A 114,027-nucleotide genomic window follows, 5' to 3' on the forward strand; every position below is an offset into this window, starting at 1 on the left:
TACTACACGTCATGCCGGAGCGGGGCGGAGTGGACGGACATGTTCGCTCACGAAGTCGGGCACACGTTCGGGCTGTCGCACAACCAGCCGGCGGCAACCTCGATCATGAGGGACGGGCACACGACAGACAGCTCCGACCGTGCGCTGCTCAAACTCATCTACGCCAACAATCCGCGCTGACGGCGAACCTTTCAGCAGCACAACTTTCGTCCTGTTCGGCGGCGTACGATGGAAGGGACCGGAACGGTGGCCCGAAGCTTCGGGCGCTGCCCCTGCCGGCGCTCTGGAAGGGGTGCATCGTGTCTCCATTGCACCGCACTCGGAAGGCCGTCAGAGCTACATCCGCGCAGCTCCGGACCGGTACTACGTCGCCGGAGCAACCGCGTCGGGACGTATCCGCTTCACCCGACGTTCCCGACACTGCTGTGGCTGACCCCACCACTTCGCCTTCGAATAGGCCCCCTGCCCCCGAAGGCGAAGTGGTGCCGCGAACTCGGGCCGGGGCAGCCTGGGTCGGCATCTGTGCCGGCGCGGTGCTCGGCGTCTTCCTGATCATCTTCATCTTCCAGAACACCCGAAAAGTCACGGTCAGCTTCCTGTGGATGGACGGCTCCGTACCGCTGGCGCTGGCACTGCTGGTCACCGCGTTGACCGTAGGGCTGGTCACGATGGCGATCGGAACAGTCCGGCTAGCCCAGCTACGGCGACTCGTCCGCTACCGGCGACCCACGGCCTCGAAGCCGACACAACCACCACAGTGATGGGTCCCGGATGTCCGCGGCTACCGCGGCGCGCGGACAGCCGGGTCCTTGCCCTCGGCATCTATCTGTCGGGGACAGTCCGAAACCGTACTGCGCGCTACAGGCCCTGTCCGTGGGTGCCGTAGTAATCGCCTAGGCGATCGCGGTAGTCCTGGGTCCCGCCGATGTCGGGGTCGTAGTCCGGTGAGTCCTTGACCTGATCCTTCGTGCAGTCGACGTAGATTTTCCGTTCGTCGTTGTCGATCCGCTGCACGACCCCGGCCGGCAGCAGCACCTTGCGTCCTAGGATCCACGGTCCGGTGTCGACGACGATCGACGCCGAACCTGTTTCGTAGTTGGCTTCGTCGACCTTGCCGATGTCACCGTCAGTCGCGGCGATCTTGTAGCCGACGAGGTCGGCGCCCTCGGCGTAACCGCTGTCCTCGCGATAGCTCCACGCATCGAACATGCTCATGACGTTGCCCTTCTCCCAGTCCCCGACGCCGAGCCGAGCCGACCGGTCCGGCCACACCCACGACGTCGACACCTCCCGGTACCCGTGTACCGACCGCCGAACCTGACGGCCACGACCTGGTTACGGAACTCCTATCAGCAGGTGTCAGGAGCCGTTCGGAGGGTGAGCGGACGGGACCTGGAGGACTTCGACGATGTTGATGCCCAGCATGTCCAGGTGGTTGAGGATGCCGGCCAGTGCCGCCTGGTCGTCGAGTTGTCCGTGCAGGACGGTCTGTGCGGGTTCCCGATCGACGGACAGCGACGGGAACGCAGCCGTCAGGTCGCGCGACAAGGTGCCCTCCACCCGGATGACGTAGTGGCCCATGGGACGCCCCTTTCACGGCCCGTCGCCACGACTCTGCTGCTCTGGAGACCGCGCGGCATCACCCGTGCAGGGGGACGGTGCGATCAGGCCGGTTCGCCAAGGAACACAGGCGACCGGACCGCCGGCTGGAGAACCACTCCCCCGGATCGGGGGATGGTGGTCGAGCTCCCGATCAGCACGCTGGTGAGGTGGCCGAGTCTCCGTCTCCCCCACCGCGGACGCCAACCCACAGCACCGCTCGGCGGAAAGTGCCGAAGCCTCTGCTGCGTATCGGCCGAGTTGTCCTCGTGGTGGTCGTGGCCTGGTTGCTCTTGAGGTTGCTTCGGGGAGTGGACTGGAGCGAAGTCGGCTACGCGCTCACCCACCTGAGCAGCTGGCAGATCGGTGTGTTGCTGGTCGTCATGCTGTTCCGTCGCGCCGTCCTCGCTGCTCCCCTCGCCCTCTTGATCGCCGGATTGAGCTACCTGCGAGCGATGGTCAGCGACGTCGCGGCGGCAGCGGTCGCCACGATCGCACCCTCCCCCGGCGACGTCGTTCTACGGCTGGCCATGCTGCGTTCCTGGGGCATCGACAGCACAGACGCGGCCTCCGGTCTCACCCTCAGTACGGCGCTCTTCTACGTGGTCCGTCTGGCCGCGCCGGCACTGGGTTTCGCGGTTTGGTGGGCCGCACAGTCCTTCTATGCTCCCTTCGCGTGGTCAGCACTGGTCTTCGGCGCCGGTGCCGCAGTGCTGCTGGTCGGCCTGCTGTACGCGTTGCGCGCCGAGCGGACCGCCGCGAGGACCGGGCGCCTGCTGGGGCGGTTGGTGGTTCGGGTACGACCGACGAGTCCGGGACCGGATGTCTGGGCGGACCGGCTGGTGTCCTTCCAGTCGCACAGTGCGGACAGGATGCGAGACCGTGGCTGGCTCGCACTTCTGAGCCAACTGCTTCTCGTTGCCGTGGAGTCAGGCGTTCTGGTGCTCTGTCTGGCGTTCGTCGGTGTCGAGCTGAACGGTCCCACCGTCCTGCTCATGGTCTGCAGCTTCATGGTCGCCTACCCGCTGACCGGCCTACCGCTGATGGGCGCGGGCGTCCTGGACGCGACCTACGCGGCGTTCGTCTCGGACCACAGTGCGTTGGAGGCAACGGATCTCGTGGCCGGGCTGCTCGTCTGGCGAGTCGCCGTCCAGCTGGTACCGGTCGTCGTCGGCCTTCTGACGGTCGCCTGGTGGCGACGCTCCAGCAGCGTCTCCCCGCACTCTCATCGGCGGACGGCCTGAGCGCGGACGGATCACCTGAATCGGGTGAGCGGACCTGCGGGGTGAGGCCGGAGCCGGATGGTGTGCGACCGGTCAGGCGGGCACATGCTGTCGCAATGGCGGGTCGGACGTGGCGAAGAGCGCTGCCGTTGGTCGCCTGCGCCTGGTTGACGGTACTGCTGGGCTCCACTGATGCGGCCGCCGCGGGGAATCCTGAGGACGCCGCCGCGGCGGCGCTGGCCGAGCGCTACGCGCCCGTCGTCAGGCTGCAGGGCGATTCGTCGAACTGCGCGAACGGCGAGCAGTTCCAGCCCACCGATGTCGAGGCCGTCCTGGGCGATCAGCAGGTCGCGCTCCGCGGCCCTTGGCGGCCGCCCGACCTGGTCCGGCCCCAGCCCGAAGGCAAGGACCTCGGCCTGACCTTCCCCGGTCACTTCCTGGACTTCCCTGGTGATCCGCTGCGCCCGGGCTGTACCTATGCCAACTGGTCGGCGCGGATCAACGCGGCGCACTCCGCGACCGTCTACGCCCACGTCACGACCGATCCCGGGTTCCCCGGACAATTGTCCCTGGAGTACTGGTTCTTCTACGTCTTCAACGACTACAACAACACCCACGAAGGCGATTGGGAGTCGATCCGGATCGTCTTCGACGCGGCGACTCCGGCAGCAGCATTGCAAACGACACCGACAGCCGTCGGGTACAGCCAGCACGGCGGAGCCGAGCGGGCACGATGGGGCGACGCCAAACTGGAGATCGTCGACGCGACTCATCCGGTCGTCTATCCCGCGGGTGGCTCGCACGCGAACAAGTACGGCCGGCGCCTGTACCTGGGTCGCGGTTCGGAGGGACTCGGATGTGACGACACGACCAACCCACAGTCCGAGCTGAGACCACGCGTCGCCTACGTCCCGATGACGCGCGCGGACTATCTGCGGCAGTATCCGTGGCTGGCCTTCGAAGGACGCTGGGGCGAACGGCAACGGTCCTTCTTCGACGGACCCACCGGGCCGAACATGAAGCAGGCGTGGACGGCGCCGATCGGGAACGCCGAGGCGACCTGGCGAGACGACAGCGGCACCGTGCCGGCCGGAACCTTGCTCGGACCGAGCAGCACCAACGTCTTCTGTACGGCGGTGGCGACCGGATCGAATCTGGTCCGGGAGACGCTCGACCGCGCCTGGCTGCTCGCTCTGGTGCTCATCATGGTGGTGGTGCTGATCTGGTTCGCCGCCAGCCGCACACGGTGGAGTGACGCCGATCCCCTGCCCGCCCGGAAGCGGCGGGCCTGGGGCCAGGCAGTCGTCGCCGCGGTCCGGTTGCTGCGCCAACGGCCTGGGTTGTTCTCGCGCTTCGTCGCAGCATTCGTTGTCCTCAGTCTGCTGACCCTCGCGCTGGCCGAGTTGCAAGTAGCCCGCCGGGACGCCCCGACCGACCTCGGGGCTCCGACCGAGGACGCCACAGGTTTCTGGGCATCCCTAACGGCGCTGGCCATCACGGTGCTCACCGCTGCGACGTACGTCGTACTCCTGGCCGCCGTCACGTCGACCCTCGACCAGCTGGACAGCGGCGTGTCGATGACCGCCACGCACGCTCTCCGTCGGTTGATCCCCGTGTGGAAGCCATTGACCCGGGCCGCTGTGCAGTACTTCGTCGTGATCGCGGCCCTGACGCTCTTCGTCGCGACCATTCCCCTGGCCGTGTACTACGCGGTCAGCCGCGCCTTCGCCGTACCTGTTGTGGTGGCTGAGCAGTGCTCCGGAAGGACGGCACTGAGGCGCAGCCGGCTGCTGGTCAAGGGCAGGTGGTGGCGCACCGCCGTTCCGCTCGCGATCGTGACCGGGCTCGGCCTGGCCGTCGGGCCGATCACCGGCATCGTCTTGCTGCTGGGGACGGACTTGCCGCCCGCGCTGGTCAATCTGATCTCGTCGGCACTCTTCGCGCTGGCGATGCCGGTCACCTCCGCCGCGGTCGTTTACCTGTACTTCGACCGTGCCGAGCCCGCGCCGGATTCACCTGGATCAGGTGAGCATCCGGGCGCGGACCGAACCTACGCTCGGGTTGGTGACGCGAGCGCGCGAGACGGCCGGCCGCCGGTGCGCTCCGGCTCCTGAGCGGACCGGAGGAGGTCGAGATGGTCCAGGCCGACGGCGAACCACCGACACGTCCGAGCCGGTGGAGCCGCCTCCGCCCGTCCCGCCTGGTGCCGGCCGCCCTCCTGATCGGCGCGCTGGTCGGCGCCCTCATCACCGCCGGGATCTTCGTCGCCGTGCGGGACGACGGCAGTAGTGCCGACGCGGCGGCCCAGGATCCCGGTACGGCGATGTGCGCCGCCGTCCCGGTGGCCGATCAGGTGCTCCCGTCGATCGTCACGGTCTCGGCTCGCCGCGGCGGCCAGGGAGGGACCGGATCGGGACAGATCATCACCGAAGGCGGTTTCATCCTCACGAACGACCACGTCATCTCGGTCGCGGCAGGAACAGGCGGCAGCGTATCGGTGCAGTACAGCGACGGCCGGAGTTCGGCGGCCGCCATCGTCGGTCGTGATCCGAGCACCGACCTGGCCGTGCTGAAGGCGGCCGACGCGGCGAAGGAGTATCCACTGATCGACTTCGGCTCGTCGGCGGCGCTGCGGATCGGCCAACCGGTGGTTGCCCTCGGCGCTCCGCTCGGCCTCGCCAGCACCGTCACGTCCGGCATCGTCAGCGCGCTCGATCGGTACGTGCCGGTACCGGGCGACGGCGTGACTCACCACTTGATCGGCGCCATCCAGACCGACGCGGCCATCAACCCCGGCAACAGCGGCGGCGCGCTGGTGGACTGCACGGGACGGCTGGTCGGAGTGAACGCCGCGATCGCCACCGTGCCGAACGCTGCCGGTGTCGGCGGCGGCGGAAGCGTCGGACTGGGTTTCGCGATCCCGGTCGATCTGGCCCGGCCGATCGCCGACGAGCTGATCCGGACCGGGCGGCCGGGACATCCGACAACCGGTCTGCAGGTGCAGGAGATCCCGCCCGCCGTGGTCGAGGCGACCGGCAAACCCGCGGGGCTCTTCGTGCAAGCTGTCGACCCGGCGGGACCGGCCGCCAAAGCCGGGCTGAAGGCGGGCGACATCATCACCAAGGTCGGCGACGAACCCGCGGTCAGCAGTGAGCAGATCGTCGTCGCGACCCTGACTCGTAAGGCGGGCGAGACTCTCGAGCTGACCTACGTGCGGGCGGGGACTTCAGCCACCACCACTCTGACCCTGGCCGCGCCCTAGCCTTCAGGGCCGTGCGCCGGCCGGTTCGACCGGCTGCGAGGCGAGCAGGTCGAGACCGATCCGCCGGGAGAGGAATCGCGCGACCAACTGGCCCTGGACGCTGTTGCCGGCCCGGTCGAGCCGCGGTGCGAAGGTTCCCAGGGCGCCTTTACCGGGCGACACGGTGACGATGCCGCCGCCGATCCCACTCTTGCCCGGCACACCGACATCGAGCAACCAGTCACCCGACGTCTCGTACAGGCCGGCAATCGTCATCACGGCCAGCGTCACCCGCGCGACGTCCGGGTCGATCACTCGTTGCTGGCTGGCCGGGCACACCCCGCCGTCGGCCAGCGTGGCCCCCATCGTCGCCAGGTCCACCGCGGTGACGCTCAGGCAGCTCTGCCTGGTGTAGAGCTCGACCGCCTCGTCGGGATCGCCGACCAGGTCCCCGACGCTCTTGAGCAGGGCGGCCAGGGCACGATTGCGGTGGTTCGTACGGCGAGCCGACGCGAGCACCTCGGCATCCAGAACGAGCGCGCGCCCGGCGAAGTGGCTCAGGCCGTCGTTGACGAACCGCCAACGATCCTCCAGCGAGTCACCCGGGGTCAGGCTGGTCGTCGCGATGGCTCCCGGATTCACCATCGGGTTCGTGCGTCCCGCACTGGACCGCTCGACCGCCTGCACCGAGTTGAACGGCAGCCCGGTCGCGTTCGTCCCCACCAGATCCCGGACCACCTCCACTCCGGCCGCCTGGCACGCCAGCGCGAACACGAACGGCTTGGCCACACTCATGATCGTGAACGGCCGGCGCGAATCGCCCGCCTCGAAGCGACGTCCGTCGATCGCTTCGACGCAGACACCGAAGCAGTCGGGATCGACCCGGGCCAACGCCGGGTAGACGTCCGAGACGGCACCGGACCGGAGGTCGCGGAAACTCTCGTACGCCGCCCGGACCAGCTTCCCGACCGCGGCTGCATCGGGGAGGCCGCCGGTCGAGACGAAGCGCTCGGAGTTCGCCATCTCAGAACGGCCAGACGATGGGGACGATGATCATTGCCATGAGCAACCACCACGCCATCACCACCAGGCCGAGTTTCCAGTAGTCCCCGAAGCGGTAGCCGGCCGGACTCATGATCATCATGTTCGCGGGCGTGGAGACAGGAGTCAGCAAAGAGGCTGCGCCGGCCACGGCGACGAGCATCAGGGCCGGCCGGACAGAGGTTCCGGTGCCTTCGGCCGCCGCGACGGCGATGGGCGCGACGATCAGCACCGTCGCGGTGTTGCTGACCATCTGGCCCAGCGCGGCGGTGAGGACGAACACTGCCAGCAGCAACAGGTACGGGCGGCCCGGCCCGACCGCGTCGATGATCAGGTCGGCGATCCGGTCCGCGCCACCGCTGGACTGGATCGCGGCCGACAACGGGATCAGCGCGCCGATCAGTACGACGATCTGCCAGGAGATGGCGCGATACGCCTGGCGCGGTCCGACCACTTTGGTGAGCACCATTGCCGTCGCGGCGAGCAGGCCCGCCATCGCCGGCGGGATGGCACCGGTGGCCAGCAACACGACCATGGCGACGACAATCGCGACGGCGACCGACGCCTTCGGACCCCACGGCACCGCCTGGCGGCGTACGAGCTCCGGTGAGTCCACCAGCAACACGTCCCGGTCCCGGGTGAGTTCGTCGAGAGCCGGCCACGGACCGTAGACGAGCAGCGCGTCGCCCTCGGCCAGTTGAGTGTGCTTCTTGCCCCGGTCCTTTCCCATCCGCTGCACGGCGATGACGACCAGCTCGCGTCCGCGGTGCATGCCGGGGAAGACGGTTTCACCGACGAGTGACGACCTCGGCGGGATCACCACCTCCACCACACCGGCCTCGCCGGTGATCAGCTCGTCGGCCGGGACCGGCGTCGTGCAGACCGTCAGCGAGGAGTCGCTCGTCAGGCTGTCGATCTGTTCTGCCGGACCACTCACCACCAGCACATCGCCGACGTCGATGACCGCGTCGGTTCGGGTCCGGCCCTGCTCGTCCTGGATTCCGACGATCACCACGTCCGGGTACGGCGTCAGGTCGACGTCGTTTGCCGTCCGGCCCAGCAACGGCGACGACTCACTGACCTGCAGCCGGTGGAGGCCGTCGGGCAGGGCGTAGTGGGTTTCGAGGGTCTGGGCGTGCACGGCCAGATCCGCGGCCGGATGGGCAGGTCTCGCGGCCGGCAGCAGCTTGGGGCCGAGCAGCACCGAGAGCGCGATCGTGCCGATGACGAGCGGAACACCGACCACGGCGAAGGAGAAGAACGCAAAGGCGCCCGCCCCCGCATCGGCGGCCGCGTCGGAGACGATGATGTTGACCGGCGTACCGGTCAGCATCAGCAACGACCCGGCGCTGCCCGCGAAGGTGAGCGGCATCAGCATCCGCGACGGTGGCTGACCGATCCGCAGGGCGAGCATGACCACGAGCGGAAGCAGCGCCGCCACCGCGCCGTTCAGGGTGATCAGGGCCGACAGAACAGCGCACATGCCGGTGACGGCGATCAGCAGCCGGCCGCGGGTGGTGCCGGCGTACCGGACGATCAACTGCCCAGCCCAGACGGTCACGCCGGTCGAGTCGATGCCTTCGCTCACCACGAACAACGTGGCGATGAAGATCACCACCGGGTCACCGAAGCCCGCGAGGACCTCGGTGAACTCCAGTACGCCGGTCACCCACAGAGCCAGGGCGGTGAGCACCGCAACGAGTTCCACGGGCAGCCGGTTCCAGACGAACGCCACGACGGTGAGCCCGAGAATGATCAGGCTCACCGTGCCGTGATCCATGGCGCGGGCCTAGCCGAGGTGCACCGGGGAGGACGGCCCCCACGGGATCCCGAACAGGTACCAGGCCACGTAGAACAGGGTCCAGGCGACCAGGACGACGATCGTGTACGGCAGCATCATCGACACGACCGTGCCCAGACCGGCCTTCTTCCGGTACTTCTGGCAGACCAGCACGATGAACGGCAGGTAGACCATCAACGGCGTGATCACGTTGGCCGGACCGTCGCCGACCCGGTACGCCGCGACGACGGTCTGCGGCGCGATGCCGAGCCGGTAGAACAGCGGCACAAAGATCGGCGCCAGGATCGCCCACTTCGGGATCACGCCCGGCATGATCAGGTCGATCACGAACACCAGCACGATGAAGCCGACCAGCAACGGCAGGGCGCCGATGTCGGCCTGCTCGAGGAGGTCGGCCAGCCCTGTCGCGGCCAGCGTCGACATGTTGGTGTAGTTGAAGTAGGCAATGAACTGCGCGATCAGCAGCATCAGGAAGATCAGGCCGCCCAGGCCGTTGAACGTCTTCACGATCGCGTTGATGACGTTGGTGCTGCCGACCAGCGACTTCGCACCCCGGCCGTAGCCCAGGCCGGCGGCCAGGAACAGCATCGAGATGATGAACAGCAGGCTGCTCATGAACGGTGAGGACCCGAAGATCTCGCCGGTCTCCGGATTGCGCAGCGGAGCGCCCGGGATGAAGGTCAGCGCCGAGACGATCGCGATGGCAATCAGCAGGTAGAAGACCGAGAACCGCAGTCCGCGCGACTCCAGGGCCGACTCCTCGTCGGTCGGCTGATGGTCGACCGGTGCATCCGGCGGCGCCTCGGCCGGGTCGTACTTGCCGAGTCTGGGTTCCAGTACGCGTTCGGTGATCACGGTCATCACCACCGCGCAGAAGATCGTCGCGGCGATGCTGAAGTAGAAGTTGTGCGTGACGTTGAGGTCGACGTCGGGGGCGACCAGCGCGACCGTCTCGTTGGTCACCTCGGTGATGATCCCGTCGGCCGGGGTGATCAGCACGTTCACGAAGAACGCCGCACTGACACCGGCGTACGCGGCCGCAATCCCGGCCAGTGGGTGCCGCCCGAGCGAGGCGAACGCAGCCGCACCGAGCGGGATCAGGACGAGATAGCCGGCATCCGAGGCCACGCTCGAGATACCGCCGAGCAGCACGATGATGAAGGTGATCGCGGCCCGCGGAGCGACCTTCACCATCTTGCGGATCAGGGCGGCGATCAGGCCCGCCTCCTCGGCGACCCCGACCCCGATCATCGCGACCAGGATCACCGCCACCACACCGAAGTCGTTGAAGTTCTGGACCGCCGTGGTGAACATGAACCGGATGCCGTCGCCGGTGAGCAGACTCTCGGCGGTGATCGTCTCCTCGTGCACCTCGAACTCCGGTACGGCCGGCGGAGGCGGCGCGTCGTTGCCGGGAACACTCGTTCCGCCCGGGTACTCCGGAGCGACCTCGACGGTGGCCGGCTCGGCGACCTCGGTGGTCACGCTCGTCCCGGCCCAGGACAGGATCTGGGACGTCACGATGACCAGCACGATCAGCCCCAGGAAGATCAGCGCCGGATGCGGGACCTTGTTGCCGACCCGCTCGATCCCGTCCAGCACCCGCTGCATCCCGCCGGCCTTGACGGGTTTGTCCCCAACCTCCTTGGCGCTCATGACGATACGCCGGGCGGGCGGGCGAACCGCAGCGCGAACTCGATCAGCAACCGGGTGCCGAACCCGGTCGCGCCCTTGTTGCGCCAGGCCCGCGGCTCCGGGAGCTGCGCCGTACCGGCGATGTCGACGTGTGCCCAGGGTTTGCCGTCGACGAACTCCTCGAGGAACAACGCGGCGGTGATGGACCCCGCGTTCACGCCGCCCATGTTCGTCAGGTCGGCGATCGGCGAGTCGAGCTGGCGCCGGTAGGACCTGTGCAGCGGCAGCTCCCACAGGGGTTCGTCCACGGCCTCGCCCGCGCGTCGCAACTGCTCCACGATCGCCGGATCGTTGCCCACCACGCCGGCGATCTCGACGCCGAACGTGCGCAGGCAAGCGCCGGTCAGCGTCGCGATGTCGACGATCGCGTCGATCGGTTCCTCCGCCGCCAGCGCCAGGCCGTCGGCCATCACGAGCCGGCCCTCCGCGTCGGTGTTCAGCACCTCGACGGTCGTGCCGTTGCGCATCCGCAGTACGTCGCCGAGCATCATGGCCGAGCCGGACGGCATGTTGTCGGTGCACATCAGGTACCCGGTCACCGCGGTCGTGCAGTCCAGTGCCCGCAGCGCCGTCATCGAGGCGAGCACGACCGCGGCGCCGGTCATGTCGTTCTTCATCTGTGCGTGCGACTCGTCGCTCGGCTTGAGGCTGATCCCGCCCGAGTCGTACATGATGCCCTTGCCGATCAGCGCGATCCGGCCGGCCGGCTTCTCGGGCTGGTAGCGCAACCGGACCATTCTGGGCGGCTGCGCACTGCCCCGGTTCACTCCGAGCAGTCCGCCACATCCCATCGCGATCAACTGGTCCTTGTCGTAGACCTCCACCTCCAGACCGGACGCCGTACCGGCCTCGACAGCGATCTCGGCCATTCGTACGGCGGACAGCGTCGCGGCCGGGCAGTTGGCCAGATCGCGGCCCAGGCTGCACGCCTCCGCCACGATCCGGCCGCGCTCGACTCCCGTTCGGGCCTGCTCGGCGTCCTCGTCGGTTGCCACGATGAGCAGGGACTCAAGTGTCGGGCGGTCCGCGTCCCGGCCGAGGAAGTAACGCCAGCGCGCCAGCAGCACCCCTTCGGTCACCGCCTGGGCGAAGTCCGCGACCGAGATGCCGAGGCCACTCGACGGGACCTCGATCGCCAACCGCCGGTGCCAGGGAACGGCGCGGGCGAACTCCGCTGCCAGATCACGCACTAGTGCGGCGTCGATCTCGCGGCCAGGGCCGATCCCCACTGCGACACGGACCGGACCCTCGGCTCGGGGCTGCACCAGGGTCTGACCGCGCTGACCGGTGAAGCCGGCGGTCGCCAGCGCTGCCGAGGTGATCCCGAGTTCGGCGGGAGGCTCCGCATCGGCGGCGACCGGCACGGCCAGCGCGCCCGTCTCCTCCTCGGCCTGCGGCAGGGAACCGACACTGACTTGGACCCGGTGCCGGGTCGACGGGATCGGATCGAAGTCGTCCTTGGTCGTCGTGTTCACGAAACCTCCTCCGGCCGGAGCGCGGCCGCCGGCACCCGGAACGCCCCGGCCCGGCCGGTGGCCCGCGCGGCTGCGGTCAGCTCTGGAGAGCCTGGACGAGCTCTCCGATCAGGGTGCCCCACAGGGCGCCACTGGCCGCGGCCGCGCCGGTCAGGCTCATCGTCTGCTCGATGTGGACCTTGCCCTTGGCATCCTTGTAGGCGACCGCAGCGTCCTCGCGCTGCAGCAACTGTTGCTTGGCCAGCTCCTCGGTCAGCTGTACGACGCGCTCCGCGTCCTCGCGACTGTCCAGCCCGAGCACTACCAGATGGGTCATGTCGGATTCCTCCCAGGCAGGCGCGTCACTGTGGTGCGCGCGGACGCCTCATCCCATCAACCCCGCCCGGCGGCGACCTCCTCCGAACAAGGTGATCCGGCGCCGAGCCGCACCCTTCACCCGGTACGGGGGATGGATCCGTTCACAGCAGGCCGGCCGAGCGGCCTACCCGCAAAGCCGCGGAGCGTTTCTCGACACCCAGCTTGCGATAGAGCGAGGTCAGGTGCGTCTTGACCGTGTTCTCGGTGATGAACAGGGCCTGCCCGATCTCGGTGTAGGAGCTGCCCAGCGCCAACTCGCCGAGCACGTCCGCCTCGCGCGCGGTCAGCTGGATCCGGGCCCCGTTGATCACGGTGTCGAGACGACGCCGGGCCGGCCGGTGCGGGTCCGGCCGGGTCCGGGTCAGCAAGGTCATTCCACCGGCCTTCTGCCAACCGGCGGGGCCGGCGGCCAGCTTCTCGAGGGCGATCGCTGCGAAGGGATGTGGGTTCGGTCCCGTGACGTGCCTGCGCAACCGGTCCAGGAAGGTGGGTTCCTGGCCGACGGTGACGACCGCGTGCAGGAGGTGCTGTGGCGTGACCCGGTTGAGGGTGTCCAACAGAGCGGCGTCAGCGGCCGGCTCGTCCCCCGTCCTGGCCAGCAGTATGGTCCGGAACGAAGCGGCCGCCGCGGCCAGTGGCGGATAGAGGTCGGGGTCGTCGAGCACCACGTCGATCGATGACAAGGTGGTCTGCAGATCTCCCTGGACGACCGACATCATCGCCCGGATCAGCTCGGCCTCCACTGTGTTGCCGGTGCGCTCGAGCACACCCACCTGCGTTTCGACGCCGGACAGGTCCCCGAGCAGCACCGCCAGATGGATCCGCAGCAGTGCCAGGTCCCTGGACAGGAACGAAGGCATCGGCCCGGCCGCGGCCGGTTCGATGGCCAGCTCACTCAGCGCCTCGTCGAGTCGCCCCACCTCCAGCAGCAGCGTTGCTTTCAACATCGCGCGCAGTGCCCCGACCACAGTGTCGGTTCCGGACACGTCGGCCTCCGCCACCAGACGATGGCAGCGCCAGGCAGTGTCCAGGTCGAGCTCGTTCAAGGCCGCGGCCCCCAGCACCAGCCGGGCGCGAACGACGTACTCCGGCGGAAGTTCGCATTGTTCCCCCGCGTCGAGCGCGCCCTGAGCCGACCGGGCGGCGTTCTGAGCCTGACCACGCACGAGCTGTGCGACGGCCCGGTGGGCGAGCACGCCTGCGACAAGTTGCGGATGGCCGCCCATCCGCGCGCTGACGAGTGCCTCGTCCAGGTCCCTGAGTGCCGCGTCCAGATCACCTGCCCAGGTTTCCGCGGCGGCCAGTTCGATCAGCAGCCAAGCCAGCCGCTCGGGGCTCAGCGCGGAGCGTGGCCGGTCGTCGCCGGTCGCGGGTTCCAGCGCCAGCAGAGTCCGCGCGTGTCCGATGGCCGCCTCGACGTCGTACCAGCCGTAGCGGGACTGCCACAGCCGCAGCAGTACGGCGTCCGCGGCCAGCGCGTCGTCGTCCGGCGTCCACTGGTCGAGGTCGCTCAGCTGCTCGTCGGCCGTCGCCGCGTCCAGGACCGCCCCGGCGACGTTTCCGGTGACTCGTCGCAGCAACCCGCGGACACCGATCAGCCGAGGATGCTGGTCGACGTAACCGGGTGGGAGCGCATCGAAGCCGTCTGCGACGAGACCGCTTTCACCGGCGGCCAGGAGCGCAGGCCCGTGGTGGAGCAGGATCCGGTCGACCAGCGCTGTGTCGTCGGCCCCCAGCGAGCTGCGCAGAGCAGCCTCGTGGTCACCATGGTTCTCGTAGTACAAGGCAGAGCGACGGTGGGCCTGGACGACCAGACCCTTGTCCGCGGCGCTCGCCGCGATCCGGCGCCGGAGAAGTTCGACCAGCAGCGGGTGGTACTGGTACAGCGGTTCGCGATCGCGGCCTTCGGCGTACGCCGTCACCAGCAGCCCGTTGCCGGCCAGATCCGCCAGCATGGCGCCGGCCGCGGAGTTGCCGGTCAGCACCGTCGCCAGGTGTTCGGTCAACGAGGTGGCGCCGAACGTGCTCAGCAGCATCACCTGGACGTCCTCGTCGAGGGTGCTCAACGTCTCACCCAGCAGGAGATCCAGCACCGGCCGCTGATTGATCAGCGGCCACACGGCGGCACCGGAGGTCTGCAGCGTCCGGGCCGCGAGCACCAGCGCCGCCGCCCATCCGGCCGTCTTCTGCTGGAACATCATGATGTCGTCAACGGTCGCGTTCTGAGCGTGTGCCTGCACGAGCGCCGTCGCCTCGGCATCGGTGAACCGCAGATCCCGCGAGCGCAGGGTCAACGCCAGCCCTCTGAGTTCGAGCTCGGATACCGGCAGAGGCAGGTCGTACCGGGTGGCCAGCAGCAGCCGGACAGCCTCGGGTGACTCCTGCAGAACACGCGTCACGTCGGCCACCGCCGATGCCGGAAGCAGGTGTGCGTCGTCGACGACGACCGGCTCCGGCGGCGCCGAGTCGTCCGCGCCGGCCAACTGCTCCAGGACCGAGCCCAGTTCGTCGGGCGCCTGCCCGGAGAGCCACACCACCGGCTGACCTGCTCGCTGCCGACGCGTGACCCAGTCCGACAGCAGCACCGTCTTGCCCGTGCCGGCCGGTGCGACGAGGATGGTGAGCGGCGATCGGACGCCGAGGTCGAGGGCGGAGTGAAGCCGCTCGCGGGTCACCAGCGTCAACGGCGGCCGCGGGACCTTTCCGGCCTGATACCGCCGGCCGGCCTCCGGACTCGCCACGCGCTTCACCCCCTCCTCGTGGGTGGGCGTGCCCCGTGAAGATTCGGTCTCTGTGCTCTCCGAATTTCCGAGACTAACCGGTCGTCGGCGATTTCGGCAGGGTCGACGACCGGTCCGGTCCGGTGCGCGGCCGGGCGGTCAAGCAGGCGCTTGTTTCAGTCGGTGCCGGATCGTTCTTGCCGCCCGTGCACCCGGGGCACTTTGGCGCCGATCCACACCGCCATGGCGATCAATAAGCCGATGCCGAGCAGCCAGCCCCACAGCCCTTCGGACACCGGTCCGAGCCGTCCGAGGCCGAATCCGCCCGGGTCGGTCTGCTCCTGCAAGCTGACGATGTAGGCGATGACGGCCCGCTTGTCCTCGGGCAGCAGGACGCCGTCGGAGAAGACCGGCATCTGCTGGGGGCCGGTGAGCATGGCCTGGTAGATGTTCCGCGGCGTGGTGTCCATCAGCGCCGGTGCGTACCGTCCGTTCGGCAGTGCGCCGCCACGCCCCGCGAAGTTGTGGCATGCCGTGCAGTTCGTCCGGAACAGCTGGCCGCCACGGACGAGTTCCTCCTGCGTCACCTTGCTGACGTCGTAGTACTCCTCTGCCGGCACCGCGGGTCCAGGTGCGAGCGAGGCGATGTACGCCGCCAGCGCGGCGATCTCCGGCTCGGAGTACGCCGGGGGCTTCTCAGGCACCTGGGCACCGGTCTGAACAGCCGGCATCCGCCCCGTGCTGACTTGGAAGTCGACCGCTGCCGCGCCGACACCGATCAGCGACGGTCCGGCCATTCGGCCCTCGCCGTTGGATCCGCCTTCGGCATACAGCCCGTGGCAACTGGAGCAACCGACCGCGAACAGCCGCCGTCCCTCCTCGATCTGCTGGGACTGTGAACCGTCCGCACCGGCGGCGCCGTTCGGCACCAGTACGGCGTACGCCAGGCCGACTGACACCAACGCGGTACCGACCACGAGTGCCCTGGCGACCTTCCCACGCCGTACGGGTCGAGCGGTCGTGCCGTCCGCATCGCGCATCTCCGCACCTCCCGGCTGACGGGAGCCAGGCAACACCACCGCCTCGCCGCCGGGATCACCCGAATCGGGCGAGAGCGTCAAGCCCGCTGGGACAATCAGCGAGCGTCGCGCTGGGCCTGACGACGGGCGCCGGCGGCCCGCGAGGACGCGTCCTTCTTCAACCCACCGGTGGTTTTGGTCGCCCGTCGCCGGGGACTCGTCACCGGCTCGACCTGGTCAGCAGTCCGCATCGCAGGCCCTCCCGACTTGGCCGCGCGAGCCGCTTCGATCCGTTCGCTGCGCAGCTCCGCGGAGGCCCGGCCCGCTGCCGACGCTACCTCGCGGCTCACTCTTGCCAGGGCGGACTCGAACAGCTCGGCCTTGTCGCGATCGCGCTGGTTGCGGGGGTACGCCTTGCCGCGCCCACCGACCGGTACGACGGATGCGCTCGCCGCCCGTCGGTAGTTCTTCACGTACTTGGTGCGGACCCGTCGGATGCGCTGGTGCAGGTCCAGGAGCTCGTCTTCGTCCAAGCTCTTCAACACATCCCGTTCGGTCTCGGCCGCCAGCCTTCGCTCGGCGTCCGTCAACGAGTTCAGCAAGCCTTGGTTCATCACAGTCTCCTTGCCGCCGAACCGCAGCCTACGTGACCACCCGGAGGCCGTCGAGACCTTCGCTTCCGCGGCCCGCTCGCGATTGTTGCTGACAGCAACAGATGGCTCGATTTCACCCGGACTGGGTGATCTACCGGCAGCCTGCCCCACCCACAATGCAGACTGTGACCCCCAGCAACGGACGGCACCACCCGCCCATCGGCGACCACCTGGGTGCACCGCAAGTGCCCGCCGCCGAACCGAAAACGCTGGTGATCCGTGGCGTGGCCGGCGCCGTGTTCGGGATCGCGGCCGTCGTGTGGCCGATCACGACCGGCCTCGCCCTCGTCATGTTGTGGGGCTTCTGGGCGCTGTTCGAGGGCATCGGCGCACTGGCGCAGGCTTTCCAGGCCAATCCCGGGCGAACTCGCCTCGCCTACGTGGTGCTGGGACTGACCGGCTTGGCCGCGGCCGTCCTGGCGATCTCGAGCCCGGGCCTGGCCGCGACGAGCCTGACCTGGGTCCTGGGCCTGTGGTTGATCGTCCGAGGCCTCGTCGAGGGCGTTGCAGCATTCCACCGGGAGCTGGTCACTGCCCGCTGGTTGTTCCTGCCGGGCGCCGCGCTGTCGGTCGCCCTCGGAGTGCTCTTCGTCGCCAACCCCGGCCGGGCCGCGGTCGGGATCGCCGTACTGCTCGGAATGATCGCCATCACCTGGGGCTTCGTCTTCATTGCCTCAGGTCTGCTCCTGCGGTCCGCAAGGGAGGTCGCGTGATGATCGAGGCTGACGTCGGGGTGTCGTCGGAGCTTCGGGAGGACCTGGCCGAGCTCTACCGGGACCTGCATCAGAATCCCGAGCTTTCGCTCCAGGAGACGCGCTCGGCCGGAGTACTTGCGCGTCGTCTGCGGGAGGCCGGCTTCGACGAAGTCACCGAGCAAGTCGGTGTCACCGGCGTCGTGGGTGTGCTGCGCAACGGCGACGGTCCCGTGGTCATGCTGCGCGCCGACTTCGACGCGCTGCCGGTGGAGGAGAAGACCGGGCTGCCCTACGCGAGCACCGTTCGCGCGGTGGACCGCGACGGCCGCGACGTCCCGGTGATGCACGCGTGCGGTCACGACATGCACGCGGCCTGCCTGGTCGGCGCCGCCACACTGCTGAAGCAAGCACGAGACCAGTGGCGTGGAACGCTGCTGGTGGTGTTCCAGCCCGCCGAGGAACTCGCGATCGGCGCACAAGGGATGATCGACGACGGTCTGTTCGAACGCTTCCCCAAGCCGGAGATCGTGCTCGGCCAGCACGTCGCGCCGCTACCCGCCGGTTTCATCGGGTACGGCACCGGTCCGGTCATGTCGGCCGCGGACTCCCTCAACATCACGCTGTACGGCCAAGGCGGCCACGGGTCCCGTCCCGAGTCGGCCATCGACCCGGTGCTGATGGCGGCGAACGTCGTCACTCGCCTGCAGGGCATCGTGGCGCGCGAGGTGCCGCCGGCCGAGTCGGCTGTCGTCACGGTCGGTCGTCTGCAGGCAGGAACAAAAGACAACATCATCCCGGACCAGGCCGAGCTCGGGGTCAATGTTCGCACCTACACCCCGCAGACGCGTGACCTCGTCCGCGCCGCCATCGAGCGTATTGCCCGAGCCGAGTCCGCGGCCAGCGCCGCCGTGGCGGAACCCTCCCTCGACTGGTTCTCCAGCGTGCCCGCGCTGGTCAGCGCACCGGAAGAGACGGAGGCCACGATCGGCGCGTTCATCAAGCACTTCGGCGCGGAGCGGATCGAACAGATGCCGCAGGTCAACGCCAGCGAGGACGTCGGCGTGTTCGGCGAGGCGCTGCAGGTCCCCACCGTGTTCTGGTTCTGGGGAGGCCTCGAGACCGAGCCCACCATCGCCGCCTTCGCCGAGGGCCGGATGGATCAGCTACCAGGCAACCATTCGCCGTACTTCGCCCCCGTCATCGAGCCGACCCTCACCACCGGCGTCGAAGCCCTGATCGCCGCAGCCCTAACCTGGCTCGCCAAACCACAAGAGGCCGACAGCCTGTGACGCGGGATCAGCGGCGTAGGGTTTCTATTGCTTCGGGTGATGTTTCGATGACGATGGTGTGGTAGTTCTCGATTCTTGAGACGACTGCGTTCCGTGGGCCTTCGAGCCAGGTCTGGCTGGTGTAGAAGGAATCCTTCTGGTCGTGGTGCGCCTGCAGTGACGGGTAGGACCGGATGAGGTAGGCCTCTTCGTTGCCGTCCTCGGCGGCCAGTGATCGGTCGAAGGCCACTACGTCGATGCCGTGTTTGGTCAGCAGCGGGATCGCTTCCGCACGCATCACGTGAAGGAACTCGTCAGCCATCGCCGGCTTCAGTCGATAGGTCCGAATCTCCAGGATCATGACCGCAGTCTCGCATCGAACCCTGACACTTCCTGTCACTGTTCGGGCGCTGGGGAAGACCATGGCTGGTCGGCGGGGAGGACGTTCAGCTGTTGCAGCAGGCCTAGGTCATCGGTTGCTGTCCAGTGCTCGACGAGGCGGTGCTCGGAGTCGAAGCGCATCAAGTCCATGCCCGGGTAGACGATCCGGCGACCGGTCGCCGGGATGTCCAGGAAGGTGTTGACGTGTCTGCCGGTCATCGTGACATGCACAGCGACGAGGTCTCCTTCGGCCACCAGAGCGTGGATTTCGTGATGCAGGTCGGCGAAGGCGGTGCGAAACAGTTCGACGGTGTGCTTGTACGGCGCCGGGCCGCGGTCGGGCATGCCAGGAGGTAAGGACCCGTGCGCCCTGAGCTCAGGCGAGGCGATCTCGTCCATGAGCTCCAACCGACCGGCGTTGAAGACTTCTTCGAAGAATCGGCGGGCGGTGGCCTTGTTGAGTTCGGTGTTCATGTCATTCCTCCTCGGGAGATCTTCCCTGTCAGCGGCGTGACCCGGGGCGCGGTGAAACTACGCGTATGAGCAGGATTGCGTTGGCGGCGGATCGGATCTTCGACGGTGAGCAACTCGCGGGCCCAGGGGTCGTACTGGTGGACGATGGCCTCATTGCCGATGTGGTCGCGGCTGCTCCGTCGGACTGGCCGGTGCGGGAGGTTCGGGGGACGATCCTGCCGGGCTTGATCGATGCCCATGTGCATTTGTGTGCGGACAGCGGACCGGGAGCGCTGGAGCGAGCAGCCGGCGCGACCGAGGAAGCTCTGTTCGCGACGATCGAGCAGTCGTTGCAGGTACAACTTGCGGCAGGCGTCACAACGGTCCGCGATCTCGGTGACTACCTCGGAGCGGTACTCACCTGGCGGACGGGCGCAGTGCCCGGCCTTCCACACGTGGTCGCGGCCGGCGCACCGATCACCAGCGTCGGTGGCCACTGCTGGTATCTGGGCGGCGAGGTCGACGGGGTGGAGCAGATCAGAGCGGCGGTTCGTCAACGAGCGGCAATGGGTGCGGACATCGTGAAAGTCATGGCCAGTGGCGGCGCCCTCACCCCTGGAACCGACACCATGCGCCCCCAGTTCACCCACGAGGTACTGCGGGCCGCGGTGGCTGAGGCTCACGACCAGGGCCTGCCGATCACTGTCCACGCGCATGCCCAATCCGCTGTCCGCCAGGCCTTGGCGGCAGGTGTCGACGGGATTGAGCACTGCACCTGCCTCACACCGGAGGGGGTTCGGATCGACGGCGACCTGGTCGCGGACCTCGCGGCAGCCGGGATCGCCGTGAGCCCAACGCTCGGTTCGGACCCATCGATCGTCGTACCGCCGGAAGTTCTCGAGATGGTGGCCAAGGCCGGCATCAGGGAGGCGGCGTTGCAGCAAGCCGCGCGCCGGCTGGCCGACGGCGGAGTACGGATTGTGGCCGGCTCCGACGGCGGCATCGGCCCGGCCAAGCCGCACGGCCTGCTTCCTGCGACCCTTGCCGAATACGTGACCTCCGGCATCCCCGCGGTGGCGGCTCTGACCGCCGCGACCTCGACGGCCGCCGACGTTCTCGGCCTCCGCAAGGGCCGGATTCGATCGGGCTACGACGCAGATTTGCTGGTCGTGAGAGCCGATCCGACCGAGGACATCACGACCCTGGCCGACCCGATCGCCATCTTCCTCGGCGGTCATCCCGTCGAGATTGAGCAGAGTTGAGCGTCCTCGGATCACCAGAGGAAGAGGATGGTCAGGCCGACCACCAGGTCGAAGGTGAAGCACCACTCGGCGTAGCCTCTCGGGACGACGGTCCGCGCCTTGAAGTGGGCCGCGTCCCAAAGTGCGTGAAGTAGCCAGCCCGCGGCGACGAAGTAGCGAGTCAGCTCGGCATCCGCGGTGAGGGCGGCAGCTGTCAGTACGGCGTACCCGAGTAACCCGGCGAGCTGTACTACGAGGAGCCGCCGGTCCCGGAACTGTTTGCGGACAGTGCCGAACAGCAGGTAGGCGCCCGGCAGCACGAGCAGCGCCCACGGCGGAGGCATGCTCGGGTCGAGCCAGCAGTCGATGGTCATCACCAGGGCAAGCCAGGTCGGCCATCGATGCTTGATGGCGTCAACCACTCGGCTGGCTGCTCCGCGCTGAGCACTCGCACCCAGGTCGCTGTCCTCGGACCGGTGGTGGTGACCCGTGGTGTACTCGCCACGCCGGATGAGCATCGCCACCGCCATGGCAGGCAGCATCAGTACATGCCCGCCCATCAAGGCTGTGTCAGCTGACCAGGCACCGGCCCAGAACGGCGGCAAGGTGACCGCGAACGGTACGTACATCGCCGCGCCCATCTCACCCGTACTGCGCCAGCCGTGCCCGCGATGCCGCATCCAAATGGACATCGCGATCGTCATGTTGGTCGCCATCACCAGAGCAGACACCGTCGGCCGGGCGAAGAAGCTCGACAGGCCGGTGACTACCGCCAGGCTGTTCCAGACGGGTCCCAGGAGCAGCATGCCCAGGACCATCGCGATCACCATCTCGGCGAAGTGGCGGCCAGCGGTGCGCCATGGGTGGCTGGGCCGCTCGGGTTGAGTCGAGGGAGCGATAGCGGCTCCCGCGATGTCGTCGTACAGATGTTCCAAAGGGCTCGAGTCGAGGTGAGTTTTCATGCTTCGAGCTTCAAGGCGGCGAACGGCAATACCCACCCCACGGTGTCATGAACAGGCCGGGCACAATCCACGGTCCAGGCATGCAGTTCGCACCAAGCCGGCAGGCGCTCGATCGGCCTAACCTCGAGGGGTGAACTCGGCCGACACCTCGACTGATCCTGACCGGCGCTTCCGCTGGGCACGAATCGCCACCCTGGCGACGCTTGGCGCGGCGTGGCTCACGAGCCTGCTCGCCCCGGTTCTCGCGGTGGTGCGTGAGGACCGTCCCGCCCAGATATGGTCCGGAGCGATCGGCACAGCTCTAATGGCGCTGGTCTTCGCCGTGGCCTTGTACTGCGCGGCCTCACCTTGGCTCGGTCAGCGACATCGCACACTGCTTCTGTGGCTGCTCGCAGGAGTCACGCTCGTCTGCCTGCCCCTCCTCGCGCCGGTCGGCGGCCCCGAGTGGGAATCTTGGGCGTGGGTGGGTGGTGCTGTCGCGGGGATCGCGCCGCTTCTCCTGGGAGTTAGGGGCTCCATCGCGGTCCTGGCCGTAGTACTGGCGATCTGTGCTGCGGTCGCGGGGATCACCGACCGATCTGTGACGCAGTACCTGCTGGTGGCCGTCAGCGTCGCAGTAGGACTCGCGGCGATGTGTGGGCTGCCCGTGCGCATGCTCGATCTGGTGTTCCAGTTGCGGGCCGGCCGGGCGGCGCAGGCTCAGTTGGCCGTCACCGAGGAACGGTTACGCTTCGCTCGTGACGTCCATGACCTCCTCGGTCACCGACTCGCGGTGATCGCACTGAAGGCCGAGTTGGCCGCCCGGCTGGCACCGGCCGATGCGGCCCGGGCCACGGCAGAGGCGACCGAGGCCCAGCACCTGGCTGCTGCCGCGCTGGGCGAGTTGCGGGAAGCGGTGCACGGCTATCGCGCGATCGATCTGACCGATCAGCTGACGGCGATCGCCAAACTGTTGCAGTCGTCCGGTGTGCGGTGCACGGTGGATGCCGTCGGCATCGATCTCCCGGCAGAGCTGTCCACCCAGTTGGCGTTCGTACTGCGGGAGGCCGGCACCAACGTACTGCGGCACAGTCGCGCGCGCTGGTGCGACATCAAGCTCGTTCGCGACGGCGACCTGGTCACCTTGTCGATCAGGAACGACGGCGCGGCCGGCGCAGGCCCAGATTCGTACAGCGCAGGCCTGCACGGCGCCGCCGAGCGCCTGGCGCAGCGGGCCGGCAGTCTGCGGGCAGAGGAGCGAGACGGTGTTTTCGACGTCACCGTGACGGTACCGGTGGCGTCGTGATCCGGGTTCTGCTCGCCGACGACGAGGAGCTGATCCGCGAGGCGATTGCCGCCTTGCTCGGGCTCGAACCCGACCTCGAGGTGGTCGCCGGTGTCGGCAGTGGCGCCGAGGCGGTCGAGGCGGTCCGCCGGCACCGGCCGGACGTCGCCGTCGTCGATCTGCAGATGCCGGGCATGGACGGCCTCGAGGTGACCGCCGAGCTGCAACGGGTCTTCCCGTCCTGCAAGGTCCTCATCCTGACCGGCCGCGGTCGGCCGCCGCACCTGCAGAAAGCCCTTGCCGCCGGGGCGAAGGGCTTCCTGCCCAAGGGATCGCCAGGTGGCACGCTCGCGGACGTGATCCGCCGAGTCCACCGCGGCGAGCGGTACGTCGATCCGGCGCTCGCCGCCGATGCGCTCACCGCGCCCGAGTGCCCGCTGACGAGCCGCGAACTGGAGGTACTCCGGCTGGCGGAGTACGACACCCCGATCTCGGTGATCGCCCACCGCACCAGCCTTTCCAACGGCACCGTCCGCAACTACCTGGCCGCGGCAGTCACGAAGCTGGGAGTCCGCACCCGCGCCGAAGCCTTCCGCCTGGCCCACGACAACGGCTGGCTCTGACAAAGATCTCCAGCCCGCACGACAGAGACTGCTCGAACCGGTTTGCAGGGTTCTAACACTGATTCGGACCTTGGCCCGAAGGTCATGCATTCTGTCCCGGGTGACGACCGCTCTCCCCTTGCCTGGCCCTCCGCCGACGCCGGTCGTCGGTGGAACTCAGGCTCCCCCGTCAGGTTCTGCTTCCGTAGCGGCTGGTCAGTGGCCAGGTATTCGGCTTCGTGCGCGATGGGTTGAGGGGAGTTTGCGGGTTTCGATCAACTCCTGGGCGACGTCGCGCAGTTTGCGGTTGCTGTCCATCGAGTAGCGTCGGAGTACCTCGAACGCTCGCATCTCGTCCAGGTCGTGACGCTCCATCAGGATGCCCATCGCTTGGCCGACCAGGCGACGCGCGTCGACCGCTTGGGTCAGGGTGTCCACGCGGCGGGCCGAGTCGATCGCGGCGGAGCCGTGCTGGGCCAGGATGTGGGCGATGTCGAGGTCGTCGCCGCTGAAGGCGTCCGGCTTGATGCTGTAGAGAGCGAGCACCGCTTCGGGCCGACCGGCCACCAGCAGTGGCAGGTGGACCGCGGAACGAATGCCGGCAGCAAGCATCTGCTCGCTCCACTGCGGTGACCAGCGGGTCTCTGCCGCGACATCGGGAATCAGCAGCGGCGATCGCTCGTCCAGCGCGGTGATCATCGGTCCCGCGCCGGCGTCGATCTGATGTCGGTAGAGGTCGGCCAGTCTCGGATCGGTCAGCGCCATGATCTGCGGGCGCCGCCCCTTCGTGATCAGCACCACAGCGGCGTAGTCGCACCACACCGCCTGCAACGCGAACTGCACGACCGTTTCGACGGTCAGCTCGACCCCGTCGGCGGCTTGCAGTTCCGCGGCCAGCCGGCCGAACTCCTCAACCGATGGATGTTTCAGTGACACAGCAAGAGTCCTCCCAACCCTCACTCGATCGGTTCCGCCCCGGACGCAGCCCGGGAGCAGAGCAATTATCCGATACCCCGCACAAGTTCACCCTCAAACTTACGCAAGCCAGCGATTCCCACAGCAGCGTCGGAGAAGCTGGAACACACCTGCTTGGGTGCGGCGCGTGATTGGAAGGGTTGTGGCATGCAGTTTCCCGAGGACGTTCCGGTCCTGACTGATGGCGTGGTGCGGCTCCGTGCGCATACGGCCGCCGATGTCGCGGCCGACCACGACCTGGGTCAGGACCCTGAGGTCCAGCGCTGGACCGGCGTCCCGGTGCCTTACCACTGGTCGGACGCGGAGAAGTTCGTGACCGAGCGGATTCCGGCCGGCTGGCGCGACGGCAGCGCGTGGTGCTGGGCGATCGACTTCGACGGTCGCTATGCCGGCTCGGTGGAACTGCGCGACGGAGTGGGCGGGGTCGGTGACATCGGGTTCAGCCTGGCGCCGTGGGCCCGCGGCCGGGGCGTGATGACCCGAGCGGTCCAGCTCGCGGTCGGGTACTCGTTCGACCAGCTCGGTTGGGACCGGGTGCTGTGGCGCGGCTTCGTCGGCAACTGGGGATCCCGTCGGGTCGCGTGGAAATGCGGCTTCCGCGAGTTCGTCACCACGCGAGGCACCGGCCGGGCCCGCGGCGTGCGGTACGACGAGTGGGTGGCGTCGATCGACCGGTACGACGAACGAGTACCGCACAGCCGGTGGTGGGACGTGCCGGTGATCGAAGGGGACGGGTTCCGGCTGCGACCGCTTCGCCCCGGCGACGCGGCGCGCATCGTCGAGGCGTCCAACGACGACCGGACCAGGCACTGGCTGTCCGGCCTGCCGACGCCGTACGAGCTGTCACATGCCGAAAGCTTCATCCAGCGATGGGCGACCAGCGCGGCCGACGGCGATGCCGTGTCCTGGGCGATCGCCGACCGGGACAGCGACGACCTGCTCGCCAATCTGAGCATCTTCCGCCTGGGCGACCGGATCGACCCGACCGCCGGCGAGATCGGCTACTGGACCCACCCGGCAGCGCGCGGCCGCGGCCTGATGACCGCCGCGGTCCGGTTGGCGGTTCGGCACGCCTTCACCCCGATCACCGACGGCGGACTCGGTCGGCGTCGACTCGTCCTGATCGCCGCGGAGGGCAACACCGCGTCCGACCACATCGCGGCGTCCAACGGCTTCACCCACATGGGTACCGCTCGAGCCGCCGAGCCCCGCCGCGACGGAACCTACAGCAACCTCCGCCACTTCGACCTGCTCGCCACCGACCACCTAGATAGCGTTGGTCCGCTGGGATGCCGCTCCCTTTGATCGCAGAACGGGGTGGATCAGCGCGGTGGTTTGTACTGACGGGGTGGTGTTCAGGTCGTCGGCGAGGCGCGCGACCAGGTCGTTGTACTGACGTACTGCCTGGGCGCGGTCTCCTTGGGAGAGGTGGAGTCTGATCAGCGCCTGGTGAGCGGATTCGAGGAGTGGATCGTGACTGACCGCGCGTTCATAGAGAGCGATGGCTTCGGCGGTTCGTCCAGCGGCCCGGTGCGATTCGGCCAGCTGGAGGAGGGCTCGTTCGAAGTACCGGCGAAGGTTCTGCCGGCGGGTCTCGATCCAGAGCGGGCCGCTCAGGTCGGCCAGATACTCGCCTCGGTAGAGCTCGACGGCCTCCTGACGGTCGAGGGTGGATTCGAAGATCGCGACATCATAGGTGTGGTCGAGCGAGTGGTTGAACTCGTAGCGTCCGCGCCGGAAAGTCACCCAGTCCGAGCGACCGAGGGTCTTGCGGAGTTGATGCAAACAACTGTGGAAGCTGTTCCGAAGTGACGTGGCTGAAGCGTCGGGCCAGAGTTCCGCGCCGATCTGGTCCTTGCTGACCGGGCCCGATCCCAGCAGGTAGAAGAACAGCTCGCGGGGTTTTGCGTACCCCCAGTCCGCTACGTCCAGCACCGTGTCGTTCCGCCGTACTTCGGAACTTCCGAGCGCCACGACCTGCAGCGGCTCCACCCGCGACTCGGCAATCGTGAGCGGCGCGGCCGCCGGACGCGCCGTCGACTCCTCGCCAAGCAGCCGGTCCAGATCGAAGACCTCCCCCTCCGCCCAGTACGTCCGGTACTGCGCCGACGGCAGCGCCACGCGCGCGGCCTCGATCACGGCCGTGACATCGGCCCGCTCGACGGCCGGGACGGGGGTGCCGAGCTGCTCGCGGATCAGTGCGGCGTGGGAGATCAGCCGGACGGCCTGGGGCACATCCGGCTGGGCGATGGCGACCGCCGCAAGCCCTTCGAGGACGGTCGCCATCCGCCATCGGTTGCCGGCGTCGCGGTGCAGCCGCAAGCTCTCGGCGAGCAAACCAGCCGCCTCGTCGAGATCTCCGTCCCGCCGCGCCTCCTGACCGAGCAACTGCAACGACCAGGCCAACGTCGTCAGCTGCTGGTTCGTCTGACTCCGCTCCCGGGCTTCTTGCAGCATCACTCGCGCGACCGCCTGCTCACCCCGATAGTGCGCGATGCCCCCGAGCAGCACCGTTACCCAGCCCAGACCCTCGCTGTCACGATCACTCTCGTACCGTGCCCGCGCCTCCCGCAGCAGCACCTCGGCAAGATCGAGCTCACCGGCGAGCAGCTCTCGCATCCCTTGGTAGTCCAGTGCTCTGGACACCTTGGCCCGGTTACCGATCTCCCGCCAAAGCTCAAGGCATCGCTCGCCGAGACGCCGCGCCTCGGCGTACTCGCCACGGCGCATGGCCACCCCGCCCAGCCAGTGCAGCTCCATCGCCGCAACCGAGGGGTCACCGGCGTCCCGGTACGCCGAGAAGCCCGCGCGCAGACGGCTCTCGGCATGAGACGCGTCACCTTGCAGATGCGCCAGGGTTCCGGCAGCGATGAGTGCGTCGGCCCGCAAGTCGACCGGCACTGCGCATGGTCGCCGAAGGGCCTCCTCCAGCCATTCGCGTACTTCGCCGAAACGCCCGAGGAGATAACTCCCCCACCAGACCCCGACGGCGACCCTGGTGACGGACTCGACGTCGTCCCGCTGCAGGAACCAGCGCCGAGCCTCTCGGATGCTCTGCCACTCGATGCTGAGCAGATCGAGCCAGTCCTGTTGCTCCGCACTCTCCAGCCTGCTCGCCGCCTGCTCGACCAGCTTCAGCATGTACTGCGCATGGCGCCGCGCGGGACGGGTGTCGCCGGCCAACTTGTCCGCGGCGTACTGGCGGACGGTTTCCAGTAGTCGATAGCGAACCTCGGGGCCTTGCTGGACCATCACCAGAGAGCGATTCACCAACCGGGACAGTGAATGCAGCACATCGGTCCCGTCCAGCACGGCTACCGCCTCGACGGCATCGACCGTGAAGCCGCTCTGGAAGACCGCAAGCTGGGCCAGCAAGTCGCGTTCTGGGTGCTCCATGAGGTTCCAGCTCCAGTCGAGCGCGTCACGCAGCGTCCGATGCCGGGGCATCGCGTCGCGGTCACCGCCGGTCAGGACTCGCAGGCTGTCGTTCAGCCGGTCCGCGATCTGCGCGGGCGACAACACCGGAACCCATGCCGCCGCCAGCTCGATGGCGAGCGGGATACCGTCCAGTCGTTGGCAAATCAAGGCGATGTCGCCAGTGTTGGCATTGCTCTGTTCGAATCCGTACGACGCCGCGCGGGCGCGCTCGACGAACAACGCTTCGGCCGCCGCACCCATCGGCGGTACGGCGAAGACGACCTCACCAGCGCTGCCGAGCGGCTCCTGACTCGTTGCGAGCACGGTCAACTCCGGGCAGGCGCGCAGCAACCGGCCAATCAACTGGGCCACCGGAACAAGTAGGTGTTCGCAGTTGTCGATCACCAGCAGGGTCGGCTGCTGGGCCGATCTGCTCGTCAGCTCCTCTTCCGTTGCCCCAGGCAACTCCAGGGCATCGGCAACGGCAGTCAGCACAGTGGTCGGGTCGGTCAGCTCGGCGAGCTCAACCCAGCGGACCCGTCCGGCGTACGCGGAGCGCAGACGCTCGGCCAGCATCAGCGCCAATCTGCTCTTGCCCCCGCCGCCCGGCCCGGTCACCGTCACCAATCGATGTCTGCCGACCAGCTCGCCGAGCTGCGTCAGCTCGGTCTCCCGCCCTACAAAACTGGACGACCGGCCGGGTAGCTGTCCTGTGGCCATATCCCCAGGCTAGGCGGAGGCATAGCGATCCCACAGCAGGGCGAGAAAGGGTCGGAGTGAGATTTCACTGCGGTTGGCCTGATGGACTGAGGTGGGATGGCCTCGGGCGCTCCGCGCCACGACTTCGCACGGTTCGGGATGGAGGTCTACCGACCTAGCCCCCGGCAGGCGGATCTGTTGTGCGTCGCTGGCCGGGTGAGTCAGAAGATGGCACCTGTACTGCGGCAGTGCTACGACCAGATGGCAAACCCCAAGTGGGTGATAGCGATGGGCGCGTGCGCGAGTTCAGGCGGGATGTTCAACAACTACGCGATCGTCCAGGGTGTCGACCACATCCTCCCGGTCGACATCTACCTCCCCGGCTGCCCACCACGCCCGCAGGCACTGCTCAACGCGTTCGTGATGCTCCACCAGAAGATCGCGGACGAACGCCTGGGCGAGAACAGGGACGAGGTCATCCGTGCGGTGGAGTCGGCAGCGTTGACCGCGACTCCCACCCAGCTGATGGGACTCTCCTCATGAGCGATCAAGACACGGACGTAAGGTCTTGCCATGGACATGACCGGCGTCAGCTTCGGAACGACAGACTGGGCGACGGTTCCGGTATCCAAGCACGAGGGTGAGCGGGGAACCGCGACGTGGCGGACGCGTGAGTTCGGTTCGGTGCGGGTTCGGATGGTGGAGTACAGCCCGGGCTACACGGCAGACCACTGGTGCAGCCGGGGTCATGTACTGCTCGTCATGGAGGGCTCTCTCACGACCGAGTTGGCGGACGGCACGATCGTGACGATCAACGCCGGCAGCAGCTACCAGGTCGGAGACGACATGGAGCAGCACCGCTCGAGCACCGAGGAAGGTGCTCGTCTCTTCGTCGTCGACTGAGGCACAGACTTCGCCCGGCCCGTTCCAGCTGGGATGAGCGTTTTGCATGGATTGTGATCGAGTGTGTACGCACTGTTGCGTGCTCTCCTCGGTAGCAGCACCCTGGCGGGACCGCCTTCCGTGAGGAGACCATCCGCCATGACCCTCGACCGACGAACCTTCCTGCTCGTCGCCGGTACGACGATCGCCGGTGCCGCAGTCGCCGGTCCGCCGGCCGCCCAGGCCAGGGAACAGGCGTGGGAGACGGTGATCCCGGCCGGCACCTTCGCCGGCTACTCCGCTCTGGAGTCGGCCTGGAATTACCTGTACCCGTGGGGTTCCGACCACAACGGGACCGCCCGGATGTATGCGAGCAGGACCGACCACAACCACGTGTACCTCGAGTCCGGCGGGGTGCTGGTGCTCAAGGGATCGCGGATCAACTGGGACGAGGGCAAGAGCAGCAAGGACCCCTATCTGCCGATTCACTACCACTCCGGCGCGATCCACTCGAAGGCCCAGGTGGTGGTGAACGACCAGTACCCCGAGTGGGAGGTCAAGGGCGAGTTCCAGGCGCCCTCCGGCCGCGGGACCTGGCCGGCGTTCTGGCTGACCGGGGTCAACAGCTGGCCGCCGGAGAGCGACATCCTGGAGTACAAGGGCGATGCCCGTAACTGGTTCAACACCTATGACGGCGGCTGGGAGAACACCGTCGTCTCGGTGTCGAACCCGGGTGGCTGGCACGGCTACCGGGCCTGGATCACCAAGGTGAGCGCGACGGACGTCGAGATCCACTACTACCTGGACGGCAAGTGGGTCGGCAGACATCGTGGTTCCAACTTCGTCGGCAAGCCGATGCGCGTCATCATCAACCTGCAGATGGAAGGCGCGTCCGGTTCGTCAGGGCCCGCTAGTGACACCTACTACCGCGCCCGCAACGTCTACGTCGGCCGCACGAACAACGGCTAGCCCACCGCCCAGTACGCCGGTACCGCCGTCAAGGTCGTGCCACCTATGCGGCGTTCAGCGTCGTCAGTTCGCCCTCGGTGAGGATGGTGGACGCGCCTTCCACGGCCTGTTCGAGCTGTTCGACGGTGCTGACTCCGACGATCGGGGTCAGCACCGGGTTTCCGGAGGCCAGCCACGCGAGCACCACCTGGCCCGGTCGGAGTCCGCGCGCAGTGGCGACACTGGTCAGCGCCGCCAGTCGTCGTTCGGTGCCGGGGTGTTGGTACTCGGTATCGAGTGGCCGGTCGTTGCGGTCGTATCGGCCCTGGAGGGTGGCGGTATAGACCCAGCCGTCGACCGACGGGTTGCGGCGCAGGAAGTCGAGGCCGTCCGGTGACAGCATCCCCAGCGGGATCGGCTGGCCCTCCACCGCCATGCCGCCGGCGGGCTGAAGGTAGGAGTAGCGCTCCTGGTAAGCGGCTGGTTGCGGGAGGCCGGCGCGTTCGGCAGTGGCCCGGATCCGTTCGAGCAGCCAGGACGGGTGGTTCGACACGCCCCACCGAGCGGCCAGGCCGTCACGGACCAGGCCGCCGAACGTCGCGACCAGGTCCTCCACCGGAACGGTCGGGTCCTCGACGTGCGCCCAGTACAGGTCCACACCGTCCACGCCCAGCCGCTCCAAGCTCTTGGCCATGGATCCACGTACGACGTCCTCGCGCAGTCCTTCGAGGTGGTCGGGGAACCCGCCGACCCGCGTGGGCTGGGCGCCCACCTTGGTACTGAGGCGGACCCGGGCCCCGGGGTTGGACGCGAGCCAGCGGCCCAGCAGCGCCTCGCTCTGGCCGCCGAAACCCGTCTCGGGGGTCCAGAAGCTGTAGTTGTTGGAGGTGTCGACGAAGGCGCCGCCCAGTTCGGCGTACCGGTCGAGGATCGAGAAAGCGGTGCGTTCGTCCACCCTCGTGCCGAAGTACATCGTTCCGAGGGCCATCGTGGGTGTCTTCATGGCTCCAGCCTCCATGCTGGAGCGCGCTCCAGGTCAAGCCGCGATTTCACCAGTGCTGCGGAATCGCGGCTGAGCGTCAGACAGTGGATCCGGTGGTCGATGGCCGGCCAGTCTCGAGGTGGCCGGTGAATCGTTGGGACCAGTTGGGGTCGTTGTTCGTGGTGATGGTGAAGTCGTACCAGCCATTGGCGTAGGTCAGTTGGTTGAAGTAGTCGTCGGTGGAGGTCAGCGGGGCGACTGCGTGGGTCCAGGTGCCGGTGCGGTAGTTGTTGGACCTGATGGTGAAGGTGACGGTCGCGGTGGGGTTGTCGTTGGAGAGGCGAAACCACAGGGCGATCGGGTCGGTGTGCGGCGCGAAGTAGGTCTTCACCCGGGCATCGCGGCCGGTGGGGGTGCTGGTGTTGCCTTTGAAGCGGCGAGTGAAGCGGTTGGGGCCGATGACGGTCAGGTCGTACTTGCCGTTGCCGAACGAGGCGCCGATGTTGAAGAAGTCGGTGGTGGCGCCGTTGGTGGCGACGGTGTACTGCCAGGGGCCGCCGGAGCGGTAGGCGTTGGGGTAGGCGGCGAAGTGGGCGGCACTGGTCGCCTGGCTGCCGAGGTTCTCGAGGTTGATCCAGAGCTTCTGGGTGGCGTTGGCGTCGGTGCCTTCGTAGTGGTCGAGGTAGGCGTTCGGCTGGTACGGCAAGGGGCAGGCGATCTTGTTGCCGGGTTCCTGGGTGGGGATGCTGCCCGTTGAAGGGGGCGTCGGCGTGCTGGTGGTGCTGCAGGCGGCCGCGGTCATGAGGTTGTGGCCGGCCGGTACAGGGCTGGGGAGGGTGGGCAGCGGCCCGAAGACGGGGTTGGCGAAGTCGAAGGCCGACGTGAGGTCACCGCAGACGGCTCGTCGCCAGGCGCTGATGTTGGGGCAGCTCACGCCGGTCCAGCGCTCGAGGAAGCGCAGTACGGAGGTGTGATCGAAGACCTGGGAGTTGACCCGGCCGCCGCGGGTCCAGGGCGAGACGATCAGCATCGGCACCCGGAAGCCGAGGCCGATCGGTTCGGCGCCGACATGCTCGGTGGCATCGCCGGCCTCGGCTGGGATGGCGGGCGGGACGTGGTCGAAGAAGCCGTCGTTCTCGTCATAGGTCAGCAGGAAGACGGTGGAGTTGAAGACGGTCTGGTTCTGGTTGATTGCCTCGAGCACCCGCTTGGTCAGGTTGGCGCCGACGCTGGGGCTGGCGGCGGGGTGCTCGGAGTTCGCGTAGTCGGTGACGATCCACGACACTTTGGGCAGCATGCCGTTGAGGACATCGGTTCGTACTGCGGAGACAAGCGCGTCGGCCACGTCCCCACCGCTGTAAGGCACCCCGGCCACGCCTCGCCGCCACAAGGCGGCATCGCCCTTGCCGTCCTGCGCCGGATCGCGAGTCATGAACGGGGCGAAGTACTCCAGCGCGTTGTCGCCGTAGTTCTTGGCGGCGTCGCGGTCGTAGACCTGGTAGACCTTCCAGTCGATCCCGGCCGCCTGGAGTTCTTCGGCGTACGTCCGCCAGTTCTGTTCGGACCGACGGAAGTCGCCTCCGTTGTAGTTGACCTGGTTGGCGCCGGGCAGGCCGGCGCCGATCGAGCCCGACCAGAGGTAGTTGCGGTTGGGGCCGGTGCCGGTGAGCGCGGAGCAGTGGTACGCGTCGCAGATGGTGTAGGCGTCGGCGAGCGCATAGCTGAACGGCAGGTCGTCGCGGGCCATGTAGCCCATCGTCATTCCGGTGCTGCTCTTGGCGGCGTACCAGTTGTCCATCCGGCCGCCGTGCCAGGCGTTGTGCTGGTCGGTCCAGGAGTGGCCGCCGCCGTCGACCTTGCACTCGGAGCGTTCCCAGTTGTTCGGGCTCGCGCTCAGCTTCCAGGGATAGAGGGAACCACTGCCCTTGGGTTGCTGGAAGACCGGCTTGTTCGAGGGGCCGGTGCTGGTGCCCGGGAGGTCGATGATGCTGCGGTCGCTGAATCCCCGGACACCCTTGAGCATCCCGAAGTAGTGGTCGAAGCTGCGGTTCTCCTGCATCAGGATCACCACATGCTTGACCGGCGCCAGGCGAGGGTCCGGGGCGGCGGACTCCCGAGCGGCGTGGGCCGCCGCCGGCATCTGGTCCTTGCCCAGCACTGTCACTCCAAGGGCGGCAGCGGCGGCGAGGAAGGTGCGACGTTCGATGTGGTTGTCCATTGATGCACGTCCTTGGCAGCAGGCGGTGGGTGTCTAGCTGATGGACCATTGCTGGAGGGTGGAGTTGGTATTGGGTTGCTGGGTGACCTTGGCGCCGTCCGTGGTGGAGGCCGTGGTTAGGAGCAGGCCGCTGCTGACGGCAGTGAGGGTATAGGTGCCGTTGGCAAGTTTGGTGGCGGTCCAGCGCTGGTTGGGGCCGTTGGTGCAGGTCCACTGGATGATCGCCGTACCGGCGGTGGTCGCGCCGCCGCTGACGTCGGCGCAGAGGCCGGACGAGTTGTTCTTGAGCGTGTACGAGCCGTCGGCCTGCTGAGCGAACGTCCACTGCTGGTTGAGGTCGCCGTGGTTGGTCCAGGTGATCAACTGAGTGCCGTTAGCGGTACTGCGATCAGGATCGTCCAGCGCCTTCCCACCCGTGGAAACAGTGTGTACGCCGTTGAGGTTCTGCGGCGCCGTTCCGACCTGGGTGACCGTGAGGGTCTGCTCGGCCCCGCTGCGATTGCCGCCGACGGTGTTGCCGGTCGTGTTGGTCCAGTCCCGGGTCGGGGTGGTCTCGGCGAGACGCCCGGCGTCGGCGGAGAGGCCGAGGACGAGACCGCTGTACCGGTTGACGAATCGGAACGTGCCGCCGGCGTTCTTGATCAGCCACCATTGCCGGCCGACCGATCCGCCGGTGCCGACGGTCGGCTTGCTGCCCCACGCGCGGGTGGTCGTCGTACCGGAGTCGACCCCGAGCGCCTGACCGGAGGACGAGTTGAGGATCTGGTAGGAGCCGTCACCATTGGCAACGAAGTACCAGAACTCGAGCGTGCTGCCCGAGGAGGCGCCGACCGAGGTGGTGGCCGTCGAACCGGACTGCTGGGCGAGGATCCGGCCGCCGCCGCTGGCGATCCGGTAGGTCTTGGTGAGGTCGAACGGCGCGGCAGCGGGAGAGGTCGAGTCGATGGTCAGGTTCACGTACTCGCCGGACGCGCCGCCGGAGCAGCCGAACGAGCAGTACGTGCGGAAGTTCTTGCCGATGATGGTCGAGCTGGTCTTGTTCGCGCTGTCGAGGAACCACCGGTACCACGAGGCGGTGGTGTAGCTGCCGGTGTCGCCGATCGAGTACCACTTCTGGCTGGTCAGGTCGTCGGTGACGTAGAAGTGCTGCGGCTCTTTGCCGTCCTGCCGCACCGCCTGCGGCTCGCCGACGTACAGCCCGAGATAGGCGTTGTACGCGATGTCCATCACGAAGAGCGGAGACGTCGGAGACAAGGTGCCCGCGGCAACCTGCTGGTCGGCCGTGCCGGTATTGGCCGGGTTGTACTCCTTCGCCAGTGGCGTGTACCCGTTCGGGTTGCTCGCGTCGACCGGTACCAGGTTGCTCTCGCGGCCGCCGATCCCGGGCTGCGACCAGGCCCCGTCGTACCACTTCTGCCAGGAGCCCGGCGCCATCTTCGCCGACATCTTGGACCGGGCGACGTGCTGCCGGAAGTTCTTCCAGCCACCGGCTTTGTCGACGATCCGCGAGCCGTAGTACACGTAGAAGTAGCCCGAGGCGGTGTCGACGAAGAGCCGCTGGTCGCCGTCGCCGTAGTGGTAGGTCTGGTTCGGGAAGGCCGCGGTGTCGTTGCGTTTGGTGCTGTGCGGCGACGTGATCACGTGGCTCTTGATCGTCCACGTCCTGCCCTGGTCGGCGGAGACGGCGTAGTCGATCGCGTCGTAGTGCAGGCCGTCGCCGAAGGGTTGCGGCGTGAACTCGTTGTGCACCAGGCCGTACCAGTGGCCGGTGTCCGGGTCGACCCAGAGACCGGCCAGGTCGCAGAAGTTCCGCTGCGAGTAGCCCGAGCCGCTCGGCGCGAACGTCGCCTCCAGCCCGGTCGGGCTGTTGTTGCACCGCCAGGTGGTGTCGTTGTTCTTGTCGTTCGCGTTGGCCGGGTTGACCGCGGAGCTGATCGCGGTCGACTTGGTCGCGGTGTCGAAGTTGGTGCCCGTGTAGAAGTCCCACTTGCGCGGCTCGGTGGCGCCGTACAGGGCGGCGGACTGCTGGAAGTAGAACGTCCCGTCCTTGTCGATGTACGTGCCGGCCGGGGTGTCGGTCGGCGTACTCCAGCTGCCTTTGCTCCCGACGGTGATCGTGTACGCCGCGTTCGGCGGCGCCGTGGTCGTCGCTGAGGCGGCCGAGCCGAGGCCGCCGACGGCGAGTCCCACGCCGAGTAGCCCCACCACAACGGTCTTCCGGGATCGAGACATAGCCAGCTCCTTGGGTTCGGCCCCCGCGCGATAGCCGGAACAGTAAGATTCATTTGACCGGTAAACAAGAGCTGCGGCGATAGGAAAATGAGCTCCGTAAGGCGCTGCGTCGTTGACGGTCACTGCCATCGAGGTCAATACTCGAAGAAGCAGTTGACCGGTCCAACAGATGAGGTTCGCCCGTGGTGACGATGCAGGACGTGGCCACGCTGGCCGGCGTCACCAAGCAGACGGTCTCGAACGTGGTCACCGGCCGGGTCGCGGTCCGCCCGGACACGGCGGCCCGGGTGCGGGACGCGATCGCCACCCTGGGCTACAAGCCCAACCTGGTGGCCCGCTCCCTGGCGACCGGTACGACGATGACCGTGGGCCTGATCGTGCCGACCGTCGCCAGCCCGTTCTACTCCGAGATCGTCGAAGAGGTCGAGGACGTGCTCGACCAGCACGGCTACCACCTGATGCTGTGTACGACGAGAACCGACGGCGACCGCGCCAAGCGGCAACTGGCCGGCCTGTCCAGCCGACTGGTCGACGCGCTGCTGATCGCGGGCGACCGGGATCTGACCGATCCGCTGGCACTGCTGCCAGACCCCCGGTTCCCGATCGCCTTGTGTGCCTGGGAAACCCAGATCCCCGACTCGCTGCCGGTGGTGACCATCGACTACGAGCACGCCGGCTTCCTGGCCGGCAAACACTTGCGCAGCCTGGGCCACAAGCGGGTGGCCGCCGTGGTCGAACTCCCGACCCACGAACGCCGGCTGGCCGGTCTACGGGCGGCGTTCGCGCGGCACCGGCTCCGGATCGGCGACGACATGGTCTTCGCTCCCACGGAAGCGACCCCGGCCGGTGGCTTCGCCGCGGCCCAAGCAGCGCTGGCCGCCCATCCTTCCCTGACGGCCATCTTCGCCTCCCACGACTTGCTGGCGCTGGGCGTGCTCGAGGCGGTGAAAGAGTCGGGCCGCTCGGTGCCCGGCGACGTCTCGGTGATCGGGTTCGACGACACCGCCCCCGTCGCCCTGACCCATCCGGCACTGACCGCCGTGGCGATCCCCAGCCGGGAGATGGCGCAACAAGCAACCGAGCTCCTCCTGCGAGCCATCGCCCAAGGCGCACCCCCGGTCAACTCGGCCCAACTCCTCCGAACCACCCTCGTCATCCGAGACAGCACCGGCCCAGCCCGCCACTAGCTGTACTCGCTCATCCGGTCGGTACCGGCGGGGTTGTTCTACCGGTCGCGGGTCAGATCATGCGGCGGAGCGCGGTTTCGACAGCGTCGATCAAGGGATCGTCTTCGGTTCGGGGATGGCGTGCGAGTCCGAGCTCGACGTCCGGCAAGGTCGGCAGGGCCTCGGTGTCGGGGATGGCCATGCCTGGTTCGAGGTTGGCGGACATCAGTGCCGCGACGCCAAGCCCGGCTCTGGTGGCGCCGAGCACTCCGGCCAGGCTGTTGCTTTCGAACGCGATCCGCCAGCGCCGATCGGCACCTGCCAGGGCCTGCAACGCTGAGGTGCGGAAGAAGCAGGGGTCCGAGAACAAAACAACCGGTAGAGGGTCGGCGGACACGTCCACCCCTGGCCCGACCGCCCAGATCAACGGGCGCCGTACGGTCCATCGCGGGGCAGCCGGTACGTCCTGCAGCTCGTCGAGGACGAGTTGGACTCTGTTCTGGTCGTAGGCCTCCCGCATCGCGGCGGTGGACAAGATGAGGACTTCGAGTATCGCGTCGGGATGCATCCGGGCGAGGTCGGCAAGGGCTTGCGGGAGTTGAGACACGACGAGGTCCTCGAGGATTCCGACGGTGCAGCGGCCGGTGAGCGTTCGCCCGGTCTCGGTGAGGGCCTGTGCGGACAGGGACAGAATGCGTTCGGCGTACGGCAGGAGCTCCTCGCCCGCGCGGGTCAGCAGGACACCCGACGGTGATCGATAGAGCAACGGACGGCCGATGATGCGCTCGAGCTTTCTCAGCTGCTGGCTGAGCGCGGGCTGGGTGACGCCCAGCGTCGCCGCGGCGCGGCTGATACTGCCGAACCGTACTGCGGTGACGAACGACCGCAGCAGCGAGGTCGGAAGGTCTTGGGCCATAAGCAATTGTTATGGCATCGCTAACAAATTGGCCACTACCTATAGGTGCGGACGGTGATCTAGCTTCGTGCGGTGAAGAGATACCGGCAGGTGCTGGCTGTGCCGGGCATGACGTGGCTACTGGCCGTCTCGTTGCTCGCGCGGGTAGCGATCACCGCTGATGTGATGGCGCTGACCCTCTACGTCGTGCTCGGCCTGAACAGGAGCTACCTGGCAGCTGGTGCTGTCGCGGCGGCCGTGACTCTTGGGCTAGTGCTGGGTGGTCCACTGCTCGGTCGGGTGATCGACCGGCGTGGAGCCCGCATCGTCCTCCTGGGGACTGTCGCCGTACAGGTGATGTTCTGGCTGACCGTGCCGATCGTTCCCTATCCCGTCCTCCTCGGCACCGCTCTGGTGTCGGGCCTGTTGATGGTCCCGGCCCAAGCGGTCACCCGGCAGGCGATCACCGCGATGACGACGGCCGGTCAGCGCCGTACTGCGTTCGCGCTGGAATCGGTGCAGGGTGAACTGTCCTATGTGGTGGGCCCGCCGATCGTGATTCTCTGTGCGGCGAATTTCTCTCCTGGCGTGGTGGCGTGGGGTGTGGGCGCCGTGGTCGTGGCCGGTGGCATCGGGCTCGCTGTCCTCGACCCTCCCTTACGCGCCGGCGATGAGTTGGACGCCGGAACCCAAGGTCGCCCGCGCCGCCGGGAGTGGCTGGGAGCGCGCATGATCGCGGTGTTGATCATGGCCTTCGGAACCACGATGCTGCTGGCCGGCATCGACATTGCCATCGTCGCCACCCTCAAAGCAGCCGAGCAGGTGTCTTGGGCCGCCGTGGTGGTGGCCGTGTACGGCGTGGCCTCCATCGCCGGCGGACTGATCTACGGTGCGCTCTCCCGGCCGCTGCCCACCTCGTTGCTTCTCGGCCTGCTGGGATTGGTGACCATTCCCGCCGGGCTGGCCCCGAACTGGCCCTGGCTGTGCGTGGCCGGTGTCGGTGCTGGGTTGCTCACTGCGCCGACGCTCTCCACAGTGGCGGAAGCGGTGAGCCGGCTCGCGCCGGTCGGCGTACGCGGCGAAGCGACCGGCCTGCACTCCTCCGCCTTGAGCGCGGGCTTCGCACTGGGATCCCCTGTCGTCGGTGTGGCGATCGACGCCTCTGTGCCGGGAGCCGGCTTCGCGGCGGCAGGACTGGTCGGCATCGCCGCCGCGCTGACCGGAGGTCTGTTGTCGCGTCGCTCGTCTCCAGCGCGATTGCCGGAGGCAACAGTTAGCGGCTCACCGTGACGCCGGGGCGTCGTCCGAGGTCAGCAAGCGGTTGGCTCGCTCTTCGGCCTGGTCGAGCCAGCGCGTGCGCTCTGCGGCGTCGGCATCGGCGACAACGCGCAGTACGATCCGGTCGACGCGAGGACCGCCCAGGTAGGGCGCCAGGCAGCGGAGCCAGATCGACTCCAACGGATCCCCGAACAGTTCGTCCTCGCGGTCCTTGGTGGTGTCGGAGGTGTTGAACACCAGCACCTCCCGCAGCGACAGCAGCGATACGGGCGCACCGCCCGCCTCATCGAGACGGTAGGCCACGCCTGGTACCAGAACTCGGTCCATCCACCCGGCCAGGATCGCCGGGGGTTTGCCCCACCAGTTGGGGTGTACCACCACCAGCGCCGATGCTTCGTTCAGCTCACGGCGGTGTTGGGCCAGGAGCGGATCACTGCTGGCCGCCAGCACCTCCTCCGCGCTCTGGCCGCTGGTGTAGGCCTCGTCGGCCCGGAGTACGGGATCGAAGCCTTCGGCGTACAAGTCGTGGACGTTGACCTGCAGCCCCCGCCGGTTCAACGTGTCGACCACGCGCTCTGTCAGAGCGTGGTTGAAGCTGCCCGCCCTCGGATGAGCCACCAACACCAACACCGACAACCCCTCATTTGCCATGAGCAAACCCTTCCACACCAACGGTCGACTGGTCAGACGGGATCGGTGAACGAGATCGGCTTGCCGGCGGCGCGGGCGTAAGCGATCTCCCTGCTAGTGGACTCGCCGATGTACCCGCCGGGGTTGACGACCAGCACCCGGTCAGCCAGGTCGATCTTGCGCAGGTGGAGAGCGCCCAACGCGGCCTTCTGCTCGTTGGTGAGGACCTCGTTTCCTTCGTGATCCTCGGCGCGTGGGAAGACGCCTGGCCCGACGACGATGACGCCTGCCAAGGTCAGGTCGCGGTTCGCCGCCCGCATCTCCTCCCCGAACCGGACAGAGCCACAGATACACACAATCTCAGGTCGGTCAGACACAGCCCCAGTCCTCCGGATCGAACAGCCAACCGTCAGCGCGCGCTGACCCTCACGCACAGGAACACGAGCCAACAGCCTACGCAGCGACGCCGGCGAACAGGCGACGAGCTACCCATCCGGGGCGGTGTTTGGTTCGAACTGGTGATGTGGATCAAGCCGTGCCCGTTCGGGGCAAGGCGCATCCTCTGCACGGCCTCAGGAGGTGGCTAGCATGATGAAGTCGATGCTCGAACTGGCGGTGGATCGCACGCACACCGGCGTCCAGCTACTAGCTGCCCCGGCTCACGCCCCGGAGGCCGGCAGGACCGACTTGCGGCACGAGACCGACTCGTTCTACGCGATCACGGCGCAGCATCTCGCCGCGGCCGAGGATGTGTTGCTGCCCCACGTCCGCCGCCTCCCCGACGGGCGCAGCCACGTCGTGTCATACCTTCACCAAGTCCGGCAGTTGGAGCGCGCACTGCGGCTACTCAAGGCGCGCCAGTACGGCGACAGCCGAGCTCTCCATCTGCGTCACAGCGACGTCTGGCACGTCATGGACCGCCTCCTCGCGGATCATGAGCGAATGGAAGCGGGACACGTCCGGCTGCTCAGCGAAAGCCTCTCCCCCGCCCTGCTCGGCAACGTCGCCGCGCAACTCCTGGCTGCTGAACAAGTGGCACCAACCCGCGCGCACCCGCACTCGCCACACACCGGCCGAGCTGGCCGGCTGACACATAAGATCTGGCGCCTGGTCGACACCACCTGGGACAACCTCGAGGGACGGGTCATCCCCACCATCTACGCCCAGCACCCCAACCGCGACTCGACTTTCTCGCACTACCTCCGCGGAAGTCGGATCCCTGCATCGGCCACCCAGCCGGAACGAACACCAGCAGGCAGCCAGACGTGACGGTGTCGACCTAGGAACTGGCGGTTGCGGGACACGACGCGGCCGATGCCGGTGAAGGGGCGGGGGTTCGTTCGCCGGGCCTGGCGAAGATGCTGAGGATCTCGGCCGGTTCCTGGCCCGTGCTGCCGAACCAGTGCGGCACGGTGGTGTCGAACTCGGCGACCTCGCCGGCTCCGAGCACCCAGTCGCGCTCGCCGACGACGAGCCGCAGACGCCCGGACAGGATGTAGATCCACTCCTGCCCATCGTGCGCCCGCGGATCGGGGTTGGTGTTGCCGGCCGGAATGACGATCTTCCACACCTGCATGCTCTCGGCCTGCCGGGTGAGTGGGATGACCGTCCGGCCCTTGACGCGGCCCGGCTTCAGGCGGACCCGGGGGTCGCCGACCTCGGGCGCCCCGACGAGGTCGTCGAGCGGCACCCGGTAGACCAGCGACAGCGCGAGCAGCAGTTCCAGAGTCGGCCGCCGCTGTCCGTTCTCGAGGCGGGACAGCGTGCTCTTCGAGATGCCGGTCGCGGCCGCCAGACCGGTCAGAGTGAACCGGCGCTGAAGACGAAACCGTTTCAGTCGCGGTCCGGCCTGCTCGAGGACGGCGGTGATGACCGGTGAGGTGTCTTCCACCAGCCCACCCCACCGCGGATTCCCAGAAACAGCAACTTTCGTTGGTGAGGAGGTCCCGCGGCCCCAGGCTGGTGGACATGAAGCGTGACCACTCGAGGAGCGAAATGACCAACCCTGCCGCGGTTCCCGGCCCACCGACCAAGCATCAGTTGGCCTTCATGATCTGGCTGGCCGTCTTTCCCACCCTCACCGCACTCAATCTCACCCTCGGCCACTGGTTGAGCCCCCTCACCCCCGTACTGCGTACCTTCGTCCTCGCCACCATCGCCGTACCGATCGTCATCTACGGCCTGATGCCCCACCTCCACCGCCTCCGAACCCGCATCCTCAGTCGCCGCTGGAGAAATGGGTGATGACCCGGTCCAAACGCACCCCGTCGACGGTCAGGTCGACCCGTTCGTTCAGGAACGCAACCAGCCCCATGACCGGGCGCAGCGCGACCGTCGGGAAGTCGTACGACCACGCGAGGTCGGCATGCTCTCCCACCGACCAGTACGCGCTGGTGCGCCCCTTGTACGGGCACTGCGTCCGGGTCGGGCTCGGGGTGAGGTGCTCGAAGTTCACGGCGAGCCGGGGGAAGTAGTACCGGGTGGGCAGACCCGTCTCGAACACCATCACCGTGGCGTCGGACTCGGCCAGGACGACCCCGTCGAGCTCCACCCTGATCGCTCGCGACGAGCGCATCGGGTCGACCCGGTGGTACGGGCTCCTGGGATGGACCCAGACCTGGTCGTCCTCCTCGAACCAGGCGTCCATCGCGTCCCAGTCGAAGGTGACCCGGCCGGGGACCAGCCCGTCGTCGTACACGCGGGCCCGGCCGTTGCCGGCTTCGTGGATCCGGGCCAGACCACGATCCTGAGGTTCGGTCTCTCCGGTGTCCCGCAACAGCCCAGCCGCCACGTCCTCGACCGGGATGTAGTACGCCGGATACCCCGGCCATTCCCACAGGTAAAGCGCCTTCGTGGTGTCCACGACGCAACGGTTCCCGAGCGTCGCCCTGATCCGGCGCGGGACCGGCGCGGTGTGATCGACCGGCACGATCATCGGGGGGAAATCGCCCATGACAGCCGGCTTGCGGTCACTCATGGTCCTGCTCCATTCTGCTGGGCCGAAGCACTTCGTCACGGACTAAGACAAGACAGCGACGGTCCTTGTGACGACACCCGCGGAGGAGGTCGGATTGCGCGACGACCAAGGTCTTGGCACGCTGTCCGCTCCCTCGAGTTGCTGGAGGTCGGGCTGATGAGTGCGTTCGTTTCCGGGCTGGAACTGAGCCGTCTGTACTACGGCGAAGCGGTCCGGCCCATCCTCGACGCTGCCTTCCCGGGGCTGCCGCACAGCGCGGCGCTGCTCGGACGCGGGTCCGAAGTGCTGGGATTCGACGACGAGGTGTCGACCGACCACGACTGGAAGGCGCGGGTGCTGCTCTTCCTTGCCGAAGACGACGAGCGGGTCGAGGAGGTCCTGAGACGTGACCTCCCATCGACGTACCGCGGCCATCCAACGGACTTCAGCATCCACACGGTCCGCACCTACTTTCGGGAGCAACTGGACTTCGACATCGCGGGCGAGATCGAAGTACGGGACTGGCTGACGTTCACCGAGCAGAACCTGCGGACGCTCACCGCGGGAGCTGTCCACCGCGACGATCTCGGTCTCCAGGCCGTCCGCGACCGGTTCGCGTACTACCCGCGCGATGTCTGGCTCTACCTGCTGGTGGCCGGCTGGTGGCGGGTGCATCCGGAGATGAACCTGGTCGGCCGGGCCGGCTCCGTCGGCGACGAACTCGGCTCGGCACTGATCGGCTCGCGACTCGTCACCGATCTGATGCAGCTGTGCTTCCTGATGGAGAGGCAGTACGCGCCGTACCCGAAGTGGTTCGGAACCGCGTTCTCCCGCCTCGCGTGCGGCCCCACCCTCACGCCGATCCTCTCGGACGTTGTGAAGGCCGACAGCTGGCAGACCCGCGAGGCCGCTCTGATGACCGCGTATGACGAACTCGCGACGATGCACAACGCGTTGCAACTCACCGCCCCGGTCACCACCGAGACGGAACAGATGTGGGGCCGCCCCTTCAAGGTCGTCTGGGCAGACTTCCCCGGACTGCTCACGGCCCAGATCCAGGACCCCGTCGTCCAGCAGATCGCCGACCAGTGGCGCTTCGGCCCGATCGACCGCTTTCGTGACCTCCTCTGGCCCCGAAACACCCGCCCGCGCCTGCTACGCCTCTTCGACTGACCGCCTGTCAGAGCGGGTTGTTGCCGTCCAGGTTGAGTGCGGAACCCTTGCGGAAGAAGCGTTTTGCGACGAAGTGGCCGTTTTCGGCGGCCATCCGGAACCAGGGTTCGGAGGCGGCCAGGCCGTCGCGTTCCTCGACCAGGCGACCCATGTCCCACATGGCTTCCTTGTCGCCCGTGGCGATCGCGGCGTGCAGGTGCTCCTCCGCCTTGTCGATGTCCCCGCTGAGCTTGGCCATTGCGGCCACCGCCCGGAGCGCTTGCGGATTGCCGGCCTCGGCTGCTGCCTGCGCCTCCTCGACCGACCCGAACGTACGGCGCCGGCGTCCCCAGCCGAGGAAGCCTGTGAGCAGGCCCGCGGCCCAGATCCACAGACCGACCTTGACCAGCGAGCCGTTGCCCGTGATCAGCCCCACCAAGCTGAACACAGCCGCCACCAAGAACAGAAAAAAGGTCATCTCGGGTCCCCTCCCCAGGCTGAGACGGCAACGGTATCGCGCGGCATGGACGCTCCGCGCTCTCAAACGCGTGGCGGCACAGCCTGGGGAGGGGACCCGAGTACGGCGTACCGGTGGGACCTCGCGTCGTCGCTAACGGCCGAGCATGACGCCGCCGTCGACCGCGACGACTTGCCCCGTCAGATAGTCGTTGGTGATCAGGTGCAGGTAGGTGGCAGCGACTTCGTCAGGCGTCGCTATTCGGCGCAACGGGACTGCCTCGGCGAAAGCGGCCGCCTGCTCGGCAATCGCCTGGCTGGGTTGATCTCGCCAGAACGCCGTCCGGGTCCCCATGAAGGTAGGCGCTACCGCGTTGACCCGAATCGTCGGCGCGAGTTCGTAGGCCAGTCCCTGGACTAGTGCGCCGAGCCCGAGGTTCGCGACGTACGTGGCTGAGATCTCGTGCGGGCGTCCGCCGGTTCCCGCTGTGAAGGTCAGGCTCCCTCCGGGGTTGAGCACCTTGCCGGCCCGTGTCCCGATGCGCCAGTTGGTCAAGAACTTTGAGTTGAGCACGTGCAGCATCACGTCCTCCGAGGTGTCGAGGAACCCGCCGGCCATCGAGTCGCCGACCATCGAGACAAGATGATCCGTCGGCTCGAGCGAGGCGAAGAAGTCGTCGAGAGCTGCGGTGTCGTGCGCGTCGAGTACTGCGGTCTTGGCGGCGTTGACCGCTTTGGCAGCCCGCTCGAGTTTGTCCCGGTCCCGGCCGGTGATCGTCACCTCCGCGCCGAGCTGCCCGGCCTGCGCAGCGATCGCCCGGCCGATGCCGGAACTGCCTCCGACGATGACGATCCGGCGGCCCCGCAGGGTGGTGCTCGGGAGCGCTGCGCTCACGTCGGACATGGTCTGCCCCGCTTCCTGGTCGAGTTCAGTGGCACGCAGTGCAGACCATGACCAAGCCGTAAAGGAATCGTCGCGCCGCCCTCGACCTCGGTACGCCGTTCGATTCCTTTTGCGCCGGGCTGCGGTCTACATCGGTCAGGAAGCCCGAGCTGCGGAAGGTATGACATGAGCAAGATCATCGAATCGACTCTGATCTCGGCCGACGGAGTCGTCGACAGCCCAGGTGACTGGGCATTGCCCTATTTCAACGACGAGTTCGCTCAAGAAGCCGCGGACCTCTTGCACGGCTGCGACGCCATGTTGCTGGGGCGCGGCACGTACGACGAGCTGTCGAGGAGATGGCCTGGCCAGACCGGTATTTTCGCCGACGCGATCAACGGCATCCGGAAGTACGTCTTCTCCTCCACGCTCGAGACGGCCGAGTGGAACAACTCCGTCATCGTTCGCGGCGATGTGGTCAAGGAGGTGACCAAGCTCAAGGAGGAGAGCCAGAAGAACCTGCTGATGTTCGGTCATGGGCAGCTGAGCCACACCCTGCTGGCAAGCGGACTGCTGGACGTCCTACGGCTCGCTGTCCACCCCGTCATCGTCGGGCAACGGGGCGGCGGCTTTCCGGGGAACTCACAGACCCCGATGCGCCTGATCAACACCCATCCCCGCAAGTCCGGAGTCGTCGTTCTGACCTACGAGACAGCACGATCCTGATTCTGCGGCGAGGGCTGCGACACTGGCTCGGTGGACCGCAGCGCCGTACTGCTGGAAGCAGCGAAGGGCGGGGACGAGGATGCCTTCAGCCGCCTCGTAGAGCCCGTGCTGGGTGAGCTGCATGCGCACTGCTACCGCATGCTCGGCTCCGACCACGATGCCGAGGACTGTGTGCAGGAGACCTTGCTGCGGGCCTGGAAGAGCCTGCACCGGTTCGACGGCGTTGCCTTGCGGGCCTGGCTCTACAAGATCGCGACCAACCGCTGCCTGACGCTGATCGAGCGCAGAGGTCGCCGCGAACTTCCCACCGACCTGAGTACTCCGCACGCTGAGGCCACTTGGCTAGAGCCGTACCCCGAGCAGCGGCTGGCCTGGACCGCGCAGCTGGGCCCGGAGGCGCGGGTAGTCGCACTGGAGAGCGTGGAGCTGGCGTTCATCGCGTCGCTGCAGCACCTGTCGGCGCTGCAGCGCGCAGTACTGCTACTGCGGGAGGTGCTCGAGTTTGCTGCCAGTGAGGTGGCCGAACTGCTCGACACCTCCGTCGCAGCGGTGAACAGCGCGCTGCAGCGAGCCCGGAAGGTGCTGACCGCAGTAGGGCCCGACGTCACGCAGCAGGCGACTCTCGACCGGCTCGGTGAGGCGGAGCAGCGGGAGATCACTCGCCGCTACATGGCCGCGTGGGAGGCCGGCGACGTCGACGCGATTGTGGCGCTGCTGACCGACGACGCGAAGTACTCGATGCCGCCGTTGCCGCTGTGGTTCGCCGGTCACGACGGGATCCGTGAGTTCCTGCTCGCTGGCCCGCTGCGGTCGAGATGGAGGTTCGTGCCGACCACGGCAAACGGGCAGCTGGCCTTCGGAACCTACATGTGGGAAGACGGCCGCTACATCGCGAAAGGCCTCGACCTTCTCGTACTGCGGGGACCGGCGATCGCGGAGGTGGTCTCGTTCCTGGACGCCGACTTCAGCGACTTCGGGCTGGCCACTGAATTGACCGAGTAAAAGTTTTGACTCGGTTGCGATGAGTTTCCGGCCCGGCCCGGGTTCTAGGGGTGACAGAGCGGGACTTTTCGAGAAGGGCAGAGCTATGAGTTCGAACGAGCAGGAGATCCGGGCACTGATCGAAGGCTGGGCGGCAGCGGTACACGCAGGAGACCTGGCGGCGGTGCTCGAGGACCACGCGGCCGACATCGTGATGTTCGACGTACCGCCGCCGTACCAGGGAGCGCGCGGGCTGGACGAGTATCGCGCGACCTGGCCCGGGTTCTTCGAATGGCAGGCGTCGGGGGCCGTGTTCGAGATCGAGTCACTCGACGTGACAGCCGGGGAGGACGTCGCCTTCGCCTTCGCGTTACTCAGGTGTGGGATGGCGGAGGAGTTCCCGGCCAACCCCATCCGGCTGCGACTCACATTGGGCCTGCGCAAGGAAGACGGCCGGTGGGTGGTCAGCCACGAGCACCACTCGTTCCCGAACGAGGACTCCCCGGCCGCAGAGTCCGAAGTACGGGAACTGCTGGACCACTGGTCGGACCGCACAGCGGCGAAAGACCTGGATGGCCTCATGGCCGGCATCGCGGAGGAGATCGTCTCCTACGAGCACGCTGGACCACTGCAGTACGTCGGCAAGTCCGCAGTACGAGAGGTCTGCAAGGCAGGCCTCGACGCCGCGACCAAAACCGTCAAGCTGAGCACCCCTGACGTAACGGTCCTGACCCGCGGCGACCTAGCCGTCGCTTGGGGCCTCGACCACATCGAAGCCACCACCACAACCGACAACATCGACACCTGGTCCCGCGCAACCCGAATCTTCCAGCGCCAAGCCGGCGCCTGGAAACTGATCCACCAACACCTGTCCTTCCCAACCAACACGCCTACACCAGACCCCGGCTTCAACGACTGATCAGGCGGCGTACGGCTTCGAGGTCGCCGATTACTTGCTCGGGGCGGTCTCGGCGTTCGTGGAGGTCGACGTAGTGGGCGGCGATGGCGTCGGGGTCGTTGGCGCCGTCGCCGGTACGGATGCCGGTCGCGATGGTGATCGTCGCGACGTGGACTCCGCGCGGCGCGAGTTCGTGGTGCAAGGCAAGCGCCCAGTTGCGGAGGCCTGCCATGGCGATGCCGACGTTGCCGAGTGCGGGAACCGGAATCACCGAGGACGCACCGGTTGTCAGTAGGACTGTGCCTGTGCCGCGGGTGAGCATCGCGGGGAGGACATGCTGGACTGCGCTCACTGCTCCGAGCACGTGCAGCGAGAACTGCGCCGACGCGGAGTCGACGCTCACGTCGGACGCCGTGGTGATGGCGGCCCCGCCCGGCCCAGGTGTGTACGCCAGCACGTCGATGGGGCCGAGGTCGATCTGCATCGCATCCAGTGCGGCTCCGACCTGATCCGGGTCGGTGAGGTCGGCTGCGTAGGCGCTTGCTGCGACGCCGTCGGCGCGGAGTACGGATGCTTCGTCCGTCAGCCGAGCCGAGCTGCGGGCGACGAGTCCCGCTCGCCAGCCCCGCCGGCCGAACTGCCGGGCAATCGCTACCCCAAGTCCTGGACCAGCACCGAGTACCGCAACCGTTCCCGTCATGCGCATCCTCCGCCGTACGATTTGTCTGTCACAGCATCGTCTGTGCGTGCCAAGCCACCGCACAAGTAGGCACATTGATGTGCCTACTGGAGGGGAGACGAGATCATGGACGCCATTCACGGCAACGGCATGATCGCGCGGGCTCTGGAGCTCGAAGGTGCGCCGCCGGACGAGGACACCTGCCGGCACGTACTGCAGGTCCTCTCGCGAATCGGCGACAAGTGGACCGTCCTCGTCATCAGCCAACTGCGCGACGGACCCCTGCGGTACGGCGAACTCCAGCGCGCCGTCACCGGAATCTCACAACGCATGCTGACCCTCACCGTGCGAGCCCTCGAGCGAGACGGCCTCGTCACCCGCACCGTCCATCCAACGATCCCGCCCCAAGTCGAATACGCCCTCACCGACCTCGGCCGCACCTTGCTCGACCCAGCCCTGGCAATAGCCCAATGGGCCATCACCCACCACCCCGACATCAAAGAAGCCCGCACCCGCTACGAATCCAAGGAGCGCTGAGGGGGCCACCGGATTGCAGCTTCGGGAGTCAGGTGACGGTGACTGGTGTGTTGGTCAGGGCGCATTCGATCCAGGTCATGCCGGGGGTGAGGAGGAGTGGGCCGCCGTCGGGGGCGGTGAAGGTGAATGGGTCGTTGGGGCCTGCCTTGGTCCAGTGGCCGGTGGCTGTCTTGCCGCCGGTGAAGACCTTCAGCGGGCCAGAGGCGTCGAAGACGTCGAGGATCGTCATCGACGGCTTGGCCCGGGCGAAGCTCGTGTCGCGCGCGGCGGTCAGGACGATTACGTTGTCGGCGGCAACTTGTCCGCCGTTCTCGATCAGGTGCCGGGACCACTTCTCCCCGCGCAACCAGCGCCGGCTGCGGGCGTCGTAGGTCCACGTGGCTGTTGAGGTTCCTCCGTAGGCGACGGTCACCGATCGGGCGTTGGCACCGCCGACCTGCGCGGTGGATCCGGCGAGGTCGGCAGCGTAGGAGAAGTACGGCGCCGGCGGCTCGGTCCGGTCGGTCAGCGCGAGCAGCTTGGCCGGCCTGGCGAAGACGTGATTCGGAGCTCGTCTGCCGTCATCCAGCGCGTAGGTCCCCCGCGGCACCCGCAAGCTGCCAAGGTTTGCGAGGTCGGCGGCCTTGTCCAGGTAGTCGAGAACCCATCGGTCGGCCATCGTGCTGGCGATGATGCCCTTGGTCGGACCGATCAGCGCGGCGTCCATCGGGCGCAACGAGCGCACCGGCCCGACCTGGGCGGGGAGCTTGGAATGGAAGACCGCGGCCAGTCGCGTGGTCGCGCCGGTGATGGGCTCCACGAAGACCAGATCAGCCTCGGCCAGCCCACGATGCGGATGCGCGTCCGGAGTGTTCGAGATCTTCACAGTGACCGCCGGACGCTCCAACGCATCCTTTACCAGTACTCCGGTCAACGGCGCGCGCCCGACCATGCTCACGGCACCGCTACCGGTGGCAGTTGGCGATACCGGAGACGGGCCAGGAACAGGCCCCGGAGACGCACCCGATTCGCCATCACGCAGTACGAACACACCGCCAACCACCAACGCAATCACCAGCAAGCAGGCGGCCGCAATCCCCGCTCGCCTCCCAGCCAACCCACCAACCCGCCACCCGATGCCCATCGTCGTACTCCCCGTCTAGCGCCCCCTAATACGACTATGCGCCTCCACCCCCTCCGACGCATCAGGTCACGCAGGACCGGCGGTCCCGAGGGATCGGGACCGCCGACCTAAGGGGTCAGGCTCTTGGCCAGCGTTGGTTGGGGGTGCCGGTGCAGGGGGTGATGGTTGTGGGTGAGCCGTTGGTGGTGGCGGTGGCGGTCAGGCAGAGGCCGGTTTGGGGGTTGGTGATGGTGCCGTTGTCGTTGAGGCTCCACTGCTGGTTGGTGCCGCCGTTGCAATCCCAGATCCGGGACGGGGTGCCGGAGCCGGCGTTGAGGGGTACTTCGAGGCATTTGCCCAGGACCTGCAGGGCTTGGCCGGTGCGGGTGAACTGCTGGTTGGCGTTGGTGTGGCAGTCCCAGAGGATCGTCGCTGTGCCGTTGGCGGAGTTCGCGCCGTTGACGTCCAGGCACCGGCCGGCGGACTCACTGCGCAACCGGAACGTGGTCGGGGTCGGGGTCGTGCCTCCGGTGAAGAACCTCCACACCTCGTTCTTGACCCAACTCCTGGCGCCGCTCTCACAGCCGGCGCATCCGTCGACGGGTCCCTGCTGGTGACCTCCGTCGAAGGCTGCCCAGACCACTGGGTACCCGGCCCGGCAGCCGGAGTACGTGGTGGTGATGTGGGTGCGGCTGCCCGCTGCGGGCTCGGGCGGATTCTGGGGGGTGCAGCCGTTGTTCCGGACGAACCTGTCGCGCAATCCACGTCCGGCGCCGATGTTGTCGGAGATGCCGTGGATTCCCATGTACGCGAACGGCTGGGTGCCGCCGCTGCAACCGCTAATACCACCGGGGGCGGCGATCGCCGCGACGGCACGGAAGGTCGTCGCCCTGGCACACGCGAGTGCGTAGCTCATGGCGCCGCCGTAGCTGAAGCCGACGGCGAAGCGCTGGGCCGTGTCGACGCAGAGGTCGTTCTCGATCCGCCGGATCATGTCGTCGGTGAAGGTGACGTCCTCGCCGCCGGAGTTGCCCCAGCCGTTGTTGAGGCCCTGCGGTGCTACGAAGATCGCGGTGTTGTTCGCGAGCGCACGCAGGCCGTAGTGGGCATAGATCTCGCCGTCGCTTCCGCCGCCGGCGACCTGCTGCATGGTGCCGCCCAACCAGTGGTACCCGAAGACCAGCCGGTACTGCGTAGTGCTGCTGTAGTTGTCCGGGACACTCAGGATGAAGCTGCGGTTCTTGCCGTTGCTCTGAATCGTGTAGGTCCCGCTCCGCAGCGTCGGAGCCTTGCCGCACCCTGGGGACGCGGCAAGAACAGTTGGCGCCGGAGCCGGCTCGGCCTCGGCGGTGCCAGCTCCGGTGAGAGCCAGCGCGGCGATGGTGAGCGGGGTCAACAACAAACTAAGAAGGCGTCTTTGTTTCATGGACTTCTCCTGTTCTCGGTCAAGGGTCAGGGCCGGGTCCAGCGTTGGTTGGTGCCGCCGTGGCAGGTCCAGATGATCAGTTGGGTGCCGTTGGCCGTGCTGCCGCCATTGGCGTCGAGGCACTTGTTCGACTGCGGGTTGACCAGCGAGCCGTTGGCGCCGGCCGTCCAGTTCTGAGCGCCGCTACCGTTGCAGGTGAACAGTTGGACCGGTGCGCCATTGGCGGTGCTGCCGCCCGCGACGGTCATGCACTTGCTGAACGCACGCAACGTGTCGCCGTTGACGGTCCACTGCTGGTTGACACCGTTGGTGCAGGTCCAGAGCTGGATCTTCGTACCGTCGGCGGTGCTGCCACCGCTGACGTCCACGCATTTGCCGCCCGGACCGGTGATCGGTCCGGTGCGCGTGCCGCCCAGCTCCTTGATCCGAATGTTGCGGAAGGCAACGTCGTCGCCGGTGCCGTGGTTCTGGATGCCGATGTGACCGGACGTCAGCGACCGGGCCGGATCGGTGTTGGTGAAGTCGTTGATCTTCACGCCGTTCAGGAACACCTGCAGCCGCTCGCCCTCGACGAGAAGCTCGTACGTGTTCCACTCCCCCGGCGGGTTGAGCGCGGCGTCGCGGGCAGCCAGGTCGGCGGCTTTGAACCCGTAGACCGAGCCGGTGGTCTTGTCGGCCGTGTCGGTCGCGTCGATCTGCACCTCATGCCCTTGGGCGAGGGCGGTGTTCGGGTCGCTGCCTGCCGGGAACCCGATGACCACGCCGGAGTTGTCGTCGCCGGCCATCCGCCAGTCCAGCTTGAGCGAGTACGAGCGGAACTCCTTGGCGCCGTACCAGAGCATGCCCATCCCGCCGGAGGAGGTCAGCGTGCCGTCGCTGTTGGCGAAACCACCCGGCCCTGCCTGCGACCATCCGGCGGTGGATCCGTTGTACAGCGTGGTGTAGCCGGTCTCCGGTCGGCAGTCCGCCTTCGTCCGGTTGGCCGCGTACCGGATGCCGCCGAGGATCATGGCCCGGAAGCCACTTTCGGAGAAGCTGGACTGCGTGTGGCCGCTGCCGGTGTAGAAAGACCGTCCGCTCTGGATGGCCTTGCACCAGGTGTGCGGATGATCGGCGCCCATCGACCCACCGGAGTACGTCGACTCGTCCAAGGTGGCCAGGACGCGCGCGCTGGATCGGACGTTGGTGCGGTAGTTGTACCACTCGTCGGTCCGTACCCATGCGGGCGCGAGGTGCTGCGTGGCCTGGTGCGCCCGGTTCTCGACTCGTACCGTCGCCTGCTGGATCGCGGGATGCGAGACGAAGTACGCGCCGACCAGTTCGCCGTAGAACGGCCAGTCGTGCTCGGTGTCAGCCGCCGAATGGATACCGGCGTACCCACCTCCGCCCCGGATGTAAGCCTCGAACGCGCTCTGCTGCGTTGCGTTGAGGACATCGCCCGTGGTGTTGAGGAAAACCACCGCCTCGTACTGCGCCAGGTTTGCGGCGCTGAACGCATTCGCATCCTCGGTCGCCGCGACGGCGAAGCCGTTGGCCGAGCCCAACTCACGGATCATCTGGATGCCCGCCGGGATGGAGTCGTGCCGGAATCCCGCGGTCTTGGAGAACACCAGTACGTCGTACGGCGGATCGGCAGCGCCGGCCGACGGACCGGCCGTGGCCGGCGGACCGGCGTTGGCCGCGAAGACGACGAGCGCGGTGACAGCCAGGCCGAGCGCGCGCCGGGCGAAGGAGGACTTCATCTCAGCTCACATCGCTTTCCTGTGCAGAGTTTCATGACTGGGTCCAGCGCTGGTTGGTGCCGCCGCCGCAGGTCCAGATGATCAGTTGGGTGCCGTCGGCCGAGCTGGCACCGGTGGCGTCGAGGCATTTGGTGCCGTTGCGGATGGTGCCGTCGGCCTGCACGGACCAGCTCTGCGCCGAGGATCCGTTGCAGGTGAGTAGCTGAACCGGGGTGCCGTCAGCGGTGGCACCGCCGGTGACATCCATGCACTTGCCCAACGACTGGAACGTGTTGCCGCTGCGCGTCCACTGCTGGTTGGCGCCGCCGTGGCAGGTCCACAACTGGAGTTTGGCGCCGTCGGTGGAGGTGGCTCCGCTGACGTCGACGCACTTGCCGCCGATCCCGGTGATCTGCCCGGCGCTGCCGCCTGTCGACGTACCGAAGCTGAACGCGTCCAGGTCGAACAGGTAGCCCGTGCCGGTGCCGGCGAACGTCAGGTAGAGGGTGCCGGTTCCACTTGGGATGTTGGACAGAGCTGTGGAAACCTCGGTGAAGGTCTCCCAGCCGCCGGTGTTCGGAATCGTCACCGTGCCGAGCACTGTCCCGGTCGGTGAGCCGGAGCGGAGAGACAGCGTGCCGCCCGACCCTCCGGAGGAAGCCCGTGCTGTGAAACGGCTCTCGCCCGTGAGCGCATAGGGCTGGAACGCGATCCAGTCGCCGTTGTGGATGTCACCGACCGTCTTGCCGCCCTCCGCGGCCGCCTTGTCGTACAGGCCCGTACCAGACTGGCTGGTGTAGTGCTCGGCCTGGCGATGCCGGGGCTGCAGGACGTGCTGCGTGTGGGTGGTCAGCGCCGGCTGGCCGCTGCCGCCCAGGTCGGTGTACTCCGCGTCGAACACGGCGTACAGGTTTGCTGCTGTGTCGTGCTCACCATCCGCGGGAATCGGGAGAGTGCCTGAGCATCCGTTCCGTGAGGTGATCAGGTGCGCGTGGCTGTCATGGCCCAGGTAGTAGCTCAGCTTCACCCGGCTGCAGTCGATCGTGCCGTCCTCCGGGTCGGACACTGCGATCGTGTACGGCACGTTGTCGCCGAAGCTGAACACCTTGCCGCTGGCCGGCGTGGTCAGCGTGACAGTGGGTGCGGTGTTGCCGACGGTGATGATCACGCTGGCGTTGCCGGAGCGGCCGGCGGGATCGGTCACCGTGAGCGTGGCCGTGTACTGGCCGTTCGCGGCGTAGGTGTGACTCGGGTTCGCTGCTGTTGAAGTGGTTCCGTCGCCGAAGTTCCACGAGTAGGTCAGCGCACCGCCCTCCGGGTCCGAGGAGCCGGCCGACGAGAAGCTCGCGGCCAGCGGCGCGGAGCCGGAGGTGCGGTTGGCACTGGCCCGCGCGACCGGCGCTTGGTTTCCGGCCGGGTTGTACTCGATGCGGTAGAGCGCCGAGCTCGCGTCACCGTTACCCCAGCCGGTGCCATAGTCCAGCACGTACAGCGCGCCGTCCGGACCGAAGGCCGAATCCATGACCTGGGTACCGCGCCACGGGAACGGGTTGATCTGCCCAGCCGACCCGTCGGAGTTCACGTCGATGATCTTGATCCAGCGCCGGCCGAACTCGCCCGCGAAGACGTGACCGTCCAGTGCGGGCGGGAACTTGACCGTCGACGGATTGGCCGCGTCGTACCGGTAGACCGGCGCGCTCATCGGCGACTCCGATCCGCATCCGAAGGCCGCCAGTGAACAGTTGTCGTACTTGATCCACGCCGGGCGCGCGGCCGGCAGATTGGTCAGCCCGGTGTTGCGCGGAGAGTTGTTGACCGGTGCGGCGCAGTTGAAGCGCGCCCCGGAAGGCCCCGACGGGAACGTGTAGTCCACATAGGTTTCGTTGGTCGTGTTCGTGCCGGTGCAGTACGGCCAGCCGTAGTTGCCGGCCGAGGTGATCCGGTTGAACTCGACCTGACCGGCGGGGCCGCGCGCGGCGTCCGTCGTACCGGCGTCCGGTCCGTAGTCGCCGAGGTAGACCACGCCGGTGGCCTTGTCTACGTTCATCCGGAACGGGTTGCGGAAGCCCATCGCGTAGATCTCCGGGCGGGTCCGCGCGGTACCCGGCGCGAACAGGTTGCCGACCGGGATCGAGTACGTGCCGTTGGCGTTCACCTTGATCCGCAGCACCTTGCCACGCAGGTCGTTGGTGTTGCCCGCACTGCGCTGCGCGTCGAACGCGGGATTGCGGTTGGTACGCTCGTCGATCGGGGTGTAGCCACTCGAGGCGAACGGGTTCGAGTCGTCCCCGGTGGACAGATACAAGTTGCCTGCGGCATCGAAGTCGATGTCGCCGCCGACGTGGCAGCAGACACCCCGGCTGGTCGGCACGTCCAGCACGGTCACCTGGCTGGCCTGGTTCAGGGTGAAGTCGGCGTTCAGGGTGAAGCGCGACAGCCGGTTCACGCCGTTCCACACCGAGAAGTCGGTCCCGTTCTCCGGGGCGTCACCGCCCGGTGTGGACAGCGGCGGCGAGTAGTACAGGTAGATGAACCGGTTGGTGGCGAAGTTGGGGTCGGCCGCGATGCCCTGCAGACCTTCCTCGTCGTGCGAGTACACCGGCAGCGTGCCGATCACGTTGGTCGTCCCTGCCGCGGTGGTACGCCGCAGGGTGCCGTTGCGGGCGGTGTGCAGGACCGAGCGGTCCGGCAACACCGCCAGCGACATCGGTTCGCCCATCTCGGCCACCCCACGCGCCAGCTCGACCTGCTGGAAATCGACGGGGTTGACCGCATGCGCGGCGGCCTCTGGAGCCGAGCTGATCGCACTCGCCGTGGTACCGGCGGCTATCAGGATGGCGGCGGAGATCGCCGCTGTGAACTTGGTTCTCATCGCAGGTCACACCCCTTGGATTCGGTCGGGCGGGAAAGGGTGGTCAGCAGGAGTTCGTCTGGGTGAGCAGGCCCATTCGCCACGGCAGTTTCAGATAGTCGCCGCTCGCTCCGGGATCCTGGCCCTGGTAGACGAACTGCAGCCGGCAGGGATTGATCGTCAGCGTCTGGTCGTTGCTCGCCCGGACCAGCTCGCCGTGACTGATGTCCTGGGTCCAGGCACCGTTCGGGAAGCTCACGTTGTTGCGGCCGGCAAAGGGTTCGTTTTCCGTTGCGGCCAACGGACTCCAGCTGCCGGTGAGGCTGCTCGAGGTGAAGGACCGGAAGTACCGCCGGCCGGTTCCACCGATGGCCTCCTGCATCAACAGGTACTGGTTGGACCCGGCCACCTTGTACACATTGGTTGCCTCGAACAACGCGAACTTGGAGTCCGACAGCACGATCTGGGTGTTGCCGAAGCCGTTGGGGAAGTTGGCCAGCGTGGTCTGGGCGCGGTAGATGTGGCCGTTGTCGTCGCTGAAGAACAGGAAGCAGTTCGCGGTGTCGCAGATGACCCAGAAGTCGATCCAGGTCCCGTCGCCCTTGTTCTGCCGGACGATGTCGGGTTCCTGGGCGATGAACGTGCGCGGCGCCGACCACGACCGCGGATCGGCCGGGTTGGTGCTGGTCGAGTACGTCGGTGGCGCGGTCTGGTAGACCAGGTACCAGAGGTTCTGCGGCGCGAAGTGGAACAGCTGCGGCGCGGCCCGGTAGCCCGGCCCGATCGCTGAAGCCGTGTCCAGGTAGGTGTGCGGAGCAGCTGCGGCCTGCGACCAGTCGCCGAAGTTGAAGTTCACCAGACCCCAACCGTTCGAACCGGCCGTGGTGGCGTAGATCAGCCACTGGTTGTTGTGCCGTACCACCGAGAAATCCTTGATGGAGTAGCGGTTCGGGTGTTGCGCGTCGGCCTTCGGCCCGGCAAGCACCCCACTGGAGGACCACCGGAAGGTAGAGGGCAGCTGACCGCCCGGGTTACCGCCACCGATGGGAACCAGTGCCCACTGCTGGTTGGTCGCGCCGCTGTCGGAGCGCTGCACGATCCCCGTTCCGTTCGTGGTGGACCCACCCGGTACTTCGAGCGCCTTGTTGCTGTTGCGGTTGATCAGCCGCACGTTGCCGTCGGACGAGTCGGCCAACCGGAACTGCTGGTTCGTGCCGTTGTGATCGCTCCACTGCACGATCGCGGCGCCGTCGGCGGTCGAGAAGTTGAACACGTCGAGCGCCTTGGCCGAGTGCCGCGCCCGCAAGCGGTAGTAACCGCCACCGGAATCCACGAACTGGAACTGCTGATTGGTGCCGTCGTGCCGCGTCCACTGCTGGACCGCGGCGCCGTCGGCGGTGCTCGCCGCCGAGACATCCATCGCCTTGCCACTGGCGCGGTTGACCAGGACGTACCAGGCGCTCGGATCGACAGTGGCCGCCTGCGCCGGGATCGCGACCACCGCTGCCAGTAGACCGGCCACAAGTGCTATCACCATGGCGAGCGCCGTACGCCGCCGGTCATGCGAGTTCAATGCGTGCATGGCCTCCTCCTTCGACTAGGAGCGCTGGAGCTGGAAGCGCTGGTTGGCGTTGCCGGTGTAGGTCCACTGCGAGATGCGCGCGCCGTCGGCGGTCGATGCCGCCCACACGTCCAGCGCGAGGCCGCTCTGCCGGTTGACCAGACTCACCACGCCGCCGCCGTGATCGGTCACCCGCCACTGCTGACTGACGGCATTCGTGTCCGGCTGCTGCGCCACGTCGGCGCCGGTGCTCGATCCGGACACCTGGAGGACGAGCCCGCTGTGCCGTGCCCTGATCCGGTAGTAGCCGCCGCCGGCGTCGAGGAAGTCGAACTGCTGGTTGGACCCACCGCTGATCGACCACTGCTGCAACAGGGCACCGGGAGACGTGGACACGTTGGCGATATCGGCGGCCTTGCCGCTGTGTTGCGCCACCAGCTGGTAGTTGACACCGACCTGGATCGGGCTGCCGCTGGTTGTGCCGTTCAGCACGGTGAGCACCGCGTCGTACGCCTGCTTCTTGTTGCCGTTCCGGTCGAACAGCAACGGGTTCTCGCTCCCGCGCCAGGAGTCGCTGTCCCGGACGCCCCACGTGGTGATGCCGGTGCATCGCGGCACGTTCATGCAGGCTCGGACGGTGTTGGCGTAGGCGGTCGGCGAGGCCTGCGCGATGTCGAGTTCAGTGAGCTGTACGTCGACGCCGAGGGCGGCGAAGTTCGCCACTGTGGTCTGGAACGTGCCGGGCGCGCCTCCGCTGCCGAAGTGCGACTGCAGGCCGACACAGTCGATCGGCACCCCACGAGCCTTGAAGTCGCGGACCATCCGGTACACGCCTTGGGTCTTGGCGGCGTTCCAGTCCTCGATGTTGTAGTCGTTGTAGCAGAGCTTGGCGGCCGGGTCCGCGGTGCGGGCGGTGCGGAACGCCTCCTCGAGGAACCCGGTGCCGAGCACGTCCCGGAACACCGACTGGCGAAGTGCGCCGCTGCCGCCGTCCTCGAACGCCTCGTTCACCACGTCCCAGGAATGGATCTGGCCGCGGTAGCGGCCCGCCACCTGGTTGATGTGGTTGGTCATCACGCTGCGAAGCGTGTTCGCGTCCCGGATGGCCTTGACCCAGTCGGGCAACTGCGCGTGCCAGACCAGCGTGTGGCCACGCAACAGCTTGCCCTGGCTGCGCGCGTGGTTGGCGATCCGATCCGCCGCGCCGAAGGTGAAGTTGTTGCGGGACGGCTCGGTGTGGTCCCACTTCATCTCGTTCTCGGCGGTGATCGAGTTGAACTCGCGGTTGAGGATCGTCGTGTACTGCGCATCGCCCAACTTGCCGCCGGCGACCGCGGCGCCGAAGTACCGGCCGGACTGGGCTGCCGCCGCGCCCAGGGTGCTGGCCGCCTCAGCGCTGCCGGCCGCATCGACGGTGGCCACGGCGCCGGACGGAACGAGTGTCACGGAGCTCGCGACGGCGAGCGAGACGATCGCACCGCGGAGCAGTGGCCGACGCCACCATCGGGCGGGATGGAGTTGCAGGGTCATACTTCCTCCTCTTGTCACGGGGCGGTGTCACTGAGGTCGGGAGCGCTCCCAAGCTGGTTGCAGACCGTACGCGAGACATCACGCAGGGCGCAATGCTTCAGTCTCATTCAGTTTCGGGACCTAAATGATTCAGTCCTATCGACGCCGGTGTTCGGGTCTGAACGTTCGTGCCTACCTCTGATCGACGGATGGACACGCCCTGGTACGAGGCCGATATTTCTTGGCACATCTCACGTTCCCTCGAGCCGCTCACGAGAGGCGAAACATGATCCGGAAGAAGCTGACCCTCCTTGTCGCCGCCGCACTCGCACTCGGTGGCGTGGTCGCCACCACGCCACCGGCCAGTGCCGCCACCAACCAGTTCCGCGGGATGAACTGGGCCGTCCTGGGTGACAACTTCACCAAGGGACCGATCGTCATCTCGGGCCTGAGCCAGACCGACAGCAACGCGACCGTGCGGGCCAAGGCCAACGCCCTCTACGACGACATGGCAGCGATCGGGGTCAACACCGTCCGGCTGCCGATCAACACCCACACCGTCGGCACCACCTGGTGGAACAACTACCGGGGCGCGATCGACGCCGCGACCGCGCGCGGCTTCAAGGTGATCCTCGCCTACTGGGAGGACGGCGCCGCCTCAGGCGGCAAGGTCACCAACTACGCCGCCTGGAACACGATGTGGTCGCGAGTGACCAGCCTCTACGGCTCCAACACCAACGTGTACTTCGAACCGATGAACGAGCCCCACGGGTACAGCTCGACCGAGTGGCGCAACGTCGCGGCCGAGTGGCTCAGGTACCACTACTCGGCGGTGCCCAGCCGGACGCTCATCGGCGGTACCGGGTTCAGCCAGGACCTGCGGGACATCTGCAACGACAGCCGCTTCAACGGGACGCTGATGTCTTTCCACACTTACACCTTCTTCACCGGCCCGATGACGTACGACGGTTGGCGCAGCCACATGCAGACGCGACTGGGCAACTGCGCCTCGCGCGCGGTGATGACCGAATACGGATCGCCGATGTCCACCGGCCTCAACTACGCCAACGCGTCCAGCACCGACAATTTCGTGCGCTACCTGCGCGCCGCCACCCAGGTCATGCGGGACAACCAGATGGGCGGCACCTACTGGCCCGCCCTCGGCGGCAAGCGCACCAACGGAGGCGGCTTCGACTGGTACTCGATGTTCGCCCTCAGCGGCAGCGGCACCGACCTCAACCTGACCGTCCGCAACGCATCCGGCCGCGACCGGATCAGGTACGGCTGGGGACTCTGAGGTAATGGTCGTGATCCCCAGCCCAGGTAGGGCTGGGGATCACGTGGTCAGGAGAGGGCCCACTGCTGGTTGCCGCCACCGTGGCAGGTCCACAGATGGACCTTCGCTCCGCTGGTGGTGGCGGCACCGCTGACGTCCAGGCAGAGCCTTGACTGCACGCCGGTGATGGTGCCGTTGGCGTTGAACTGCCACTGCTGGTTTGCGCCGCCGGTGCACTGCGAGATCACGACCTGGGTGCCGTTGGTGGTCTGGCCGTTCAGGGCGGTCGCGCACCGGGTGTTGCCACCGCTGTAGACGGCGAGCTGGCCCGCCGCAGTACGGGTCCAGGTCTTGTTAGCCGCGGCGGAGCATCCCCAGATCTGCAGCTGTGTCCCCGGGGTGGTGCTGTTGTTCGGAACGTCCAGGCACTTGCCGGAGGCCAGCGCGAAGAGCTCACCGGTACTGGGACGCAGGGCTGACTCGATGCCTGCCGCGGCCATCACCTGCTGCGCCGCAACGGGCCAGGAACCGCTCACCTGGACGTTGCCTCTGACAATGTTGTTGTGCGGCGGCCCGGTGGCCACGTTGGTCACGCCGGTGTTGTACCAGTTGTCGGCGAACACGTTGTCGTTGGTGTTGTTGGTGGAACTGGCGTTGGTGAAGGCGAAGACGCCACTGTCGATGATCACGTTGTTCGCCACCGAGACATACCGCGAGCCTTCGTCCAGGTACAGGCCGACGGTACTCCGGTTGTCGTAGACGAGGTTGTGGTCGATGGAGCCACCAGGGTTGGCGGACAGGTTGTAGAGACTTCCGCCGTCGTGCAGTGACTTCTTGGTGCCGTGGACGACGTTGTACCTGACGATCGTCTCGCGCAACGTCGTCGGGGTCGTGTAGACCGGCTGGTAGTTGTAGAGGCCGCGGTTGCGGTAGTCCTGGCTACCACCGGGGTCGTTGGCGCCCCACCCCCAGCCCACGTCGATCCCGTCGTACGCGAGGTTGGACACCTCGTTGTGCTCGATGACGGCGCGGGTGGCGTAGGTGGACAGGATGCCGGCCATGTCCTTGTAGTCCTTGGCGACATCGGTGACCAGGTTGTTCTTGATCAGGATGTCCCGGTTGACCATCGCGGGATTGCTCGGGTGGTGCGAGTCCGGCCGGACTCCGCCGATCAGGATTCCGCCGCCGGACAGGTTCGTGAACGTGTTCTGCGAGACGGTGATGTTGGCAGCGCCCAGGCCGACGCCCGACTGGTGCGCGTTGGCGTCATTGCCGATCCCGAGTCCCACTTGGCCGAGGTGGCGGAAGGTGTTGTTGGTGATGGTGATGCCCGTGGCCGCCGAGACCTGTACTGCGGCGGGCACCTGCCCCCAGCCGTTGCGGGTGGCCTCGAACTGCTGGCAGCCCGACTGGCAGGAGGTCAGGAAGTCGCCGGGCATCTGGTAGGCGGCCGGGATGAAGGCGCCGCTCTGCTGGTTCGCGTACCCGATCGAGGTGCCGGGCTGGAGCCACGTGGTGTGCTCGAAGACCATGTCCCGCAGGGTGATGTCGCGGACCGGGTTCGCGTGGGTGCCGCTCACCTGGACCAGCGAGGTCAAGCGGGGCAGCACGATGTCGCGTCCGACGGGCGACTGGCCGGCTGCCGCCTTGTAGTAGAGCCGTCCGGCCTGCGGGTCCAGGAACCACTGCCCCGCGGTACGGAGGAACGAATAGGAGTTGTGCAGTGTCAGGCCACCGCCGGCGAAGGGCCGAGCCAGGGTGTCGTAGCCCCAGTTGTTGTTGTTCCATGCGGGTTGCTGCATGGTGATGGTCGTTCCGCTGATGCTCTGCACGGGTGAGTACCGGTCGGTGAACGAGTTGAGACTCTCCAGCTCGATCCGGTTCTGCTGCGGCAGCGTGGCGAGGTAGTTGAGCGCTGGGTTCGTGATGGTCAGGCCGGTGGCGGTGATCCGCACGTCGTTGCGGGAGATGGCGATCGATGCGCGTGGCGCCAGCGTTCCGTCCACGTAGAGCTGCCGCGCGTCGACGCCCTGCGGGACCGACGCGACCCAAACGTTCGCGCTCGCGTCGTACTGCGTCCAGCCGGTCACGGGCTGGCCGCCGGACACCCTTGGTGTGGCGCCGGGGCTGGCCTGCCAGGTGACCGTGTGGCCGTTGCGTCCTGAGTCGGCGCTGGTGAGCCTCAGTGGTTCGGTCAGCCGGTGGACACCGCCGGCGAGCTCCACGACCACGTCGGCGTCAGCCGACCGTGCGCGGGCCAACTCCTGGGCCTTGGCGAGGCTGGCGACTGGATTGTCGATGGAACCCGCGTTGCGGTCGTTGCCGTTCGGGGCGACGACGATCCGTACGATCGCGGTGTCCGCGGCCTGGGCGAGAGGGACGGCGAGTATCGAGCCGGTGAGGGCGGTGGTCGCCGCGATGGTTGCGGCGATCAACGAGCGGGGGCGTGGGCGCATGGGGGCGGTTCACCTTTCCGGAGGGGCGGAGTCGGTCGGGTGCGACGAGGAGCTGGCAGGGCACTCCTGAATGTGTCTTACTTATATGAGCCTGTTCGGTCACACTGCGTCAAGAGATGAGACCGACTGATCCTTCGCGGCACAGCCGCCGTTGGCAGGTATCCTCGGGATGGCTCTACCCAAGGGAGGCAGGCAGGTGGACAGCGCGTCCCTTCCCACCGGCGCAGTACCGCGGCAGCGGGAGGCCGGCCCGTACCGGCCCGGCTACGAACTGGTGGCCGAGCAGATCCTGCAGCTCATCGCGGAGCTGGACCTGCGGCCCGGCGACCGGATGCCGACCGAGAACGAACTGGCCGAACGGCTGGGCTCCAGCAGGACCGTCGTGCGGGAAGCAGTCAAGATCCTCTCCGCGATCGGCCGGATCCGGGCTCAGAAGGGCCGTGGGCTCTACGTCTCGGACGACGACGGCATGCTGAGCGCGTCCCGGTTGGGAGGGTTCTTCCATCCCACTGACCTCGATCACGTCTATATGCTCTTCGAGTTCCGCCGGGTCCAGGAGACCGCCGCCAGCCGGTTGGCAGCGATCCGCGCGACCCCGGCCGAACTGCGAGCCATCGAAGCCGCCGCCGAAACCTGCCGGCAAGGTCACCTGACCGGCCAGGCCGCGCTGTTCGATCGTGGCGACGACGACTTCCACCTCGGAATCGCCACCGCGTCCCACAACAGCTTCCTGGTCTCCTCGGTCCGCGAGGCCCGTCGCCTTCAGCAGCAGTCCAAAGCCATCGGCCTGCTCGGGACGGTCGGCGGTCACGCCCAAGAGGCCACCGAGGAACACGCCGCCATCTACCAGGCCATCCGCGACGGCGACCCGGACGCGGCAGCCCACGCCACCGCCGTCCACCTGGACAACACCCTCGAAGACTACCGCCGAGAAATCCAGCGCCGAGTCTTCGGCTGACCTGCCCAATCGCCTTAGCCGGCGTGCATCTGGGACCTCAGGACGTCGAACTCGCCGCCTGGGGTGTTCGGGTCGAAGCCGTGGTCGATCAGCCAGCGGGAAGCCCGGAGGCTGCGGAGCGACCACCAGGCGCGGATGACGTCGAGGTCGACGTCGGTGCCGTAGCCGGCGAGGAGGTCGGGGAGGCGTTCCTCGTGGCCGAGGGTCAGGCTGGCGAGGTCGTACATCGCGTCGCCCTGGCTTGCTTCCGACCAGTCGATGATGCCGGTGACCTTGTCGCCGTCGACGAAGACGTGGGTGATCTGCAGGTCCCCGTGGATGAACACCGGCGTCCACGGCCGGAGCGCGGCCTCGGCGATCTCGCGGTTGCGCTTGACGAGGTCGGCGGGGAGAGCGCCACTCGTGATGAGCCATTCACACTCGCCGTCGAGGTGCGCCGCAACCTCGTCGCGGCTCCTACGACCGGGCCACGGCGGCAACGGTGCCTCGTGCAACGACCGTACTGCGGCGCCCGCCGCGGCCCAGGCCGCCGGCGACGCGGCCGACGGCTCCCCCAGACGACCGAGCGCCTTGCCAGGAAGTGCGGCGATCGCCAGCACGGACCGCTGCCGCCACAAAATCTCCGGAGTCGGAACCGGCGCCAGCGCCATCGCCTCGACCTCGACGTCGAGGTTCTCCTGCTCACCGTCGATCTTCAGGAACACCTCACCGACGCGCAGCGTCACCCGCTCGCTATGAGCAACAACAACCTCGACCTCGTCCACAACGCCATTGTCCCGAGGCCCCTCCCCACCGTCACCGCATTTACCTCCCGAGGTTGATCGCACCTACCGCCTTGGGAGTTGTGGCGTCGACGATGAGGATGTTGTGTTCGGCGTTGTAGCCCACGGCGTAGATGCGCTGGTTGTCGTGGCTCACCTCGACCCGGACGGACAGCCCGCCCTCGCTCTCGGCCGTGCCGATCACGTCGCGTCCCTTGGTGTCGATGACGGTGATCAGGTCCTTGAGCGGCTGCCCCTCCGGCGGCGTACCCAGTACGACGTACCGGCTGTCGTCGTCGCTCAGTACTGCGTCCCTCGATCGTCCCGGCAGCGGCACCGGCGCCGGCCGGGGACTCTCGACGTTCGTGTTGACCACGGAGTACGAGTCTTTCGACAGCACGTAGAGGTAGTCGTCCCGGGTGATGCTCAGGTCAATCGGCTGACCAGCGACCTTGTACGGCGATCGCGCCGGCCGCATCGTCACCGCATCGAGCACGGTGACGGTCGACGAGTCGTGACTCGCCACATAGAGCCGCTTGCCGTCCTGTCCCACCGCCAGCGCGGACGGGGTGTCACCGCCGCTGACGGGTCCGCCCACGGTCGTCAGCTTCTCCGTGTCGACGACCGTGATCGTGGCCGCCTTGGAGCTGAGCACGAACAGTCGCTTCGTCTCCGGACTCAGCGCCAACTCGATCGGTTCGGGGCCGACCGGTATCGGTTGGCCGACAACCTTCCAGGCGCCGACATCGATCACCGACACCGAGTCGGCCTGGGTGTTGGCGACGTACAACCGATCTCCGCCGGGAGCGAGCACCATCGCGTACGGTCCCGCACCGACCTTGAGCGGCTCCCCCTCCTGCTGCCTGGAGTGGGTGTTGATCTTCACCGCCGTGCCGTTGGCGGAGTCGATCCCGTAGAGCACGTCGTTGTTCGGTCCGACAGCGAGCGACACCACGATCGGCGTCGTCGGCCCACGCGGATCGGCAATCACCACTGCCCCGCCCAGTACTACGGGAAGCACCGCCGTGAGCACCACGATCCACCGGCGAGACCGTCCGGTCGTAGGCCTGTCGGCGTCTGCGGCCCGTCGAGCCCCAATGATCGTCACGCCGGCCAGCAAGGACCAGACAGCCAGCAGAACGACGAGTGCGAGAGTCCGGTGATCGAACCTGCCGAGGCCGCCGTAGATCCCGATCAAGAGCGCGAAGCCGGCCAGCACCCAGCCACCGAGGAAGGTCAGCCCCCGTCGCATCATCATCGCGAGCAGTGGCCCGGCAACGGCCAGCTCCGCCGCTGCGATCTGGAGAACCGCGAACTCGTAGGGCAGGCCGGACCGAAATCTCAGCGTCGCGTTGTAGGTCAGGTAGAACTCGATCCCCAGCTGTACCGCCGCCGCCATCCCGCCGAGTCCCACTACCGTCCAGGCCAGCCGACCGCGCAGTCGTCGTCCGTCCAAGCTCAACTCGTTGCGGAGGCGCCACAACGCGATCGCGCCAGCGCCGATCCAGGCCGCATGCCCGGCGATGGCCAGCGCGGCCGCCGCGGGGTGCGACGACAGCACGCCTGCCCCGCCGACGAAGAGCTTGTTCGTCGACCACATGACCACCATGGCTGCGCCGAGTACTCCGAACGCTGTCGTTCCGGCCACGAGCACCAAGCCGTGGCGTCGCTGAAGAACAACCGAAAGACAGGCTGCCAGGGCGGCGACGACGAAGTACCACAGCGGCGCGGCGTCCAGGCGATAGATTTCGAAGCCAATGGCCGCTGACACCACCAAGGCGAGCGCGGCCAGCAGGCTGAGGGTGTAGATCGGCCAAGAGACAGACGCTGGGATCGCGCGACTGGCCCAGCGGCGCAACGATGAGCCGAGGAGCGCGCGATCGATGACGTTGCGGCGCGCCGCCGGCATCGGTCGGCGAGCTGGCCGAGCCGACTGAGTTGGCTGAGTTGACTGAGTTGGCCGCGTTGGCTGAGTTGGCCGCGTTGGCTGACTGGGCCGGGGGCTCACGGCTGCGGCTGGTACCGGTGGCGCGGGAGCGTCCAGGGCCGAGCGGGCTGCCGCCGAGACGGCCCGGCTGTCGTCATCGAGGAGTTCCTCGAGCCTGCGATGCGCAGTACGGCGGACCAGGTCGTTGCCGGACCATCGCAACTGTGCGAGTTGTTCCACCGCCGCTTCGCGTACTCCGGGCAGCGGGCTGACCAGCGACTCGGCCAGATGCCGCGGCAGACTCCAGTTGATGTTGGCCGCGATGATCGTCCGGCCCTCGACCTGATCCAGCTTCTTCGGCCGCTGGTTGGGCTGCTCGGCCGTGACCCGGTCGTAGACGAAGTTGTAGAGCTCGTCGACGGTGATGTCGCCGTCACCGTCCAGGTCCGCGGTGCCGTCGCGCAGCCCGTCGACCAGATGACGGGTGAAGACGGACCGCGCGGCCTCGCCATGGATCGTGCTGCCCTCGAACGCGTATTGCGTCGAGTCCGAGGCGGTCAGCACCGTTCGGCCCCGGCCGCCGAGCTTCTCGAACGTGTGGACGGCGGAGTCCGACTTGGCGAACTGCTGGGTCTCGTACGAGCCGCTGTAGCAACAGTCCAGGATGAGGATCTTCTGCCGGGACAGGCTGTCCGACATGGCTTCGTCGACCAGCTGCGCCGACAACGCGGTGAACCTCAGCCGATCCCGTTTCGTGTTGGCCATCGCCAGATGCAACCGGCCGTTGTCGTCCTTGAGCCCGTGACCGCTGAAGTAGAGCAAGGTGAGATCGTCGCGCCGGCTGTCAGCGTAGAACTCGGCGATCGCCTCGCCGACCTCGTGCGTCGGCGCGTTGACAAGAGTCCGTACGTCGAACCCCGCGATCTCGGGGTCGGCCAGCACGGCCGCCAGCGCTTCCGCATCGTGCGCCGGAGTGGTCAGCCGTCTGAGCCCGGTGTCCTCGTACTCGTACGTGGCGATCAGCAGCGCCAGCCGACGGCCCATCGACTACTGCTCCGCATGCTTGGCGAGGAACAGTTGCAGCAACTGCTCCCGTTCGCTGAAACTCGGCCGATCCAGCTCGATCGAGTCGTCGCCGACCTTGACGCTGATCCGCTCCGGCCCGGTCCGCCGGGCCAGCCAGTCCCGCAGTACCGCGATCAACGTCGGGATCATCCCGCCCGCTCCGAGCCCAGCCACAGCGACAGCGATCGCTCCGGCCACCGCGGCGTCACCCTTGCTGTTGCCGGGAGCATCGGCCGCTACGGGCCGGGTGTCGAACTCCCGCTCGGCAAACTCGCTCCGGAGCTGGCGCGCCAGCCGGTCCACGCGCTCCGCGTCGAACTCGTCATCGCCCAGCACAAAGATCTCGACCCACCGCACGTCGTCGCCCACGAACTTCCCCCACCTCATCAACCGCCGTCGCGTCCCGGCAACATGATCCTCGGCTCCCCGCCGACCCACAAGCACCAATCTGACAGCGGGTGACGGGGCAGCTACGGCTCATCACGCTTCAGGCAACGGCTCTGAGTACTGCCGTTACCGCGAGGGCGATCGCGACGCTGACCAGTACGGGAGCGCGGCAGAGGTAGGCGACTGTGGCGGCGGCCAGGCCCGCTGCGAGAGTCCAGTCGGCTTCGCTCCAGCCAGGGCCCGCGAAGTCGGTCACGATCAAACCGGCTAGGAGAGCGGGTGCGAACAACGCGATGACGGCGGCCGCTCGCACCGGGAGCGGCCGGTTGCCGAGCAGCGCTGGGCCTGCTGCCTTGAGCACGAAGCTGACCAGTGCCACGAGCAAGATGGCCGTCCACAGTGAACTCATGAGGCGGTCGCCGCCGAGTTCGTTCGCAGCCCGATCAGTACCGCCACGCCGGATCCGACGATGGCGAGGCCGACCGGGACGACCAGCGTGAGGCCGGCCGCCACGACGGCGGCGATCGCCGCGACCCAGCGAGCCTGCACGGACTCGCGAAGCTCATCGATGAGCAGCAGCAGGAAAAACGCCGGGAACACTACGTCGAGTCCGAACTGGTGGATGATCTCGGCGGACGGTGCGGTGAGCGCACCCAGGAGCGTCCCGAGCACCCACGCGGGCAGCTGGACGAGGGTCGCTCCGATCATCTTCTCGCGGTCGTACTTGCCGTTGCCCTGATGCGCCGAGGCCCAGGAAGCGTCCACGATCGCCTGGCCCTCCAACGCGCGGCGTACCCGGCCGCCTTTCAGGTCGGAAGCGACCGCGACTCCCATCGGCAGGAAGCGAGCATTGATCATCGCCGCCGCACCGACGGCCAGCGCGATGCCGCCGCCACCGGCCAGGGCGGTCGCGAGCGCGAACTGCGCGGAGCCGGAGAACACCACCAACGAAGCGACGACCGGTGCCACGGTTCCCCAGCCCAGCGAGTGAGCCAGGGCGCCGAACGTGACCCCCATGACGAACGTCGGCACGCCGATCGCCAGACCGACGCGTACGCCGGCCGCGTAGCTGTCTCCGATCACTGCCATGCTCGCCACTCTAACACTCTATCGAGTCTTAGCCTGTTAGGATGAAACTTGTGACGGACAGTTGGCGGGGATACGACCTGCTCGGCGGCCATCTGGCCCTCGACTTCGTCAACACGGTCTCGTGGCGCCTCGACCCGGCCAGGACCTTCGACCGGCTCGACGCCCCGGACTTCCTGACGCTGTGGCTCGCCCGCACCGACCTGGTCCCGGGCGATCCACCCAGCGGCGCCGCCGAAGTCATCGATCCGTTGAAGCAACTGCGGGAAACTGTGTACCGGCTGCTCGTCGCGACCGACCCCGCCGACGTCACGTCCTTCCGCGAGCGGCTCGCAGCGGCACGCGGCTTGGCCGTCGCCGAGGCGACACTGCCGTTGCAATGGACCGTCCCCATCAAGCGGATGGGGGACGTGATCCCTGCCCTCACACTCGCCGCGGACAATCTGCTCCGCTCCCCCGATGCCGCCTTGGTACGGCAATGCTCGGGCCCCGGCTGCGGCTGGCTCTTCCTCGACCGCACCCGGAACCACTCCCGGCAATGGTGCAGCTCGCAGGACTGCGGCAACCGCGAACGCGCCCGGAGGCACTACCGCCGCACGCGCGAACAGCACTGAGCTGTAGAGGCCAGCTCGAAAACAGCTCGGCAGTTGGGGTAGCGGGTTGCTAGGGTCGCCGGCGTGTATCGCATCATCACTCCGCCGGCCGCCGCTTAGCGGACGGCCGGTCTCAGCGCGCCCAGGTTTCTGACCTGGGCTTCTTTGGGCTGTTCGCAGACGCCCCGATCCTTTCGTGCGAACACCCTGGAGTGTCTGATGCACCACCGTCTCGCGCCGTCGTCGGCGCGTGGTCTCCTGTACGTCGCCCTGGCCGGAATCGCGTGGGGCACCGGTGGCCCCACCGGCGCCTTGCTCTTCCAGCACAGTGGCCTGAACTCGACGGCGATCTCCTTCTGGCGCCTGCTCGGCGGTGCGGTCTGGTTGGCCGCGGCCTGCCGTCTGCTCGGAAGAGGGCCGATCATCCAGCAATTCGCCGCTGCCCCGATGCGCTACGTCCTGAGCGGTCTCGGCCTGGCTGTCTGCCAGCTCGGGTATTTCGCCGCCATCCCCCGCATCGGCGTCGCCGTCTCGACCGTCATCGCCCTCGGTGCCGGCCCACTCTTCATCGCGCTGGGCGCTCGCGAGCGCATCACGAGCACGTTGCTGCTCGCAGTACTGGGGCTTGCTCTTCTCGTGTCGGGCAGTGACGGGAGTGGTAGCGCACCGGTCGCGGGCGTCGTCTTGTCACTTCTCTCGGCGGCCGGCTACGCACTCACCACGCTGCTCAACCGCGACCAGCAAGACCCCATCACCAGCGCGCTCCTCGGCTTCATCACCGGTGCACTCATCCTGTTGCCGTTGGCAATCACCGGAGGAATCACTCCCGCGATCGGGAGTTGGCCGCTGCTTGCGTACTTCGGTCTCGTACCGACCGCGCTTGCCTACGCGTTGTTCTACACCGGACTCAGAGCAGTCCGCGCATCGGCCGCCGCCGTCATCGCCCTGCTCGAACCGCTCCTGGCCGCGCTGATCGGCATGCTCGCGTTCCACGAGCACCTGACCGCTCTCAGCCTTGTCGGCGCTGCCGTACTCCTCGCCGCGGTCCTCCTGCAGGCCCGCCGCGAATAACCCGGCGGCGAAACAGTAGGCCCAGCAGCACGATCGCCCCGGCTGCGGCGGCAAAACCGGCCGTGCGCACGGACGAGCCTCCGGATGGCAAAGTAGTTGCCTGGGGCACGTTTTCTGCCGCCGGAGGCTTCGGCGCTACGGCAACGGCGTTCACCCTGACCGCTTTCAGGGTGACGTCGTTGCCGTCGCCGCCGCGGTACGTGATCGCGTACTTCGAACCGCCGACCGTCACCGCGGCGCCTTCGGTGAGACCCGTGAAAGTACCCACGACCTGGTCCGAGCCCGCATTGGCGATGAGAATGAGCTCCTTGGCAGACTTGGCCTCCGACTCTACGGCGAGCGCACCTGCGAGTGACACCGTGCCGGTGACGTTCAGCGGCTTGCCGTCCGCACGGGTCGTCAACCGACCGGTCCCGGTTTGCGCGAAGTCCCCGTCCACCGAGGGCGCCCCACGGAGTACGCCGGTGTTGAGAAGCTTGCCGCCCTTGAAGCTGCCGGCGAGGGTGGACGTCTGTGTCAGCGTGACGGTCGAGTCACTGCCGGCCGAGACCGTCGTACCGGCGATCGTCGTCAGGTTGCGCAGCATCTGGTTTCCCGCGCTGGTCAGGTCGAGCGTGGCGCCCGCCTTCGTGAGCGCCACGGCGCGGCTGGACTTCAGACTGCCTCCCGTGAGGACGAGGACTCCCTGCGAGATCGTCGTTTTCCCTGTGTAGGTGAGCGATCCGGTCAGACGGGTGGTGGCTGCGCCCGCTTGAGTGAAGGATCCGCTTCCGCTGATCTTGGAGAGCGAGATCGTCTTGCCGGTGTTCTGCACGACCAGCGAACCGTTGTTGACCACCTTGAACAGCGCGGCCTTCGTCAGCAGGCTGCCGTCGCCACCCGGTCGCCCGCTGCCGAGCCGGAGGATCGCGCCGTTCTCGATGGTGGTGGAGCCGTCGTAGTACTGGTCGGCCGCGAACGTCACGTCGTTGCCCCGCACCGACTTGATGACGATGTCGCCGGCACCCGGCGACTTGAGCGTGTCGTGGAAGACGCCGCCGCCGATCGGGGCGCCCAGCGTCACCGGGCCGTTGTAGGCGAAGGTGAGCTTGGACCGCGACCGCGCCGCCAGCAGGTTGATGTAGACGGTGTCCGCGGTGCCCGGCATGAAGATCTTGTTCGTGGTGCCGTCCCCCCACTGCACGTTGGCGCCCTTGATGTTGGTGCCCCGCTTGTTGAGGTCGTGCTTGATCTTCCACCAGTTGATGGCCGGGTCGCTGAGCGACGGATCGGTGTCGCCGCCCCGATCGGAGTAGCTGTACTGGCCGGTGAGTACGACCTTGCTGCCCGGACGGGACTGGACGTTGATGTCGCTGCCGTACTCACGCTGGTAGAAGTTCTGCCGCAGGGTGACGGTCTGGTTCAGCGGGGTGTCGATCGTCCAGGTGCCCTGGTTGACGACGGCCCGCGCGTTCGGCAGCGCCACCGAGGACTCTGGCTTGCCGGCGGCCATCCCGGTCCCGTTGTCGATCACACCCGAGAACGGGTGGGTCCCCGCCAGGTCGAGCGTGCCCCACAGGAAGCGTGGCTGAGTGACCAGGCCGGAACCGCTGATCGTGCCGAGATTGAAGGTCCGCACGAGGGACAGCCGCAGCGTGCCGTTGACCTCGATGTTGTCCTGGTTGAGCTGGTAGCCCGGGGTGTTGTACGGAAACCTCCCGATCAGCCCGGTGCTCCCGCCCGTCCCGTACTGAAGCGTGGCGCCCCGGTCGACGATGACAGCCGGCGGATCGGGGTTCTTGACCACGACGTACGGATGGTTGCCGCCCTGGATGTCGACGGTCTGCCGCTGCTTGGCCTTCGGCAGGGTGAAGTCACTGTCCTTGCTGAGGATCAGGGTGCCGCGCCCACTGATCCGCAGAGTCCCCTCGCCGGTGATGGCTCCGCCGTACGTCGTAGTACCGGCAGGCACCCGTACGACGGCGTCGCCGGACAACGTGACGTCCCGGCCGGCGATGATCTCGGCCGTGATGTCGCCCGACCCCGCGGCCGCCGCCGCCCCGGGTTGCACCAGAGCGCCCAGCAGTCCGAGCGTCGCGAGCAGTACTGCGCGGCGTCTACCCACGATCCGGTGCCTCCTCGATCAGTTCCCTCACCCCGGACCTGGATCCCCCAGGCGCGAGCGGCGCCAACCCTACTGCCCCCTATCTCGGGGAATGAGGGATCATCCCTCACGCGCCGGGGGTGGGCCCGGCGCGAGAGTTGTCCTGTCGCCGCCGCAGGGGCGGACGAAAGGACAAGGGGGAATCAGTGATGATCAAGGGAACCATGGTCGCCGCGGTGGTGGCGGCGTTCGCACTCGCCGGAACGGGTACGGCGGCCGCCGACATCGGTACACCGGTGGTGAACGTGGACACGGCCAAGGTCGCGCAGAGCCTGGAGGCCGCGCTGGGTGGCGGGAACACCGTCGGCTACGCGTACGCCATCACCGAGAACGGCCAGCTGGCCAAGACCGGGGCGGCGGGCAAGGCGCGCCTGGACGAGAACATCGCCTTCACTCCGAACACCCGCATCGACATCATGAGCGCGACCAAGAACGTGGTCGCCGCGGCCCTGCTCAAGGCCACCGAGTCCGCCGGGCTCACGCCCGAGACCCCGATCTGGTCCTACCTGCCGCCGGACCTGCGCGCCGATGCCGCCCCGTCGTGGCAGCAGGTCAAGATCAAGCACATCCTCGGCCACACCTCCGGGCTCGGCCAGGTCGTGGACGACCCGGACAACGCCGCCGACGCGGCGAAGATGACCCCGCTCTACGCGGGCATCAAGTTCACGCTGACCAAGCCGGTCACGGCCGGGGCGTCCTACCGCTACGAGAACCTGAACTACTCGGTCGCGCGGATCGTGCTGCCCAGACTGTGGCGCCTGGCCGAGCCCAGCCGCGGTCTGCCGGACTGGATCGGCCCGAACTCCGCCCCGTACATGCTGTACTACGTCAACGAGAAGCTCTTCGCTCCGGCCGGCATCCCCTGGACCACCTGCCTGGCGTCGAACCCGGACACCGCCCCGCACGCCTACAGCCTGTCTGACCCCGGCGCCGGCGGATCGCTGTTCCAGCTGTCGGGGGCGAACTTCGAGTCCTGCCCGAGCTACCGCGGCCTGCACATGTCGGCGGTCGACATGGTCCGCTGGCAGGCGCACCTGCGGCACGGCACCGTCGTGTCGCCGACCGTTCGCCAGTGGATGGACTCGCAGGACCTGGGTTGGCGGCCCCACACGGTCTACACCTTCATGCCGGCAGGCGGAGAGGCCCACGGCGGCGGCTACACCGTGAACGGCCGCTCGATCAACACCTGCCACGGGAAGTTCCCCGGCAACGTCGAGGTGTCCGTGGTCGTCAACAGCCAGATCAAGAGCGGCACCCACCCGTGCTCCATCGTGGCCACCGCGGTGAAGAGCGGCAGCTGACCTGATCGACCGACCTGATCGCCAGAGCGCCTCACGCGGACACCCGCGTGAGGCGCTTCTGCAGGGGCCGAGCAGAGCAGCTGCCTTAGGTAGGTAGCTAGACTTCATAGTGGTTGTCAGTTAGCCTACCTAGCCATGAGTGTGAACCTCCGGCAGCAGTGGCTGCACGGCTTTCTGGATGTCTGCCTGCTGTGCCTGCTGGCCGAATCCCGCGACTACGGCCTCGGCCTGACCCAGCGGCTGGTCGCCGCGGGGTTCGACGAGATCCCGGGCGGCACGCTGTACCCGTCCCTGCTCCGGCTGGAGAAACAAGGTCTGGTCCAGACGGAGTGGGTCCCCTCCGCGACCGGACCACGGCGCAAGTACTACGACCTGACGGCAGCCGGCCACGATGCCGTCACCGACCGGATCGGGTCCTGGCACCAGTTCCGTGACGCAGTCGAATCCCTTGCGGAGCAGGCGCAACGCGCCCGGTCGGAGCGGCTCAAGTGACGCCCGCCGAGGAGTGGTCGCGACGGCTGGACCGCAGTCTGATCGAGCTCGGTGTAGAGCCGGCCGAGGCCCGCAGACTGACCGAGGACAGTCACGACGAAGCCCGGGGCGCCGGCGCCGACCCCAGCGAGCTGTACGGACCTGCCGCCGCCTACGCCGTCCGGCTAGCGCAGGCCGTCCGCACTCCCCAGCCACTCTTGTCGGCCAGGCCCGCAGGTGACGTCGTACTGCGATTGTCCCGGGTGTCCAAGCGCTACGGCCGGCAGACCGTTTTCAACGGCATCAGCCTGACCCTGCGAGCCGGCGAGGTGGCCGCCGTCGTCGGCGCCAACGGCTGCGGGAAGTCCACCCTGCTGAAGATCTGCTGCGGGATCACGGCACCGTCCAGTGGAGTGGTGGAACGCACCGAGCGGATCGGCTATGCCCCACAACAGGGCGGAGTCTCGGGATTCCTCACGCCGGCCGAGCACTTTCGGCTCTTCGGCGCAGTACACGGGATGGGGCGGCGCAAGGCTGTTGCTACTGGCAACCAGTTGTGCCGGCGACTCGGTTGGCGGCCGCGGTCCGGCCTGGCCGCGGCCCAGTTGTCCGGTGGAACCCAGCAGAAGCTGAACGTCGTCCTCAGCGAACTGAACAGCCCTGATCTGATCCTGCTCGACGAGCCGTACCAGGGCTTCGACCAGGACAGTTATCTGGACTTCTGGGACCAAGTACTCAAGTGGCGCGACGCAGGCGCCGGCGTACTGGTGGTGACTCATCTGCTGCAGGATCTGGAGCGGGTCGACCACCTGGTGGAACTGCACGGATCGGAGGACCGGTGATGGTGTCAGCAGTAGCCGCCGTGACGCTTCGTGAACTCGTCCGCCGACGCCGCGCCCTCGTACTGGTCATCGCACTGCCTTTGGCGTTCTACCTGGTCCGGCTGGACACCCCGGGACAGGCGATCCGGTTCCTTGCCCTCGGCATCGGATGGGCCGTCGCCACGCTGGCCCTGTTCACCCATGTCAGCTCGCGCGACCTGGACCAACGACTCGCAATCGTCGGCGCCTCACCGAGCGCACTCATCGCCGGCCGCCAACTGGCCTTGACGGTAACCGGTCTCGCGTTGGCCGGCGCGTACTTCGCCTTGGTCGCCCTCACCCAGGACGTCGCCCACCAGTGGACGATCGCACTGCTCCTCGGTACCAGTGTGCTGATCGCGGCTCCCCTCGGCGCCGCCGTCAGCCTGCTCGTCCCGCGGGAACTCGAGGGGGCACTGGTGTTGCTCTCGATCATGGCCCTGCAGATGCTCGCGGACCCCAACGGCACGGCCGCCAGACTCCTGCCACTGTGGTCAACCCGCGAGTTCACCACGTACGCCGTCGACCCTGCCGGTGGCGCTGACCTCTTCCAGGGCGTGCTGCATTTCATCGCAGCCGCGGCGATCGCCATCACCATCACGTGGACCGCCGGCGTACTCCGCCTCCGCCCCCGCCAGCTCCCGACCCCGTCCTCTACCGGCTCACTTCTTGGCTAGCTGGTCGCGTTGCCATTCGTAGACGGCGGGGAGCCAGTCTTTGCCGTAGGTGGCTGTTGGGCCGATGCGTGGGTCGTCGGGAGTGCGGCCGTCGCGTAAGGCGTGCACGTAGGCGCGATCCAGCTCGATCCGGGCCCGGACCTGATCAGCTCCACCGATAGACCCATGACCGGGGATGACGACCTCGACGTCGTCTGCCACGTCCTCGAGCAGCCGCAGCCCGGTGAGGTAGTCATCAAGCGGATCCGCCGCGCCCAGGTCGGGGAACGGCATCAGGATGTCGGAGAGCATGTCCCCGGCGATCAGCACCCCGCGCTCCTCGACCAGCAGCGCGGCGTGGCCTTGGGCATGCGCTGGATGCTCGATGATCCGAACCCTCGGGCCGTCCCAGGGAAGCTCCGTGGTTCCGGCCGGCAGACCGGTGATGAGGCCGAACAGCTCGAGCGGTACTTCCTCGGCGATCTCCGGTGGCAGTCCCTCGGCGACGCGCGCCTTCCAGTCCGCGTCTGCCAAGACCTCCTGCATGAAGGCCGCGCAACGAGCCGTGCCGTACCGGGGCGCATCGCCGAGTTCGGCGTACCAGAGCACGTGGTCCCAGTCCGGATGCGTCGCGAAGCCGGCCACGACGGGCTGACCCAACTCGCGAAGATCGCTTGCCAGACAGGCCATCTCATCGCCTTGAATTCCCGGATCGACCAGCAGCACACCATCCCGGCCTTGCACAGCCACGGCATTGTTCTGGAGCAACTCGCTCTGATGAACCAGCACACCCTCAGCAACTTGAGTCAGCACAGGCGTCTCCCTTCCACGCCACCGCACCCTACGGCAGCCCTCCGACATTCCGAAGGTTCCGATCAGCTGAGCCGGGCGACGCGGATCAGCAGGGCGGCCTGCACCCGGTTGGTGAGTCCGAGTTTGGCGAGCGCGGCTGACGTGCGCCTTGACGGTGGTCTCCCGCATGCCGAGTTCGCGGCCGATCTCGGCGTTCGACAGGCGCGGCCAACTGCTTTCAGAACCCGCAGTTCCCGGCCGGTCACCGCGGTCAGCCGGTGCCGGGCGTCCGCGGAGTCGTTCCGTTCGGCGAACTCGTCCAGCAGCCGCCGGGTCACCGCAGCGTCCGGGTTTGTGTCTGCCTGGAGCAACTACAAGCGACCCGGCGTCGACGGCTGGCTGACTGTCCCCGGCAACGTCGCCTTCCGGGGCAGCCGGCGCATCAGCCTGTCCGGCAACACGTTCCAACGGCTCGGCGGTCAGGCCCTGGAACTGTCCCAGGGCGTTCGCGAGGTGGTTGTCGAGAGCAACCGGTTCACCGATGTCTCGGACGGCGGGGTGATCCTCGGCGCGGTCCCGCCGGACCGCACCGGGATCAGCCGGTACCTGCGCGGCAAGCAGGGCGACGGGCCGCCGACGGAGCCGTGGTGCGCGGGAACGTGGTCACCGACGGAGCCGGAAAGTACTTCGTCCTCGGGATCTACACCGACGACACGATCGAGTACGTCACGATCGACCGCAACGTGGTGCACGGGTACCAGGGCTCGATCGGCTGCGCGAACGAGGACAACCGGGCTGCTGTCCCCAACCGACCCGGCCGCCGCGTGCGCAGCGATTCCTGCCTGCACCGGGATCACCAAGGCCGCAGGCCCCCGCTCTTGACAGGTGCCTGATGCAACCGTCCTCCGCCGTGGAGGGAGGTCGCATCCGGCTTGTGCACGCTCACAGATTGATGCCGCCCCACCTCTTGTGCTGCACCGGTCCGATGCTGTTCCATCTGTAGCACCCGCCCCCGGTCTCGCTTTCCGCGGACCACACCGCATTCCTGCCGGCTGCTTTGGGTAAGCCCTGGCGCACTGTCGAAGCGCTTCGACAGTGCGGGCCGACCGCCCCTACCCGTAGACGTTCCACAGGAGGACGTATGACCAGACGACTGAGTTTCGCAGCCGCGTTCGGGCTGCTGGCATCGCTACTCGTCATGCCGGCGCAGACCGCCGCGCCCGCCCAGGCCGCGGACACCAGCCAGGCGAGCAGCCAGGCCACCACCAGCGCGCAGGCGAGCGCCGCACAGGTCGTGGCCGACCTCGGCGCCGGCTGGAACCTCGGCAACTCGCTGGAGTCCAACGCCAACGGCTATCCCAGCGAGACGGCCTGGAACAACCCCACCGTGACGCAGGCGATGATCGACAAGGTGAAGGCGGCCGGCTTCAAGTCGATCCGGATCCCGGTCTCCTACCTGCGCCACATCGGGCCCGCGCCCGACTACGCGATCAACTCCGCCTGGCTGAACCGGATCCAGCAGGTCGTCAACTACGCCTACTACCGCGGCATGAACGTGATGATCAACATGCACGGCGACGGCTACAAGTCCATCCCGTACGCCTGGCTGATCTGCGACGCGTCCGACCAGTCGGCGATCAAGGCGAAGTACCAGAAGGTCTGGCAGCAGATCGGGTACCGGTTCCAGAACTACGACAACCGGCTGATCCTCGAGTCGATGAACGAGAACTTCGACGGGCAGTACGGCCGCCCCACCCAGCCGTGCTACTCGAACATCAACGCCTACAACCAGATCTTCGTCGACACCATCCGACGGACCGGCGGCTACAACAGCTCGCGCTACCTGCTCGTCCCCGGCTGGAACACCAACATCGACTACACCGCCGGCAACTACGGCTTCGTCGTACCGACCGACCAGTACCGGTCGCCGTCGATCCCCAGCGGCGAACAGCGGATCATGATCTCGGTGCACTACTACGCACCCTGGGACTTCGCCGGCGAAGAGAACGGCACCATCACCCAATGGGGGCGCGGGGCAACCAACCCGTCGCGGAAGTCGACCTGGGGTCAAGAGGACTACCTGACCGCGCAGCTCAAGCTGATGTACGACAAGTTCGTCGTCCGCGGTTATCCGGTGGTGGTCGGCGAGTACGGCTCGATCGACAAGACGTTCGCCGACTCGTCGAACAACCGGTACCGCGCCGACTTCGCCCGAGCCGTCGTGTCGACCTCCAAGCGCTACGGCGCCGCCACCTTCTACTGGGACAACGGCGTCAACGGCCAGTACGGCTTCGGCCTCTTCAACCGCAGCTCCACAGCCGTCACCCAGCAAGGCATCATCGACGCCATCCGAACCGGCCTGGCCAGCTAACCCCAAAGACCGCCCGGGGCCGGTCCGTCCCACCGACCCCGGGCACCTTCCCCGCGTGAGTAATCCCGTGCGGCCTCCGACGCCCGCTCCTTCGTCGCGGGCACGTTCGACCGCTCCACCCACCCGATGTTGAGCGCTCGCTCCTGCGTCGCGCGAATGCGACCACGATGCGCCACCACCCAGCGAGCTGAGTCTTAGCCCGTTGGGTAACCCCGCGCGGCCTCCGACGCCCGCTCCTACGTCGCAGGCACGTTCGACCGCTCCCGCCCACCCGGTGTTGAGCGCTCCCACGTCGCGCGAATGCGACCACAATGCGCCACCACCCAGCGAGCTGAGCCTTAGCCCGTTGGGTGGTTGGCCGTTTGGCCTGCGGTCTCTCCAACCGTCCACTCCACGCGTTTGCGGTGTGGACCCCGCGAGGTGAGCCGACCCCGTTGGGTGGCAGGCGTGCGGCTCGAGGGCTCCCCCAACCATCCACCCCACGCAGTTCGGGCAGAGAAGAGGACCCCGGCGGAGATCCAAGACGCCGGGGCCCTCGCTTTGGGGTTGTATCTCAGGTTGACCGCCGGGTTGGCGCCGGCCCGCTTGCCCCCACCCGACGGGGTTGGCTCTCATCGCTGGCTTGCCGCGCATCGTGGTCGGATTCGCGCGACGGGGGAGCGCTGCACGACGGGTGGGTGGGAGCGGTCGAACGTGCCCGCGACGCAGGAGCGGGCATCGGAGGCCGCGCGGGACTACCGGCCCGGGGTTGGCGCCCATCGCCGGGTTGCCAAGAATCGTGGTCGGATTCGCGCGACGCAGGAGCGCTCGACACCGGGTGGGTGGGAGCGGTCGAACGTGCCCGCGACGCAGGAGCGGGCGTCGGAGGCCGCGCGGGGGTTCGCGGGGTTCCTGGGGTTATCTCAGGTAGGCGGAGAGGGGAATTTGTTGGTCGCGGACGGCTTTGCTGACGACGCCGGCGATTTGGCGGGCGCCGGAGACGTCGAAGTGGGTGTGGTCGTTGCAGAAGAAGGCGCCCACGGGTCCTGAATTGAAGTCACCGTTGAAGGGACAGAAGCGGAGAGTGTTGTAGAGCGTGTAGCTCAGTTTGTGCAGGTCGATGACCGGGACCTGGTGGGTGCTGGCTGCCGTGTTGGTTTCCCAGATGAACCCACGATTGCCCACCGCAGTACTGCCCGAGCACCTGATTGCCGCAACCGGAGTCAGGAAGACGGGATGTGCGCCACGCGCTTTCGCCGCAGCCGCCATCACGCCCAGCAGCTCGCGATACCGCGCCGAACCCACATGCCGCGGGCAGGTGCTCGAACCATCGTTGATGCCGAACTGGATGAACAGGTAGTCGCCGGGCTTCATGCCGGTGGTCGGGTCGAGCATCGCCCGCCAGCGCGCGGAGTACCCGCCCGGTCCGATGATGCACTCGCCGGCCGAGTTCTTCCGGCTGGTGACGTTCGGGTCGTACAGCCAGGTCTGAATACTGCGGCCGCCGATCGCGCTGTTCTTCACCGTCACATCGCCAGTGAAGTACTGCGCGAACTGCTGTCCCCACCCGGCCGGGCAGGTCGCCCCGCCCGACGGGTTCGCCATGGTGGAGTCACCCGCCAGCCAGACAGTGACTCGCGGCAGAGCAGTAGCCGCCGCGGGGCGGGCGGATGCGCCGGTGCGATCGGATGCGGCCGTGCGGTCGCAGGCGTCGGCCGCAGTACGGGCTTCGGGCGCGGTTCGGGCTTCGGGCTGCATCGGAGCTGCCGACGCGACGACGGTGGTGAACACCGTGGCCGCGACGGCCAGCAGAGCGACGGCGGGGGCGGATCGAAGTTTCATCATGCGCTCCGTGAGGGTTGGCTTGATTGCATCGGCTTGGTCGGGTGCAGCGACTACAGGTACTGGTCGAGGACCGGTGCCAGCCGTTGGGCGATCTTGGCGTGGCCTGTTGGGCTCGGGTGGACGGAGTCGACCAGGTCGGTGGTGGAGTTGATCCACCCGGTGGTGTCGACGAAATGGACCTTGCTGTCGCCGGCCGTGGTCCGGGCCGTGACGGCATTGCGCGTCTCGGGCACGTACCGGTTCCGGAAGGTCTGCAGCGCGAAGATGTGCGCATTTGGATAGGCCCGGCGAACCCGCTCGAGCAGTACGACGTACCCCTGCTGGAACTGCGCCGCCGTCACCCCGTGGCCAACATCGTTCGTGCCCAGGTTGATGACGACACCGGTGGCCTGATAGGTCGAGAAGTTCCAGTCGTCGGAGGTGGACCGCGACGTGGAGCGCCGGAAGAAGTCCATCATGCCGACGCAGTCCCGGCTGACCAGGCACGCGCCACCTTCGGCCACTTGGGTGTGACCTGCTCCGAGCGCCTCACCGGCGCGCCACGGGTAGGCAACGAAGGGCCGGTCCGCGTTGGGCTGGCCGACCGTGATCGAGTCGCCGATGAACTCGATCAGGTTCGCCGGCCGGGCGGCCGGCGCGGTCTGTCCTCCACTGGCGAGGATGAGGCCACCGAAGCCCGGGTCGCCGTTGTACGAACCGGCGCGTTCGCGATACCCGATCCGGACGCTGTGCGTGCCACTGGCCAGCCCAGTAGCGAGAGTGACATTGCCGGAGACGTTACGACGCCAAGTCAGCGGTCCGCCGTTGATGGAGTAGAACAGGTCGGCGGTGTTTCGCTGGCGTACGCCGATCGAGGTTCCGGTGAACCGCGCATCGACGTATCCGCCGGCCCAGCCCATCGTGTAGAAGGACGCGTTCGACCGGTTCCAGCGACCGTAGTACTGGAGGTTCGGGTCATCGAGCCGGCCGGTGCCGGCCGATCCGCCGGCCGTCACCTCGACGTCGATGAAGTCCACGTTCGGGAGACCGGCGGCGGTGGTCGGGCTGAACGCGATCGTGTTGCTTCCGGCCCTCACCTGTACTGCGAGGGTTTTCGTCGACCACGTCGACCAGGCGCCGGTCCCCTCGAACGTCGTACCCGCGGCACGCGAACCGTTCACGACGACATCCGCCGGCCGGACGGTCGTCGTACCGCTGGCGAATCGAACACCGACCGTGGCGGTGCCCGCTATCGTGGCGTTGACGGTGAACTGGGCCGCGGCACCGACGGCGTTGGTGCCGTTGCAGAATCCGGTCCCCGAGAAGCCCGAGTGGTCGGAGTCGATGGTGCCGCTGCAGGTGGCCGGCGCGGTTTCGGCTTCGTACCGGGCGGGTGCCGCCGATGCGGTGGTGGCCGGTGCCAGGACGGCCAGGCCGGCGATGAGGGTGGCACTGATGAGCGAGGCTCTGAGTTTCATCATGGGTCTCCGTGCTGTTGTTACGGGGCGGAAGTGCGGGCGACCACGTCGATGACGGCTTTCACCTCTCCCCTACTGGTCGTCCCGGTGACAGTGACCTGGCCGGGTGCGTCAGTCGCTCCGGGTGGCAACGCCTGCCAGCGGACCGGGACAGGGGCGATCCGCTTGCTCGCGGTGGTGAGGACCTGGATGCTGCGCGGCAGCGCTGGCTTTCCGGCCACCACGGTCGTCGCGTAGACGGTGTCCTCGAGGACGTACTTGGCGCGGCTGGCGTTGTACACGTTGATCGACGCGTGCGGTTCCCAGGTGTTCGCCAGCCCCGGTACTGCGCGGAACATCGTCTGCCAACCGGCAGGCTCCCACGTCAGTACGCCGCTGCCCTGGTTGCCGATCACGTCGTTCGTCGCCTGGAAGACTCGCTGGATGGCGTCCGCCTGCCCTTGCACCGTGCGCGGGAAGGTCGAGTTCGGCATCGGTGAGCCGTCGCCACCCGAGGCGGGATACGAGGTCTCGGCGACCTCGAGGTCGTAGCCGGGATACGTCTTGGCCATCGTGTTCAGGTTGACGTCGAGGGCCTCCGGCGAACCGTGCCACTCCGGGTAGTAGGAGATCGCCAGGATGTCCGGGTTCTGGCCTTTGGCCTTGACCCGGGTGAGGAACTGGTTCCAGAACTCCATCGTCTTGGCCAGCCGCCCGGTCCCGACGATCACGTGGATCTCGACCTTGGAGCGCGGCGACGTGTCGCGGACCGCCTTGATGCCGGACGCGGCCAGCGTGGTGAACCGGTCCCAGGACTCGTTGTAGAGCCGCTGCTCGACGGGGTCGGCCGATCCCCAGTACTTCCAGAGCAGACCGCCACCCGGCTTTGACTGATAGACCGAGGCTTGGTCGACGAAGTACTGCGGGGCCGTCGTACCGATGAGCGCGGCCTCACTGCCGTACATGAAGCCGTTGATGATCTCATTGCCGACAGCAACCTTCTCGGGGACGGTGCCCTGGGCGGCGAGCCGGCGCAGATAACCGGCCGTGTAGTCGTACACCGACTTGGTCAGGTCGTTGAACTCCAGCTCGGCCCAGCGCCGTGGCTTCGGTTGCTTGCTCGGGTCGGCCCACGAGTCGGCGTAGTGGAAGTCGATCCCGAGCCCCATGTTCCGCTGCTTGACCCACTTCGCGGATTGCAGCGAGCGCTCCGGTCCCTGCCGTGGCACGGGTGTCAGCTCTCCCGTGCTCTCGTTCCTCGGCTCGTTGAAGATCCGCAACCGGGTGAACTGCATGCCGCGGTCCTTGGCCACGTCCAGCAGATGCGGCCCGGCACCGCGGTCGGGCGCCAGCGGATCGACCCAGTACTGCCGGTCCTGGTAGTCGTCCACCCAGGACATGTCGGCACCGAGCACAACGTCGTCACGCAGGTAGTTCAGGACCTCGAACTCGCTGACCGCCACTTTGGTGCTGGCCGGCGAGCCGGCAATGGTCAGCCGCACATAGCGTGTTCCCGGCCGGGTGAACAGGTGGACGGCACCGCGCGAACGGCTGGACTCGTTCGACCGATCGGCGATCCTGGACCAGCGGCGGCCGTCGGACGACGCGTCGACGACGTACCGGTTCGCCGTGCTGGCTTCCGTGAACAGGACGCGCACCTTGCGCAGGTTGTCGTAGGCCCCGCCGAGATCGACGGTCAGCCGCTGCGGGCCGGCCTTGTCCGCAACCCAGGACGTCTTGGGGTCGCCGTCGACAGCCAGCTTGGCGGTGGACGAGCCACTGCTCGCCGTGGCCGACGCCCAGAACTTGGTGGCGATGTTGCTCTCGATCGGTTTGATGTCCGCCGTACCGAAGGTGGCGTGCGCCGGCACCACTTGGGTGCCGGCAGCAACTACGGTCGCGAGGCCGGTCAGCCCCGCGAAGACGCGCAGCCTGCGCTTCTTGCTCATGTTGCCTCCTGAGACGAATGGATCTCGGTCGGTCAGTCCCAGCGCTGGAGCAGGCGGTCGTACTCCGCCTGGGTGACCGGCAGGACGGTGCCGTGACGCGGCCGGCCGGGCATGGTGTAGCTCGACACGGGTGTCCATTGCCGGGCGTTCAGGTCGGTCGTGGTGAACGGGACGTAGCCCCGGCCGCCGTACTCGTCGATGAACAGGTACCAGCGCTCGGCCGTGTTCGACTTGAAGACCAGCGGGCCCTCGCCCTGGCTGATCGCGTTGCTGCCCAGGCACTCGGCGACGAACGAGTAGTTGCGGTTGGCAATGGTCGTCGACTTCTCGGCCAGCACGAACTTCCCGCACCGCGACTGGGACGAACTGCGCTCGTCCTTCGTGAAGCGGTAGTACGTCCCGTCGTGCTTGATCAGCGTCGAGTCGATCGTGGAGTAGCCCTTGTCGACCCAGACCTGCGCGGCACTGAACGTGCGGAAGTCCGACGTGGTGGCGTACATCATCCGGTTGTAGCTGGTACCGGTGTGGTTCGGGTCGCCGGCGGAGTACAGCTTCGACGCCCAGAAGACGACGTACTTGCCGAGGCTCTCGTCGTAGTACGCCTCCGGCGCCCAGGTATTGCCCGCCGTGTCCGGCGAGACCCGGGCCAGCCGCGGTGCGCTCCAGGTCACCAGGTCGGTCGACTCCCAGACCACGATGGACTTGCTGCCGGTCCGCTGGACCTGGTCCCAGTTGCCGTTGCCGTACATCCGCAGGTCGGTGGCGATCTGGTAGAACTTGTCGCCCTGCGGCGAGCGAATGATGAACGGATCCCGTACGCCGCGGGTGCCCACCGTCGTGGTCAGCACCGGCCGCCCGGCATTGAGCTGACGCCACCGGGTCGGGTCATTGCCCTGACTGAGCGCGAAGTAGACCTGCTCCCCCGCCGAGCTGTTCTCGCCGGTGAAGTAGGAGAACAGATACCCGGCGTACTTCGGAGCAGGCGCGGCATCGACCCGGACCAGCTGCCATTGCTGGTTGACCGCGCCGGTGTCGGTGTACTGCGAGATGCGGGCGCCGTCGGCGGTGGACTGCTCCCAGACGTCGAGAGCCTTGCCACTGTTGCGATTGACCAGCTTGACGTACCCGCTGTCGGTGTCGACTACCCGGAATTGCTGGTTGGCGCGGCCGTTGTCGGTCCACTGGACCACGTCGGCACCGTTGGCTGTGGAGGCCGACGCGATGTCCAGCACCTTGCCGCTGTGCCGGGCTCGTACCTTGTAATAGCCGCTGCCTGCGTCGACGAACTGGAACTGCTGGTTGGTCTGCTCGGTGCGGGTCCGCTGCTGGGCGACGGCGCCGTCGGCGGTCGACTGACCGGCAATGTCGATTGCTTTGCCGCTGTGCCGCGACACGAGTTGGTAGTAGGCCGCCGGGTCGATCACGGCCGCGTTCGCCGATGGTCCCGCGACCACGGCGAGGGCGGTCGAAATCAGCGCGCCGATGATGACGAGCACGGTCCGGCGGTTGCGGGGGCGCCGTGGTGTGGACGAAGCGAGGGAGGACTGGGTCATCGGAACCGTCCAGGGTCGTTGCGAAGTGTCGGTCGCTTGCCGGGGCGCCGCTCGCTCGGTGGTCGAGCGGCGCCCCGGACGTAGCGCCGGTCCCGCGAACGGGCCGGCGAGTGCTGGGTCAGACCCTGCGGCGGGTGAAGCGCTGGTTGGGGGCTCCGTTGACGGTGTACAGGGCGATCCGTGCACCGTCCGCGGTGGACCGCTCCCAGACGTCCATGGCCAGGCCCGACTGGCGGTTGACCAGGCTGATCACGTCACTGCCGTGATCGACCACGCGCCACTGCTGGCTGGTAGCGGTGCTGTCGGCCTGCTGGACGACGTCCGAGCCGGTCGCAGTACCGGTTGCCTGGAGGAACAGGCTGCTGTGCTTGGCCTTGAGGCGGACGTAGCCGCCGCCGGCGTCCACGAACTCGAACTGCTGATGGGTGCCGCCGCTGGCGGTGCGCTGGACGAGTCCTGCCCCGGCGGCGGTGGAGGCCCCGTTGATCTCGGCGGCCTTACCGCTGTGCTGGGCCGCCAGGGTGAAGACACCCGTCACGGGGGACGTGGTGCCCAGCTGGGCTTCCCACCTGGTGTTGGACCCGGCAGCGTCGGCCGGGAGCCGGTCGCGCGCGGCGGTGTCGCCGTACATGGTCCAGCGGGCCCAGTCGACGACGGTCCGCGGGAACCGCTGGTCGCTCCAGAAGCTCGTGTGGCTGCCACCGACGAAGGTCAGGAACGCCTTCGGCCAGGTCATCTCCGTGTACGCCTGCCGGGCCGAGGAGTACGACGTGGTCGAGTCCCGGTCGCCGTGGACGAACAGGACCTTGGCGTTGACCGAACTGGAGGGGTTGCCCATGTCCACGCAGGACTGCGGGTTGGCCGAGACGATCCGGCTGTCGGGCCAGGAGGTCAGCAGGCCGTGGGTGACCATACCGCCCAGCGAGTGGCCCGAGACGCCGACACCGATGCCGGTGTTGATGCGGCCGGCCAACGGACCGCTCGCGTTGAGCGCGAGGGTGTTGGTGATGATCTGCGAGACGTCCTTGGAGGTGTTGCCGTTGTTGACGTCACTGAAGTTGTGGTTGAAGTGCGGCGCGGGGACGATGAAGCCCGCCGAGGCCAGCGCCCGGATGATGAACAGCGAGTTCTGCGGGCTGCTGCCGAAGCCGTGAGTGAAGTTGTAGATGGGAAAGACACCGGCGGCGGCCGGTGCGTCCGTCACCGGGCTCCCGCCGGCGGTGCCGGTGGCCGGGTAGTAGACGTACGTCGTGCACGGGCGGCTGCCGCGGGTCCAGTTGTAGCGGCGTACGCCGACCGCGAACGGTGTGGTCGGCGCCGAGGCCAGCGTTCCGGCGAAGCCCGGCAGTGCACCGAGCTGGGACAGGCCCACTCCGGCGGCTCCGGCGGCGGCACCGAGCTTGAGGAACGAACGACGTTGCATGGTCATGGAAAGCTCCTTGGGGCGGTTGGAGGGTGTTGGGGCGGTTTCGTGATGCAGGACGCGGAAGCGTCAGGGGAGCCAGCGGATGTTGGGGTTGAGGCGGCCGGTCCGGTCGAAGACGGCCTGGTTCTCCCAGCCGTTGCCGGAGTTGTTGATGTCGGCCGGGTCCCAGCCGTTACCGGGTACGGCGGCGTGCCAGGTGGGCTCCCACCAGAAGACGCCACTCGCACCCGCGTTGCGGGAGGTGTTCTGCACGGCCGCGAAGTTGGCCTGCTGTCCGGCCTGGGTGGCCGGGTAGCCGGCGCAGGGCTGCGAGGAGGTGATGACGTTGCCGGTGTGGTCGTAGTTGGCCGTGGTGAAGGGATAGGCGGTCTCGGCGAGGATCACCGGCTTGCCGTACCGCGACTTCATGTCCGAGACGACACCGGCCATGTGCGACAGGGTGCCGTGCCAGTAGCAGTAGTAGGACAAAGCGGTGACGTCCCACTGGACGCCCTGGGCCCGGATGCCGTCGTAGAAGCCTCTTGCGCCGCTCTCGACGTTGGCCGTGTGGATGATGACCTTCGTGGCGCTGTTGCACGCCTTGGTCGCGTTGTAGCCGGCCTTGAGCAGCAGGGCGAGATTGCCGTAGCCGTTGCGGACCCGGCCCTCCTCCCACAGCATCCCGTTGTGGATCTCGTTGCCGATCTGCACGCTGTCCGGTGTGGTGCCCTGCGCCTTGAGGCTGGTGCAGACGTCGTACGTGTAGTTGTAGACGTCCGTCTGCAGCTGGCCGATGCCGTGACCGGCCCAGGCGGCCGGCTTGTACTGCTTGCCCGGGTCGGCCCAGGTGTCGGAGTAGTGGAAGTCGACCATCAGCTTCAGGCCCTTGGCCTTCACGATCCGCGCGTACTCCAGGACCTTGGCCTTGTTGTTGTAGCCGCTGCGGGGGTTGTTCCAGATCCGCAGCCGGATGTAGTTGACGCCCGCGGCCTTGAGGATGTCCAGCGGATCACCCTGGGTGCCGTTGGCGTAGTAGAACTTCGTCCCGAGGTCGCCGGCCCGTTGCAGCGTCGACACGTCCGCGCCACGCATGATCGGGTCGTCGGCGACCTCGCCGGTGGTCACCTCCAGGTAGTCGATGTTGCCCAGTCCACCGGCGGTCGTCGCGGCCAGCCGTACGGCGTTGGCGCCGGCCCTCAGCTGCACGGACACGGTCCGGGTCGCCCACGTGGTCCATCCGCTGGTGGCCTCGAACGCCATCCCGGCCTGGGCGACCGTCCCGTTGACGCTCACGTCACCGGGACGGTTCGAGCCGCTGCCGTTGGCATACCGGAACGCCAAGGTCGCAGTACCGGCCGTCGTCGCGTTCACCGTGAACGCGACGGCGCTCCCGACGGCGTTGGACGAGTCGCAGAAGCCGCTGCCGGAGTAGCCGGCGTGGTTCGACGCGACAGCGCCATCGCAGACGGCAGGTGCCGTTTCCGCCTCGTACCGGCTCGTTGTGGCCGTCACGCCGGCAGGCAAGGCGGCTACCTCGGCAGGAGCGGTGAGCAGTCCCGTTGCCAGCGCCGCGACCGACAAGACGGCGGCGGCTTTCCTGTGCATCATGAGGAACCTCCATTTATCCCTTGATTCCGGACGTGACGACACTCCGGATGAAGTAGCGCTGGGCGAACAGGAAGATCAGCAGGACCGGCACCATGTACAGCGCCGCCGCGGCCGCCTGCACGGTCGGGATCGCGTTGCCGCGCGGATCCCGGTACCACGAGGTGATCGCGACCGAGAGCGTCGTGTGGTCCACGTCGAGCAGCAGGGCCGGTGCGATGAAGTCGCCCCAGGTCCAGGTGAACGACAGCAGGAACGAGGTGATCAGGGCGGGCCAGGACAGCGGCAGGAAGATCCGCACGAACATCCGGAGCCAGCCGCAGCCGTCGATGATGGCCGCGTCCTCCAGCTCGCGCGGGATCGCCGCGAAGAACTGCCGGAACAGGAACACCAGGTACGGCGAGGCCGCGAGTCCCCACAGCACCCACGGCCAGTACGTGTTGACCAACCCGATCCGGGCGAACAGCACGTAGGTCGGCAGCAGCGTCAGGATCTGCGGCAGCATCATGGTCGACAGCACCACCAGGAACAGGGCGTGCTTGCCCCGCCCTCGCAGCCGGGCGAATCCGAACCCGACGAGTGCGCTGGTCGCGGTGACGAGCAACGCGTAGACGGTGGAGAGGAAGAGTGAGTTGGCTGTGTACGCGACGAAGTTGATGTCCGTGAGGGCGTGGGTGAAGTTCTCCCACTGGGCGTCTCCGGGCAGGATCTTGGCCGGCAACGCCGCCCATTCCGCGCGGGACTTCAGCGCCGCGAGCATCAGCCAGCCGATCGGCCCCGCGAACAGGACCGCCAGCCCCAGCAGCAGGATGTAGAGCCCGGCAGTGCTCAGCCGGTAGCGCGGCCGGGTCGAGGCCGCGCTCCCCCGTTCAGGTCCGGCGGGTTCGGCTCCGATCCGTTCGGTTCCGGCCCGTTCAGTTACGGCCATCGTTGTCCACCTCGTAGTACACCCAGAGCCGGCTCGAGCGCTGCACCAGCACGGTGATCGCCAGGATCACCAGGAAGAACACCCACAACATCGCCGAGCCGTAGCCGAACCGGCTGGACTGGAAGAACTCCTCGTAGACCTGAACCATGTACAGATGCGTACTGCGCGGCACCTGGCCCACGCCCGCGATGCTGTTCGTCTCGGCCAGCAGCAGTGGTTGCACGATGATCTGGAACGACGCGATCACCCCGGTCACCACCTGGAAGAACAGCACCGGCGAGATCATCGGCACGGTGACGTGCTGGAACACGCGCCAGCGGCCCGCGCCGTCCACCACGGCGGCTTCCTCGAGCTCTGGGGGCACCCCCTGCAGTGCGGCGAGCGTGATGACCATGCCACCGCCCAGCCCCCACAGCGACACCACGACCAGCGCGTAGAACGCCATCGGGTCGACCAGCCAGGTGATCGACTCGATCCCCGCCACGGCGAGCACCGCGTTGAGCAGCCCGGCGTCCCGGTTGAACACCAGCTTCCACATGATCGCCATCGCGACCACCGGCACGACCGACGGCAGGAAGAAGATCGTCCGCCACAGCCCGACCGCTTTCAGCCGCCGGTTGAGCAGCACCGCGAGTCCCAGCGCACCGGCGACGCTGAGCGGCACCACGATCGCGGCGAACCCGATGGTTCGCAGCATCGCCGCCCAGGCGTCGGCGTCCCGGAACAGCTCGGTGTAGTTGGCCATCCCGACCCACCGCCAGCGCGGCGAGCTGCCGTCGAAGTTGGTCAGGCTCATCAGGAACGCGTAGCCGAGCGGGACCGCCGTCAGCAGCACGAAGCCGGCCACCCACGGCGAGACGAACAGGTAGAAGGTGCGGTCGGAGTATCTCGACCAACTCCGCGCAGCCATCAGCCGATCTGCTCTTTACCCTGTTTGAGCTCCTTGTTGATCTCGTCGGTGATCGCCCGGCAGGCCTCCTCCACCGTCGCCTGGTTCTTGATCGCCCGCTGGAGATGCTTGTCGATCACGCTGTTGCACTTGTCGTTCGTGACGTACGGCGAGTCGGGCAGCGGCGCGGCGTGCTTCAGTTCGTCCTGGGCGACCTGGAAGGCCTGCGTCTGGTACGGGAGCTCCTGCGGGAGTTTCGGCATCAGCGACTTCAGCGCGGGCATGCCCCACCCGCTCTTGGCCCGTTCCTCGGCCGGCGGCCCGGCCATGAAGTACTCCATCAGCTTCCAGGCCTCGTCCTTGTGCTTGGCCTTGGCCGGGATGTAGGCACCCACCCCCGCATAGGTGGGGCTGACCCGCTTGTCCCCCATGACCGGGGCGGGTGCCATCGCGATGCTGCCCTGCAGCGCCGCTTCCTTCACGAAGTTGCCGCCGAACCAGTAGCCGTCCTGGGTGATGGCCATCCGCTTCGCCAGGAACGTGGTCAGGTCCGCGCCGTCCGGCAACGGGTTCAGCGAGGTGGGCCCGATACCGGCCCGGCCGAAGTCGACGTACCAGCCGATGGCCCGCCGGCCCGCCGGGGTGGTCAGGTCGACCTTGGTGAGATCGTCGCTGTAGACCTGTTCACCCTGCTGCAGGATCATCGTCATGATCGGGGCCCACAGATTCCAGGCCCACTCCAGACCCAGGCCGTAGACCTGGGCCTTGCCACCCGAGCTGACGGTCAGCTTCTTGCCGATGGCAAGCAACTCGTCGTAGCCGACCGGTTCACCGGCACTCAGGTGCGGCACCTTGGCCTGGTCGAACAACTTCGTGTTGTACCAGAGCGTGGCGTCCTGGCTCCAGTCCTTGACGATGCCGTAGCACGGGCCCTGGCCGATCTTGCTGCCGTCCCACCGGAAGCTGTCGTTGACCCCGAGCAGGTCGTCGGCCCGCAGTACCTGACTCTTCTCCAGGTACGGCGTCAGGTCGGCGGCCAGGCCCCGCGCGTTGGTGTTCGCACTCCCGACGGCCGCCGCGCGGACCAGGTCCGGTGGGTTGCCGGAGGCAAGCATCGCGTTGAGCCGGGTGCTGTCGGTCTGGATGAACTCGATCCGGATGCCGGGATTGTCCTTCTCGAACCCGGCGATGTGCTCCTTGGTGAGCTCGTTGTTGTTGTACATCACGGTCAGCGTCACCGTCTCGCCGCCGGTACCTCCTCCCGGCGACGAGCCGGAGGTGCCGGCGTCGCAACCGCTCATCACGGTGGCGACACCGCCCGCTGCCAGCGCCGATCGGGCCAGAAACCGGCGCCGGGTGATTTCAGAGTTCATCCTGTCCTCCAGGAGCACACCGACGGAGTTCGTCGGCAAGGTTGGTGAAAAGTCAGCTGCCGATGGCGAAGCTGGGGTGGGGCGGCTGGTTGTAGGCGGTGTTCTGCCAGGCGACCGCCACTCGGTACTGGCGGTCCTGCATCAGGGAGGGGCGGGTGATGGTGGTGCCGTCGGTGGTGGAGTAGATCCGCAGGGCGCGGTTGTCGGTGGTGCGCCAGATGACTTCTTCGCGCCAGTCGCCGAGGATGTCGGCCGACAAGGCGGGGGTCGACTTGGTGCCGTTGTTCGACGAGACGCCGGAGCCGGTGAGCAGGCGGGTGTCGCCGCTGGTGCCGTACTTGTCGATGTGGGTGCCATCCAGCAGTTCGCGCTGGGCGTCGCCGTCCCACCAGATCACGAAGTTGATCGAGCTCGGTTTGCGGGACGCGACCTGGCCGCCGGTGGTGGCGCTGCGCAGCCCGCCGACGGAGGCGGACCAGGCTTCGGCGCCGCGGTTACCGGCCCAGATGTCCGCCGCGACCCCGCGGCCGTTGTCGCAGCCGCACGACGGGGCGCTCCAGATGATCTGACCGGTGCGTGCGTCTCCCATCCAGTGGGTCGGCTCGTTGGTCCACTCCGACACCTTGAACACCTCAAGGCCCGGCCGGGTCGGGATGAAGTCGCTGACGTGGTAGGCATCGCCGTGGTGGGTGTTGTTCTGCCACAACCCGCGCCCGTTGTCGTCGATGGCCATCGACCCGTACAGGACCTCGTCGCGGCCGTCGGCGTCGACGTCGGCGACGGACAGGTTGTGGTTGCCCTTGCCGGCCCATTGGCTGCCGGCGGTGTTGGAGTCGAAGATCCAGCGCTGCGTCAACGCCCCGTTGCGGTAGTCCCAGGCCACAATGACCGAGCGGGTGTAGTAGCCGCGGGCCATGATGATGCTGGGCCGGGTGCCGTCGAGGTACGCCGTACCGGCCAGGAAGCGGTCGACTCGGTTGCCGTAGTTGTCTCCCCACGACGAGACGGTGCCGCGTGGCGGCTGGTAGTTCGCGGTCGCCAGCACGGCGCCGTCGGTGCCGCGGAACACCGACAAGAACTCGGGGCCGGTCAGGATGTAGCCCGAGGAGTTGCGGTGGTCGGCGCCGGCATTGCCGATCACCTGACCGGTACCGGACCGGGTGCCGTCCCCGGTCTTCACCGCGACCTCGGCGCGGCCGTCACCGTCGTAGTCGAAGACCTGGAACTGGGTGTAGTGCGCACCGGCGCGGATGTTGCGGCCCAGATCGATGCGCCACAAGCGGGTGCCGTTCAGCTTGTACGCATCGAGATAGACGTTGCCGGTATAACCCGCCTGGGAGTTGTCCTTGGCGTTGGTCGGGTCCCACTTCAGCACGATCTCGAACTGCCCATCGCCGTCCAGATCACCAACACTGGTGTCATTCGCGACGTACGTGTAGTTCTCGCCGGACGGTGTCCTTCCGCCGGCCGGCTGCTGAATCGGCACATCCCGGCTGCTGGCCGTGATACCTGCCGCACCTGAAACAGCATTGAGCGTCAACGAGTCTTCCGCAGCATGCTTCGCCGCCCGCTCGACGCCGTCAGCCACGGCCCGTACGGCGTACTTGGCACCCGCGGGCGCACCAGCATCGACCAGGCTGGTCGCGCCGCTGATTGGCGCTTTGTTCACCTTGATGCCGTTGCGGTAGACGTTGAAGGTGGTGCCGGCCGGGTCGTCGGCGAGCTGCCGCCAGCTGACCCGGTTGCCCTTGCCGGTGTGCACACTGATCACACCGCGATTGAGGTTCTCGACCTGCGATTTCGCAGCCGGCTGAGCGTCCGTCGCCGGGGCCGTGTCGATCGCTACGGCCGCTGTGTTCGGGAGCAGGGCCACTGTCACTATGCCGGCGGCCGCTATGACGAGCCGGTGCCTGAGAGCGAATCTCCGCATGAAGTTCTCCGATCCGGGAAAGTCTGGGGGGTCAGCGCAGGAAGGCGGTCAGCGACAGGTTCTGCTCGCGGACGCCCTGCACGACGAGGTCCGCCATCTTGGTCGCGCCGTACATGGAGAAGTGCGTGTTGTCGCCGGTTTCCCTGGTGAGGTACAGCGGCTGGGACGCCGTCGGGCCGAGCGATTCCACCAGTGCCTTGCTCTTCGCCGTCAGGTCGATCACCGGGACGTTCGCGCTCCGGCCGAGCGAGCGCATCACCGCGGGCAGATCCACACCGAGACCGTTGACGTGCTGGGCGGTTCGGGTCAGCGTGCTCCCACTGAACTGCCGCCGTACCGGTGGCGTCACCAGGACCGGTAAGCCACCACGCTCGCGGACACCGTTGATCATCCGGCTGAGGTTGTCGCGGAACGCGGTCGACGTGGTGTTCTTGTCGTTGTGCCCGAACTGGATGAACACCAGGTCCTTGCTCTTGATCAGCGGCTTGACCGTCGGGAACAGCGCCCGGTTGTTCAAGAAGCTGCCGGAGCTCTCGCCGGAGTCCCCGTAGTTCGCGATCACCGCGCCGCTGCCCACTCGGAGGGGGAACGCCTGCCCCCAGCCCGCGTAGGGCGAGGTGAACTGGTCGCAGGTGGTCGAGTCACCCGCCAGGTACACCACCAACGGAGCACTTGCCGGCGCCACGGTCACCGAGCGGACCTGCGGCGCGCTCCCGCCGAAGGTGATGCTCAGGCCTGACGTACCGGTTCCTCCCTGACCCGTGGGCTGTCCTTCTGGGACGCGGACGTTGACCGTCGCGGAGGTTTGAACGATCTGACCCGCGGTCGTCGAGACGGCGGAGAGGATCTGCCGGCGGGCTTCCACCGACATGGACGTATTGGCTGCCCTGTCAGGGCTGCCGAGCTCGACGGTGACCTGATAGTTGCCTGGGGCCACATTGAACTGACACTTGATCGGCGAGGTGCCGGAACACTGCGGAGGCAACGCCTGTACTGCGGCGGCGCTCGAGGTCGGCACCAGTCCGGCCGCGGCCACCACCAGGGTGAGCGCGAGTGCGGATCCGGTCTGCCGACGGTGCTTACTGGGCTTCTTCAGGGGGTTGCGGTCACTGCTCGTCATGGGCGGTACCTCTTCCTGGCCGGGGCGGCCGCCAACGCCCCACGGCGAGCTCGTCGCGGGGTCGGCGGGTCCGAAGAAGGAGCGGGGGCGGGTCGGGTGAACTTGAGACGATTCAATGGCTGTGCACGTGCACACATCTTTGAACATCGAGTTCACGTTGATGAAAGCGCATGTTTACAGAACTTGGCAAGACCTCGTGGCCGAGAATCTGTGAACGTGCACAGCATTCAAGCCGACACAGACGGCTGGCCGGGCTGGTGCCGAACAGTAATTGCCCGGACACCCGACGGCGTTCTTCGCGGCCGGGTTGTCAAGAACTGTCAAGTCGATGCTGCCCGCGCCTCACCGGTCGGCGTACAGGTCCCTGCCACGGGTTGCCAGCCGGGTGCGCAACCGGTCCAGTTCGCGGTCGATGAGGGTGCTGCCGGCGGCCTCTGCGTCCGCAAGTACCGGACGGGCGACGGCGACGGCCGCGTCGATGGCGCCACCACAGGCGTGGCTGTCGGCCAGGCGCAGCGTCAGAAGCACACGACTCAAGGGCATTCGGGCCGGCATGGTCGTCAGCGCCGACTCGGCAAAGGTCACCGCCCGGCAGGCGATCGCAGCGTCTCCGGTCCGCTCGGTCAGATCCCGTAGGGCACCGGCGAGGTGGGAGGCGATGAAGGTCGCCCCCTCGGCGTCGAACAGCCAAGGCGCCTCGATGCGGTCCAGGTCGCCGAGCCGGTCCGCGCCGCGCTGTGCCTCGGTCGACAGGCGGGCGACCTCACGCCAGTCGCCGAGCTGCGCATGCCCACGCATCTCGTCCAGCCGAGCCTGTACGCCGATCCACCGGCGCCCGTTGTCCACCGATCCCGCTGCCTGGGCGTACCCCACCGCGGTCGCGCCGTCGCCCTCCAACAGGGCAAGCGCACTCATACTGCTGAGCGCGACGCAGGCCGTCGCGTGATCACGAGCTGCCGACGCCCATTCCACACTTCGGTGCAACCACGCCATCCCGATCCCCTGCTGAGCTCGTTTGACCCGCAGCCAGGCGGCGAGATCGGCGTACTGGGCGGCGAGCCGGAGCAGCGCGACAGTGATCGGCTCGGGTGCCTTGGGGAGCAGACCGGTGATGGCTCCGAGCGTTTGCTCCACAGGTCCGAGGAGATCACCACCTCGCCCTTCCACATCCGCTTCGATGAAGGAGACCAGGAGCGCGGCCAGGCCGTGCACGGTCTCGGTCCCCGCCGTCCGCACCTCCTCGCCGATCAACCCATCCAGGCCGTCAGCAGGAGTGGACGCAGTACAGCCGTCCATGCCGTGCAACGGGCACGTGATGCCGAACGTCGGCAGACGGAAGATCCGGGCCGGCTGCGGGCGCACCGCGCGGAAGGCGACTGACGGCCGAGGTGGCGGTACCCGGACCGAACCGTCCGCGAAGCCCTTGTCGCTGTCCTTGTGCCGGCGTGCCCTGGCATTCGTGGCCAGGGCGATCAGCGAACCACCCGCGTCCAGGAGCTCGTCAGCGCCACCCGCGAACGTGATCCGGGGGACCCGGGCACCGCTCTCGAGCTTGGAGACATAGGTGTGGCTGTACCCGAGACGAGTGGCCAGCTGCACTTGCGTGAGCCCCGCCTGCTCCCTCAGCCGACGGAGCTCACGCCCGAACCGGTCATCCTCCGTCTCGCCCATGGTCAGGCCGAGGCACGGACGATCAGTTCGGTGGGGAGGATGACGGTGGCAGTGCCTTCGCCGTTGATCTGGGCCAGCAGCAGACGCACCATGGTGTCGCTGATCCGGGCCCACGGCTGGCGGATCGTGGTGAGTTGCGGGTCGGCGGTGACCGCGAGCGGCGCATCGTCGAAACCGCCGACGGCGATGTCGTCGGGGACTCGCCGGCCGGCCCGCTTGATCGCGATCAGGGCACCGTCGGCCATCAGGTCCGAGGCGACGAAGACGGCGTCCAGATCCGGTACGCGGGTGAGGAGTTCCTGCATCCGCGCCTCGCCGCTCGCCCGGGTGTAGTCGCCGCTGGCCACCAGCCGCTTGTCGTAGCGCACGCCGTGCTCCGCGAGCATCTCGCGATAGCCGAGCAGCCGCTCCAGCCCGCCGGGGGTGTCCTGCGGACCGGCGATGGTCGCGATCCGGCGCCGGCCGGACTCGATCAGGTACCGCACCATGGTCCGGGCGCCTTCCCGGTCGTCGGCCGCGACGTACGAGACGGCGCCGTGCCGGCCGAGCGGTTTGCCGCAGCAGACGAACGGCAGGTCGGCCCGCTGGAGCTGCTCGATCATGGGATTCCCGCGATGCGAGGAGAAGAGCAGTACGCCGTCGACGGGGTGCGCCGAGAGGTACGGAGTGATGCGCCGACGCTCCGCCTCGGTACCGGCCGTCATCACCACGAGTGGGATGTCGTGGCTGGCCAGGGCCGTGGTGCAGCCGCGCAGCAAGGTAGTGATGTTCGGGTCCTCGAAGAACACGTCCTGCGTCTCCGACAGCAGGAACGCGATCGAGCCGGCCCGCTGCGTCACCAGGCTCCGCGCGGCCCGGTTCACCACGTAGTTCAGTTTGCGGATCGCCGCGTTGACCGCCTCCTGAGAGGCCGGGCTGACGTTGTGCCCGCCTTGCAGAACGCGCGAGACGGTACCGCGGGAGACCCCGGCCTGCGCGGCGACGTCATGAATGGTGGGTGGGCGTTTGGATCGAACTCGCCCGCTCCGGCCTGACACAGTGTCCGTCATCGGTCCTCATCTGCAGCGGTCGTGATCGTGACCTTACCTCCCAGTGCCTGCCTGCGGAGTCGTCACTCGATCTGATTGTGACCCAACTGTGCACGTTCACAAAAGTGGCCGGCCACGCCAGGCTGTCAGTTCGGCCGGCACCGAAGCGACGGCGTCGTACCGTCGTCACCGTGCTTACCGATCCGCAGTACCTAGTTCCGTCGCCGCCACCCGCACCCAGTGGCATTGCGTGGCTCCGAGGCTCCGTGGCGCGATTCAGCAATGGATCAACGCATCAGCGCCGGCGTGCGCTCGCCGTGGCCGACCTGGCCGCGGTCGACCCGGATTCCCTGCGAGCCTTGGCCTTTCGCCGCCGTACCGGTCCGGTCGAGGTGCTGGCCGAAGCGCTCGGGATGCCCATTGCTGTCGCCGAAGATATCGCCGTGATCGCGAAGTCCTATCAGCCTCACACCACGATCACCGCGGCGGCGGATGAGGCCGTCGACCGCCTTGTCCGGACCCTCGGCGGGTACGACGAGAGGACCGCCAACCGAATCGCCCTGCTGGTCCAGGCGTGTGACGCGACCGCCACCCTGGTCGCCAACACCCTCGCAGGCCTCGCCGGCCCGCCAGTGCCGAAGACCCGGCGGGTGGCCCCGGACGGCACGACCGTCGAGGTCGACCTGACCGATACGCCGTTCGGCGCCGGCCCGCACGCCTGCCCGGGGCGACTCCACGCACTGGCTCTCGCTGACGGACTGGTCCAAGCAGCGCGGGCGGGCTGACGTTTCGCCTTGTGCATCTGCACTTGCGGATGCCTCGAAAGTTGCCCTAGGCATCGGTATCGGGAGTGCGGCCCGCCGTACGGGCTGGCGGTGAGGTGAAAGCTGGCGCACTCTGGAGAGGTGGACCTGGATGCTGTGGCCGTGGAGTTGTACGGATTGACCCCGGACGAGTTCACCGCTGCCCGCAACCACCTGGCCAAGACCGTCGGCGGCTCGACCGGCATCGCGATCAAGGCTCTCCGCAGACCGACCCTAGCCGCCTGGCTGGCCAACCTGCTCGTGCGGACCGACCCAGAGGGGATCAACTCCCTCACCGAACTAGGAGAACAACTCCGTACTGCGCACCTGTCGGCCGACGGCACCCGGCTACGCACCCTCACCCCGAAGCGGCACCAGTTGGTCAAGTCGCTGGTGGCCACCGCTCGGGCCGAAGCCCAACAGCTCGGCCGACCGCCGACGCAGGCTGTCATGGACCGGCTCACCGAGACCCTCGACGCGGCACTAATCGATCCCGGTGCGGCCCAACTGCTTCGCAGCGGCCAGCTCACCAGCGCACTTCAGCACGTCGGGTTCGGCGTGGTCGACGAAACCGGCTCCCCCGCCAAACTCGCGCCGCTGAAACCACGGGCGGTTCGTAGTACGCCGGCGAAGAAGACAGCCCCGAAGCGCCGAGAGGCTGGCCCCGATCCTGCCTTGCAGCGTCGGCGAGCGGAGCTGCAGGCACGCGCGAAGCAGGTCGACGCCGAATATCGCGAAGCCGAGAAACAACGCGTCGCGGCCGAGTCCCTGCTCGACGCCCACCAGCACCAGCTCCAAGACCTGCACGCCGCCATCGAGCGCCTCACCGAAGAACTCGACCATGCCCGCCAGCAACTCAAGACCACCCAACGCGAAACCGCCCGCCTAGAACGAGCCCTCGACCGCGCCACCCGAGCCGCAGACCTGGCCAAACGCCGCCGCGACAGCCATCAACAACGGCTCACCAACCTCGCTACCTAACCCGGCTGGGCTCAGCTGGAGGTGCGCGACCGCTTCCACCGGTCAACCAGCCGGTCGAGTACGCCGTAGCCGGCCAGGCCGTACATTCCGATCGCCAGCAGGAACGCGCCCACCGCGATCCCGATATTCACCGGCCGCAGCAAGAGCCCGGCGACGGTGGAGCCCACGCCGATCCCGGCGAACCATCCGACCGCACGACGACTCATCGGCTCGTAGACCATGCCGCCGATCCTATCGACCGTGCTCTTGGCCTCCAGTGGTTGCCCTTGACAAGAGAGTGGAGGCTAAACCGTTTTATGCGTGTTCACCCTCGGTTGCTAGATGATGGACCGAGCGTAGTCGAAGGCTTTCCCTTGATCGGGCCCGTGGCACCCCCTGGTTACCTTCCGTTCGCTTGCGATCATCCTGCGTCACCCCCAACGATTCCCTCACCGTGGCCTTGAGGCAGGCCACACAAGAGGAACCGGATGTGACCCATGCGAATTCTGTCCCCGCCCCACCGCCCCGGTCAGGTACGTCGATCTCTCGCAGGTGCAGCTCTCGTGCTCGGACTCGGTGCCGCCGCCCTGGCCCCGATTCAGACCGCGACCGGCGCTCCCGTCCCCGCCCCCAGCGACGGCGTGTACGACGTCCTCGGCAAGAGCTGGGGCGTGTCCCCGGCCGACGCCAAGGCGCGACTCGACGCCGAGCACAACAAGGCGTCGGCCCTCGAAGCCGCCAAGGCCGACACGGCGAACATCGACGGCGCATTCTTCAACGCGTCCCGTCAGCTGGTCGTCAACGTGCACTCGGCCAAGGCCGCCGAGGTCGCGCGTGAGCACGGCCTGACCCCGCGGACCGTTGCCCGCGGCGAGAAGGCGCTGGCGAAGCTGCAGACCCAGGTCCAGGCGCTGGCCGACAAGTCCGGCTCACTCCAGGTCCAGTCGATCGGCGCCGACCTGCCGACCGATCGGCTGCAGGTCGTCCTGCAGCCCGGCAAGCAGTCCGCGAAGACCGTTGCCCTGGTCAAGCAGTTGAAGACGATCCCGGGTGTCGACGTGAGCACCAACGACACCACGCTGGCGATGACCGCCGACGTGATCGGCGGCCAGATCATGGACCTGGTACCGGGCACGAACTGCTCGCTCGGCTTCCCCGGCACCACCAGCAGCGGCAACAACGTGATGCTCAGCGCCGGCCACTGCGTCGAGGGCAACCCCGACGTACTGAACCGCTCCGGAACGCACCTGGGCAAGGGCATCGCCAGCCGTTTCCGGACCGGCTCGCCGAGCGTCGACATGGGCCTGATGGACATCGACTCCGAGGACGTCGGCCGCGGCTACATCGACAACCGCAACGGCCAGACCACCCGCGTCACCGGCTCGTCCAAGGCTCCGGTCGGTACGACGATCTGCAAGGCCGGCAACACGACGGGCTGGACCTGCGGCACCATCACGCAGTACAACCTGACCGTCAACTACGGCGGTTCCGGCGGTAGCGTCACCCAGACCTCCGGCCTCGCGCGTTCCACCGTCTGCACCGAGGGCGGCGACTCGGGCGGCGCCTACATTTCCGGCACCATCGCCCAGGGCATGACCTCAGGCGGTCCGAGCGACGGCCACGACTGCGGCTGGAACCAGGGCAGCAACGCCACCGGCTCGTACTCCTTCTACCAGCCAGTCGTCGACGCCGCCTCGTACTACGGCGTCACCCTGACCCGCAGCTGACCTCCACCCCTCCCCCCAACCAGTGGCCCCTCCCCTCCGAGGGGCCACTGGCATCACCCATGCGCCCCCCACAGTCCCGCTAGCGGTCCGAACCACCGAAAACTCGAGGTTTGACGGCGCGGTTGGCGGGCAACCGAGGGGCCGGCGACCAGGGAGGCCGCGGAGGGAGCTGCCATGGGTGACTCGCTGACCTTCGTCAGTAATGCGACAACCCTGCTCCGGATCGGGTCCTTCACCGTGCTGACTTGCCCTGAGGCAAGCGACGGGTGATGGCCGGTAGCAACGTTTTAGGCAAGGGGTACAGGGGCGCGTGGAAGCAGCGAACGAGTGGACCAGCGGCACGGGAGGCCTGCGGGACAAGGCCCAGCGCCGGTGGCAAGGATATGCGGACAAGGCTTCGGAGTCCCCGGAACTGCCGCGGTACGCGACAGCGATCACAGCGTTCGCCGGGTACTGCGGCGCCGTTGCGGCCGTCGCAGTACTGACCGGCCGTCGTCCTCCGGCTCAACTCAGCCCGCTCGACCTGGTGATCGGCGCCGGCGCGGTATTCCGTGGCAGCCGGCTGATCTCGAAGAACTCGGTGACGAGCCCGCTCCGGGCACCGTTCACGGAGTACGTCGAACCGGGTGCACCGGCCGAGGTCAACGAGAAGCCGCGCGGGAACGGCGTACAGGGGCTGGTCGGGGAACTCGTGACCTGTCCGTTCTGCGTATCGGTCTGGGCCGCCGCAACCTACTTGGCTGGGTTGACGCTCCTCCCCCGGGCCACCCGGCTGGCGGCGGGCGGGCTGACCTCACTGGCGGCCGCAGATTTCCTGCACCTGGCGTACACCTCGCTGGACCAAGCGACAAAACGCGAGGAATAGCCTGCATGGATGGCCGCCGGCGAGGGTACCTGCAGCACAGCTTTATGGTCGGAGGTGGCTGATGACAGCTGGCAGTGGCGGGCCCGCGGTTCTCCCCATCCTTTCGCGGGGCCGGCATCGGCATCCGGGGAAAGGCGCATGCTTCATGGAGTATGCGTCCCTGCTGGCCGGTACGGCGTGGTCGGATCAGCCGGACTGCACCCATCCGTTGTTGGCGTTGGTCGCCCGTGAGGTGAACGACGAGACCTCCGACGCCGGTCGCGTCGAGCTCGCCCCGTTGATCCCGTCGGTCATCGGTCTCACGCCGAGCGATCGGCGAGTGTTCCCGGCGGTGGTGGCGCGTTGTGTCCCGTTGGTCGTTCCCGTCGTGTCGGCGCAATTCCGGTCGACTTTGACCGCGGCGGCCGAGACCGCGAACCGCATCCTGACGGAGTACGAGCGGATGCCGGCGGGCTATGAGCGAGTTGCCGCACTCGCGGTAGCCGGCGCTATCCGAGCCGTCACCGACTTCCGCGCGCCGGACGCCGACGCGCTGCTGCGGCAGGTTCTCATCGACGCCGTCGACGAATGCCGCGCGTGGATGCCAAGTGTTCCCCAGGGAGCCGGAAACGACGCACTGGTGAAGCTCTGACCTGCAAAGGTTGGGGTCATGAGACACGTCTACCTCGTCACGCATGCCGAGGCGCAGCATCACGTCGACGGCGTGGTCGGAGGCTGGTACGACTCGGAGCTGACGGCCCGCGGACATCTGCAGGCCGGGAGGATCGCCGAGGTGCTGGCGAACAGGATCGGACGCCGGGCGGTCGAGGTCCACTCCTCCGATCTGCGGCGGGCCAGCCAGACGGCTGAATGCATCGCCCGGAGGTTTGCCGTCGAAGTACAGACGGATGCGCGGCTTCGCGAGAGGTCTAATGGCGAGGCTGACGGTCGACCCCAAGCGTGGCTCGCTGAGCGTCGGGTGCCGCTTCCGGAGTACGGGGATCGCCTTGGACATCACGATGGACCGGCCGGCGCGGAGACACGTCTGGCGCTGGTCGAACGCCTCTACCCGGCCTTCGACGACATCCTCGCCCGACCGGTCGATCACCAGATCGTGGTGTCGCACGGCTCCGCGTCGAGCTACCTGATCGCCGCCTGGATCGGCATGCCGATGATGTCGACCGACCGGGTGTTCTTCCCGCTGGCTTCGGGCAGTATCACCACCCTTCTCCGCAACGACACGCACCACAGCCATCAGGTCGTGGCGCTCAATGAGACCCAGCACCTCGCTGAGCTGTAGTTGCTTTATCCCGTTCGGTGGGTGGGGAAGATGGGGAGTGGGAGGTGGGGCGGGTGTGGATGGTTTGGGATTTGCTGGATGACATCCGGCGGGTGTGGTCGTCGCGGGCGACGTGGGTGTGGGTGGGTGACATCGCGCAGTGGCTGTGTGCTGTGGGTGCCGCCTGGTACTGGTGGTCTCGTGCAGTGACGTTTGAGTCGTTTGCTGTCGCCATGCTGGCCTGCGCTCTGTGTCAGGCAGGCGCGGTGGCAGCCGTCGTGTGGCCCGGGCGGGCTGCCGGCCAACCCGAACTGGTCGATCACCATCGCGGTGTCACCGTGGCGATCGTCTGTCTCACGCTGATCTTCGGTCTCTGTCTCGGCCTCCCGATCGCGGACAAGGTTCTCGATGAACCGGACCAACCGATGGCCGCGCTGTTCATGGCAGGAAACGCGCTCGTCCTGACCACATTCTTCGGCCTATGCGCCGCGACCGCGCTGTCCTCCCGCAGCTCGAACGGCAGCTCCGAGCAACTCCCAGAGGACTCAAGCTGGACCGACACCGCCGACACCGTCTCCCTCGACGACTGACCGCAGTAGTTTGCGGGACCGGCTGCTCCCGAATGGTTGAGAAGCGGTTGAGTCGGATGTGGCATTGTTTGGTGGGTGGTTACTCGGGTTGCTTCTGGTGGGCGGGTGGGGGCGGGGGTTCGGTTTTTGAGTGAGGTGGTGGCTTGGGTGGCGACGCCGTGGGCGTTGGCGTCGTACTCGGTACCGCTGGCGGTGGTGAGTGTTGTGGTGCTGATTGGGTTGCCGACTGTGTTTCAGACGCCTGGGGACAAGCCGCATGTGGTGGTGGCGGTGCCTGGGGTGGTGACCATCGGGTTGGTGGTGATGCAGTTGGTTGCTGCGGTTGTTGCGTCATGGTTTGCCTGGCCGACTGCTGTCGCCTGCGTGGTCAGCGTGTTGGCGGTTGCTTGTGTGGTGACCGAGCAGCCGCGGTGGCGTTGGCTGTTGAGATGAAGACGCGGGCACCCCGCGGGGCGGCGGGGTGCCGGGTGGGGTGATTCATGCGTCGCTGGGCTTGGGGGTGCGGAGGGTTACGGCGGCGAGGATTGCGCCGGTGGCGGCTATGACGGCGGCGCCCAAGAAGGCGGCTGAGTAGCCGTTGGTGAGGGTGGCGGTGTTGCCTAGTTGGTCGGCGCCGGCGGCGGCTGCTACCGCTGTCATGGCAGCTAGGCCGAGGGCTGAGCCGATCTGGTAACTGGTGTTGACGATGCCCGAGGCCAGGCCGCCTTCCTCGGGGCGTGCCGAGGAGAGGGCGATGCCGAGGCTGGGGATGAAGGCGAGCGACATGCCCGCCGCGGCGACCAGCGAGGCCGGGAGGACGTCGACCCAGAAGGATCCGGTGGAGCGAACCAAAGACAGCCCCGCCAACCCGGCGGTGAGCACCGACATGCCGGTGATCAGCGTCCGCCGCGGACCAAAGCGGGCGATGAAGCGCGGTGCGACGACGATCATGCCGAGCATGATGAAAGTTGTCATCGGCAACAATGCAGACCCGCTGGGGAAGGCACTCAGGCCGAGAACCTGCTGCAGATAGAGGTTCAGGAAGAACCACATCGGCACCCAGGCCGCGCCCAGCAGCAGCTGCGCGACGTTGGCCGCGGCGAGGTTCGGTGCGCGGAAGATCGCCAGCCGCATCAGGGGTTCGGAGCGCCGCGCCTGGACCACCACGAAGGCGATCAGCAACGCAACGGCAACCGCTCCGACCAGCAACGTTTCGCCGCTCACCCATCCCACTTCAGGCGCGCGGACGATCGCGTACACAGCAGCACCAATGCCACCTGTCGCCGTCAGCGCCCCAACGAGGTCGACACTGCCACGCCGGGCGGCGGCCGCCGGCATCAAGGAGGGAGTGGCCAGCAGGACGGCGACTGCGATCGGGATGTTCAGGTAGAAGACCCACGGCCAGCTCGCGTACTCGGTGATGACGCCACCGAGAAACACTCCAGCCGTGCCACCGGCCGGCGCGGCGGCGCCGTACAGGGCTAGGGCTTTGGTCAGCTCCTTCGGTTCGGAGCCGAACAGCATCATCAGCAGGGTGAGGGCGGAGGGGGCGATCAGGGCCGCCCCGACGCCCTGGACCGCCCGGCCGGCCAGCTCCAGGCCGACCCCGTTCGCCGCACCGGCGAGCACGGATCCGGCGAGCAGGACGAGCCAGCCGGCGGAGAAGATCCGGCGCGCCCCGAAGAGGTCGGACAGCCGCCCACCGAGGAGCAGCAGGCCACCGAAGGCGACCACGTAGGCGTTGAACACCCAGGACAGCGCCTGCGGAGTGAAGCCCAGGTCAGACCGTATCTCCGGCAGGGCGACTCCGATGATCGACGTGTCCATGATGACCATGAACTGGGCCGCGGCGATCAGCCCGAGCGCCCACCAGCGGCGAGACGTCGCCCGCGGGACGGCAGTTGCAGTACTCATGACAATTCATCCTCTCTGGTACCCCTAGGGGGTATTGGAACCGGAGAGGAACATAACACACCGCAGTACATACCGGAAGGGGGTATAGAAAACCCCGCCGCGTCAAGGAATACGCATACGGGGTATGGGTGGGCCGCCAGGGGCGCCCAGCAGGGGGCGCCCCGGTCGGCCTCAGCGCAGGGGTTGAACAGCAGTGCGCAGGTGGTGCAGGGCGTCGTTGTAGAGCTGCGGCCCCACGGAGACCCGAGCCACGCCGATGGCGCGGAGCTCGTCGAGTGAACCACCCTTCAGCGGGAAACCGGCGTTCACCGGGACGTCGACCGCTTCGATGATGGCTCGGAGGTCATCAAGGCCGGCGCCGGCGGGGAACACACAATCAACTCCGGCCGACCGGTACGCCGCCGCGCGGCTGATCGCGTCGGCAAGCTTCTGGTCATCCGCCAGCGGCGAAGTGGGGAAGAAGGAGTCGATCCGCGCATTGATGACCAGCGGCACCCCGGCACGGTCGGCAGCCGCACGCAACTGCGCAAGGTAGTCCGCGCGGACAGAGACGTCGATCAGCCCACCCCTGACGTGATCGGTGTCCTCGATGTTGAAGCCCGCCGCACCGATCCTGACCAGCACCTCGATCAGCTCGTCCGGCGCCAGCCCGTAACCGGCCTCGGCATCGACGCTGACCGGTACGTCGACCGACGCCGCGATGCGTTGGGCAACGAACATCATCTCCTCGAGCGGAGCACGCTCACCGTCGTCGTAGCCCAGCGCGGCGGCGATCGCATTGCTCGCGGTCGCCACCACCGGGAATCCTGCGTCCACGACGACGCGGGCACTACCCACATCCCAGGCGTTGGCCAGCACCAGCGGATCGCCCGGGACGTGGAGTGACCTCAGCAGCTTGGCGTGATCAGTCAACGAGAGCTCCGGCGGTGAGATTGGCGATCGTCCCGGTCATCGCACCCGAACGATCCGAGGCCAGGAACGCGGCCGTCTCCGCGATCTCCGAGAGCGTCGGCAGCCGCTTGAGCAGCGTGCCTTGCGCCAAGCCGCCTTCGAGGAACTCATCGACCGACTGCCCACCGGCCGCCGCCATCGGCTCGAACAGCTCCCCGGTGTAAGAACCAGCCGCCGGCGCATCGACAACAGCATGCGGACGAATGCCGATCACCCGAATGTTGCTAGGGGCAAGCTCTGCCGCCAGAACCCGCGAGAAGGCCTCCTTGCCTGCGGCACTCACACTGTGCCCCAGGATGCCGCCGATGGCCAGCTTGGACCCCGGCTCCGACAAGGTCAGGATCACACCAGGACGCGCCCGCCCCATGTGCGGCGCGACCGCCTTGCTGGTGATGAACAGCGTCCGCAGGAAGCCGTCGATCGGCCGCAGGAACTCCTCCAGCGAAAGGTCCGCCAGGAAGGTCCCCTGGTCGTGCATGACACTGACCGCATTGAGGGCGATGTCGATACTCCCGCCCGCCACCGCAACCTCGGCCGCGTGCTTCTCGACGGCTTGCTGATCGAAGACGTTGACCTGCGCGGTCTCGACCTTTCCACCCGCGGCCGCGATGTCCCGCGCCACGACGTCGAGTTTCGCCTGCGTCCGCCCGGCGATGAAGACCCGCGCGCCTTCCCGCGCGAAGACCCGGGCGATCGCGCCACCGATCGCTCCCCCACCGCCGTAGATCACGGCGTTCTTGTCACTGAGCAGCAATCCACTCATGAGTTCTCTCCAGACGTTCGGTCGGCCTGAAGCTGTTCGGCCAGACGCTTGATGCGGTTCAGTCGCGCATCCCAGCTCTTGCCGACCTCGTTCAGTTGCCGTACTGCGCGGGCGAGTTGCGCGTCGTCGACCTCGTACCGGCGCTCGCGTCCCATCGGGGTCGCGTGCACGAGTCCGGCGCGGTCGAGGACGCCGAGATGTTTGGTGACCGCCTGGCGCGAGATCGGGAGATGCTCGCTCAGGCTGGTCGGCGTACCGACGCCTTCGGTCAGCAGCAGGTCGAGCAGCCGCCGCCGGACCGGGTCGCCGATCGCAGACCAGAGGTCGTCGTCGATGGCAACGCTCATCGCGCCACCACGGTGGGCGCGTACTTCTGCAGCCGGGGCAGGAACATGTCCCAGCCCTGCTCGTGCTCGCGGAAGGCCTCCTCGAGCACAGCCGCCTCCCAGCCCTTCTCCCGCCAGCCCGTCTCGGTCAGCCGCAGAAGAGTCCCGCTGCCGGACGGCTCGAGCTCGAAAGTGACCAGCAGCGAGTTGTCCGGCGCCGGCACCTCACCAGCCGGAGCGACCCACTGGAACGAGAACTTGCGCGGCGGATCCACGTCCACCACCGTGATCGCCTCCACCACGGCCCGGTCGCCCCAGACCACTTCCCCGACCGATCCCGGCACGGGCTCGAACGAGGCGTCGTCGGGCCACCACAGCTTGATGTGCTCGGGACGGCTCACCACCTCGAAGACGATCTCCGGTACGGCCTCGATCCGGATCTCGCGTTCCAGCTTTCCGAACTCCACAGCAGACCTCCAATAAGCAACCATCGGTTGCACATGACTCTAACCGCCACCCGGAAGATCTGCAACCTTCAGTTGCGCAACGCGGCCGGCAGCTCGTCCCGGATCGCAACATTTGCGGGGTTTGGGGCATCTGGTGGAGGGGACGACAAACGTTGGGAGCTTTGGTGCTGGTTTCGCGGAGGTGGTCCTGTCTTGGCATGGTCGTCGCGGCGGTGATGCAGTTGTCGCTCACCCCGGCGGCAGCCGAGGGGCCGCTCAGTGGTTGGCGGGCTGTGTGGATGACGGCGATGCAGCAGCCGAACGTGAATCCCAACTGGTCCCAGGAAGGCTTCGCGGCCGAGTCGGTGCGGCAGGTCGTTCGGCTGTCCGCGGGCGGACCCAAACTCCGGATCAGGATCAGCAACCAGTACGGCGAACGCCCACTCCGATTGGCCGGCGCAACCGTGGCGAGAGCCACCCAAGGCGCGGCGGTTGAACCTGGGTCGGTCAGGCCGGTCCTGTTCGGCGGGGTCGAGGCGATCAGCGTTCCGGTCGGCAGCCAAGTCGCTAGCGACGCCGTCGCGCTTCCGACCGTGAGTGGCGGGACCCAGGTCGCGATCACGCTGTACTTCGCCGAGTCGACGGGGCCGGCCACCTTCCACGAGTACGGCGCGGTTGGGGCGTCGTACCGGGCGGCTGGCGACGCGCGAGCTGACACCAGCGGAGCGGCGTACGGGGAGGCTGGTGGTAGTTGGTACTTCCTGGCCGGGGTGGATGCGATCGGAGTGGGCGCGGGGTCGGTCGCTGCCTTTGGCGACTCGACCACCAACGGGTTTCGCACGACGCCAGGGCTGCGGTACCCCGATCTGTTGGCGGCTCGACTCGCCGCGGCTGGGCGACCGAGGCCGGTGCTCAACGCGGGTCTGGGTGGGGGGCGACTGCTGAATGACTCGAACTGTTTTGGGGAAAGCGGGCTCGGCCGGTTCGATCGCGACGTACTGGACCAGCCTGGGGTGAAGACCGCCGTCGTCTTGCTCGGGGTCAACGACATCGGCTATCCCGAGCTGCCTCCGGCGCCCTGTCTCACCCCGAACCCGGAGATCACTGCTGAGCAACTCATCGACGGCTACCGCGCCCTGATCCGGGATGCCCATGCTCGTGGGGTCCGCGTCGTCGGGGTGACCATTCCCCCGTTCGGCGGCGCGGAAGTCCATACCGAGCGAAGCGAACGGCTCCGGGAAGCGGTCAACACTTGGATTCGGACCGGGGGCGAGTTCGACGCGACCGTCGACTTCGCCACCGCTCTCGCCGGTCCGGCCCACCCGACTCGCCTGGCATCGCAGTACGACAGCGGCGACCACGTGCACCCGAACGAGGCCGGCTACCGCGCAATGGCCGAAGCCATCGACGTCACCGTCCTCTGAGGCGCCGACAGTAGTCAGGTCGTGGTCAGGGAAAGGATTGCTTCGGCGATTTCGGCGGGTCGCTCTTCGGGCAGGAAGTGGCCGCACCGGAGGACGAGCGTGCGAAGGTCGGGAGCCCAGGACGACCAGATCTGCTGAGGGTCGAACGGCAACTCCAGGTCGCCGGGATCCTGCCAAGCCGCCAGTACCGGCATGGTCAGCGTGCGCCGGGCGTGCTGGTCGTGCTGATCTTGCGCGCCGTCGATGAACGCACTGGCCCGGTAGTCGTCGCAGATCGCCTGGATCGCCTCAGGTCTTCGGACGGCAGCGAGGTACCGCTCCCGCACCTCGGCGGGGATCGCGTCCGGCTGTTTGGTCCAGGTGTCGAAGAAGTGACCGAAGAAGGTGTCCGGGTCCGCGGCGATGAGTCGCTCGGGTAGGTCACTCGGCTGGGCAAGAAGGTACAGATGGAACGCAAAAACGCCACCCGGGCCTTGCAGGGCGTTCCAGTTGTCGACCGTGGGAAGGATGTCGAGCACCCCGAGGTGGGTGACCTTGTCCGGATGGTCGAGCGCCGCGCGGAAGGCGACCAGCCCGCCACGATCGTGCCCGATCACCGCGAACCGGTCGTGGCCGAGCTCGCTCATCAGCGCGATCAGGTGCGTGGCGAGCGCGGACTTGGCGAAGGACTCGGGACCTGGGCCCAGCCGGGCGCTCTCGCCGTAGCCAGGGAGATCCGGACAGACGACCCGGAAATTGCCGGCCAGGCGAGGAGCTACCTCGCGCCAGCACAGTCTCGTCTCCGGGAAGCCGTGCAGCAGCAGGAGTGGCGTGCCATCGCCGCCGACGTCACAGATCACCTCGTGCCCGTCGACAGTCACCACGCTCGTTTCGAAGCCTGGGATCGTCACAGTCATACCGTCAGGCTGTCAGGCCCCACCGACAGTTTCGCCGGGTCGCCCATCCTCGCGGCTACCTACGCCTCGCGGTAGGCGTAGTACGCGAGGAACATGTCGACGCCGGTGTCGATGAGGCGTTTGGTGGTACGCCGGTCGAGGGTCGTCCCGTAGGTGCTGTGGACCAGGTGCGGGTAGAGGACCAGCGCATACAGCTGAAGGATCGCGGTGCCGACGTCTGGCATGGTCAGGCGGCCGGCGGCGATGAGGCGTTCGAACGCGGCTGCGAGCGCTGGACGGGCCCGGCCTGGGCCGTGCTCGCTCCAGGCGACTCCTAGCTCCGGGAAGCGGCGGACCTCGCTGTCGACCAGGCGGCGCAGGGCCAGCATGTCCGGGTGGGTCATGCTCTTCACCCAGGCGCTGGCGGTCCACTTGAGCGCGGCCCGGAGGTCGTCGGAGTCCTGCAGGCGTTTCGCCGTACCGGAGATGGCGTCGGCGAGCGCTTCCTCAAGCGCGTCGCCGATGACGGCCATGAACAGCGTTTCCTTGGTGCCGTAGTGGTTGTAGACGGTGACCTTGGAGACGCCCGCGTCGGCGGCGATGGCGTCCATCGCGGCGTCGAAACCGTCCCGGACGAACGCGGAACGGGCGGCGTGGATGATCGCCTCCCTCTTCCGGGCGGCCCGGTCGCCGGTCAGCACCCGCGGCGACTCGGCACGGGTGGCGGTGGTGTTCCGGGAAGTCTCAGTCATCCTCGCTCCTTTCCCACTCAGCGTAGCAGGCATCTGAACTGAACTGTTGAGTTCAACTGAACTCATATGTACAGTTCGAGACTCCAGACCCGTTCCAGCCCGTCAGGAGAAACCCATGACCGCCACCATCCAGTCAGCGGCCGGACCCCGCGCACCGTCGTACGGCAAGGCCTTGGCGTTGCTGTCGCTGGCGATGCTCATCGTCTCGCTCGATCAGTACATCGTCGTGGTCGCGCTGCCTGACCTCGGCCGCGATCTCGGGTACTCCGCACAGACCCTGCAATTGGTGATCAGCGCCTACGCCGTCGCGTCGAGCGGCTTCCTGCTCTTCGGCGGACGCGCGTCCGACCTCCTCGGCCGCCGACGCATGCTGGTCACCGGCCTCACCCTGTACGCCGTTGCCTCGCTGGCCGGCGGACTCGCCACCGCTCCGGCGCCGCAACTCACCGCCCGCGCGATTCAGGGACTCGGCGGAGCCTTGGTGTTCCCCAGCACGCTGGCGATCATCAGCACCACCTTCGCGGAAGGCCGCGAACGCAACCGGGCCCTCGGCATCTGGGGCGGCTCCGGCGCGGCCGGCCTGGTGATCGGCGTACTGCTCGGCGGCATCCTCACCCGGTTGCTCGGCTGGGAAGCGGTGTTCTTCGTCAACGTCCCGCTGGCCGGCGTGGCTTTGGTGCTCGCCTTCCGGTACATCGCGCCGGATGCTCCGCGGGAGACCGGCCGGGTCTTCGACTTGCCGGGGGCATTGACCGCTACGGGTGCCATCACATCGCTGGTCTTTGCCTTGGTTCAAGGCCCGCCGCTCGGCTGGACCTCACCTTGGATCATGGGCAGCGCCGTCGCGGGACTCCTGCTGTTGCTGGTGTTCGTGCTCGTCGAACGCCGCAGTCCCGATCCGCTGGTGCCCGTGAGACTGCTCGCCAACCGAGTGCTCACGTTGGCCATGGCTGTCGCTTTTCTCTTCATGGCCACGTTCGGATCTCTGCTGTATTTCCTGTCCATCTACTTCCAGGACGTCCGGGGCTACGACGCCCTGCGGACCGGTTTCGCCTTCCTGCTCCCGACCACGGTCGTGGTAGCCGGCTCGACCTTCGCCGGACGGGCGGCGACTCGGTTCGGATTGAAGCGCACCCTGATCGGCGCGCTCGCCGTCGGAGCAATCGGCGCGCTCGCCCTGGGACTGACGATGTCCGCCGACGGCTCGTACGCCGCGCTGGTGCCGGGTCTCGTCGCGGTGAGTGTGGGCGATGGCGTGGTGTTCACGATGATGTTCATCGCCGCGTCGACCGGCGTACCCGATCGCGACCAGGGCGTCGCCTCCGGCATGGTCTCCACCAGCTCCGGCATCGGCGCGGTCGTCGGCCTAGCCGCGCTTGTCCTCGTCGCGAATGCCCACACGCACGCCCTCGCCGGCGACCACCTTCGCATCGCGGCCGCCGAAGGAATCCGCACCGCCGTCCTCGTCATCGCCGCCGGAATCATCACCACCCTTCTCCTCGCCCTCAAGCTCCACAGCCCATCCACCGACAACCGCTGAACTGGCCGTCCTGAGCACCAACGGGATCAGGACACCTGCCAGGGCAAAGATCACGGCGGCCAGGAGCCAGCCGGCAGAGCCCAAAGGGATCACCACGGCGGTGAAGAGAGTGGGCCCGATCAGGTCTCCGGTACCGCGGCCCATCGCGTGACCACCCTGGTACTGCCCGACCAGTCCGGGTGGCGCGAGGGCATAGCTGGCTCCCCAACCGCCGGCCGACTCCAGGATCTCGCCGACGACATGGAGAACGGCCGCCACGAGCAGAAGGATGACCGCTGCCAAGGTCGAGGTGTGCGCGGTAGGCGCCATAGCGACACAGGCGAAGCACAGCAGGAGGCCTGCCCGTCGCGACGCCCGGCCCGCTCCCTTGAGGGTTTCGCTCCCCCGGGTGAGCCGGATCTGGAACAGGATCACCGCCACCGCGTTCGTGACCAGCAGGACCGAGACCATCCAGGTGGGTGCCGAGGTCTGCGTCGCGATCCACAGTGGGACGGCAACGTTCAGCATCGTGTTGTGGAT

104 protein-coding genes and 2 pseudogenes (1 of these 106 only partly in view) are annotated in these 114,027 nt (G+C 67.6%); 43 read left to right on the plus strand and 63 right to left on the minus strand.

Features of this window, described 5'->3' with window-relative positions:
- Nucleotides 1-180 (plus strand): reprolysin-like metallopeptidase (locus AB0F51_RS23995; RefSeq protein ID WP_360283491.1); only part of this gene is annotated, 180 nt, incomplete at its 5' end.
- Nucleotides 181-482: 302 nt separating this feature from the next.
- Nucleotides 483-761 carry a hypothetical protein gene (locus tag AB0F51_RS24000; protein WP_360283493.1) on the plus strand — a complete coding sequence of 93 codons (279 nt, stop codon included), beginning with the start codon at nt 483-485 and terminating at the stop codon, nt 759-761.
- Between the two features lie 97 nt (nt 762-858).
- Here the strand turns inward: AB0F51_RS24000 and AB0F51_RS24005 are convergent, their stop codons facing one another.
- Both AB0F51_RS24005 and AB0F51_RS24010 read right to left on the minus strand, forming a co-directional pair.
- Nucleotides 859-1,287: a PRC-barrel domain-containing protein gene (locus tag AB0F51_RS24005; RefSeq protein ID WP_360283495.1), complete on the minus strand. Its 429-nt coding sequence runs from the start codon at nt 1,285-1,287 to the stop codon at nt 859-861.
- 72 nt (nt 1,288-1,359) lie between these two features.
- Complete coding sequence (locus AB0F51_RS24010) at nt 1,360-1,581, minus strand: hypothetical protein (RefSeq protein ID WP_360283497.1); 222 nt, start codon at nt 1,579-1,581, stop codon at nt 1,360-1,362.
- 296 nt (nt 1,582-1,877) lie between these two features.
- On the opposite strand from AB0F51_RS24010, the gene AB0F51_RS24015 reads away from it, so the two are divergent.
- From AB0F51_RS24015 to AB0F51_RS24025, 3 genes are all read left to right on the plus strand, one after another.
- Entirely contained in the window at nt 1,878-2,843 is a 966-nt protein-coding gene (locus AB0F51_RS24015) for a lysylphosphatidylglycerol synthase domain-containing protein (protein ID WP_360283499.1), read from the plus strand.
- A gap of 95 nt (nt 2,844-2,938) precedes the next feature.
- A complete protein-coding gene (locus AB0F51_RS24020; protein ID WP_360283501.1) occupies nt 2,939-4,936 on the plus strand; it encodes a hypothetical protein in 1,998 nt (665 codons plus the stop codon).
- A gap of 20 nt (nt 4,937-4,956) precedes the next feature.
- Nucleotides 4,957-6,084: a trypsin-like peptidase domain-containing protein gene (locus AB0F51_RS24025; RefSeq protein WP_360283503.1), complete on the plus strand. Its 1,128-nt coding sequence runs from the start codon at nt 4,957-4,959 to the stop codon at nt 6,082-6,084.
- Nucleotides 6,085-6,087: 3 nt separating this feature from the next.
- Here the strand turns inward: AB0F51_RS24025 and glsA are convergent, their stop codons facing one another.
- From glsA to AB0F51_RS24065, 8 genes are all read right to left on the minus strand, one after another.
- Entirely contained in the window at nt 6,088-7,086 is a 999-nt protein-coding gene (glsA, locus tag AB0F51_RS24030; protein ID WP_360283505.1) for a glutaminase A, read from the minus strand.
- A gap of 1 nt (nt 7,087) precedes the next feature.
- Nucleotides 7,088-8,884 carry an SLC13 family permease gene (locus AB0F51_RS24035; protein WP_360283507.1) on the minus strand — a complete coding sequence of 599 codons (1,797 nt, stop codon included), beginning with the start codon at nt 8,882-8,884 and terminating at the stop codon, nt 7,088-7,090.
- 9 nt (nt 8,885-8,893) lie between these two features.
- Nucleotides 8,894-10,561, minus strand: a complete 1,668-nt coding sequence (locus tag AB0F51_RS24040) for an AbgT family transporter (protein WP_360283509.1) — start codon at nt 10,559-10,561, stop codon at nt 8,894-8,896.
- On the minus strand, nt 10,558-12,075 hold the full coding sequence (locus tag AB0F51_RS24045) for a leucyl aminopeptidase (protein WP_360283511.1): 1,518 nt from the start codon (nt 12,073-12,075) through the stop codon (nt 10,558-10,560). Before AB0F51_RS24045 ends, AB0F51_RS24040 begins: the two co-directional genes overlap by 4 nt.
- 76 nt (nt 12,076-12,151) lie before the next feature.
- On the minus strand, nt 12,152-12,391 hold the full coding sequence (locus AB0F51_RS24050; protein ID WP_360283513.1) for a hypothetical protein: 240 nt from the start codon (nt 12,389-12,391) through the stop codon (nt 12,152-12,154).
- A gap of 142 nt (nt 12,392-12,533) precedes the next feature.
- On the minus strand, nt 12,534-15,173 hold the full coding sequence (locus tag AB0F51_RS24055; RefSeq protein WP_360283515.1) for a LuxR C-terminal-related transcriptional regulator: 2,640 nt from the start codon (nt 15,171-15,173) through the stop codon (nt 12,534-12,536).
- Nucleotides 15,174-15,328: 155 nt separating this feature from the next.
- Nucleotides 15,329-16,192, minus strand: coding sequence for a c-type cytochrome (locus tag AB0F51_RS24060; protein ID WP_360283517.1), 864 nt, complete (start codon nt 16,190-16,192; stop codon nt 15,329-15,331).
- Between the two features lie 95 nt (nt 16,193-16,287).
- On the minus strand, nt 16,288-16,785 hold the full coding sequence (locus tag AB0F51_RS24065; RefSeq protein WP_360283519.1) for a hypothetical protein: 498 nt from the start codon (nt 16,783-16,785) through the stop codon (nt 16,288-16,290).
- 164 nt (nt 16,786-16,949) lie between these two features.
- Here AB0F51_RS24065 and AB0F51_RS24070 point away from each other — a divergent pair, with 164 nt between their 5' ends.
- Entirely contained in the window at nt 16,950-17,537 is a 588-nt protein-coding gene (locus tag AB0F51_RS24070) for a DUF308 domain-containing protein (protein WP_360283521.1), read from the plus strand.
- Nucleotides 17,537-18,808, plus strand: a complete 1,272-nt coding sequence (locus AB0F51_RS24075; protein WP_360284101.1) for an amidohydrolase — start codon at nt 17,537-17,539, stop codon at nt 18,806-18,808. The genes AB0F51_RS24070 and AB0F51_RS24075 overlap by 1 nt, the downstream gene beginning before the upstream one ends.
- A gap of 7 nt (nt 18,809-18,815) precedes the next feature.
- Here the strand turns inward: AB0F51_RS24075 and AB0F51_RS24080 are convergent, their stop codons facing one another.
- Together AB0F51_RS24080 and AB0F51_RS24085 are read right to left on the minus strand one after the other, a co-directional pair.
- Complete coding sequence (locus tag AB0F51_RS24080) at nt 18,816-19,148, minus strand: NIPSNAP family protein (protein WP_360283523.1); 333 nt, start codon at nt 19,146-19,148, stop codon at nt 18,816-18,818.
- Nucleotides 19,149-19,183: 35 nt separating this feature from the next.
- Nucleotides 19,184-19,642, minus strand: a complete 459-nt coding sequence (locus AB0F51_RS24085; RefSeq protein ID WP_360283525.1) for an ester cyclase — start codon at nt 19,640-19,642, stop codon at nt 19,184-19,186.
- A gap of 65 nt (nt 19,643-19,707) precedes the next feature.
- Here AB0F51_RS24085 and AB0F51_RS24090 point away from each other — a divergent pair, with 65 nt between their 5' ends.
- Nucleotides 19,708-20,883: an amidohydrolase family protein gene (locus AB0F51_RS24090; RefSeq protein ID WP_360283527.1), complete on the plus strand. Its 1,176-nt coding sequence runs from the start codon at nt 19,708-19,710 to the stop codon at nt 20,881-20,883.
- 11 nt (nt 20,884-20,894) lie between these two features.
- On the opposite strand, the gene AB0F51_RS24095 is transcribed toward AB0F51_RS24090, so the two are convergent.
- Nucleotides 20,895-21,824, minus strand: a complete 930-nt coding sequence (locus AB0F51_RS24095) for a hypothetical protein (protein WP_360283529.1) — start codon at nt 21,822-21,824, stop codon at nt 20,895-20,897.
- A 130-nt stretch (nt 21,825-21,954) separates the two neighbouring features.
- Between AB0F51_RS24095 and AB0F51_RS24100 the strand changes: the two genes are divergently transcribed.
- Together AB0F51_RS24100 and AB0F51_RS24105 are read left to right on the plus strand one after the other, a co-directional pair.
- Nucleotides 21,955-23,109 (plus strand): histidine kinase, encoded by a 1,155-nt coding sequence (locus AB0F51_RS24100; protein ID WP_360283531.1) that lies wholly within the window; start codon nt 21,955-21,957, stop codon nt 23,107-23,109.
- Nucleotides 23,106-23,711: a response regulator transcription factor gene (locus AB0F51_RS24105; RefSeq protein WP_360283533.1), complete on the plus strand. Its 606-nt coding sequence runs from the start codon at nt 23,106-23,108 to the stop codon at nt 23,709-23,711. Before AB0F51_RS24100 ends, AB0F51_RS24105 begins: the two co-directional genes overlap by 4 nt.
- 195 nt (nt 23,712-23,906) lie before the next feature.
- Here AB0F51_RS24105 and AB0F51_RS24110 read toward each other — a convergent pair whose 3' ends face one another.
- Entirely contained in the window at nt 23,907-24,626 is a 720-nt protein-coding gene (locus AB0F51_RS24110) for a GAF and ANTAR domain-containing protein (protein ID WP_360283535.1), read from the minus strand.
- Nucleotides 24,627-24,812: 186 nt separating this feature from the next.
- Between AB0F51_RS24110 and AB0F51_RS24115 the strand changes: the two genes are divergently transcribed.
- On the plus strand, nt 24,813-25,970 hold the full coding sequence (locus AB0F51_RS24115) for a GNAT family N-acetyltransferase (RefSeq protein ID WP_360283537.1): 1,158 nt from the start codon (nt 24,813-24,815) through the stop codon (nt 25,968-25,970).
- Here the strand turns inward: AB0F51_RS24115 and AB0F51_RS24120 are convergent.
- A complete protein-coding gene (locus AB0F51_RS24120; protein ID WP_360283539.1) occupies nt 25,932-28,802 on the minus strand; it encodes a BTAD domain-containing putative transcriptional regulator in 2,871 nt (956 codons plus the stop codon). The genes AB0F51_RS24115 and AB0F51_RS24120 overlap by 39 nt on opposite strands.
- Before the next feature lie 96 nt (nt 28,803-28,898).
- Here AB0F51_RS24120 and nuoB point away from each other — a divergent pair.
- The 3 genes and pseudogenes from nuoB to AB0F51_RS24135 all read left to right on the plus strand — a co-directional run.
- Nucleotides 28,899-29,324: pseudogene (gene nuoB, locus AB0F51_RS24125) on the plus strand (NADH-quinone oxidoreductase subunit NuoB); the annotation flags it as partial.
- Nucleotides 29,325-29,354: 30 nt separating this feature from the next.
- Nucleotides 29,355-29,684: a DHCW motif cupin fold protein gene (locus tag AB0F51_RS24130; RefSeq protein ID WP_360283541.1), complete on the plus strand. Its 330-nt coding sequence runs from the start codon at nt 29,355-29,357 to the stop codon at nt 29,682-29,684.
- A 138-nt stretch (nt 29,685-29,822) separates the two neighbouring features.
- A complete protein-coding gene (locus AB0F51_RS24135) occupies nt 29,823-30,632 on the plus strand; it encodes a hypothetical protein (protein WP_360283542.1) in 810 nt (269 codons plus the stop codon).
- A gap of 43 nt (nt 30,633-30,675) precedes the next feature.
- On the opposite strand, the gene AB0F51_RS24140 is transcribed toward AB0F51_RS24135, so the two are convergent.
- The 3 genes from AB0F51_RS24140 to AB0F51_RS24150 form a co-directional block, all read right to left on the minus strand.
- Nucleotides 30,676-31,614 carry an aldo/keto reductase gene (locus AB0F51_RS24140; RefSeq protein WP_360283544.1) on the minus strand — a complete coding sequence of 313 codons (939 nt, stop codon included), beginning with the start codon at nt 31,612-31,614 and terminating at the stop codon, nt 30,676-30,678.
- 76 nt (nt 31,615-31,690) lie between these two features.
- Entirely contained in the window at nt 31,691-33,811 is a 2,121-nt protein-coding gene (locus AB0F51_RS24145; protein ID WP_360283546.1) for a phosphocholine-specific phospholipase C, read from the minus strand.
- 33 nt (nt 33,812-33,844) lie between these two features.
- Nucleotides 33,845-36,043: an RICIN domain-containing protein gene (locus AB0F51_RS24150; RefSeq protein WP_360283548.1), complete on the minus strand. Its 2,199-nt coding sequence runs from the start codon at nt 36,041-36,043 to the stop codon at nt 33,845-33,847.
- Between the two features lie 191 nt (nt 36,044-36,234).
- Between AB0F51_RS24150 and AB0F51_RS24155 the strand changes: the two genes are divergently transcribed.
- A complete protein-coding gene (locus AB0F51_RS24155; protein ID WP_360284102.1) occupies nt 36,235-37,230 on the plus strand; it encodes a LacI family DNA-binding transcriptional regulator in 996 nt (331 codons plus the stop codon).
- A gap of 52 nt (nt 37,231-37,282) precedes the next feature.
- Here the strand turns inward: AB0F51_RS24155 and AB0F51_RS24160 are convergent, their stop codons facing one another.
- Entirely contained in the window at nt 37,283-38,125 is an 843-nt protein-coding gene (locus AB0F51_RS24160; protein WP_360283550.1) for a LysR family transcriptional regulator, read from the minus strand.
- A 72-nt stretch (nt 38,126-38,197) separates the two neighbouring features.
- Here AB0F51_RS24160 and AB0F51_RS24165 point away from each other — a divergent pair, with 72 nt between their 5' ends.
- The gene (locus tag AB0F51_RS24165; protein ID WP_360283552.1) at nt 38,198-39,394 is read left to right on the plus strand and encodes an MFS transporter; all 1,197 of its coding nucleotides are present in this window, start codon (nt 38,198-38,200) and stop codon (nt 39,392-39,394) included.
- Here the strand turns inward: AB0F51_RS24165 and AB0F51_RS24170 are convergent.
- Complete coding sequence (locus AB0F51_RS24170; protein ID WP_360283554.1) at nt 39,386-40,033, minus strand: NAD(P)H-dependent oxidoreductase; 648 nt, start codon at nt 40,031-40,033, stop codon at nt 39,386-39,388. The genes AB0F51_RS24165 and AB0F51_RS24170 overlap by 9 nt on opposite strands.
- A gap of 32 nt (nt 40,034-40,065) precedes the next feature.
- Nucleotides 40,066-40,389 carry a hypothetical protein gene (locus AB0F51_RS24175; protein WP_360283556.1) on the minus strand — a complete coding sequence of 108 codons (324 nt, stop codon included), beginning with the start codon at nt 40,387-40,389 and terminating at the stop codon, nt 40,066-40,068.
- Nucleotides 40,390-40,600: 211 nt separating this feature from the next.
- On the opposite strand from AB0F51_RS24175, the gene AB0F51_RS24180 reads away from it, so the two are divergent.
- The gene (locus tag AB0F51_RS24180) at nt 40,601-41,281 is read left to right on the plus strand and encodes a hypothetical protein (RefSeq protein ID WP_360283558.1); all 681 of its coding nucleotides are present in this window, start codon (nt 40,601-40,603) and stop codon (nt 41,279-41,281) included.
- Between the two features lie 10 nt (nt 41,282-41,291).
- Here the strand turns inward: AB0F51_RS24180 and AB0F51_RS24185 are convergent, their stop codons facing one another.
- Nucleotides 41,292-41,903 carry an XRE family transcriptional regulator gene (locus tag AB0F51_RS24185; RefSeq protein ID WP_360283560.1) on the minus strand — a complete coding sequence of 204 codons (612 nt, stop codon included), beginning with the start codon at nt 41,901-41,903 and terminating at the stop codon, nt 41,292-41,294.
- Nucleotides 41,904-42,007: 104 nt separating this feature from the next.
- Here AB0F51_RS24185 and AB0F51_RS24190 point away from each other — a divergent pair, with 104 nt between their 5' ends.
- Entirely contained in the window at nt 42,008-42,256 is a 249-nt protein-coding gene (locus tag AB0F51_RS24190) for a hypothetical protein (protein WP_360283562.1), read from the plus strand.
- Here AB0F51_RS24190 and AB0F51_RS24195 read toward each other — a convergent pair.
- The gene (locus AB0F51_RS24195; RefSeq protein WP_360283564.1) at nt 42,231-42,989 is read right to left on the minus strand and encodes a DUF427 domain-containing protein; all 759 of its coding nucleotides are present in this window, start codon (nt 42,987-42,989) and stop codon (nt 42,231-42,233) included. The two genes, AB0F51_RS24190 and AB0F51_RS24195, sit on opposite strands and share 26 nt — an antisense overlap.
- 156 nt (nt 42,990-43,145) lie before the next feature.
- Between AB0F51_RS24195 and AB0F51_RS24200 the strand changes: the two genes are divergently transcribed.
- A complete protein-coding gene (locus tag AB0F51_RS24200) occupies nt 43,146-44,141 on the plus strand; it encodes a DUF4037 domain-containing protein (protein WP_360283566.1) in 996 nt (331 codons plus the stop codon).
- 7 nt (nt 44,142-44,148) lie between these two features.
- Here the strand turns inward: AB0F51_RS24200 and AB0F51_RS24205 are convergent, their stop codons facing one another.
- Nucleotides 44,149-44,598: a hypothetical protein gene (locus tag AB0F51_RS24205; RefSeq protein WP_360283568.1), complete on the minus strand. Its 450-nt coding sequence runs from the start codon at nt 44,596-44,598 to the stop codon at nt 44,149-44,151.
- Nucleotides 44,599-44,730: 132 nt separating this feature from the next.
- Entirely contained in the window at nt 44,731-45,471 is a 741-nt protein-coding gene (locus AB0F51_RS24210) for an SDR family oxidoreductase (RefSeq protein WP_360283570.1), read from the minus strand.
- A 174-nt stretch (nt 45,472-45,645) separates the two neighbouring features.
- Here AB0F51_RS24210 and AB0F51_RS24215 point away from each other — a divergent pair, with 174 nt between their 5' ends.
- From AB0F51_RS24215 to AB0F51_RS24225, 3 genes are all read left to right on the plus strand, one after another.
- Nucleotides 45,646-46,185: a dihydrofolate reductase family protein gene (locus tag AB0F51_RS24215; RefSeq protein WP_360283572.1), complete on the plus strand. Its 540-nt coding sequence runs from the start codon at nt 45,646-45,648 to the stop codon at nt 46,183-46,185.
- Nucleotides 46,186-46,215: 30 nt separating this feature from the next.
- Nucleotides 46,216-47,187 (plus strand): sigma-70 family RNA polymerase sigma factor, encoded by a 972-nt coding sequence (locus AB0F51_RS24220; RefSeq protein ID WP_360283574.1) that lies wholly within the window; start codon nt 46,216-46,218, stop codon nt 47,185-47,187.
- Between the two features lie 85 nt (nt 47,188-47,272).
- Entirely contained in the window at nt 47,273-48,085 is an 813-nt protein-coding gene (locus AB0F51_RS24225) for a nuclear transport factor 2 family protein (RefSeq protein WP_360283576.1), read from the plus strand.
- On the opposite strand, the gene AB0F51_RS24230 is transcribed toward AB0F51_RS24225, so the two are convergent.
- Nucleotides 48,075-48,764 carry an SDR family NAD(P)-dependent oxidoreductase gene (locus AB0F51_RS24230; protein WP_360283578.1) on the minus strand — a complete coding sequence of 230 codons (690 nt, stop codon included), beginning with the start codon at nt 48,762-48,764 and terminating at the stop codon, nt 48,075-48,077. The genes AB0F51_RS24225 and AB0F51_RS24230 overlap by 11 nt on opposite strands.
- Nucleotides 48,765-48,869: 105 nt before the next feature.
- Here AB0F51_RS24230 and AB0F51_RS24235 point away from each other — a divergent pair, with 105 nt between their 5' ends.
- Nucleotides 48,870-49,280, plus strand: coding sequence for a helix-turn-helix domain-containing protein (locus tag AB0F51_RS24235; protein ID WP_360283580.1), 411 nt, complete (start codon nt 48,870-48,872; stop codon nt 49,278-49,280).
- A gap of 28 nt (nt 49,281-49,308) precedes the next feature.
- Here AB0F51_RS24235 and AB0F51_RS24240 read toward each other — a convergent pair whose 3' ends face one another.
- The 6 genes from AB0F51_RS24240 to AB0F51_RS24265 form a co-directional block, all read right to left on the minus strand.
- Nucleotides 49,309-50,211: a DUF3048 domain-containing protein gene (locus AB0F51_RS24240; RefSeq protein ID WP_360284103.1), complete on the minus strand. Its 903-nt coding sequence runs from the start codon at nt 50,209-50,211 to the stop codon at nt 49,309-49,311.
- A gap of 307 nt (nt 50,212-50,518) precedes the next feature.
- Nucleotides 50,519-51,778: a ricin-type beta-trefoil lectin domain protein gene (locus AB0F51_RS24245; protein WP_360283582.1), complete on the minus strand. Its 1,260-nt coding sequence runs from the start codon at nt 51,776-51,778 to the stop codon at nt 50,519-50,521.
- 56 nt (nt 51,779-51,834) lie between these two features.
- A complete protein-coding gene (locus AB0F51_RS24250) occupies nt 51,835-53,550 on the minus strand; it encodes a ThuA domain-containing protein (RefSeq protein WP_360283584.1) in 1,716 nt (571 codons plus the stop codon).
- Nucleotides 53,551-53,581: 31 nt separating this feature from the next.
- Complete coding sequence (locus tag AB0F51_RS24255; protein WP_360283586.1) at nt 53,582-56,401, minus strand: PQQ-dependent sugar dehydrogenase; 2,820 nt, start codon at nt 56,399-56,401, stop codon at nt 53,582-53,584.
- A gap of 43 nt (nt 56,402-56,444) precedes the next feature.
- Complete coding sequence (locus tag AB0F51_RS24260; RefSeq protein ID WP_360283588.1) at nt 56,445-57,962, minus strand: non-reducing end alpha-L-arabinofuranosidase family hydrolase; 1,518 nt, start codon at nt 57,960-57,962, stop codon at nt 56,445-56,447.
- Between the two features lie 15 nt (nt 57,963-57,977).
- Nucleotides 57,978-59,471, minus strand: coding sequence for an endo-1,4-beta-xylanase (locus AB0F51_RS24265; RefSeq protein WP_360283590.1), 1,494 nt, complete (start codon nt 59,469-59,471; stop codon nt 57,978-57,980).
- 265 nt (nt 59,472-59,736) lie between these two features.
- Here AB0F51_RS24265 and AB0F51_RS24270 point away from each other — a divergent pair, with 265 nt between their 5' ends.
- Complete coding sequence (locus AB0F51_RS24270; RefSeq protein ID WP_360283592.1) at nt 59,737-60,747, plus strand: cellulase family glycosylhydrolase; 1,011 nt, start codon at nt 59,737-59,739, stop codon at nt 60,745-60,747.
- Nucleotides 60,748-60,794: 47 nt separating this feature from the next.
- On the opposite strand, the gene AB0F51_RS24275 is transcribed toward AB0F51_RS24270, so the two are convergent.
- Complete coding sequence (locus AB0F51_RS24275; protein ID WP_360283594.1) at nt 60,795-63,182, minus strand: ricin-type beta-trefoil lectin domain protein; 2,388 nt, start codon at nt 63,180-63,182, stop codon at nt 60,795-60,797.
- A gap of 196 nt (nt 63,183-63,378) precedes the next feature.
- Here AB0F51_RS24275 and AB0F51_RS24280 point away from each other — a divergent pair, with 196 nt between their 5' ends.
- Nucleotides 63,379-64,140: a FadR/GntR family transcriptional regulator gene (locus AB0F51_RS24280; RefSeq protein WP_360283596.1), complete on the plus strand. Its 762-nt coding sequence runs from the start codon at nt 63,379-63,381 to the stop codon at nt 64,138-64,140.
- A 14-nt stretch (nt 64,141-64,154) separates the two neighbouring features.
- Here AB0F51_RS24280 and AB0F51_RS24285 read toward each other — a convergent pair whose 3' ends face one another.
- The 5 genes from AB0F51_RS24285 to AB0F51_RS24305 all read right to left on the minus strand — a co-directional run bounded on the left by AB0F51_RS24285 (nt 64,155) and on the right by AB0F51_RS24305 (nt 69,369).
- Nucleotides 64,155-64,904: an aminoglycoside phosphotransferase family protein gene (locus AB0F51_RS24285; protein ID WP_360283598.1), complete on the minus strand. Its 750-nt coding sequence runs from the start codon at nt 64,902-64,904 to the stop codon at nt 64,155-64,157.
- A 40-nt stretch (nt 64,905-64,944) separates the two neighbouring features.
- Nucleotides 64,945-67,872: a caspase family protein gene (locus tag AB0F51_RS24290; RefSeq protein ID WP_360283600.1), complete on the minus strand. Its 2,928-nt coding sequence runs from the start codon at nt 67,870-67,872 to the stop codon at nt 64,945-64,947.
- Nucleotides 67,873-67,875: 3 nt separating this feature from the next.
- Nucleotides 67,876-68,262 (minus strand): hypothetical protein, encoded by a 387-nt coding sequence (locus AB0F51_RS24295; protein ID WP_360283602.1) that lies wholly within the window; start codon nt 68,260-68,262, stop codon nt 67,876-67,878.
- A 118-nt stretch (nt 68,263-68,380) separates the two neighbouring features.
- Entirely contained in the window at nt 68,381-68,689 is a 309-nt protein-coding gene (locus AB0F51_RS24300; protein WP_360283603.1) for an AzlD domain-containing protein, read from the minus strand.
- The gene (locus tag AB0F51_RS24305; protein ID WP_360283605.1) at nt 68,686-69,369 is read right to left on the minus strand and encodes an AzlC family ABC transporter permease; all 684 of its coding nucleotides are present in this window, start codon (nt 69,367-69,369) and stop codon (nt 68,686-68,688) included. Before AB0F51_RS24305 ends, AB0F51_RS24300 begins: the two co-directional genes overlap by 4 nt.
- 41 nt (nt 69,370-69,410) lie before the next feature.
- Here AB0F51_RS24305 and AB0F51_RS24310 point away from each other — a divergent pair, with 41 nt between their 5' ends.
- Together AB0F51_RS24310 and AB0F51_RS24315 are read left to right on the plus strand one after the other, a co-directional pair.
- Nucleotides 69,411-69,980 carry a CGNR zinc finger domain-containing protein gene (locus tag AB0F51_RS24310; RefSeq protein ID WP_360283607.1) on the plus strand — a complete coding sequence of 190 codons (570 nt, stop codon included), beginning with the start codon at nt 69,411-69,413 and terminating at the stop codon, nt 69,978-69,980.
- A 198-nt stretch (nt 69,981-70,178) separates the two neighbouring features.
- A complete protein-coding gene (locus AB0F51_RS24315; protein WP_360283609.1) occupies nt 70,179-71,030 on the plus strand; it encodes a DMT family transporter in 852 nt (283 codons plus the stop codon).
- Here the strand turns inward: AB0F51_RS24315 and AB0F51_RS24320 are convergent.
- On the minus strand, nt 70,969-73,134 hold the full coding sequence (locus AB0F51_RS24320) for a hypothetical protein (RefSeq protein WP_360283611.1): 2,166 nt from the start codon (nt 73,132-73,134) through the stop codon (nt 70,969-70,971). The genes AB0F51_RS24315 and AB0F51_RS24320 overlap by 62 nt on opposite strands.
- Nucleotides 73,135-73,322: 188 nt before the next feature.
- On the opposite strand from AB0F51_RS24320, the gene AB0F51_RS24325 reads away from it, so the two are divergent.
- From AB0F51_RS24325 to AB0F51_RS24340, 4 genes are all read left to right on the plus strand, one after another.
- Entirely contained in the window at nt 73,323-74,474 is a 1,152-nt protein-coding gene (locus tag AB0F51_RS24325; RefSeq protein ID WP_360283613.1) for a serine hydrolase domain-containing protein, read from the plus strand.
- 135 nt (nt 74,475-74,609) lie between these two features.
- Nucleotides 74,610-74,966, plus strand: coding sequence for a PadR family transcriptional regulator (locus tag AB0F51_RS24330; RefSeq protein WP_360283615.1), 357 nt, complete (start codon nt 74,610-74,612; stop codon nt 74,964-74,966).
- On the plus strand, nt 74,963-75,787 hold the full coding sequence (locus tag AB0F51_RS24335; protein ID WP_360283617.1) for an ATP-binding cassette domain-containing protein: 825 nt from the start codon (nt 74,963-74,965) through the stop codon (nt 75,785-75,787). Before AB0F51_RS24330 ends, AB0F51_RS24335 begins: the two co-directional genes overlap by 4 nt.
- Complete coding sequence (locus AB0F51_RS24340; RefSeq protein ID WP_360283619.1) at nt 75,787-76,482, plus strand: hypothetical protein; 696 nt, start codon at nt 75,787-75,789, stop codon at nt 76,480-76,482. Before AB0F51_RS24335 ends, AB0F51_RS24340 begins: the two co-directional genes overlap by 1 nt.
- On the opposite strand, the gene AB0F51_RS24345 is transcribed toward AB0F51_RS24340, so the two are convergent.
- Together AB0F51_RS24345 and AB0F51_RS24350 are read right to left on the minus strand one after the other, a co-directional pair.
- A complete protein-coding gene (locus tag AB0F51_RS24345; protein ID WP_360283621.1) occupies nt 76,468-77,274 on the minus strand; it encodes an MBL fold metallo-hydrolase in 807 nt (268 codons plus the stop codon). The two genes, AB0F51_RS24340 and AB0F51_RS24345, sit on opposite strands and share 15 nt — an antisense overlap.
- Before the next feature lie 62 nt (nt 77,275-77,336).
- Entirely contained in the window at nt 77,337-77,591 is a 255-nt protein-coding gene (locus tag AB0F51_RS24350) for a hypothetical protein (RefSeq protein WP_360283623.1), read from the minus strand.
- Between the two features lie 309 nt (nt 77,592-77,900).
- Between AB0F51_RS24350 and AB0F51_RS24355 the strand changes: the two genes are divergently transcribed.
- Together AB0F51_RS24355 and AB0F51_RS24360 are read left to right on the plus strand one after the other, a co-directional pair.
- Nucleotides 77,901-78,146, plus strand: coding sequence for a hypothetical protein (locus AB0F51_RS24355; protein WP_360283625.1), 246 nt, complete (start codon nt 77,901-77,903; stop codon nt 78,144-78,146).
- A 248-nt stretch (nt 78,147-78,394) separates the two neighbouring features.
- Nucleotides 78,395-79,624 (plus strand): glycoside hydrolase family 5 protein, encoded by a 1,230-nt coding sequence (locus AB0F51_RS24360; RefSeq protein WP_360283627.1) that lies wholly within the window; start codon nt 78,395-78,397, stop codon nt 79,622-79,624.
- Between the two features lie 897 nt (nt 79,625-80,521).
- Here the strand turns inward: AB0F51_RS24360 and AB0F51_RS24365 are convergent.
- The 13 genes from AB0F51_RS24365 to AB0F51_RS24425 all read right to left on the minus strand — a co-directional run bounded on the left by AB0F51_RS24365 (nt 80,522) and on the right by AB0F51_RS24425 (nt 98,356).
- Complete coding sequence (locus AB0F51_RS24365) at nt 80,522-81,445, minus strand: GDSL-type esterase/lipase family protein (protein ID WP_360283629.1); 924 nt, start codon at nt 81,443-81,445, stop codon at nt 80,522-80,524.
- Nucleotides 81,446-81,498: 53 nt separating this feature from the next.
- Nucleotides 81,499-82,908, minus strand: coding sequence for a GDSL-type esterase/lipase family protein (locus AB0F51_RS24370; protein ID WP_360283631.1), 1,410 nt, complete (start codon nt 82,906-82,908; stop codon nt 81,499-81,501).
- A 17-nt stretch (nt 82,909-82,925) separates the two neighbouring features.
- Complete coding sequence (locus AB0F51_RS24375) at nt 82,926-84,833, minus strand: glycosyl hydrolase 53 family protein (RefSeq protein ID WP_360283633.1); 1,908 nt, start codon at nt 84,831-84,833, stop codon at nt 82,926-82,928.
- A gap of 32 nt (nt 84,834-84,865) precedes the next feature.
- Nucleotides 84,866-86,386, minus strand: coding sequence for an RICIN domain-containing protein (locus tag AB0F51_RS24380; protein ID WP_360283635.1), 1,521 nt, complete (start codon nt 86,384-86,386; stop codon nt 84,866-84,868).
- Nucleotides 86,387-86,504: 118 nt separating this feature from the next.
- Complete coding sequence (locus AB0F51_RS24385) at nt 86,505-87,815, minus strand: RICIN domain-containing protein (RefSeq protein ID WP_360283637.1); 1,311 nt, start codon at nt 87,813-87,815, stop codon at nt 86,505-86,507.
- Between the two features lie 63 nt (nt 87,816-87,878).
- Nucleotides 87,879-89,399, minus strand: a complete 1,521-nt coding sequence (locus tag AB0F51_RS24390; protein WP_360283639.1) for a glycosyl hydrolase 53 family protein — start codon at nt 89,397-89,399, stop codon at nt 87,879-87,881.
- Between the two features lie 13 nt (nt 89,400-89,412).
- Complete coding sequence (locus tag AB0F51_RS24395; RefSeq protein WP_360283641.1) at nt 89,413-90,324, minus strand: carbohydrate ABC transporter permease; 912 nt, start codon at nt 90,322-90,324, stop codon at nt 89,413-89,415.
- On the minus strand, nt 90,311-91,234 hold the full coding sequence (locus AB0F51_RS24400; RefSeq protein WP_360283643.1) for a sugar ABC transporter permease: 924 nt from the start codon (nt 91,232-91,234) through the stop codon (nt 90,311-90,313). Before AB0F51_RS24400 ends, AB0F51_RS24395 begins: the two co-directional genes overlap by 14 nt.
- Nucleotides 91,234-92,586 (minus strand): sugar ABC transporter substrate-binding protein, encoded by a 1,353-nt coding sequence (locus AB0F51_RS24405; RefSeq protein ID WP_360283645.1) that lies wholly within the window; start codon nt 92,584-92,586, stop codon nt 91,234-91,236. Before AB0F51_RS24405 ends, AB0F51_RS24400 begins: the two co-directional genes overlap by 1 nt.
- A gap of 52 nt (nt 92,587-92,638) precedes the next feature.
- Nucleotides 92,639-94,516, minus strand: a complete 1,878-nt coding sequence (locus AB0F51_RS24410; RefSeq protein ID WP_360283647.1) for a rhamnogalacturonan lyase — start codon at nt 94,514-94,516, stop codon at nt 92,639-92,641.
- Between the two features lie 31 nt (nt 94,517-94,547).
- Entirely contained in the window at nt 94,548-95,636 is a 1,089-nt protein-coding gene (locus AB0F51_RS24415; protein ID WP_360283649.1) for a rhamnogalacturonan acetylesterase, read from the minus strand.
- A 342-nt stretch (nt 95,637-95,978) separates the two neighbouring features.
- Nucleotides 95,979-97,307 (minus strand): helix-turn-helix transcriptional regulator, encoded by a 1,329-nt coding sequence (locus AB0F51_RS24420; RefSeq protein ID WP_360283651.1) that lies wholly within the window; start codon nt 97,305-97,307, stop codon nt 95,979-95,981.
- A gap of 2 nt (nt 97,308-97,309) precedes the next feature.
- A complete protein-coding gene (locus AB0F51_RS24425) occupies nt 97,310-98,356 on the minus strand; it encodes a LacI family DNA-binding transcriptional regulator (protein ID WP_360283653.1) in 1,047 nt (348 codons plus the stop codon).
- Nucleotides 98,357-98,601: 245 nt separating this feature from the next.
- Between AB0F51_RS24425 and AB0F51_RS24430 the strand changes: the two genes are divergently transcribed.
- Both AB0F51_RS24430 and AB0F51_RS24435 read left to right on the plus strand, forming a co-directional pair.
- Nucleotides 98,602-99,120 (plus strand): hypothetical protein, encoded by a 519-nt coding sequence (locus AB0F51_RS24430; RefSeq protein WP_360283655.1) that lies wholly within the window; start codon nt 98,602-98,604, stop codon nt 99,118-99,120.
- Nucleotides 99,121-99,240: 120 nt separating this feature from the next.
- Nucleotides 99,241-100,119, plus strand: coding sequence for a hypothetical protein (locus AB0F51_RS24435; RefSeq protein WP_360283657.1), 879 nt, complete (start codon nt 99,241-99,243; stop codon nt 100,117-100,119).
- 11 nt (nt 100,120-100,130) lie between these two features.
- Here AB0F51_RS24435 and AB0F51_RS24440 read toward each other — a convergent pair whose 3' ends face one another.
- On the minus strand, nt 100,131-100,340 hold the full coding sequence (locus tag AB0F51_RS24440; RefSeq protein WP_360283659.1) for a hypothetical protein: 210 nt from the start codon (nt 100,338-100,340) through the stop codon (nt 100,131-100,133).
- 321 nt (nt 100,341-100,661) lie between these two features.
- On the opposite strand from AB0F51_RS24440, the gene AB0F51_RS24445 reads away from it, so the two are divergent.
- The 6 genes from AB0F51_RS24445 to AB0F51_RS24470 all read left to right on the plus strand — a co-directional run bounded on the left by AB0F51_RS24445 (nt 100,662) and on the right by AB0F51_RS24470 (nt 104,970).
- A complete protein-coding gene (locus tag AB0F51_RS24445; protein ID WP_360283661.1) occupies nt 100,662-101,825 on the plus strand; it encodes a S1 family peptidase in 1,164 nt (387 codons plus the stop codon).
- Between the two features lie 310 nt (nt 101,826-102,135).
- Nucleotides 102,136-102,690 (plus strand): DUF1360 domain-containing protein, encoded by a 555-nt coding sequence (locus AB0F51_RS24450; RefSeq protein ID WP_360283663.1) that lies wholly within the window; start codon nt 102,136-102,138, stop codon nt 102,688-102,690.
- A gap of 145 nt (nt 102,691-102,835) precedes the next feature.
- Nucleotides 102,836-103,321: a hypothetical protein gene (locus AB0F51_RS24455; RefSeq protein ID WP_360283665.1), complete on the plus strand. Its 486-nt coding sequence runs from the start codon at nt 102,836-102,838 to the stop codon at nt 103,319-103,321.
- 18 nt (nt 103,322-103,339) lie between these two features.
- A complete protein-coding gene (locus AB0F51_RS24460; protein WP_360283667.1) occupies nt 103,340-103,969 on the plus strand; it encodes a histidine phosphatase family protein in 630 nt (209 codons plus the stop codon).
- Between the two features lie 59 nt (nt 103,970-104,028).
- Complete coding sequence (locus AB0F51_RS24465; RefSeq protein ID WP_360283669.1) at nt 104,029-104,538, plus strand: hypothetical protein; 510 nt, start codon at nt 104,029-104,031, stop codon at nt 104,536-104,538.
- A 126-nt stretch (nt 104,539-104,664) separates the two neighbouring features.
- The gene (locus AB0F51_RS24470) at nt 104,665-104,970 is read left to right on the plus strand and encodes a hypothetical protein (RefSeq protein ID WP_360283671.1); all 306 of its coding nucleotides are present in this window, start codon (nt 104,665-104,667) and stop codon (nt 104,968-104,970) included.
- A gap of 45 nt (nt 104,971-105,015) precedes the next feature.
- Here AB0F51_RS24470 and AB0F51_RS24475 read toward each other — a convergent pair whose 3' ends face one another.
- From AB0F51_RS24475 to AB0F51_RS24495, 5 genes are all read right to left on the minus strand, one after another.
- The gene (locus tag AB0F51_RS24475; RefSeq protein ID WP_360283673.1) at nt 105,016-106,431 is read right to left on the minus strand and encodes an MFS transporter; all 1,416 of its coding nucleotides are present in this window, start codon (nt 106,429-106,431) and stop codon (nt 105,016-105,018) included.
- 171 nt (nt 106,432-106,602) lie between these two features.
- Nucleotides 106,603-107,343 carry an isocitrate lyase/phosphoenolpyruvate mutase family protein gene (locus AB0F51_RS24480; RefSeq protein WP_360283675.1) on the minus strand — a complete coding sequence of 247 codons (741 nt, stop codon included), beginning with the start codon at nt 107,341-107,343 and terminating at the stop codon, nt 106,603-106,605.
- Nucleotides 107,336-108,145 (minus strand): SDR family oxidoreductase, encoded by an 810-nt coding sequence (locus tag AB0F51_RS24485; RefSeq protein ID WP_360283677.1) that lies wholly within the window; start codon nt 108,143-108,145, stop codon nt 107,336-107,338. The genes AB0F51_RS24480 and AB0F51_RS24485 overlap by 8 nt, the downstream gene beginning before the upstream one ends.
- Nucleotides 108,142-108,492 (minus strand): helix-turn-helix domain-containing protein, encoded by a 351-nt coding sequence (locus AB0F51_RS24490; RefSeq protein ID WP_360283679.1) that lies wholly within the window; start codon nt 108,490-108,492, stop codon nt 108,142-108,144. Before AB0F51_RS24490 ends, AB0F51_RS24485 begins: the two co-directional genes overlap by 4 nt.
- Nucleotides 108,489-108,938 carry an SRPBCC family protein gene (locus AB0F51_RS24495; RefSeq protein WP_360283681.1) on the minus strand — a complete coding sequence of 150 codons (450 nt, stop codon included), beginning with the start codon at nt 108,936-108,938 and terminating at the stop codon, nt 108,489-108,491. The genes AB0F51_RS24490 and AB0F51_RS24495 overlap by 4 nt, the downstream gene beginning before the upstream one ends.
- Before the next feature lie 197 nt (nt 108,939-109,135).
- On the opposite strand from AB0F51_RS24495, the gene AB0F51_RS24500 reads away from it, so the two are divergent.
- The gene (locus tag AB0F51_RS24500; RefSeq protein WP_360283683.1) at nt 109,136-110,341 is read left to right on the plus strand and encodes an SGNH/GDSL hydrolase family protein; all 1,206 of its coding nucleotides are present in this window, start codon (nt 109,136-109,138) and stop codon (nt 110,339-110,341) included.
- 14 nt (nt 110,342-110,355) lie between these two features.
- On the opposite strand, the gene AB0F51_RS24505 is transcribed toward AB0F51_RS24500, so the two are convergent.
- Together AB0F51_RS24505 and AB0F51_RS24510 are read right to left on the minus strand one after the other, a co-directional pair.
- On the minus strand, nt 110,356-111,237 hold the full coding sequence (locus AB0F51_RS24505; RefSeq protein ID WP_360283685.1) for an alpha/beta hydrolase: 882 nt from the start codon (nt 111,235-111,237) through the stop codon (nt 110,356-110,358).
- 59 nt (nt 111,238-111,296) lie between these two features.
- Complete coding sequence (locus AB0F51_RS24510) at nt 111,297-111,968, minus strand: TetR/AcrR family transcriptional regulator (RefSeq protein WP_360283687.1); 672 nt, start codon at nt 111,966-111,968, stop codon at nt 111,297-111,299.
- Between the two features lie 193 nt (nt 111,969-112,161).
- On the opposite strand from AB0F51_RS24510, the pseudogene AB0F51_RS24515 reads away from it, so the two are divergent.
- Nucleotides 112,162-113,322 (plus strand): annotated as a pseudogene (locus AB0F51_RS24515) (MFS transporter); the annotation flags it as partial.
- Nucleotides 113,323-113,334: 12 nt separating this feature from the next.
- On the opposite strand, the gene AB0F51_RS24520 reads toward AB0F51_RS24515, so the two are convergent.
- Nucleotides 113,335-114,027, minus strand: the 3' portion of a protein-coding gene (locus tag AB0F51_RS24520) for an MFS transporter (protein WP_360283689.1). The gene runs 633 nt beyond the window's last position; only the last 693 of its 1,326 coding nucleotides appear in the window; the start codon falls outside the window, past its right edge; its stop codon occupies nt 113,335-113,337.

Source organism: Kribbella sp. NPDC023855 (assembly GCF_040639475.1).
Classification (GTDB): domain Bacteria; phylum Actinomycetota; class Actinomycetes; order Propionibacteriales; family Kribbellaceae; genus Kribbella.

Coding starts and splice junctions, on each gene's coding strand:
- AB0F51_RS24325 (WP_360283613.1), top strand. CDS start 73,323: ATGATCAAGGGAACCATGGTCGCCGCGGTGGTGGCGGCGTTCGCACTC.
- AB0F51_RS24020 (WP_360283501.1), top strand. CDS start 2,939: ATGGCGGGTCGGACGTGGCGAAGAGCGCTGCCGTTGGTCGCCTGCGCC.
- AB0F51_RS24135 (WP_360283542.1), top strand. CDS start 29,823: ATGACCCTCGACCGACGAACCTTCCTGCTCGTCGCCGGTACGACGATC.
- AB0F51_RS24415 (WP_360283649.1), bottom strand. CDS start 95,636: ATGACGAGCAGTGACCGCAACCCCCTGAAGAAGCCCAGTAAGCACCGT.
- AB0F51_RS24375 (WP_360283633.1), bottom strand. CDS start 84,833: ATGAGCAAGAAGCGCAGGCTGCGCGTCTTCGCGGGGCTGACCGGCCTC.
- AB0F51_RS24395 (WP_360283641.1), bottom strand. CDS start 90,324: ATGGCCGTAACTGAACGGGCCGGAACCGAACGGATCGGAGCCGAACCC.
- AB0F51_RS24200 (WP_360283566.1), top strand. CDS start 43,146: ATGAGTGCGTTCGTTTCCGGGCTGGAACTGAGCCGTCTGTACTACGGC.
- AB0F51_RS24310 (WP_360283607.1), top strand. CDS start 69,411: ATGAAACTTGTGACGGACAGTTGGCGGGGATACGACCTGCTCGGCGGC.
- AB0F51_RS24410 (WP_360283647.1), bottom strand. CDS start 94,516: ATGCGGAGATTCGCTCTCAGGCACCGGCTCGTCATAGCGGCCGCCGGC.
- AB0F51_RS24265 (WP_360283590.1), bottom strand. CDS start 59,471: ATGACCCTGCAACTCCATCCCGCCCGATGGTGGCGTCGGCCACTGCTC.
- AB0F51_RS24170 (WP_360283554.1), bottom strand. CDS start 40,033: ATGGCAAATGAGGGGTTGTCGGTGTTGGTGTTGGTGGCTCATCCGAGG.
- AB0F51_RS24080 (WP_360283523.1), bottom strand. CDS start 19,148: ATGATCCTGGAGATTCGGACCTATCGACTGAAGCCGGCGATGGCTGAC.
- AB0F51_RS24145 (WP_360283546.1), bottom strand. CDS start 33,811: ATGGACAACCACATCGAACGTCGCACCTTCCTCGCCGCCGCTGCCGCC.
- glsA (WP_360283505.1), bottom strand. CDS start 7,086: ATGGCGAACTCCGAGCGCTTCGTCTCGACCGGCGGCCTCCCCGATGCA.
- AB0F51_RS24460 (WP_360283667.1), top strand. CDS start 103,340: ATGAGACACGTCTACCTCGTCACGCATGCCGAGGCGCAGCATCACGTC.
- AB0F51_RS24290 (WP_360283600.1), bottom strand. CDS start 67,872: ATGGGCCGTCGGCTGGCGCTGCTGATCGCCACGTACGAGTACGAGGAC.
- AB0F51_RS24035 (WP_360283507.1), bottom strand. CDS start 8,884: ATGGATCACGGCACGGTGAGCCTGATCATTCTCGGGCTCACCGTCGTG.
- AB0F51_RS24330 (WP_360283615.1), top strand. CDS start 74,610: ATGAGTGTGAACCTCCGGCAGCAGTGGCTGCACGGCTTTCTGGATGTC.
- AB0F51_RS24095 (WP_360283529.1), bottom strand. CDS start 21,824: ATGAAAACTCACCTCGACTCGAGCCCTTTGGAACATCTGTACGACGAC.
- AB0F51_RS24140 (WP_360283544.1), bottom strand. CDS start 31,614: ATGAAGACACCCACGATGGCCCTCGGAACGATGTACTTCGGCACGAGG.
- AB0F51_RS24010 (WP_360283497.1), bottom strand. CDS start 1,581: ATGGGCCACTACGTCATCCGGGTGGAGGGCACCTTGTCGCGCGACCTG.
- AB0F51_RS24360 (WP_360283627.1), top strand. CDS start 78,395: ATGACCAGACGACTGAGTTTCGCAGCCGCGTTCGGGCTGCTGGCATCG.
- AB0F51_RS24155 (WP_360284102.1), top strand. CDS start 36,235: ATGCAGGACGTGGCCACGCTGGCCGGCGTCACCAAGCAGACGGTCTCG.
- AB0F51_RS24275 (WP_360283594.1), bottom strand. CDS start 63,182: ATGCGCCCACGCCCCCGCTCGTTGATCGCCGCAACCATCGCGGCGACC.
- AB0F51_RS24510 (WP_360283687.1), bottom strand. CDS start 111,968: ATGACTGAGACTTCCCGGAACACCACCGCCACCCGTGCCGAGTCGCCG.
- AB0F51_RS24455 (WP_360283665.1), top strand. CDS start 102,836: ATGGAGTATGCGTCCCTGCTGGCCGGTACGGCGTGGTCGGATCAGCCG.
- AB0F51_RS24050 (WP_360283513.1), bottom strand. CDS start 12,391: ATGACCCATCTGGTAGTGCTCGGGCTGGACAGTCGCGAGGACGCGGAG.
- AB0F51_RS24420 (WP_360283651.1), bottom strand. CDS start 97,307: ATGGGCGAGACGGAGGATGACCGGTTCGGGCGTGAGCTCCGTCGGCTG.
- AB0F51_RS24160 (WP_360283550.1), bottom strand. CDS start 38,125: ATGGCCCAAGACCTTCCGACCTCGCTGCTGCGGTCGTTCGTCACCGCA.
- AB0F51_RS24190 (WP_360283562.1), top strand. CDS start 42,008: ATGACCAACCCTGCCGCGGTTCCCGGCCCACCGACCAAGCATCAGTTG.
- AB0F51_RS24240 (WP_360284103.1), bottom strand. CDS start 50,211: ATGGTCGGGCGCGCGCCGTTGACCGGAGTACTGGTAAAGGATGCGTTG.
- AB0F51_RS24380 (WP_360283635.1), bottom strand. CDS start 86,386: ATGACCCAGTCCTCCCTCGCTTCGTCCACACCACGGCGCCCCCGCAAC.
- AB0F51_RS24490 (WP_360283679.1), bottom strand. CDS start 108,492: ATGAGCGTTGCCATCGACGACGACCTCTGGTCTGCGATCGGCGACCCG.
- AB0F51_RS24025 (WP_360283503.1), top strand. CDS start 4,957: ATGGTCCAGGCCGACGGCGAACCACCGACACGTCCGAGCCGGTGGAGC.
- AB0F51_RS24090 (WP_360283527.1), top strand. CDS start 19,708: ATGAGCAGGATTGCGTTGGCGGCGGATCGGATCTTCGACGGTGAGCAA.
- AB0F51_RS24440 (WP_360283659.1), bottom strand. CDS start 100,340: ATGGTCTACGAGCCGATGAGTCGTCGTGCGGTCGGATGGTTCGCCGGG.
- AB0F51_RS24485 (WP_360283677.1), bottom strand. CDS start 108,145: ATGAGTGGATTGCTGCTCAGTGACAAGAACGCCGTGATCTACGGCGGT.
- AB0F51_RS24270 (WP_360283592.1), top strand. CDS start 59,737: ATGATCCGGAAGAAGCTGACCCTCCTTGTCGCCGCCGCACTCGCACTC.
- AB0F51_RS24500 (WP_360283683.1), top strand. CDS start 109,136: ATGGTCGTCGCGGCGGTGATGCAGTTGTCGCTCACCCCGGCGGCAGCC.
- AB0F51_RS24260 (WP_360283588.1), bottom strand. CDS start 57,962: ATGCACGCATTGAACTCGCATGACCGGCGGCGTACGGCGCTCGCCATG.
- AB0F51_RS24425 (WP_360283653.1), bottom strand. CDS start 98,356: ATGACGGACACTGTGTCAGGCCGGAGCGGGCGAGTTCGATCCAAACGC.
- AB0F51_RS24255 (WP_360283586.1), bottom strand. CDS start 56,401: ATGAGAACCAAGTTCACAGCGGCGATCTCCGCCGCCATCCTGATAGCC.
- AB0F51_RS24230 (WP_360283578.1), bottom strand. CDS start 48,764: ATGACGGGAACGGTTGCGGTACTCGGTGCTGGTCCAGGACTTGGGGTA.
- AB0F51_RS24370 (WP_360283631.1), bottom strand. CDS start 82,908: ATGATGAAACTCAGAGCCTCGCTCATCAGTGCCACCCTCATCGCCGGC.
- AB0F51_RS24385 (WP_360283637.1), bottom strand. CDS start 87,815: ATGACCATGCAACGTCGTTCGTTCCTCAAGCTCGGTGCCGCCGCCGGA.
- AB0F51_RS24180 (WP_360283558.1), top strand. CDS start 40,601: ATGATGAAGTCGATGCTCGAACTGGCGGTGGATCGCACGCACACCGGC.
- AB0F51_RS24225 (WP_360283576.1), top strand. CDS start 47,273: ATGAGTTCGAACGAGCAGGAGATCCGGGCACTGATCGAAGGCTGGGCG.
- AB0F51_RS24215 (WP_360283572.1), top strand. CDS start 45,646: ATGAGCAAGATCATCGAATCGACTCTGATCTCGGCCGACGGAGTCGTC.
- AB0F51_RS24120 (WP_360283539.1), bottom strand. CDS start 28,802: ATGGCCACAGGACAGCTACCCGGCCGGTCGTCCAGTTTTGTAGGGCGG.
- AB0F51_RS24315 (WP_360283609.1), top strand. CDS start 70,179: ATGCACCACCGTCTCGCGCCGTCGTCGGCGCGTGGTCTCCTGTACGTC.
- AB0F51_RS24085 (WP_360283525.1), bottom strand. CDS start 19,642: ATGAACACCGAACTCAACAAGGCCACCGCCCGCCGATTCTTCGAAGAA.
- AB0F51_RS24075 (WP_360284101.1), top strand. CDS start 17,537: ATGATCGAGGCTGACGTCGGGGTGTCGTCGGAGCTTCGGGAGGACCTG.
- AB0F51_RS24300 (WP_360283603.1), bottom strand. CDS start 68,689: ATGAGTTCACTGTGGACGGCCATCTTGCTCGTGGCACTGGTCAGCTTC.
- AB0F51_RS24040 (WP_360283509.1), bottom strand. CDS start 10,561: ATGAGCGCCAAGGAGGTTGGGGACAAACCCGTCAAGGCCGGCGGGATG.
- AB0F51_RS24475 (WP_360283673.1), bottom strand. CDS start 106,431: ATGAGTACTGCAACTGCCGTCCCGCGGGCGACGTCTCGCCGCTGGTGG.
- AB0F51_RS24065 (WP_360283519.1), bottom strand. CDS start 16,785: ATGAACCAAGGCTTGCTGAACTCGTTGACGGACGCCGAGCGAAGGCTG.
- AB0F51_RS24235 (WP_360283580.1), top strand. CDS start 48,870: ATGGACGCCATTCACGGCAACGGCATGATCGCGCGGGCTCTGGAGCTC.
- AB0F51_RS24115 (WP_360283537.1), top strand. CDS start 24,813: ATGCAGTTTCCCGAGGACGTTCCGGTCCTGACTGATGGCGTGGTGCGG.
- AB0F51_RS24250 (WP_360283584.1), bottom strand. CDS start 53,550: ATGAAGTCCTCCTTCGCCCGGCGCGCGCTCGGCCTGGCTGTCACCGCG.
- AB0F51_RS24400 (WP_360283643.1), bottom strand. CDS start 91,234: ATGGCTGCGCGGAGTTGGTCGAGATACTCCGACCGCACCTTCTACCTG.
- AB0F51_RS24365 (WP_360283629.1), bottom strand. CDS start 81,445: ATGAAACTTCGATCCGCCCCCGCCGTCGCTCTGCTGGCCGTCGCGGCC.
- AB0F51_RS24305 (WP_360283605.1), bottom strand. CDS start 69,369: ATGGCAGTGATCGGAGACAGCTACGCGGCCGGCGTACGCGTCGGTCTG.
- AB0F51_RS24150 (WP_360283548.1), bottom strand. CDS start 36,043: ATGTCTCGATCCCGGAAGACCGTTGTGGTGGGGCTACTCGGCGTGGGA.
- AB0F51_RS24465 (WP_360283669.1), top strand. CDS start 104,029: ATGGTTTGGGATTTGCTGGATGACATCCGGCGGGTGTGGTCGTCGCGG.
- AB0F51_RS24340 (WP_360283619.1), top strand. CDS start 75,787: ATGGTGTCAGCAGTAGCCGCCGTGACGCTTCGTGAACTCGTCCGCCGA.
- AB0F51_RS24205 (WP_360283568.1), bottom strand. CDS start 44,598: ATGACCTTTTTTCTGTTCTTGGTGGCGGCTGTGTTCAGCTTGGTGGGG.
- AB0F51_RS24390 (WP_360283639.1), bottom strand. CDS start 89,399: ATGATGCACAGGAAAGCCGCCGCCGTCTTGTCGGTCGCGGCGCTGGCA.
- AB0F51_RS24405 (WP_360283645.1), bottom strand. CDS start 92,586: ATGAACTCTGAAATCACCCGGCGCCGGTTTCTGGCCCGATCGGCGCTG.
- AB0F51_RS24505 (WP_360283685.1), bottom strand. CDS start 111,237: ATGACTGTGACGATCCCAGGCTTCGAAACGAGCGTGGTGACTGTCGAC.
- AB0F51_RS24195 (WP_360283564.1), bottom strand. CDS start 42,989: ATGAGTGACCGCAAGCCGGCTGTCATGGGCGATTTCCCCCCGATGATC.
- AB0F51_RS24060 (WP_360283517.1), bottom strand. CDS start 16,192: ATGCGCGATGCGGACGGCACGACCGCTCGACCCGTACGGCGTGGGAAG.
- AB0F51_RS24130 (WP_360283541.1), top strand. CDS start 29,355: ATGGACATGACCGGCGTCAGCTTCGGAACGACAGACTGGGCGACGGTT.